The following is a 110,340-nucleotide window of genomic DNA, read 5'->3' as shown; positions in this document are numbered from 1 at the left end:
TAACAACCTTAAGGTGGTTATTGCGGCGGGGCTCACCTCTTCCCATCCCGAACAGAGTAGTTAAGCCCGCCTGCGCAGATGGTACTGCAGTTATGTGGGAGAGTATGTCGTCGCCTTTCTTTTGAAAATCCTCATCATTTATTTGATGAGGATTTTTTTTGTTGGAAAAACTATTATTGATTAAGTTGCCTCGTGAAATACCTTTAAAAACCGTCTTAGCTTTCTATGGCAAAAATGGGATCCACTCCAATCACTCAAAAAGGAAATTAAGAGGTCTCAATTAGGCATGAATGTATTGATCAGATTAGAAAAAGAACTTAAGAAGATAAAAGAAAAGTATCATATTTAGATCTTTTTTAGTTCGAAAAATGCAATTGGATTTTTAGGTTATTCGTTAAAGGAACATCAACCAATTCTTTTAAAATCCATGATACTTGTTTACTTTGCTTTGGGAGATTGGATTAGGAATTGGTGGTTATAAAAATTGCTATAATTTATTAAGTTTATTTACCAGATAACTTATCGTTTGTGCAATACTTTCAGCAGGAATAGAGAAATCATTTTCTATCCAGTTTTTGATGACAGCAATACTTCCTTTTTCGCCAAATTGGTATGCCATTTCAGCAAAAGGCTTTACTTCGGCAGTAAGTTCTATTTGATTTTCAACTGGAAAATTAGTCCGAACACTTCTCAGGATTCGCGACAGAATTCCGCTTCCATCTGCTTTTGTAAACACAATTTTACTCATTTGCTTATCGCTTTCCAGTAACTGGCAGCTGAGCAGTATCACATCATCCATATTGGTGCTTTTACGCAAAACCGCTGAGAGTTTTTCAAAAACATCATCTTCTATTTCAAGAAGTATATCTAGCGGAATATTATAATGCCGATAAAATGTATTGCGGTTGACATCGGCTGTTTTACACAGTTCGGTTATGGTAATTTCGCTCAATTCCCTTTCGTTCAGCAAACTAAATAATGCCTCACGTAATATTTTTTTAGTATACTGAACCCTTCTGTCTTTTCTTAAATCCATCACAAATTATTTTATATACGCTACAAAAGCATTAGTTTTTGTTCGCTAATGTACACTAAAATCCTTTTTTGAAACAGCAAATATATTTTCTTTAATAGTTTTACGTAATAATCAAAAAGAACACAAAGTTAAATATTGAACATATTGTATAACAAATATAGCTTTTTGATCAAACTTTAAGAGGATTGAAAAGGACAATGTTAAATTAAAAAAAATGGAAAATAAGATATCACGAAAAAAAATACTTCTGACCGGTGCATCTGGAACTGTAGGATTTGAAACCTTGCAGCATCTGGTTCAGCATACGGATTATGAAATAACGGTTTTTGATTTAAAAACCAAAAATTCGGTAAAAAAACTGACTCCCTTTCGATCTCGTGTAGAGATTATATATGGTGACATCAGCAATAGGGAAGAAGTGCTAAAAGTTGCCCAAAATAAGGATGTAGCTATCCATTTGGCAGCGGTTATTCCACCTCTTGCAGATATAAATCCAGATATGGCTTACAGTGTCAATGTGAGAGGGACTGAAAATCTTATTTACGCTTTAGAAAAGAATTCACCGGATTGTTATTTGATTTTTAGTTCCAGTATTTCAGTTTATGGTGATCGGATGAAGAATCCTCAGATAAGTGTCAATGATATTTTGCAGCCCAGTCCCGGTGATCAGTATGGAGAAACAAAGGTGTTGTGTGAGTCGTTGATTGGAAAATCCAAATTATCATGGAGTATTTTTCGTCTGGCTGCAATTATGGGTAACCATAAGATATCCAAATTAATGTTTCATATGCCGCTGGATACACCAATGGAAATCTGCACTCCAAAAGATACGGGTAGAGCTTTTGCTAAAGCAATTGAAAACCAAAAAAAACTGGAGAAGCAAATATTCAATTTGGGAGGGGGAGAGGATTGTGTTATTACTTATGGATCTTTTCTAGACAAAATGTTTGCTGAATTTGGCTTAGGTGAAGCTTATTTTCCACAAAAGTCGTTTGCAGAGAAAAATTTTCACTGCGGGATTTTAAAAGATGGTGAAGATTTGGAAAATATTCTAGGTTTTCGACAGCAAAATTTGAACGATTATTTCGAGATGGTACGTCTGAAAATTCATCCTCTCCAAAAAAAAATTACCTTCATTTTTAAAAGTATTATAAAAAAATGGCTGCTTTCACAATCAGAACCCTACCAGGCGTTTAAAAAAGGGAATCTTAAAAAAATGAATCACTTTTTTAACCAATTAGAGAAAGAGAAGCTAGAAAAGGTTCTATTGTAAATCCTAAAAAAATATTACTTATGAAAATTAAAATGATAAGCTTGATAATACTTATAACAGTTAATTCAGCACTGTTTGCACAACATAATTTCAGCGTTGAAGTATCGGGCGTAAAACCCGGGAAAGGATCTGTTTTTTTTGGATTGTACGATAAAGAGAAAGGATTTCTTGATAATGAGTCACAGATTGCCACCGGAAAAGTAAAAGCTTCAGAAAATAAAGTAGTCTACACGTTCAAAAACCTACCGGATGGCAATTATGCTATTGCTGTTTATCAAGACTTGAATAACAACGGAAAATGTGATAGAAATATTATTGGTTATCCGACAGAAGGATTTGGATTTTCTAAAAATTATAAACCAAAACTCTCAGCACCCAATTTTGATGAGGTAAAAATTGCAATTAACCAGTATGCTAAAACCAGTATTGTGTTGATTACTAAATAGAAGACCCTTGCTCATGACTACATTAATATCTGTACAGGCTTGCTTTAAATTTTCTGTTTGGAATTGAAAAGGAGTTTAATACTTGTGTAATTTTTCGTAAAAGATATTCCATAACTTTTTCTGAGGTTATGGGTAAAATGGGATCAAGACTAAATGTTGTGGAAAACACAAAAGAGATTAGTAGTTAATTGAAGTTGCTAGTTTAATAATTCAATAAATAAATTGACTTTAAAAAGTTTAATCCCTACGGGATATTTTTTGGTTGATCTTCCGCGGTGGATGCTCATGCTGGCGGCCAGAATCTTGAAGCCTAATGTGAATGTTCTTCTTATATTTTTCATGCCGTAAAAATTAGCACTCATAAAGTTAGCTTTCAATAAGAAATTCTAAGTGCTATATCCTTCTTTTTTGCACTTTCTCATCAATACTGCCTAAGCTTTTAGTCGCGAAAAAGGCAGCAACTCCAGTTTATTTTGTAATATAAATTTTTGATAAAATTCAAGGAAATATTAATCAGGATGTCTTTGTTCTTACATTGTTTAATGTTGATGTGATGGAATTTGGTGGCGCAATGATGGTATTCAAAATGTGTCACAAAAAGTAGCGATAAAGAATAAAGAATGGAAACCCCGAAAGTTCTATAACTACACATTAAACTTCCACATCACTTGCAATTTAAATACGTTTCTTATCATTACTTTACTATCTTTAGCCAAAATCTGAAATATGCGAAAAATATTACTTTCACTGTTGTTACTTCCTTCTTTATTTCAAGCGCAAAATGCAGCTAGTGCCGATCCGGGATTTATTCCTGCTACGGTTTGGAATAATTATGAAAAACAAGTCAACGATATGGCGCTTCAGTCCGATGGCAAAATTGTCATTGAGGCTACCCAATATGATTACGATACGGGATGGACGCGAACCATAGAACGACTCAATGCAGACGGTTCGAGTGATGCTGCTTTTAAGATATTGACCGATAATACGGCAAATGGGCATAAATGTCTGATACTGATACAGTCCGATGGCAAAATTATATTGGGCTCCCAATTTACCGTAGCAGGTGTAATCAAACCTATGATTCGGCTGAACACCGACGGTAGTATTGATACAACCTTCGACACGCCAGCTTTGCCAACATCTTCTTATATCTACTGTTTGACCTTGTTGCCAGACGGGAAGTTACTGGTTGGAAATGACTCTTCTAAAAAACTGCTTCGCCTGACCGCAGATGGTGCTTTAGATACCACTTTTTATGATGAGCATCCCGAAATACAGTCTTGCAGGGCCGTATTGGTATTGCCTGATGGCAAGTTGATTGTAGCCGGCTCAATGTTAGATCCAGGAGGGGCGGTTACGTACTACCATATTGAAAAACTAAATGCCAACGGCACAATAGATCCAACATTTGATATCAGTACAAGTTTTATAGGTCGGAATGGTTATACGTCTTCATTGGCATTACAGCCTGACGGAAAAATACTAGTGGGCGGAAGGTTCGATACATGCGACGGAAACAATTCTAAGAGCTTAGCACGGCTGCACCCCGACGGAAGTTATGACAACACGTTTACATCTCCAATATATGACACAGAACCTGTGGTAAATGACATTTTGGTGCGACCTAACGGCAATATCCTGATTGGAGGTATTTTAGCGCGAGCAGTATTTATGGTATTGCTATGCTGTTACCAAACGGTTCAGTAACTTATTCTTTTTCGCCATCGACGGCTGGTACTAGCGTTAGGATTACAGAATACTCGGAGGTGCGCAGGGTCGTGCAGCAACCTAACGGTATGATTTTGCACTGCGGTGATTATGGAAATATTGGAGGTCAGTCTAATAAGACTAACATGATTCGCTTGCTAGGTACTGATAGCTACCTTGTAAACGGCTATACCCGACTTGACTTGCAAAATAATGGGTGTACCGATGCCGATCCCGGATTTCCGTACCTTAAGTACAAACTGGTGAACGGTACGAACCAAAGTTCTTATTATTCCAGTTCCAATGGTTACCATGGCGTCATGCTCAAAAATGGCACAAGTGTTATCACGCCTATACTTGATAATCCGACTTGGTTCAGCGTTTCGCCATCAAGTATCAGTCTGAATATGCCATCGGCAACGAATTATGCAAACCAGAATTTCTGTGTGACCGCAGTGGGAAGCCACCATGATTTGTCGGTTGTAATAGTGCCAATTGACAGAGCGAGACCAGGTTTTGATGCCTATTATAAAGTTTTGGTTAGGAACAATGGCAATCAAACGGCAACAGGTACTGTACGATTTACGTACAATGCCGCTACGGCGGAATATATCCAAAGTACCCCTTTGGCCGCAAGCGAAGGTTTTGGCTCGGTGACATGGAATGTTGAGGGTTTATTGCCGTTATCTGAAGTTAAATATATTGTAAAACTAAACTTAAACACCCCTACCGATACGCCACCACTAAATGCCAATGATGTATTGAAATTTTCAGCAGTGGCAAACATTGCTCAAGACGAAGTTGCGACAAATGATGAAGCGACATTGGAGCAAACGGTAGTAAATTCGTTTGATCCTAATGATAAGATTTGCCTCGGAGGTGACTATGTGCGTCCTGAACATGTAGGTGATTATATGTATTACCGCATCCGATTCGAGAATTTGGGTACGGCATCAGCGCAAAACATTAAGGTGACCGATATGATTGATACCCCTAAATTTGATATCGCTAGTTTGAGTCCAGTAGACGGTAGCCATCCTTTTACTACCCGCGTGATACAAGGTAATCAGGTCGAGTTTATGTTCAACAACATACAGCTTGGGTTTGCTGATGAGAATAATGATGGCTATTTGGTTTTTAAAATTCGTTCATTGAATTCGCTTACAGAAGGTGCTGTGCTAGAGAATACAGCTTCGATTTATTTTGACTACAATCTCCCTGTTGTGACAAATACTTCGGTCGTGAAGATGCAGAGGTCTTTGCATACTATATCATTTGAAACGATTAAATTGGCGCTTTATCCTGTTCCTGCGGGCGATATGGTATTCATAAGTATTCCCAAACAAGTTAATGTTCAGTCGGTAACAGTGTATAATCTTTTAGGGCAGTCGGTACTTGAAAATGTAAGACCCGGACCCGAAGGAGATGTGAATGTTACTAAACTTGCTAGTGGAAGCTATTTAATGCGGGTGAGAACGGAACTGGGCGATGGTGTGATGCGGTTTGTTAAAAAGTAGGATGCTGGGCATAGTTGTTGGTCCCTAAGGCATTTGCTCGTAAAGATAATGTGATCGAAAATAAAGAATAGCATTGAGTTATCCTAAAAAAGGTTGACTGAATTAATCACATAAAATTAATTAAATCGGAACAGAATTACTTTTGTTCCGATTTTTTTTTCCATTTTTTCAATTTCACTTTATTTTGTAAATGAGCTTGATTTGGAGTCAGCATATTGATTGTCTCGTCCTAAAATAAGTTGACTTATTTGGAGTTATAACAATTTTTTTAATGAAGAGAAATAAACAAAATTATCTTATTTTTTTACTAAACTTAGTACAACTGTTTTATTTTTCCATCTTTTACAATATACAACCCATCTTCACACATGATATATACATTAAATTTGGTTTTTTTAATATTTGTAAACCAACCTGGGAATTTATATTGTTTCAATGTTTTATCACCTATTAACTGCCCGTAATATCCATATTGTTTACTAGTTTTTTTATCTATTCCAGTTCCTGAAATATGTACCACTTTATCTTTTTGAACTATTTCTCTAGCTTCACTGCACAAATCTAAGTAAACCAACGTGTCCGTTTTATTCTTGCTTTTTTTATAAAGCTTCACGTTATCACTTTCATCATTAATTCCATATGGATAATCAACTATATCTCTTGTATATTCCGTTTCTGGTATCGTTTTTACATATATCCAGTCTTTCTTATAATCAGTCCCTTGAAATTTGTAGACTTTGTTTTCAACTGTACGAACATAAACTTGCTCCTTTGGATTTGAAATTACGTCCATTGGAAAAAATTTTCTAGTATCAAAAGTTATTGTTTCCCAAGAATTTCCAAAATCTTTTGAAATATGTATTCGAGAATAATCCGATTCGTGAATTCCTACCCAACTATCAATTCCAACAAGAATCTTTTTATCAGTAAAAGTTATATCTTTAAACATCAATGATGTTTTAATATTTTTCCAAGTTTTTGCGCCATTTGTCGAATATATTAATTCAAAATACTTACAGGCAATAATTGAGTCTTTTGAAATATCGGCAATATTATTAACATACCTATTTTCCTTTTTTGAAATTTTAGAAGTTGTATCACCTGTAGTTTTTACTATATCAGTTGTACTTTTAAAAGTATCTTTTGTAACTTCCAGTTTGTCTATTGTGTTCTTTTTACAACCAATTGCAAAAAACAATAAAACAAAATATATTCCGTATTGTCTTTTCATAAAAAAGCAGTTAACTTTATTTGTATAGCTAATATATCATTATTTTTAAAAGATAAAACTAATAAACATTATTCAAGATTTTTAAATCTTCTTGTAAATGGTTCGAATTCTGCACCATCAAGACCACTATAAATTTTAAAAGCCTGAGAAAATTTTATTTCTCAGGCTTTACATTTTTTTAGTAACGGCAAGAGAACGGGACTCGAACCCTTGTGATAAAAAAGTAAAAAACACATTAATTCTAAAAATTTCGAACTTACAGTTAGGCTTTGATTTAGTTATCATTTCATTTTTCAAAAAATAGTAATTTGCTATAAATCTTTGATTATTAATATGTATAACAGATTTTGATTTAGCAATGTTTCGAAGTCGAACCTTTAATTTTTTTAACGTTATCATAAGTTCTTGTTAAATTTAGATCAATCGATTGTGCACCCACTTTAACGCTAATGTCATAAAAACGCTATTATTTAAGTAGCTGCTGATTCTGAAACTCTGCGATTGTTAAGTTTTCGAGTGTACAATGTCTTCTGCAGGTGTTGTACAGTTTTCTATATAGTCAGTTATAGATTTTTCTGCTTTCTCTTTGGTCTTATATTTATTCTACTTTTAATGTTTTGAAAAAACTTTCTGCAACTGCGTTTTCATAGCAGTTGCCCTTTCGGCTCATGCTTTTGGTTATTTTATTTGCCTCTAATAGGTTAATAAATTCACGGCAGGTATACTGTATTCCCCGGTCTGAGTGAAAGATTAATTTCTGATTATGCTGCAGGCGACGATTTAGAAGAGCTTTAGTTAACTAAGCAATGCTGGTCTCTTTTGCTCTCATTGTTTCGCTGATCGACCAGCCGATCACTTTGCGGTCAAAAAGATCCATCACCACAGTGAGATAGATCCAGCCTTCCTCTGTGTCGATATAGGTCATATCAGAAACCCAGATTTCATTTATTCTGCCTGCTTTAAAAATCTGTTCCAATCTGTTTTCGACGGTTCTGCCGCTGAGGGATGGGTTAGTAGCCTTTTTTTATTTCGATTTTGCAATGCTTCTCAGGTGGTTTTCCTTCATGATCTGCCCGACAAATTTTCTGGAAGCTTTTATCCGGATAGTTTCTAATTCTTTGGCTATTCTCGGACTCCCGTATCGGCACTGGCTCCAGTGGTAGATTCTTATAATTTCGTTTATGATGAAGGCTTTTCGCTGTGCCCTTGCTGTGGGGGTTCTTTTTCTCCATCGGAAAAAACTGCTTTTGTGGATCTGAAAAATCCGGCACATCTTCTCAACGGGAAATATTTCTGCATTTTCTCTTATGAATTCATATTTCGTTCGCCACTCATAGAGAAGATATTTTTAAGCCTTTTTTAGGATGTCCCTTTCAATTTCCAGTTCTTTGATCTGTTTCCGAAGCTTCAGCAGTTCATTTTTATGGGATATTTCAGCTGGGGCATTTTTTGTGGTAAATTCGCCTTCCTGATAGAGCTTCTTCCAGTGCTGCAGGGTGCTTGTGCTGATATCGAGTTCTCTTGTCACGTCACAGACTCTTCCGCAGTGGATGCTCATGGTGGCGGCCAGAATCTTGAAGCCTAATGTGAATGTTCTTCTTGTATTTTTCATGCCGTAAAAATTAGCACTCATAAAGTTAGCTTTCAATAAGATTCTAAGTGCTATATCCTTTTTTTGCACTTTCTCGTCAATACTGCCTAAGCTTTTATTCGCAAATAACGTATCAACTCCACGCCGAAAAGTGGGATCAAGACTAAATGTTGTGCAAAAACATAAAAGAGATTAGTAGTTAATTGAAGTTGCTCGTTTAATAATTCAATAAATAAATTGGCTTTAAAAAGTTTAATCCCTACGGGATATTTTTCTGGTTGATTTTTATCCTACCAATATTAAACTCCTAACGGAGTAAAAAAAATATCCCGAAGAGATTACATTTATATACTGGATGATTTTTACCGCAAAGCAAGCAAAGTTTTTTATCGTAGAGTGTGTTGACAAACACAGAGTTCACAAAGCTTTGTGCTGAACTGGCTTTGTGAACTTTGTGTTTATATCCATCTTGCTTAGTAAAAAATATTTGAGTGCTCTGTGGTATTTTTTTTTCTCTCTCCACAGGTTTTCGTGTTGATCCAGGATTTGTAAATATTGAAAAAAGGCATAAAATAAAAAAAACCTGCGAATACTAGGATTTGCAGGTTTTACAAAGTTTTTTCGGGTTTTTGAAAAGATTGAAAAAGTGACCTTTTACTTCTTTTTCCCTTTTTGTGGGGAGAGCAGGATTCGAACCATAAGCCCGTAACCTGCGTATTTACTGCATTTTATATTTTTTTCTACCTAGTCTGCCACGATGTTGCCACTAAAATAAAAACGTTATATTTTTTCTTTCTTTTAATTTTTAATAGGCTGATTTTAAGTGGTTTATGAGTTTATGTTATTGAATCTATAATTAATTTTGAATAATAATGCAAAAGTACTGTATATTTTGATAAAAATAACTGTCTTATCGACAATTTGTAGTTTTTTTTATGTCAAGTATTTTTAAAGGTTTTGATGATCTTGTCAATTTTAAAATATTTAAATTTGAAATCTTCAATTAAAAAACAGTAAATAAAAGATATATCCAGTATACACTTGCAATAAATCAAGATCTCAATTAAATAGAAAAGAGCAAGTAGAAAAACTTACTCTTTTCATTTTCCTTTTTAAAATAGTTGCTATGATGTTATATACAACTTTAAAGGCATGTTTATGTGTTAATTTTGCACAGGCTTATAAATTAGGGAGAATTACGTTTCTGTTAAAATGCAAGTAACACATTGCCAAAGATATACTAAATAAATCATTAGTAAGGAAATAACTTACACAATTTGTAAATTTGTTTTTATTTTTACTTGACTTTCATCCGTTAGTGAATTTAGAAAGATAAGTCCTTTGCTTTCTAAAAATATAAGGACATCTAAAATTCTAGCCTGATTTTCTCGTTCTTGTGATTTGTTATAGCTACTAAAAATATTACTTGTCAATTCTTCTAAAGAGAATGTTTTGGTACTATTTTGAGCAAGTATTTTTAGTATTTCGTTATATAGTTCGAAGGGTAATTGCATAAATACTTTTCTAATTTGTGATTTTAATTTAAATTGATAAAATATAGCATAGCCATGATTTCTTCGGCTGTAATTTAAGTATAAAGCTTGTCAGATTTTTCGATTCGTATATATAAAGAACTGTGTCGAAATCTGAATATTTGATTCTGACGGTGAGACAGAACCGTAATTAATAAATATATAAAATGTATTGAAATTGTACTTCAAAGTCCTTTGAAGTTAAATATCAGTATGAATCAACATAATTAAACAAGAAAGTACATATTTATATATTTAAATGCTAAATTTAGATGTATGGTTAACCAATGTTTTTTTAATCTAACTATTTTTTACCATAAATATATAAAAATAGCAATGTAGTTGTTACAATTGAAGGTTTTTTTCGATAGACTTACTTGTAGAAATTATAGCCCTTCCTTACTAATATAGATTTTTGTTATATAAGAAAATATATTATTATTATTATTATTATTATTAAAACTTATACTATTTTTTTTATTTAGTTTGTAAATTAGTGTTGCAATAAATTTGAAATATAGTAAATCAATCAATCGACATTAGTAATTGCCCTTTTCATAATGGAAGCATGAAATGAAAGTCTTGATCTTGAAGCTGTAAAAAAAGATTTGCATGAACTTATGAATGAATCGCAAGATTGATGGCCTGCAGATTTTGGTCATTATGAAGGTCTTTTTATTCGAATGGCATGGCAATAGCGCCGGAACTTATAGGGTACAAGACGGACGTGGTGGTGCGGGAGCTGGACAACAGCGTTTAGCTCCTCTTAATAGCTGGCCTGATGATGTAAGCCTTGATAAAGCCAGAAGATTGCTTTGGGCAATAAAACAAAAGCACGCACAAAAAATTTTCTGGGCTGACTTAATGATATTAACAGGTGATATTGCAATGGAATGAATGGTTTTAAACATTCGGTTTTGCGAGAGGCCAAGCTGACGTCTGGGAACCTGGATAACCATAGAAAAAAAACCTAACGTAATTTTTTTTATTCTGTATTGCGTTAGCAGTTTTCAGAATTACGACTGTTTAAATGATTTTTGAAATCAAGAGAGTTTTTAAAGCAAAAATACTATGCAAAATTTTGATTATATTATTATTGGAAGCGGACAAGCCGGTATTCCCTTAGCGTTCAGCCTATCAAAAGAAGGAACTGTTGCCATTATTGAAAAGGGTTTTTTAGGAGGAACATGTGTGAACAACGGTTGCATCCCGACAAAAGCTTATGTCGCCAGTGCCCGAAGGGTATGGGATGCTTTTCACGGAGACGATTTAGGAGTTGAAATTCCTGAAGGTACAAAAGCTAATCTCAAAAAGATTAAGGAACGAAAAGACGAGTTAGTGAATGAATCCCGCTCTAATATTCAAAGAGCAATTAAAAAAAACGAAAAAATCACCTTATATCATGGTGAAGCTCATTTTTTGAGCAACTATGAGGTTAAAGTTGGAGATACAATCCTGACAGCAAAAAAGATATTTATCAATGTAGGAGCAAGGGCGGTAGTTCCTGAAGAATATCGGGAAGTTCCTTTTTATACTAACGAAAACATTTTGGAAATTACTGACATTCCCCAACATTTAATCATTATTGGCGGAAGTTATATTGGTTTAGAATTTGCTCAGATTTTCAAAAGGTTTGGCAGTGAAGTCACGATTATAGAACGTAACAAACAATTGATCAACAGGGAAGATAAAACCGTAACCGATGTGGTGGCTGAAATCATGAAGGCAGAAGGTGTAGATGTTGTTTTTAATGCTAAAAATATTACTATAAAAGAAAACAACAAGGATGGCATAACTCTGAAAATCGATACTAAAGAATTAAAAGGATCGCATTTGTTATTAGCTATTGGTCGTTGCCCTAATACTGATACGCTGCAATTGCAGAATACCACTATCAAATTAGATGACAAAAATTATATAAAAGTCGACAATTATTGTCAAACAAATCTAGAAGGCATTTTTGCCATTGGAGATTGCAATGGAGAGGGCTCTTTTACACATACTTCCTACAATGATTTTCAAATAGTTGAAGATTTTCTTTTTAAGAAAAAGCAAAGAAAAATCAGTGATAGAATTACGACCTACGGATTATTTATTGATCCACCGCTAGGCAGAATTGGAATGACAAAGAAGGAAGCCATTGAAAAAGGATATGAAATTTTGGTAGCTTATCGCCCCATGACAAAAGTAAATCGTGCTAAAGAAAAAGCAGAGAAACAGGGTTTTATGGAAGCAATAATCGATGCAAAAACCAATTTATTTTTGGGTGCCTGTATCTTAGGAGTGGGGGGAGATGAAATCATAAATGGGATTACGAATTTAATGTATGCCAAAAAGCCTTATACAGTTTTGAGAGATTCGGTGCATATTCATCCCACTGTAAGCGAACTTATCCCAACGATGTTAGAAAATTTAAAACCAAGTGTTAAATAAAAAGTATTTTGATTCCAAACTTTCTACTCTTTTGGAGACAATAACCTGCTCTTATAAGGGATTATCTGTGGTGCAGTATTACTTATAAGAGTATTTTGTGTATATAATTTGCTTTCCGTTTTTGAGTCAGTTCTGCAAGAAATTATTATCCGTTTTTAGTACTTAATATTCGAGTTAGGAATCCTTATAGTGCTTAGAATTAGTTCTGTCGTATATTAGTAGTTTTATTTAAATTAGTTTTTAATTATTTTAAATATTGTGCATGTGGTAAAGAAATATAAAAAATTTGACAGAATTTTTAAAGAGAATGCCGTTAAGTTAAGTTATGAAAGAAGAACTATTAAAGAATTTGCAGAAGAACTTGGAATTCTGCCTTGTATACTAAGCAGATGGAGAAAGGAATATTTAAAATTTGGAACAGGAAGTTTTCCAGGATCAGGGTATGACAGGTACATCCTGAAAAGAAAAAAAGTTTTGAACTGGAGAAAGATTGTAAAGATTCAGAACTCAGATTTGAGATTTTAAAAAAAGGCACGCCGTATCTTTTTCAAGGAAAATTAGTTATTTACCAGTTTATTTATGACAATGAAAAAACATATCCAATTACAAAAATGTGCAAGGTTTTAGATGTTGGAGTTGGAAGGTATATTAATTGGAAGAAAAAAGGTATTTCGGAAAAACAAAAGGCGATAAAATTATTAAAAGAAGAAATCACTACAATATTTTTCAGTTTCAAAAAACTTTATGGCAGAAATAAAATTACTAAAGAACTTCACAAGCTCGGATATAAAATAAATGAAAGACATGTTTCTTTCTATATGAAACAGTTAGGATTACGTCGAATTCCAAAAAGGAAATTTAAAGTAACAACAGATTCTAAGCATAATTACTACACTGCTCCCAATATTTTAAATAGAAATTTTAAAGTAAATTCTCCCTCGAAAGTATGGGTTTCGGACATTACCTATATTCAGACAAAAAAAGGTTTTTTATATCTCACCATCATAATGGATTTATATGACCGAAAAATTATTGGCTGGAGCTTGAGTTCAGGTCTCTCAACTGAGAAGACCACTTTGGTGGCCTTGGAAATGGCTGTTTATACCCGTAAAGTTTCCAAATGGTCTGATTTTCCACTCCGACAGAGGAGTTCAGTATGCCAACGGAGATTTCACAAGCAAACTATATTCTTATAAAATTACAAGCAGTATGAGCCGTAAAGGTGATCATTTGGACAACGCTGTTTCTGAGTCTTTCTTTAGTTCTTTTAAACGCGAATTGATACATAAAAATAATTTGCGATCTGCAATACAATTAAAAGTTGATATTTTTGAATATATAGAAAACTGGTACAATAAAGTACGTCTTCATTCTGCCTTAAATTATAAATCTATAGAAGAGTTTAATAAATTAAACATGCGTGGTAATTGATATTCTGAAAAACGGAGACGATTTAAAATATGGTAAATGACAGAAATAAGAAAAAAATATGACATTGCTTTCAAAAAGAAAGCTGTTTTACTAAGTTATGAAAGAAATTGCGTAGGGAAATTAGAGAATGAACTTAATCTATATTCCGGTGCATTCGGCAAATGGCGTATGGAATATAAAAAGTACGGCATAGAAAGCTTTCAAGAAAAGGATTATTTAAAATTAAATCTCGAAGAACAAAAGATTCATAAGTTTGAAATAAAAATTAAAAAATCAGATTTAAAACTTGAAATTTTAAAAAGGGCTGGTAGGGCTCTTCATCTTGGAAAACGGACAATTTATAATTTCATGAAAGAGAATGAAAGACTATACTCGATCAGAATGATGTCTGAGGTTTTAGGCGTAAACAGAAGTTCTTATCGAAGATGGAGAAATCAATTTATAACGGAAAAGGAAAAAAGAAAAAATCTAATTAAGCAGGAAATAAATTCAATATTTTTTACTGCTAAACAGCGTTATGGAAGCGAGCGGATTACAGTGGCACTACGAAATTCGGGGTATATAATATCACGTCGGACAGTTAGAAAATATATGAACGAATTAGGTTTGACAATTTTAGTAAAAAACAATTAAAGTTTTGTACAATTCAGATGTAGAGAATAAAATTGGATTGTTATATTTTGTAATATTTTTTACATTCTTATAGGCAACATAGTATTTTTTGATAATCAATGATTGATATTAAACTCAAATAGTATATAAAAGTACAGTTATAACAAAAGGCATTGAAAATTATGTAAGTTAATTCTTTAGTGTGTCTTATTTTTGTATATCTTTGATAATGCGTTAGTTGCAATTACCAAAAACAGAATTATAATATTATATGCCTTTGCTAAATTAATGCGAAATAGGCCTTAATAGTTATCCATAACATCATGGCTACGATTTTAATAAATTTTAAGGCGAATGAAGAGAGCAAGTTTTTAAAACTTGCTCTTTTTATTTCATTAATAAACCTTAAAGAATTTATAAAATTTGGACAGTTTTACAATGAAATGTTTACTAGTACTGGGAATGCCCCTTTTATAATATTGCCCTTTCTGTGGACTATCCAAAGTTTCGAACCCAAGCTCGATAGAACTTGATTTTGCTGGATTCATATTTTTCAATATATCCATGTGCCATTCTGCCACAAAAATTAAGTGTGAATTTCTTTTTTAGATTTTATTTTTGTCCTGTTCAAAATTTGCTAATTCTTTGTTGACTTCTTCTAGTAACTGCTTTTCAGTTGGAAGATATAAATGATATTGGCTTGCAATAATATTTTTGTTGCTTTCTGGTAATGTGAATTTAACTACACCATCATTTTTATTAGCACAAAGTAATATTCCAATTGTAGGATTTTCATTTTCATTTTTTTCAATGCGGTCGTAGTAGTTAACATACATCTGTAATTGACCGATATCTTGGTGAGTAAGCTTATGTGTTTTGATTTCTATCAAAACAAAACATTGAAGTAATCTATTATAAAAAACCAAATCTACAAAAAACTCATCTCCATCAATATGAATTCTTTTTTGTCTTGCAACAAAAGAAAAGCCATTTCCTATTTCCAATAAAAACTCCTGAAGATGTGTTATGATGGCCTGTTCGAGATCTTTTTCATAATATGCAGCTTCTCGTTTTAAGCCTAAGAATTCCAAATACATGGGGTCTTTAATAATTTCTCGGGCATCTGAAGGTAACTTTTCATTTTTAGAAACTAACAAGACACTTTCTTTATCACTGCTCATTAAGAGGCGTTCATATAAACTGCTGTTTATTTGACGCTCCAATTGTCGAGACGTCCAATTATTTTTTACGCTTTCAGCAATGTAAAATTCTCTTTTTTCTTGGTTATCAATTGATAATAAGAACTTGTATTGTGTCCAGCTCAATTGTGTCCGCAGTGCGGACACAATTGGAAAAGTCCTGTAAAATTGACGATACCAGTTTAATTGGCGGTATGAAAATCCACTGCCGAACTCGGGTTGTAATTCTTCTGCAAGATATTTAATTAAATAAGTTCCATAATCGGCTCTTTCTTTTCCTTGTTGCTCTTCCTCGAAAATACGTTTTCCAATTGTCCAATACATTTTAGTTCTTTCACTATCAACAGCTTTAATTGCGTTCTCCCTTGAACTCGCAATTATTGCCTTTATATCAGGAATTATGGATTGGTTTTGAAGCATTTTTTTAAAGTACGGATGTTAGTTGTAGTTTGCAAACATACACAAAAGTAATAAAAATAGATAAAATCAAATAGATTGTTACTAACTGAATATAGCGGATAACTTGTTAAGTATTTGGTGATTAATTATTTGTGTTATTTTTAATCAGGATCAGAATGTCTTTTGGAAGTGTTGTAGAAATTATTGATATAACCAATCACTTTTTTTTCTTTTACCGATGCATAGTTTTTATGGTAAATTAATTTTGTTTACTTAGTGAAAAAAACTCTCAGAAACTACTGCAGAATACGAAAAATAAATTGTGCCGACATTATCGGCACAATTAGAAAATAGATCTCGGAAGAAACCTTGAAGAAAATAATATTTGAATTATGCATTTTAGATCTTTCTACAGATTAGCAATTTGTCGTGACAGCGTCACGACAATTAAGTTTGTCTCTCTTCTTAGCAATAATAGGTATGAGATTGTGCAAGTAAGACTTCGAAAGAGTATTTTTTATATTAAATATAGTCAAGATTGATATGTTATATATAATTCTTTTTAATATTCTTCACGACGAGGTTCGGGAAAATTTTAAAAATCAAATATATACCAGTCTTTTAGTATATTGATTTTAAAGGGTTATTTCTTTCTCTCAACACTGTTGAGAGTTTTGTATTGCCTAAGTATATTGATTTTGCCACAAAATTTTAGAATGAAGAATAACATTCAAACTGCCTTAACATTTTGGAACAAAATAGGTACCCTCTCCATTTTCATTAAAGTTAAAAAACTATAACTTCCCGTCGTTATTTTGTAATGTAGACTTATGTTAATTTAGTAAATTTATCTTCGGAATGGAATTTACTACCAGTTATGAAGAACAATCAGACTCCTAATCTACAGCTTCTTAAAGTCATTGTAGATGACGCACCACTGCCAATAGGCATCTATGAGGGAAATAATCTTGATATTATATTAGCAAACAAGTACATGATCAGTGCATATGGAAAGGGAGAGGATGTAATAGGAAAATCATATATGGAAGTCCTACCTGAACTTAAAGAGCAGGGAATTTTTGAGCAATTTTTGAATGTGCTTAGTACAGGAGAGCCCTTTATCGCTGTAGACCACAAACTAGATATTTTAATAGAAGGTAAACTTCAAACATTTTATTTTAATTACAATATTACGCCCGTTTATGATAATGAGGGAAAAATCTATGCTGTTATGAATACCGCTTTAGATGTTACAACACTTAATTTGGCACATAAACAAGTGAATGAAGCTCAGGAAAAGCTGCACCTTGCTGTTCAATCTGCCGATCTGGGCATTTTTGAAGTGAACCTGTTAAGCGACGAGGTCATAACGTCAGGAAGATTTGAAGAAATATGGGGATTAGAACCTCTTGGCATCCATACCCACGAAGAGCTAATAGGCAGAGTGTATTTGCTTGATAAGGAAGCAAGGGAACATGCCTACAGAAATGCGCAAGATACCAAACACCTAAATTACGAAGCAAGAGTTGTACACAATGATGAATCCTTACATTGGGTACGAATTAAAGGCACATTGGTTCCAGACACGAATGGGCAGATAAACACGGTTTTGGGCATTGTACAAGATATAACGCAGCAAAAGCAGTTTGCAGAAAAGCTAAAGGAACTGGTTAAAAAGAGAACTGAAGAGCTAAAACGTTCCAATGAAGATTTACTCCAGTTCGCTCATGTAGTAAGCCACGATTTAAAAGAGCCAGTAAGAAAGATTAAGATTTTTAACGAATTACTCAAAAATGAACTTGAGCCGGTATTGCCTGAAAAAGGAAAGCATTACATTGAAAAGGTTCAAAATGCCTCTGACCGGATTTTTATGATGATTGACGGTATATTGAATTATTCCGCTATGAATGCGTTGGGAAATCCAATTGAAAGTGTAAATTTAAACGCGATAATTGAAAGCATTACAACAGATCTAGAATTAGTAATCGAGCAGAAAAAGGCTAATCTTTCGATAGAGGAACTGCCAATAATTGAAGGTTCTCCAATTTTGATTCATCAATTATTTTACAACCTTATAAATAATTCACTGAAATTTTCAAAAGAAGATGTTACCCCAGAAATTGAGATAGGCGGCAGCAAATCGGGAAATGAAATTGTCATCTCTGTAAAAGACAATGGAATTGGAATTGATTCAAAACATACAACAGAAGTTTTCAATGCTTTTAAACGACTGCATCCCAAAGAAAAATATGAAGGAACAGGTCTTGGCCTTTCATTATGCCGAAAAATTGTAGAACGCCATCATGGCAGTATCGAGATAGTAGGTAAATCTGCTCAACTTGACGGCACAGTGATTAAGGTAACTTTGCCGCTAAAACAGCCAATAAAGTAGAGTGGAATAACTTTCTATTTATAACCATATTATTCTATTCTTCGGATAATCCTTGCAATAAACCAAACTAAACCCCTATGTTTTTTTAGAAAAAAAATGTAACTTAGTACTTAAATATTATATTCTAATTAAATTAACAGACAAGGACCCATAATTATTATTGAAGATGATGAGGATGATCAAGAGATTCTACAAGAGGTACTTGCTAAACTTGGTAATGTATCAGATGTGTTGGTAGTTAATCATTGTATCTAACATTTACAGAAAATCAGATATTTATATTAATATCGCATAAAAATTAAAACAGCCTTTGGGCTGTTTTTTTATTGGTCTCAGATCGGGGTTTAAAACCCTGCAATTTATTGCAGTACTTTAGTAATGCGAAAAAATATAATCTTTTGACTTTTTAGTATTGATAATAATTTTCAAAGCTGAGAGACTTTCAGTCTCTCGTCAAACAAACCTCTGCACTTTCAGTGCAGAGTGGTTTAGTTTATAATCCCTTAAATCGAAAAAAAATGAGCTCAAACCAGACTAGGTGTTACAGATGTGTTGATGATATTCGAAAGATGATAAAGTATGGAAAGACAAAGTCTGGCAATCAAAGATATATTTGCAGAAAATGCGGGAAAACCAGAGTTGAAAATTATGCATATCTGGCTTATAAGGAAGAGATAAACCAGAATATTATTCAATTAACTAAAGAGGGATTAGGTATAAGAAGCACGGCAAGAATACTGAAAATATCAGCCACGACATTATTGAAAAGAATCGTTTTAATTGCCAGAAATATTTCCAAACCAATTATCAGCAAAGGCAAAACTTATGAAGTCGATGAGCTGTGCACTTATATCAGACACAAGAAAAATTATATCTGGCTGGTTTATACCTTGGAAAAGAATTCTAAAACAGTTGTGAGTTTTAATGTTGGGAAACGAAGCAATAAAACGCTTAACCGTGTTCTGGAAACTTTGAAATTATCTGATGCTAAAAAGATAATTACGGACAGATTAAAAAACTATAGATATTTGATTGACGAGAAACTGCATTCGGTAAAACGTTTCGGGACAAACCATATTGAAAGGAAGAATTTGACACTCAGAACTCATCTGAAACGACTCAACCGCAGGACAATCTGCTTCAGTAAAAGTTTAGTCATTTTTACTGCTGTTTTGAAAATTTATTTTTGGACTTGATTGTTTAAATAGATAAATATCTTGTTGAATAATTTACCCTAACGAGACTTGAAACATTTTTCCTTGAAAATACAGGGCGTTTAGATTTTTTAAGAAATTGAAGTGGAATTTATCAAACGACAAAAAAGCCTTAAAAATCTTGATTTTCAGGCTTTTGCTTTAATCTTGTAGCCCTAACGGGACAATTCTCGAACCATTTTACACATGATTTACAAAAAATCAATATCATTAATTATTGAATTAAAAAGTCAGTCTTTAATTGAAAACGAGATAAGAAACAGGTTAATTCACATGAGAAATCATCGATAGAAGTATTTATAAAGTATTGGGTATATATACCTGTTTTTGTAAGTTTTACATTTTTTAATTCTTGATTATTATTTGTATCTATTTCATTTTTAATGTATTGTGTTTTTCTTGATTTATATTCATAAATTAAAAAGCTGAAACTACAGAAACAATGTGGTAAACCGTAAAAATCTTACAGAATTAATTTATTTATTTGAACAAATTAATTCTGACATAAATGAGAAAAAAAATAGTACTCCTAGCCTTGATTATTTCTTGTATGGCTAAGGCACAAAGCACCAAGATTCTATTTGAGTATGACCTCGCTGGGAATCAAAAGAAAAGATCACTATGTGTAAATTGTCCATCAACTAGTGGAAAAGAAGAAGCTCCTAAAGAAATAGAGGAGCTAACAGAAGAAGATTTACTAAAATTTTCGCAGGAAGATGTAATTTCTTATTATCCCAACCCTGTAAAAGAAGAGCTATATATTAAATGGGAATTTAATAATGAGAAATACGTAAGTACAATACAGGTTTTCTCTGTCTCGGGACAGCTTTTAAAAACTTATCAAACCACTTTAAACAACAATAGCCAAAATATTCCTTTTCAAAATTATTCAGCAGGTATATACGCAGTATTGCTTTATTACAGTAATGGCGATCAAAAATCTATTAAAATCATTAAAAAATAGTACATGAAACAATTTTACTTTTTACTCATTTTTTTTTCTCTAAGTTTATCTGTTAATGCGCAATCATTGACAGGCTCTTCAACTGAAGTGGGAATCTCAGATGGTCAATTATCTGTTTCTTTATCGGGAGCTGCCAATTATACAGTTCCAATTGCTGTACCACAGGGTATAAATGGCGTTGAGCCTAAAATTAATCTGCAATATAGCAGTCAGGGCGGGAACGGTGTTGCAGGATATGGCTGGAATATTGGTGGCGTTTCAGGAATTACACGTATTGCTTCTTCTAAATTTCATGATGGCGTAATCGATCCCGTGGATTTTGATTCTTTGGATAGATTTGCTTTGGACGGACAACGTTTAATACTTAAAACTGGAGTTTATGGTGCAGATGGTGCAGAGTATCAAACGGAGAATTTTTCTAATCTAAAAATAACATCCCATGGAGTTTCAGATGGGTCAAATTACGGTCCACAATATTTCAAAGTTGAATATCCTGATGGATCAATTTCTTTTTATGGAAATGATACAGGTTCCAAATCAATTCTGTCATGGTCAATCAGCACTTGGGAAAATTCAAAAGGTGTGAGGGTTAATTATTACTATACAACTTATAATAATGTATTAAATATTTCATCAATTAAATATGGATCATTATTAGATGGAAACCCTCCTAATGAAATTCAGTTTTTTTATGGCTCTAAAAAAAGACTTGAACAGAGTTATATAGCTGGTCATAGCATTTTAATGCATAATCTTTTAACTTCGATTAAAATATTTACAAATTCTATCGGTTATAGAAATTACACCTTTACTTATGATGAAACTTACAGAGATTATCAGCGTTTAATTAATATAACAGAGAAAAGTGGTGATAACTCTAAAAATTATAATCCAACTATTTTTACATATGGGGATCTTACCAATACAAGTAGCGTTAACCTGACACCAGCAACTTTAGATTTAAATAATATTGATTCTGAAAAAATGGGTAGTGTCTCCGGAGATTTTGATGGTGATGGAAATCCTGATATTATATTATACCCGAAAACAACGACTGATGCAAAGAAAAAATATTGGCTTTATAAAAACATTTTAGCCTCGGAATCTGTAGTAAACACAGGTTTACTACAAAATAGTGGTGCCTTTGAAGAGATATTTCCCAGCACAATTTTAAAAGGAAATGCTGCAACAGGTTTAAAACTTGAAACTAGACAGGGATGGACAGTCGTAAAATATGATAAAACGAGTGATTTGGCAACATTTTCAGTTAATTCCTCTCCAACATCCGCTTTTACAGAGCTAGATTATGAAAAGGTTTTTCAATTTTCAAAATTTAAAAGATATTATTTTTACAACTGTGACGGAGCTGATCCGTTACGAGTGGGATCACAGGCAAGATCTGATTCAACTTTAAATACTTCTTCGTTAAAAGAAGGAGTTGTGGAAAAAGATATTCCAAAAATATACATTAGCGGAGATTTCAATGGGGATGCCCTGACTGATATTGTAGTGATAGAAAAGCCATTTATATACCATATTTATAAAGATTGTGGTCTCACAACTCCTCAAACGTATGCTGGTGGCGTCTCCTATTTCGTAAATTTAGATAAAAGAATATCTTCTAATTTTGTAGATCGATCAGGAATCCTTACAGTAACGGAAAACAGTAAATACTATGTTGCCGATTTTGATGGAGACGGTATATCAGATCTTTATGTTTTCGATACCGGTTATATCAAAGTATATTCCTTAAACCAAAGCAACCAATTTGCTTTAATTTTTGAAAATCCAACAGTAGATTCCAGTATAGTACTTGATAAACAAATATTGCTAGGGGATTTTAACGGTGATGGAAAAACTGATTTTGTTATTCCCACTGCCTTAGATCAAGACAGCTGGATTTTTTACATTTCAACGGGTTTAAATTTTGGTAAAATAATTGGACCTATAGGGATAAAATACAATCAATCCCAGATCAAACATTATGATGATGTAACTGTTAATAATAATAGTTGGGTAAAAAGTTTAAATGAAAATACGTTTGTAGCCTTAGATATTAATGGAGATGGAAAAACTGATATTTTAAATCAGCAGAACTTTACCGTTGAAAGTGATGATACCGGAACTGCAAACAATAGACCTAAAGGGATGCCACAGATGACAAGATTTCAGATTGCACTGAATATGTCATCTACAACAAATATAATTAAATTTCTTCCTACTGTTAATTTTAATTTTAGTAATAACATTGTTAACAGATTTCCAATAGCAATATTTGCAAATTTGGATGATGGAAATAAAAGTCCCAAATATTCTTTAATATCCGGGAATAAAATATATAGTTTTTATACACCTTATAACAAGTTCGATGTTTTGCTGAATAAAATTACCACTGGTAATGGCGTCGCACAGATAATTACTTATAAGCCTTTAGATACCGCTTCACAGCAGGGGCAATATCCCGTTTATTATAATAGAAGTTATACAGAGAATTATCCAAATGTTGATATCCTGAATGATCCTAATTTTTTGGTCGTAAGTATGATCGAGAAAAAAAGTGCTACGAGTTATAAAAAGAAGCTTTTTCAATACTATGGGGCGGTATCTAATGTTGAAGGATTAGGTTTTTTAGGCTTCCGAGGCACAATGCAGACTAATTGGTTTGACGATGATTCTGTAGGATCAGTGGTATCAAATGTTTCAAAATTCGATATTAACAGAAGAGGTGCTAATAGCGATAATTATTCTGCACTGGGAATACTTTCGCCAGTTAGCGTGGTTCCAACTACATACATATCAAAATCTGAAATTAAGTACAATTTACCCGAAGATGCTTTACTAAGCAATAAAGTCTATAAATTAAAAACGAACTCATCTGAGGAATTTAATGGACTTACAGGTACAAGTACAAAAACTGAAACAGAATACAATGATTACAATAATCCTTTAAAAATCATAACAATTGCTAAGGAAGGACAGTCTGCTATACAGACCAACGTAATTGATCTTACTTATTATGACATTCCTGCATCATACTATATGGTGGATAGACCAAAGCGTAAAACAGTGAAAGCAACACTAGGGTCGGAAGTAATGAACAGTGAGGAATTGTATTATTATAATGAAGATGAACTCCTCTCAAAGGTAGAGAAGAAAGGCGAAGCATTTACCAATTATATTGTTCAGGACATTTCTTATGATTCTTTTGGAAATATTAAAAAGAAAATACTCACTGCTGGTGGTGATTCCAGAGAAACAAGTTTAGAATATGATCCAACTGGCAGATATCTAATAAAAAGTATTGATGTGGAGAACTTAGCCACCACATTTATATATAATCCAAATGGTACATTAAAATCAAAGACCAATCCTTTTCTTCAAACCACTGTGTACGAATATGATTCATGGTTTAAAAAAACAAAAGAGACCGATTATCTAGGATACTATATAACCTATAATTATGAAAATTCTAGGGGAAACACTATCATTAGAAAAATTGGTAGCGACGAAAGTGTAGAAGTTGAGAATTTTGATGACCTTGGCAGAAAAACAAGGACAGGGGTAAGAAATATAATGGGAACATACACTTATATTTCATATCTATATGATATTCATGACCGAACTTATAAAGTAAGTGAGCCCCATATTGGGGTTGACACAACTCCTACAGAATGGAACGAATCACAGTACGATGAATATGGAAGATTATCAAAGAGCATTGATTTTAAGGGTAAAACAACTGAAATCTCAAATCCTCCGGGACTTACTTCAACTGTAACAGATGGAACCAAAAATGAAACGTATGTAAAAAATGCTCTTGGTAAGGTTGTTTCCATGTCTGATGCTCCTTCAAACACTATTAATTACACGTATTATCCTAATGGTAATTTAAGTAAAATTAATTATGGAGGTTTAGAGACAACAATATTGCAAGATGGCTGGGGCAGAAAAAAACAACTGAAGGATCCTTCTGCAGGTATTTTTAAATATACTTACAATGATTTTGGAGATTTAACAATAGAAGAAAATCCTAACGGGATAACCACTTACAACTTGACCCCTCTTGGTAAGTTAGATACTAAAACAGTATATGGTGGTAACGGTACAACGAATTCAAAAACAATTTACAGCTACGATTCTGATAAATTGTTGATTAAAACGGAATACAAAGATCTTGCAAATGGGACAAATATCATTACCGATTTTAAATATGACGCTTCAAGAAGAATCAGCACAAAAACAGAAACTACTCAATACGCAAAATTTATAAAGAGATATAAGTATGACGCATTAGGAAGGCTGGAATATGAAAATTCAACCGCCAAAATTGGAAATGCTACTAGCAGTAATACTATCCGTAATACTTATCGTTATGGTGTGCATTACCAAATATTAGACAGCATCACCAACAATGTTGTCTGGCAGACAAATGAAGTTAACAGTAGAGGACAGCTTCTTAGTGCGCAGAGCGGACCTACTACCGTAACTAATAATTATGATAAAGCGCTTGCTTCAAAATTAAAATATGATCGTACAACATATTCAAATAATATTTTAACTTTAGATTACACCTATGATAGCAGGGAGAATTTAAAAACAAGTTCTAACAGTATGTTTGAATGGGATGAAAGTTTTGATTATGACAGTAAGGATCGTTTAACAAAATTTAATAATGATAAAGGAATACAGGAAACGCAAGGATATGATGACAAGGGAAGGATTACACAAAATAGTTTAGGAATTTATAATTATAATATACAAGATAAGCCGTATCAAAACAGTTCTGTAACAATTGAACCTGAGGCTAAAACATATTATGAAAATAGAGGAAGAATATATTTTGATGATATGGAATCGCAGAGAGGATGGTCACCAGATTATGACAATCAATTTAATTATGAAGGGGTAAGCTACAATGGGCAAAAAGCTTTGAAATTATCAACATCTGCGGATGATTACCAAAATAATGCGAAAGCTCATAAATTAGTTCAAATCGATAATGCAGTCGATACGCAATACACGTTCTCTGGATGGGTTAATACAAATAATCCAAAAGCGCAGATAACATTATTGGAATACGAAAGTGATGATCCTTTCCCATTTAAAAGTGAGGTTGTTAGTACCGAAACAAAAGCTGGATGGGTATATTTAGAGAAAAATGTGCTTGTCCCTAAAAATATAAAACAATTACAACTAGAATTAAATGCTATTGCAACACCAACTACGATTGGTTATGCTAGCTTTGATGATGTACAGATTGCTAAAACTAGTGCTGTATCTGCACAAAAAGAATTAAATATCACATATAATACATTTAAAAGTCCGGTAAGAATAGAAGAATTAGGTGTTGAAATATTAGATTTTGGTTATAATGATGACAATCAGAGAAGTACTATGTATTATGGCGGTATTCAATCGGAAAGATTAGAAAGACCACTACGTAAGCATTACTCTGCTGATGGCACTATGGAAATTAAAGAAAACAGAGCAACAGGAACTTATGATTTTGTTAGTTATATTGGTGGGGACGGATATTCTGCTCCCGCCGTAGTTAAAAGCGACGGGATTACACAAAATTATTTATATTTACAACGCGATAATCTGGGAAGTATTGTTGTTATAACAAGTGCCGACGGGGCAACAATTGAAACGCGTTTATATGATGCTTGGGGAAGTATTATAAGTATTGGTGGCGGAACAACTGGTACATTAGATAAATTAACTATTTTAGATAGAGGCTATACAGGGCATGAACACATTCAGAGTGTAGGTCTTATAAATATGAATGGTCGTTTATATGATCCTAAACTACGTAGATTTTTACAGCCAGATAACAATGTTCAGGATCCATTTAATAGTCAAAACTATAACCGTTATGCATATGTATTAAATAATCCACTGAAATATACAGATCAAACCGGAGAATTTTGGCAATATATTGCATACTTTCTTGCTGCTTATATTCAGGGTGGAGCGGCAAGTGGAGGAGAACTTAATCCTTTAAAATGGAACGGTAATACATGGATGAGTGTATTTTCTGCTGCAGGTACAGTATATGCCACAGGTGCTGCTAATACTTATATTGAAAAATATAATAATAAGCCACCTTTAGGTGCGAGTGCGACAAGTCCAGGGATTGATAATAAATATATACGTTCTTACAATTCGAATGAAGGAGCTAGTCTTTCAAGATATAACTACTCATCATTTGCTTATGCCGGAGTCGTGAGTGTAGGGCTAGTTGCCGATGATGTGACTGTTATTGGGGTTGCTGATGATGTATTGATTCCAGTTGCTTGGGGAACAGCAGCAACAGTTTTTGTATGGGATAATAGAGAAGTAATTAAAGATGATGCGAGGGAAATTGTTGATGCGATTCATCGATCTCTTGATCCAAGTGATTTTCATTACGTTACTTATACTAAAACCAGTTTAGATGGAAAATTAGTTTATGTGGGAAGATCAAGTGGGTATGGAACTCCTGAAAGTATTGTTAAAAGGAGAGATATAGATCATCATATTAAAGGTTACGGGACAGCCGAACTTTCCAGTTCATTACCAGCGACTATAGTGGGAGGATATGGAGCTCGTATTGATGACCCTGCTTATTGGGCAATTAGAGGTAGTGAACAAATACAAATTGAAAATTGGAGAAAAAAAGGGATGTCAGGAAATGGAATAAACGGTATAAGTCCAACCAATCAATTTATTAATAAATATTTAAGATATGGTATTGAACTACTGTATTAACTACGATTAAATTTAGATTTTATAAAATATGAAAATAGACAAATATCAAGTAGAGTCAACTAACTTATCAAAAGCAATTGACATTGCGATTAATATATTAAAAAAATTTCCTCCAAAAGGATGGGATGAAAAAACAGTATTGCACGTTGTTACTCATAGTCTTGAAATAAAAGGAAATGTATTAAATCCAGAAACTCAATTTCGAAATTTAAAGAGCTTAAAATACAGTATAGAAGCGGTATTTACTAAATTTCAAGAGATGCATGGAGTATTTGTAGAAGAATTTTGGAAAGAAATCAAAGCTCAAAATTTACCCTATCAAAGAGAAAATAAAATGTTGAAAATCTTAAAAAGAAAAAAGATTAATAATATTCATGAATATGATTTCGTAATTGATGTAATTGTTCCATACGAGCAAGAAGGTCTCATTAATCATGATGAAGTTGTATTATTGAATGATTTAATTGCACAATTTGAAAATCGTAAAAAGAAGTAGTTTAATCATATGAAGTTCGCATTAGCTCTATATACGTCAGCTGAAATAAAAAAAGAAACTAGATTTTTGGTGCATTTTTCAGATGATCTAGAAAAATCCTTCAATAATAAAAAATATGGAAATGATTTGATGGAAATTGTAATTATATGTGTAAGTCCAGTTTTTGAACAATTTTTTAAGCCACGAAAACCTAAATATACAAAAGATAAAAAGCATGTAAAAAGTGAAGGCTTCGAATATAACATTGAAAAATGCCTTGAATTTGATTTAAAACTCGATTTTGAAATATTCAAAAACTCTACAGAAATTGAAGCAAAAAGATATTTGTCATTGGAGATCTTAAAATCATTAGAAACCATTGAATCTATGAAATCGAAAATTAAAGATTTTGATTTATTAGCTTTTAGAAAAGATTTGGAAAATTATTTTAGTCTAATAGAATGTTAAATTTTAATAAAAAAAAAGCATTTTTGGAATATTCCAAAAGTGCTTTTTTTTAAGACATCTTGACTAAAAAGTTATTTTGATTGAAAATCAATTTTGAGCCTACTTCTTATAAGGAAAGTATACTTGTCTTTACCTTCGTTGAATATCGGTAATGTATCAGATGTATTGGTGGTTAATTATTGCATAAAACATTTATAGATTATCAATGATTTATATTAATATAGCATAAAAATTAAAACAGCCTTCGGGCTGTTTTTTTATTTTATAATCCCTTAAATCGAAAAAAATGAGCTCAAACCAGACTAGGTGTTACAGATGTGTTGATGATATTCGAAAGATGATAAAGTATGGAAATACCAAGTCTGGCAATCAAAGATATATTTGCAGAAAATGCGGGAAAACCAGAGTTGAAAATTATGCATATCTGGCTTATAAGGAAGAGATAAACCAGAATATTATTCAATTAACTAAAGAAGGATTAGGTATAAGAAGCACGGCCAGAATACTGAAAATATCAGCCACGACATTATTGAAAAGAATCGTTTTAATTGCCAGAAATATTTCCAAACCAATTATCAGCAAAGGCAAAACTTTGAAGTCGATGAGCTGTGCATTTATATCAGACACAAGAAAAATTATATCTGGCTGCTTTATGCCTTGGAAAAGAATTCTAAAACAGTTGTGAGTTTTAATGTTGGGAAACGAACCAATAAAACGCTTAACCGTGTTCTGGAAACTTTGAAATTATCTGATGCTAAAAAGATATTTACGGACAGATTAAAAAACTATAGATATTTGATTGACGAGAAACTGCATTCGGTAAACCGTTTCGGGACAAACCATATTGAAAGGAAGAATTTGACACTCAGAACTCATCTGAAACGACTCAACCGCAGGACAATCTGCTTCAGTAAAAGTTTAGTCATTTTTACTGCTGTTTTGAAAATTTATTTTTGGACTTGATTGTTTAAATAGATAAATATCTTGTTGAATAATTTACCCTAACGAGACTCGAACCATTTTTCCTTGAAAATACAGGGCGTTTAGATTTTTTAAGAAATTGAAGTGCAATTTATCAAACGACAAAAAAGCCTTAAAAATCTTGATTTTCAGGCTTTTGCTTTAATTTTGTAGCCCTAACGGGACAATTCTCGAACCATTTTGTGGATGATTTAAATAAAATAAATATCAAACAATATTAAATTATTCGGTTCAAATCCCATGAAGGTTACTAAAAGTATTGTTTTTAAAGACTTTTAAAAGGTTTTAGTCAACATTTAGTCAACAAGTTTGATTTATGGTGATTAAAACCTTTTTTATTTATCTTTTAAAAAAGTAAAGTTATGTGTTTTGTTAATAAAAAATAAATCTAAATTAGCTGTAAAATATTACAAGATATTTTTTGCAAAATTCAATAAGATTTAATTATAAAGTTGTTTAGACCATGAGAAAAATTAGTAAAGTAAGTATTGATGGGTTTTGGGGTGATAAAACCGTTAGTTTAGAATTTAATGAAGACATAAACTTTTTAATTGGTGTTAATGGTTCAGGAAAAACAACAATAATTAATTTAATAGCTGCTTCATTGAATGCTGATTTTGCTACATTAGATTGAAAATGGAATTGTTTTGAGACATACAAATAAATCTCTACTATGGCAAAGTTTAATAACAGACAAAAAAATTAAATTAGACAGTGAAGGTTATGGATTAGCGGTAATCTCAATCAAATACCATAAAAAAAACAATTATAATAAATTTGTAAATGAATATGACAATTATTTGATTTTAAAAAAACGTAATATAAAAGTCAAAATGTTTGACCCTGAATCTAATAAAGTTGAAATTGATGATTTTAAGATAATTCAGGCAATATATTAAGATAAAAGCAGTAAAGCCATTCCATAACACAGTGGCTTTTGATTTTATAGAGGTTTAAAGTGTACCAAACTGTTAAAATAGAATTTATGTTAGCCTGTATCTGCTAAGTAATCTCAATTAATTTGAAACATAGTAGTCAGAACATCCTCCCCCCTGTATCGGCTGTTTCAGTACTAAATTCCACGACTTAAACCTCAAATTACCTTCCCGCACTATAAAATTATGTACTTACACCAACCGATACCATCCGTGTTCCAAGTGAAAACTCTATAGTTTTTCAAATTCTACTGACCAGTGTGTCATTATAGTACTATTCCAAGTGCATCTTAATATTTTTTTAATAACTATCACATAAAGTTACCCAAAATCGGATAGCTTTGTGAAGCTTTTCGCATATATAAACAAGTTGTACAGCATTTAAGAAATGACATTAACAGATAAAGAAATACAAACTGATTACAAAAATCGAATTAACCGAGTTTTTGAGTTTATTGACCAAAATTTGGAATCGGACTTATCGTTAAATGCAGTTTCGGAAATTGCTTTTTTCTCACCATTTCATTTTCATCGAGTTTTCAAATTTGTTACCGAAGAAACTCTGCATGAATACGTAAAACGAAGAAGAATAGAAAAATCAGCATCTGATTTGTTACATAAGAACATAACAGCAACTGAAATAGCACATAAATATGGATTTAGTGATAATTCTTCCTATTCCAAAGCATTTAAAAAGCATTTTGGAGTAAGCCCGACTGAATTTAAAAACCAAAATCCAAATAGATTTAGCAAGATTCGTCAACTTAAAAGCAAGAATGGACAAGAATATCCTGACTATGAAAAATACATTTGCGTCATTAATAATCTTAAAAATTGGATAAAAATGAACGCAAAAATTGAAATTAAAGAAATGTCAAAAATGGATTTGGCTTATGTATCAAGTATTGGTCCTCATAACCTTGAAAATGCCTATGGAAAATTAATGCAATGGGCAACACCAAAAGGATTAATGAACGAACAAACAAAAATGATAACGGTTTATCACGACAGTTTTAAAGTTACTGAATCCAACAAAGTAAGGATGAGTGCTTCGATTTTACTTGACAAGGCAGTGGAAACAAATGGAGAAGTAGCAGTGACAACAATAGAAGCTGGAAGATTTATCGTTGGAAGGTTTGAAATTGGATTAAAGGAATTTGAAAAGTCGTGGACTGGATTATTTGTCTGGATGAACGAAAATGGATATAAGAAAGCTGACAAAGAGCCTTTTGAAATTTATTATAATAATTTTAATAAACATCCTGAAAAGAAAGCTATTGTTGACCTTTGCATTCCAATTCAATAAAAAACGCAGTACAACAATGGTCATAAGTAATTGCTTGTTTTCGCACCGCTCCCGCACGAATCCTTTCGTGTGACACAAAGTAAATCAACAAAGAATAATAAAACTATAACAAAAAAAAGCTTCAGATTTCTCTGAAGCTTTTGTCTTAGTAGAGGGAACAAGACTCGAACCTGTTAACGAAAAAAACAACTAAAATAAAAATAGCGTATAATAGTTTCGAACCTAAACTTGTTAGACTTTGATTTTGCTGGGTTTAAAGTTTTAAAAAATCCATGTGCCACGATTCTGCCACAAAAACTTAGACAGGTGAAATATCTTTAAAAAAACGCTTTAACTTTTTGTAGCAAAAAAGGTATCCACTCCACATGCACAATTCTCCTTTATGACCAAATTTAAGCTGTTTTTAATTACTGGTTATTTCTTTAAAAGAAATTGTAAATTCTGCATCAAGTAAAGCTTTATAATCTCGACAGAAGTCATCATAGGACTGCTTGGCAAGAACTTTTTTACCTGTGGAATATAAACTTCGGCACTTTATAACAATAGCCTCTTCATTAAGTGGATCGTACATTAAAATGATGTTTGCAATTACTTCAAGCACTCCGGGATTCTTTTGGTTTTTAGATAGAAGATCCAGTCCATCAATTAAACGATTCGAAATATCAACCTTATACATCTCCATCCATTCACTTTGAATATCCGGACAAAATTCGCCAACCGAGACGATATTTAAAAAATTAGAAATGCTTACTTTATCGTTTACATTATTTTTTATCTGGTCAAGAACTTTTATGACATAGGTGTAATCACAAAAAACTTTTTCTCCCAGGTTTATACTCCAATAATTGTTCTCACCGACCAATTCTACATCATCAATTTTTTCAAGTATCAACTTTAGTTTACTGATATTAACATTTTTGTTATTTCGAGCACTGCTTTCACTTTTGTCGTACCATAAATATTCAATCATTTTAAAGGAAGTAATTCCTTTTTCATTTTTTGATTTTGATAAAAGTATCAATAAAAAAAGCTGTTTCAGAGTGGGAGTAAACATTGAGGTAATATCACTTCCTTCCTTATCATAAACCTCAAAGCCTCCAAAAAGATAAATAGCCGAAATGACTTTTTTACTATTAATTTCGTTCTGCACATCTACCGAATCCACTGTAAAATCTTTTAATTCTGCCTTGCTATCTTTTACAGTTGTTTTTGTGTTTTTTTTCATTTTTCCCTTGTAAATAAAAAAACCAGCAAGCACTATTAGAATACCCAGAAAAGTTAATACGTAAGTTTTAATTGAAATTTCTTCATTTTGAAAAACTTCTGATGGAAGTAGTGGTGGAAAAGAAAGCGTATATAGTTTAACATTACCTTCTACTGATGTTAAAGCATATAAACTGGAATTGGCAGGATTTAAAAAAAAGCTGGCATTTGATTTTACATCAAGAAATTTATACGCAATAGAATCAGGAAATAAAGTCATTTTATACTCACTGATGCCAAATCTAGCAAGTTTCAAAGTGGTATTGTAATTGTTATTGTCATAAATTAGGCTGTAGAAGCTATTTGATTTAGCATCAATTACCATTTCTTCAACAGGCACAAATGCACTAGTATCTACATTGTCCTGTTTCCATAACTTTTGGACTTTATTTCCATCGAAGTCTACGGAATATAAATCATAGTAATACCGACTATTGGCAACCTGACTTCCTGATTTGCTACCAAACCCGCCGAAAATCAGAAATTTATCTTTGCTGAATATTCCAGACGAACTGAGATAACGTGGAGAAATTATACTTTGATTTTTTGTTTTAGTCCACACGGAAGTTTTAGAATCAAACTTTTGAAATGCATTTTTATATTCATAGTTACCATATCCGCCAAATGTAAGCAAGCTTCTATCCAATGGAGAAATCATTTTGACATGGTGCCAATAGCTTGTTTCGTGGCAATCTGCTGAACTATTGGACCAGCTTAAGGATTTAAAGTTGAACTTGTTGATTGAATTCTTATCAAAAGTATAAGACCATAGTTCATCTGTATATTCATTGTATATAAAAGAACTGCCCAAACACTGAAATGGTTTGTTTTTATATCTTAGAGTATCGATTAGTTTGTTTTGTAAATGATAAACATACACGGCCTTTTGGTCAATAAAAAACATACGCTTTCCTTGTATATCTTTTGCTGAACCCAAGTAGTTGCTAAAGGTGAATTTATCGGCGATGTTCCAGAATAAATGCTGGTCCAGTAACCAAGTAGGATTTTTAGCGACAGCCAAATCAGCATTTATTTCATCATAAACATTATTGTTTTTTAAGTGTTTACCTAAAATCCAGTTTCTTATTAGGTCATTGTCATTATATAGCTTAATATTCTTAAGACTCATGGGACAAACGTCGGTTGTAACAAAATTTTTGATATCGCTCTTACCAAACACAATTTCAAGATCATTTATAGTTTTAGATTGATGAATGTTTGCAGTTTTTTTAATACCGTTAATAGAAAGACAGACTGAGGATTTAACAGCATCAATATCTACTCTAAATTTAGTCCATCTGTCAGCTCCACCGTTCGGAATGTCTTTCCACTTGAAACTAATGACAATATCATTATTTACTACCAGCCAGAAATTTTGACTGTTAGGTTTGGGACCATCACCTAAATTAGCTACCAAATCAATATTAAGTTCTTTATTTGCTATTATTCTAAAAATACTGCCGTATAGACCATCTTTTTTTCGAAAATTTGATTCAAATTCCATTTTAAAATTATTATCAAATTGAATAGTTTTTTCAGGAGTGAGTGTTAGAGACGTTCGCTTGTCCTGTATTACTTCATGAGCTGAGAAGAACAGACCTTCCTCTAATTTGACTTGGCCAAAAGAAGAAGAAAAAATCAGTAAATTAAGGATCAATAGGGTAATTGTCTTCATTATATCTTGTAGAAAATGGTTTTGATAATTTGAACGAATATATAAAAATTGATATTAATTTAATTGAAGTTTTACATTAAAGCTAAGATTAATGATTTTTTAATTAAAAATTATTTGAATCTTACAAACTTAAAACTTAATTGTAAATAAAAACTCATAGTAAATCAAAGTAACTTTTTGTTAGGTGTGTGTGTTTAAAGTTTGAAAAAGATCCTAATCACATAAATGGTCATTAAATTTATTTATACTGCTATGAACATCCTATTAATTTAATTAGCGCATAACCAAGTTAGAATAAAAAGCAAATTTAAAATTCTGTTGGTACTATTTTATCTGAAACGAATATCATTTGCTGTTATAAAAAAATATTATTTTAATAATATTTTTATTCCATAAATTGGATACGCCAGAAATTTATCATTAAAACAATGAATATTAAGCTTAAATTAATATTTTATTTACTGATAATTATTAAAATTTTATGTGGTCTGTTCTTTATTTGTCGAATATTTAATGCCGGTTACTCTTATGCTGGCAGTTTCAGTCTCTACATCTTTTACAAGATCATGTTGGAACAAATAAAAAAAGCAATTAAATAAAACCATAATATGAATTTCAATCTTACTTCGATTTTAGACAGAAATACTGTTTTTGAAAATGTAGCCAGTACCCTCGAATATGAAGGCTTTGTAATCACTAAACGAGATCAAACCAGACCTTGGGGCGGATTTTTTGTCATTGATGAAAATCAGGCGATACCATTTGCAATTAAATTTTTTCCGCACCTGCAGCTTGGAGAAATTCAGGTAACCAATAAACTCAGTCCTAAGATTTTAGTTGTTGCGGCAAAACAGCGATTATCATGGCAATACCATTTCAGAAGATCAGAGATTTGGAAAGTTATATTTGGAGATGTAGGTGTAAAGACGAGTTTAACAGACGAAGAGGGGCCAATGTGGGTGTTGGCTGAAGGAACATTTGTAAAAATGGAAAAAGGTGATCGTCATCGTTTAATTGGTCTTAATGGATGGGGAATTGTTGCAGAAATATGGCAACATACTGATCCGGATAATCCCTCCGACGAGGAGGATATAGTTCGACTACAGGATGATTTCGGTAGAGAATAAATCATGCTCCTTTTTTTTTTTACTTTAGGTTTATGTTATTACATACTATAGCCTTAGTATAGTTTTTAAAATTATAACTCCCCAAATTTATTATAAATAATATTTGTTCCCCATTGAATTATGAATCAATTTTACTCTAAAATTAAAATAAGGCCGCAACTATATTTGCTGTGCTATTTTTTTATGCATTCACTATTTGCATTTGCACAAGTCTCAACCAATAACTGGTATGTCGGAAATACGCAGGCAGGTGAGTGGATTAAGTATAAAAAGGTTTGGCTATCAGCGGGTGATTATCGCTTTACCATGCAGGGTGTCGCAAGCGAAGATAACCAGAAGGTCCATCTTCAGGTTGGCGGTCAAACACTTAAAAGTGTCGTCATTGCTGCTAATTCCACTTTTTCGTTTGGATATACTCATCTTGGCCACGCAAGATTTAGCGAAGGATATTATGACATAAAGTTATTCTTTGATACAGGAAACGTAAACTGTGATATGATATTTATACGTAAGGACAGTAGTGATGATAACTCATTCACAGATAATGATATTCAATATGCGATAAGCAATAAGGAGGGAATGAAGATTGCTCCAATTGGTGCTCCTGACTTTTCTTCGGGTCTGCTGGTAGATGTGGGACAACAAAACGCTGATGATATATTTTGGGATAGAAATAAGCAGCGGTATTCGCAGGAACAGGTTTTTGCCTGGAACAAGCAGCAAATGTATGCCTATACGCCACCTTTTACTGATCAGGCTATGGACATTTGGGTATCTGAACTAGTTGCATCAAAAGCGAGTTATATTTTCATGCACGGCAGGGGGCAGAACGATTATAACAATGAAATTGATGACCGCGATTATGTAGGTGCAGACGGAAATTTTGACCCGCGTTATCTCACAAGATTTGTCTCGGCAGTAAACCGTTCTATTTATGCCAAAGATAATATAAAGTTAGCCTATTTTCAGGATAACGTTAATTATGCCAACGTTTATAAATCTAAGACAGGTTTAGTTGCAAAATGGGAAGATGTTGCTTTTCAGGAGTTTTTATGGAAGTATGCGTTTAAACCTTGGTATACTTATGTGCCAAAGGAAATGTTATATAAGCAGGCCAATGGTAAAGTTCCTGTTCAGATATGGACTGCCAATCTGAACAATTATGATTATGCAGTGCAGGGCAATGGAATTCTTGAATGTTTGGAATATATCAAACAAAAAATGATTTCCGAACTAAATCTTGAGCCAGCGTATATCTTGGACAAATCATTTTTTCAAAGAGATCCACGAACAAAACTCCTGGCAGATGGAATCCAAAGCTGGTTTGCATGGTCTGGCGGAATATCATCTATGAACACGTTCAATGATAAAAAATATGCCTTTACCGTTAACGGTAAAAGATATCCCTTAAAATTAACTTGGCAAAATGACTGGAATCCAGCAACCAACAGTGGCACTGCAGTAAGTCCTGAGAAAGGAGATTATCATAGCTCTGCGCTACTGCAGGACGGCACTGCAGCAATACGGCCCATTTTTGAACAAGGGGAACGGGAGAATGCCGAGTCATTAGTTCTTGAGAGCTGGAGTGATTGGAGGGAAGGCACAACGCTATATAGAAGCGAGCATCCCGAATATTTATGGCCCAATCAATACATTTCTATTTTACGCGAATATGCTGATCGAAATTCAGAATCAATTGTTTTGGAAGCAGAAGCCTGTGATGAATTTTATGACCTGTCGATTGGTAATTCGGGGGGCGCTTACAGAGTACATTGGTATGATAAGGGCGCTCAGGTAGATCTGGATATTTATAGACCTTTGCATAATTTGGTAACCAAGAGTAGTGTTGGTAAACCGGCAGCTTCTCTAATTAATTTTTCGGCAGGATTTCACGATCTATGGGGTTTTAATGCAACTGGAAATATTTACTGTCATGAAGTTGATGGTATTCCGATTGATTGGTCGACCATAGGCAGACCGTTACAGGTTATAGATTTATCAGTCGGTCGGTATTACGCATGGTCAATTACAAAAGACGGGAAAGTAATGAAAACGCAGCTACCGCAGGGCTGGGCAGATAGTGGATGCTCGGAATGGATTGATGTAACGGATGATAAGCCAATGAAAGATATTGATTTAAACCTTAAGCAAGTTTGGGCGGTTAATGCGCAAGGCGAAGTTTTTTATCGTGATTTGGATGGTGCAAATAAATGGACAGTGACTAGTGGAAAGCTAACCTCAATAACCGCAGATGATAATTTTGTATGGGGATTCAACCTTTCGGGTGAAATAGTTTGCAAATCATCTTATTCAAATACAGATTGGAAAGTAGTTCCTAATCCCTATAAACTTACAAAAATAGAAGCAGGAGGCGGAGAGGTGTGGGGCGTTGGCGCCGATCAGGAAATATACAGAATGGATGCATCGGGTGATGGAGTATGGCAATATGTTACCAAGGGCTCTAATGTATCAGTTGGATTTGAGTTTGCATGGATACTGGATCTATCAGGGGAATTTCAAAAATATAAACTGGAGGGATTTGAATCAAAAAGTGTATTTTCAGGAAAAGCGGATATAGATCCTATAAAGGATCCTAATACACCATTTGTTGTTATCGTATTTCCTAACCCATCTCATGGCAATTTTAATGTAAAGGTTTCTGGCTATTTAGGATCATCAATAGTTATTAGTCTTTATGATGCTGCCGGGAAGAGAATTATTAACGCTTTGCATTACAATTATGAACAGGACAAAGAATTTCAGATACGTATTGAACGAAACCTTGCTCAAGGGATATATTTTCTAGAAGTAAAAGGGGAAAAAATGAAACGAGTTATAAAACTGGTTATTAAATAACATTTTTTAAAACCGATTACCGTCAAGTCTCCTATAAAATAAAGCGGTAAGTTGCTTTCCGTATGGGACTCCGTTACACAAACGACGCTGCAAAAGAATTGCTACTTTTTTTTGAGCCTCAGTGAGCAGAAGGTACAGCAATATGTCGTGAACAGTTTCAGATTAATAGTCTAGCTGCTTCACGACTTTTTTTGTTTAATTTCAGACATACTTTAAAATTGCAAATGCAGAAAATTTTTAAAATACTTATTACGTATAATTGATACCATGATATATTGAGAGTAACGTAGGGATCTGTAAGAAAGTTTTTATCTATAATTGTGTTGTCTTGAAAAAAAGTGTATTATTTTAATTAATCTGGTTTTTTTATTGTTAAAAAATAAACATTAACTGAATATTAATAATTTATTTATCGAATATTATTACAATTTTAAGCCCCTTCACGGTTATTTGCAGTGTAATATTTTTGTTTTATAAGAACAAAAAATAGATTGCACCTCAAAAAAAAATTATTAATTGCTCTATCTTATGTTTAAAATTATGAATCGGAAATTAAATTATTGTATAAAAATCTTCATTTTGAGTATATTTTCTTCGTGCTTTGGTTACGCTCAAATCAATATAAAGGACAACAATAAAAAACAGAATTTAGAAAAATTTACAAAACATACCCTGTCTCCTGGTTTAATTATGGCTGGCTACCAAGGCTGGTTTAACACAGCAGATGACGGAGCAGAACGGGGATGGCGTCATCTGGCCAAGGAAGGTAAATTTGCCCCGGGACATAGTTCCGTTGATTTATGGCCAGATATGAGTGAATATACAAAACAGTATAACACTGATTTTCGTTATCAAGATGGTTCCGTGGCTACTATGTTCAGTTCTTATGATCAAAGTACCGTCGAACTTCACTTTAAGTGGATGAAAGATTACAAGATTGATGGGGTTTTTATGCAAAGGTTTGTAAATGAGATAAAATCGCCATCGGGAAAAAGACACTTTGACAATGTCTTACAATCCGCGACAAAAGCGGCCCTTAAGTTTGACCGTACAATTGCGATAATGTATGATATGTCAGGAATGAATGCTACAGGGGCAGAAGTAATTATCGAGGACTGGAAAAAACTGATGACACAATACGGGTACAATAAACGTTCAAAGTATCCGAATTACCTTTTTAATAATGGAAAACCTCTGGTGGCTATTTGGGGTGTGGGTTTCAATGATAAAAGAAATTATAACCTCGATGATGTCCAAAGAATAATTCAATTTCTAAAATCGGACGAAGGCGGAAATTGTTCTGTATTACTGGGGGTGCCAACTTATTGGAGAGAGCAGGGAAACGATTGTGTAAAAGATGAAAAAATGCACCAGATTATACAAATGGCCGATGTAGTGCATCCTTGGTTTGTGGCCCGTTTCAAGGAAGAAGGCTATGAGAAATTTAAACCTATAATAGGGAAAGATAAGGAGTGGTGTGATGCGCATAACTTAAAATATATGCCTGTTGTTTTTCCTGGATTTAGCTGGAATAATCTTTATCCGGACAGTAAAAATAGCTTTATAGCCAGAAATCACGGTGAATTTTTTTGGAAACAATTGCATGGCGCAATCTCACAGGGTGCCGAAATGATTTATGTGGCCATGTTTGATGAGATAGATGAGGGAACTGCAATATTTAAAACGGCCAAAAATGTGCCTGTGGGCCAAAGTAAATTTATTGCTGTTGATGCTGATCTTCAATCTGACTACTATTTATGGCTGACGGGAAAAGCAGGAGAAATTTTAAAAAAGAAATCCGAGCTACCACAAGAAAGACCTACGCAAAAAAGTGTAAGTAACTAAGTTGTAAATAGTTCATTTTCTGATTGTGTAATAACAAATTCCAGTACCAACAAACAACATTTTTTTTACCTATAAGATCCGTATTCTTACTAGTCAATACAGTCTTTAATACTCCGATTCCCAGAGAAATGGAATGTTTTTATATGCTCTTTTTTGTAGAAAATTTAAAGAAAAAATCGAAAAAAAATATCTAAATAATGTATAAAAGAACAATAAATGAAAATTAATTTAAAGAAGGGTTTCCTTATACAAATGGTAGCAGCGTCAATAATTTGCAATGCACAACATACCAAAAAAGCAGTTACTGCCAAGCAACCTATAGATTATGTTAATCCTTATATGGGAAATATCAGCCATCTATTGGTGCCCACTTACCCGACAGTTCATTTGCCAAATAGTTTTTTAAGAGTTTATCCCGAACGTCTGGATTTTACTAGCGTTACCCTGGGGGGACTGCCTGTTGTGGTGACGAGCCACAGAGGAAACTCCGCATTTAATATAAGTCCTTTTCAAGGCGCTGAATCGGAATTCAGGCCTGTTATAAATTACAGCTATGATGCAGAGAAGTTAACTCCATATTCCTATAGTGTAAATCTTGATCAGGCCCAAATACAAGTTGATTTTGGATTGTCGCATCAATCTGCGCAGTATAAGTTTCAGTTTGAGAAGGATTTACCGCCAAATTTGATTCTTAATTCAAAAAAAGGAGAGCTGCAATGGGACGGAAATTCGGTTTCCGGGTTTCAGGTAATTGACAATAACACAAAAGTATATTTGTATCTTCTTCCTGAGCAGTTGCCAAAAAGCATAGTAAATTTAAGTCACGGCGAAACAAAAGTATCAGCAACTGCCAAAGGTGATAATGCCTGTATCATACTGAAATACGGTCAGGGCATAAAACAGATAAATGTTCGTTATGGTATTTCATTTATTGATATAGAACATGCCAGAAAAAACATGGAGCGTGAAGTACTGGGCAGGTCTGTTGAGAATCTTCAGGCTGAAGGTCGTTCTCTTTGGAATGAAACCCTGGGAAAAATCAAAGTTCAGGGTGTTGAGGATAATGAAAAGACTATTTTCTATACCTCACTATACCGATGCTTTGAAAGGCCAGTGTGTATTTCCGAGCAAGGAAGTTATTACAGCGCTTTTGACGGTAAGGTTCATCAGGATAAAGGCAGACCATTTTATACTGATGACTGGATCTGGGATTCTTATCGTGCCCATCATCCCTTGCGAGTGTTAATAGACTCCAAAAAAGAGGAGGATATTTTAAACTCATTTGTCCTGATGTCCCAACAAATGGATCATTTGTGGCTTCCTACTTTTCCGGAAATAACAGGTGATAGTCGTAGAATGAACTCCAATCATGGGGTAGCTTCACTTATTGATGCTTATAGAAAAGGATTAAGGAATTTTGACTTTGCGAAAGCATATGAGGCTGCAAAAGGTGCAATTGTAGAGAAAACGCTTGCACCATGGTCAGGAAAGCCTGCAGGTGAGCTGGATTTGTTTTACAAAAAAAACGGATACATTCCTGCGCTGCGTGAGGGAGAGACTGAAACAATTCCCGAGGTAAACGTTTTTGAACGACGTCAGCCGGTTGCTGTGACTTTGGGCACCGCCTATGATCAGTGGTGTTTGTCACAGATGGCTCAGGAACTCGGAAAGACGCAGGACGCTGCGTTTTTTAAGAAAGCCTCACTCAATTACAGAAATATTTTTAATCCTGATACTGGTTTTTTTCACCCAAAAGATAAGGAAGGGAATTTTATTAAACCATTTGATTATGTGTTTTCCGGTGGTATGGGAGCAAGAGAATATTATGGAGAAAATAATGGATGGGTTTACCGTTGGGATGTTCAGCATAATATTCCTGATTTAATTCAGCTTATGGGAGGAAATGATTCTTTCGTAAACAATCTCGATACGATGTTCAGTACCCCCCTTGCAAAATCAAAATATGCTTTTTACGCACAATTGCCCGATCACACGGGAAATGTCGGGCAATTTTCGATGGCAAACGAACCTGCTCTACATATACCGTACTTATACAATTATGCGGGCCAACCGTGGAAAACCCAGAAATATATACGCAAATTATTAAAAGAATGGTTTCGTAATGACCTTATGGGGGTTCCAGGGGATGAAGATGGAGGAGGTATGTCTGCGTTTGTGGTTTTTTCACAATTGGGCTTTTACCCAGTTACCCCGGGACTACCTGTTTATACAATTGGAAGCCCGGTTTTTGAAAATGCTACTTTGGATCTAGGTGATGGCAAAGTATTTAAAGTGATAGCAAAAAATTATGCACCTGAGAACAAATACATACAGTCTGCATTGCTAAACGGAAAAAAATTAGACCGCCCGTGGTTTGCACATTCTGAAATTCAAACTGGTGGGGTGCTGGAGCTTACTATGGGGCCAAAAGCTAACAAAGCGTGGGGAAGCGAATCGGATCTTTATACGACATACATTTCCAGATTTGACAAATAAAATAAATGATAAAGCAATATTGCGCATTAAAATCTAAAGCCTATTGTGGTAAATGAAATTATACTATCTGTTTTTATATTCCATATAAAATAAAGAATTGATTGTGATATGAATGAATTATTGTCTAATTGCTGATTTTTATGAATTTTTAAAATCATAACAAGATAAAAGATCATCCAAAACGCACATTAATTAATTATTATTAAAATATTAATCAATTATTACAAATTAATTAATCCTCTTGCTTAATATTGCATCATGATTTCTTTTTGTACCGAATGGTTCAGTAAGATCAGGGTCGTAGATTCGTTTGCACAAAATTTAGAACCAATAATATATTTATTTAATAAAATGACACAGAGAAAAAATATAAAGTCAAGTAACTATCTCCGATCACTTAATATTGTTAAGTCAAAACTTTTCAAGATAACGGGTATAGTTGGAATCTTGCTTAGTAATACCATTGCGCTGGCGCAGTCAAAGCAGATTGATGAGAAATTTGATCAGCCGCTGATCAAACAGCAGGTAATTGGCAAAGGCCTTTTAAAGGTTGAGCAAGGAGTTTTAAAAAGTAAAGATGCCAGTGCTATATTTGGGGATAGCGGCATGGAAAATTACGAATTCAGTTTTAGGGCGCGTACTCCTGAGAAGGACAAAGAGGTACAGATATGGTCGGGTTTCAGGGCTTCCAACAGGAGTGACAAATATATTTTGGGACTTAGGGGAGGGATTCAAAACGATCTTTATCTGACCAGGTTGGGGTATATGGGAACTGATGATCACCTTGCATTAAGGCATCTGGATTTCCCCTTAGTACCGGGAAAATGGTATGATATTAAAGTCCAGGTTGTAGGAAACCGCATCAAGGTATTTCTTAACAATGCCGTATTGCCATGGATCGACATTAGGGATCCTTATACCGAATTTTCTCCGAAAGGTAAAGTTACACTAGGAGGAAGCTGGGTCTTAACTGAATTTGATGATTTGTCTATAAAACCACTAAACTCTGATTATTTTTCTGGCGACGCCGTTAAGGAATATGCCGTGAAAACGGAAGACAAAAATTTAAAAAGACAAACACAGAGGGCTGCTTATAAACCTATAGAGGTCAAAAGCATCGCGGGGGCCAGAACAAATGTTTCACTTGATGGTAATTGGCTCTTCAGCCCGGGATATGAAAGTACTTCTACTGCTCAAGCCGTGCAACCGACAACTTCAGATAGAGATTGGCATGTAATGACTGTGCCACAGTTTTGGAATCCAAATCGTGAATGGCTTCATGGTGAGAAATACAACACCGCAAGCAAAGGGGTATCGGATAACTACTATCAAAAAGAAATTGAACGTTGTGAGGGATACACCTTTAATTACCAAAAGACCGACGTTGCGTATTATCGTCAATGGATAGAATTGCCACAGAACATTACCGGTAAATACCTGGAATTAAATTTTGATGCTGTTTCAAAAGTTGGAGAAGTGTTTATTAATGGAAAAAAGTCATCGGAACCTCATATTGGGATGTTTGGTGAATTTAAGATTAATGCCAGTCCATTTCTACACCCGGGTAAAAACCTTATTGTGGTCAAAGTATCAAGAGATTTTGTAAAAGATATAAAAGATGCCGATGTAGTTACGGATGTGGCTGTAACGGTTCCTGTGACCAATAAAATGCTTAAGGATTTGGCACACGGATTTTATAATGATGACCCTGCGGGCATCTGGCAACCGGTATCACTTATAATTTCAGATCCACTTAGGATAACCGATGTATATATTAAACCTAAACTTACCGGTGCTGATGTAGAAATTACCGTTAAAAATAACAGTTCAAAACCACAGCAGTTCACAATTGGAACAGCAATTACAGAGGATAAAACGCAGAAAAGTTTATACAACGGTACGGATTTACAAGGAATTGTTTTGAAAGCGGGAGAAGAAAAAGTTTTTAAATACACTGTTTCGAACCTTAAACCGCTCCTATGGAGCCCTGCTACACCTAATTTGTACAATTTCAACTTTATTGTCAGTGCAGCTAATAAGGAAGTAGACCATCAGGTCATACAGTCAGGCTTCAGGACATTTGAGGCTAAAGGTGATTTCTTTTATCTCAACGGAAAAAAGTATTGGTTAAGAGGTGCGAATCATACCCCTATGTCACTGGCACCAAACGATGCAGCTTTAGCCAATCAGTTCAATAAACTAATGCATGATGGAAATATCGCTATTACCAGAACCCATACAGCGCCATATAACGAGCTATGGCTGGCCTCTTCGGATCAGAATGGGGTTGGTGTAAGTTATGAAGGTGCCTGGCCCTGGCTTATGATAAAGAGCAGTATGCCGGAACAGAAACTTATTGATCTTTGGAAAAACGAGTTTTATGATCTTATTAAAAAATACAGGAATCATCCTTCTATATTATTTTGGACAGTCAACAATGAAATGAAATTCTATGACAATGATCCGGATTTCGAACGTGCAAAGCTTAAAATGGGAATAATTTCAGACGTGGTTAAACATATGCGTGAGATTGATCCCACAAGGCCAATTTGTTTTGACTCGAATTACATGCGCAACGAGAAAAAATTTGGTAAAGAGTTTTTTAATACCATCGATGACGGCGACATTGATGACCATCACTGGTATATAAACTGGTATCATGGCTCTGTATTTTCTGAATTCAACGGCGAATGGCAGGCTAAGTTTAAGAACCCGGGCAGACCGTTAATTAGTCAGGAGTTCTCCACAGGTTATGCAAGTGAAACTGGTCATCCAACGCGTTTTTACACTTATATTCATCAGAATCCGGCAAGTTTGGTTGGAAATTATGCTTATGAATATGCGAATCCGGAATACTTTTTAAAGGCACAAACCTTCATTACAAAGGAATCTGCTGAGGCCGTAAGAAGAACTAATGAAAATGCGGCGGGTATATTACATTTTGCTGCCTTGACATGGTTTAAAAATATTTATGACGCCACAAAAATAACACCACACCCCAGTTATTTTGCAATGAAAAAAGCGTTGCAGCCTGTATTGGTATCTGCCGAATTATGGGGACGACATTTTTATGCAGGAGCGACACTACCGGCAAGAATTTATGTTGTGAACGACAGTGAAAGCGGAAATTCGCTTGGAGAAACGCAGCTCCAATGGTCCATAGTTGGGGATGATCTTAAGGTAATAGCCAATGGAAAAGAAACAATTGAGGCAGTTCCTTATTACGGTCGAAAATATATAACTCCGGTGATCGCTATTCCTTCTAAAATTGCTGGTGGCAGAGTCCAGGGTAAGCTGGTTTTGAAATTAACAGAAAAAGGAAAGTTGATCTCAGAGAACGATTATGACTTGTTAATCGCCGACAAGCAATGGATCAATGCGACGCAGTTCAAAGATAAAAATATTGAAATTCTGGACAGAAAGAATCTGATTTATGGTCTTGCTGATGCAGTAGGCCTGCCGTATAAAAAGATTGAAAATATTGATAAGGCATTGGCTGGAGCATCTTCTGTATTAATTCTGGCAGGACTGGATTCTTCCAACACGTCAGCAGATGAGATCAAACAGGTACAAGAATACCTGGGCAAGGGCGGTAAAGTATTATTACTGAATTCGGCAAAAATAGCGCAATCGATTTTCCCTTCTCAAATTCGAGGTATCATTGAGGACAATGGTGAAATTTTTTCAATGGAAGTTCCTGAATCATCTGTATTTGATGGTTTAGAACCACTGGACACCAGATATTTTAATAACAATAAAAGAGAAAATCCAGTAGTGCTGAAAGATGCCTTTAAAATTAGCAGGGGAGAAGATGTAGAAGCGCTCGCTGCTTATACTAAAATTCACGGATACCTGGAAGGTGATATATACCAACGTACTAAGAATCTGAATGAAATAAAGGGTTTTCCTATAGTTAAAATTAAAAGCAAAGGAACCGCTGTTTTATCAGAGGTTCTTTTGGAGAAAGGAACAACTGATCCGGTACCGGCAAAATTGTTTGTAAACATGATTGGGGATTTATTAAATCCTTAAAAAATGTAAAGATTTCTTTTTTATTGCAGATAGGCACTTAAGGATTTCAAATCACAGCGAGCAGATAGCTTTCAGGTTTGCAAAGTGTTTGATATAAGTGTTTATCTGAAAAAAGAACGTAAAGATTATAGCTAACTATCAACCAAAAACCAACCAAATATGAAACTAAAAATTCTCATGCTACTGGCCCTATGTTGTATGATTACTGGGGGCCATGCGCAGCAAACCTTTGTAACGGGAAAGGTTACGGATGCTGCGGGATTACCAATGCCGGGAACCAATATTACGCTTCACAATTCCAATTTAAGAGCGTCAACCGACGATAAAGGAAATTTTTCAATTGCAGTTGAAGATGCAAAAACGGCTGTCTTGACATTCTTTTTCATTGGATTTCTACCTCAGATTGTCAATGTAAACGGGCAGGCTTCTTTAAATATTACAATGTCTGAGGATGCCCAGGCACTGAAAGAAGTCGTTGTAACAGCATTGAACATTAACAGAAAAAGCAAGTCATTGGGTTACTCCCGACAAGGTGTGAATGTTGATGAAATGACGCAGGCCACTGACCCCAATATTGCCAATCTATTGGCAGGAAAAGTGGCAGGGCTTCAGGTGACTACCAGCGGTCAGTCAACAGGATCCACAAGGGTAGTAATCAGGGGAATTAACTCTTTAACGGGAAATAACCAGCCGTTATGGGTGGTAGACGGTGTTCCTATTGAAAATGGCGACGGTCAGAATGGAAACCTTGATTATGGAAATGGCGCAGCGAACCTAAATCCTAACGATATCGAAAATATTGAAGTTCTAAAAGGCCCTAATGCTGCTGCTCTTTATGGTTCAAGAGCGGCTAACGGTGCTATCTTGGTAACCTCCAAAAAAGGCAAGGCAACAGGAAAGTATTTTGGTATTTCGGTGAACTCCAATGTTATGATGCAGTCAATTTCACAATTTCCTGCTTATCAGAACGTCTATGGAGAAGGATCGAACGGCCGTCTGGCCTCGACAAGTCTGAATAGTCTGGATCCAGTTCTGGGAGTAGTACGAATGGGGACCAATAATGTGTCCTTTGGGGCACCAATGCTGGGACAGCCTTTTGCCACTTACGCCGGTACACTCAAAACCTATGACCCGCAACCCAACAATATCTCTGATCTCTATCAAACGGCCCTGACCAGTACGCAAAATATAGCTTTTGATAAATCAGATAAAACCTCAACGTTTCGCTTGTCTTACACACTAACTACTTCAGATGATGTAATCTATAAGCAAAATGTGAGAACCAAACAAAATATTGCAATCAATTCCTCCAAAGAATTCAAATCCTATTTTAAGTTGGATACCAGATTACAGTATACTAATGATATAGTTAAAAATAGAGTCTTTAGAAATATGGATATTAATAGTCCTATGAATTCCCATATTTATTTGACAAGAAGTACAGCAGTAAGTGACATGCTTCCATGGGCAGATGAAAACGGTAATGCCTTTAACTCGACCAATAATAATTCACTGGAAAACCCCTATTGGTTAATGAATGAAAATTACAATGAGGATAGAAGTAATCGTTTCATAGGCGCCATAACTGCTACTCTAGGAATTTTTCCGGGACTAAAATTCAGAGGTCAGATAGCTCCCGATATGACATTTGGAAACGGATTTGTTTATATCGAACGTGGAGGTACTAAGAACAGGTTCGGAAATTATCGAAATTTCACCACCAGTAACCAGACCTGGAATACTGAGGGGCTTTTTATGTACAATCAAAAGTTCAATCAGTTTTCCTTGATAGCAAATCTGGGTGGTAATCTGCGTTCAAGCAGAAATTATGGCACTGCTTCCTCGATTGCCTCACTGGCCGAGCAAAATAAAATGACGATAAGCAATACCAGTGGTATTGCCTTTACCCAGGAAAACTTGTTGAGATATCAGGTAAACTCTGTTTATGCCACAGCTACTCTGGGTTATCAGGATTTTTTGTTTTTGGATTTAACAGCCAGAAATGATTGGTCCTCTGCGCTGAGTAAAGAGAACCGTTCCTTCTTTTATCCTTCTGTTAGTGTAAGTTTTGTCTTTACAGATAAATTTAAAGTTCCTGGTGTTGATTTTGGAAAAATACGAACTTCATTTGCCCAGGTAGGAAATGACCCCAACCCATACAGTTTGTATTCTAATTTTAACAATGTGGGCAGCTTCCTGGGTATTGCGATGGCTGATTTTGATGACATTTACAGAAAGAATTCCCTTAAGCCTGAAATTACAACCTCTTCTGAGGTTGGGATTGAACTTAAGTTTTTAAAAGGTCGTCTATCTTTTGATGGTACGGCTTATGTATCAACCTCAAAGAATCAGTTATTTCAGTCTCAGCAGGCCAGGGAGACAGGTTTTACTTCATTTTTAGTAAATGCGGGGGAGATATATAATGAAGGTGTTGAATTGAGTCTTAATGCTGCGGTTGTAAAAACTAAGGATTTCAGCTGGAATTTATTGGCAAACTGGTCCAAAAACACCAATAAGGTTATCGAACTTTCCGATGGTATCCAGAGATTGCAGATGGGAGGAACACTTGGTATGACCGTTAATGCAGAAGTGGGGCAACCCATAGGGACGCTAAGAGGTAATGATACCTACCATGCCTCGACAGGTGAGATTATTATTAACCCGAGTAACGGAAGAACATATTTTGACCAGGATGTGTATCTGGGCAGTTTCCTTCCAAAATGGCTAGCTTCATTGGGCTCAACGATCAAATACAAAAATTTTGACCTGAATTTAAATTTCAACATGAGATGGGGCGGACAAATGTATTCTGCGAGCAATCACAAGGCCAACCAGTCCGGGAACACTATAGCCAGTCTTCAAGGAAGAGACGAGCAGCTCTACAGCAGTTTAGTTTTGGGAGAATCAGGAGATGAGCTTAAGGGATATACACAAATTGGAGGTTATCCCTATCCTGACGCCAATAGGGCTAAAGGTGTGGTCACAGAGGGAAATTATCCCTTATTGGATTCCAAGGGGCAAATAGTATACGATGCCAATGGCAGAATCATGCCGGGTGAAAAAGCACAGTTCTGGACTAACCCTCAAACTTATTGGAATTTTATGGACTCAAGAAATAGCTTTAATATTTTTGATTCTTCTTTTATCAAGTTAAATCAGGTAATTCTTGGTTATACGCTACCGACGAAGTGGCTTAACAAAAAGACATTTTTTCAGAATGCAAGGATTTCACTTGTAGGGCGTAATCTATGGACTATATATAGCAAAACACCAAGGGGCATAGATCCTGAATCCTCAAATACTACTGGTAATGCGCAGGGAATAGAAAGCGGCGGTTCGCTTCCTTATGCTACTTATGGTGTCGATTTTAAACTTTCATTTTAGAAAATAAAATAATATACTATGAAAAAAATTATATATACTATTCTAGCACTGGCTTTCCTTAGTTTTGAATCCTGCCAGACCGATTGGGACGAACTCAATAAAAATCCGAATCAATTAGAGAAACCGGCACCAGAGCTGGTAATGAACTACGTATTTCGTCAGAGTGTGGTACAAATGGCTAATAACAATATGAATTACTTATGGCCTTATGCCAATCAGATAACGATACAGGCATCTCGTTACAATACGCAGAATGACGGAAATTGGCAGAACCTGTATGTAAATGTTCTGGGTAACCTTACACAGTTAAAAAAATTATATGCCGGTGATCCTAATTATAACAATCGTTTACAAATTGCTACAATCTGGGAATGCTACATATATGCTTATCTAACAGGATTGCACGGTCCGGTTCCGATGTCCGAGGCAATGAGCAACAGTTCAAATATTAAATATGACAGTGAGAACGAGGTTTACACAGAGATCCTGGACAGGTTAAAGAAAGCTTCCGATGCCATAGATCTTAAAGGCGATAAATTAACGCTTGATCCGATATTGAGCGGCAGCAACGAGAAGTGGAAAAGATTTGCCAATTCGTTACGATTAAGGATTGCTTTGCGATGCCTAAAGAATGCTCCTGAAGCGGCAATACCTGCTATACAGGAGCTAATGCAGGACGAGCAGAATCTCATGACTTCAAACCTTGATAATCTAAGTCTGAAATTTGCAGCTGGTGATTCGAACGAATCTCCATATTATACAAGACTTGTCAGAAATACGGTAATCAACACGCAGTATCCAAAGATGAATTATTACCTGTTTACCTTTTTGCGATCGTACAAAGATCCGAGAATCGACGCCTATTTTGAGCGACCGGCAGAAAGCGATCGTTATACAATTACCGATACTTTAAGTCGTGCAGCAGATGATACCCTCAGTATAGTGACCTACAAAGCACCGCATATCGGTCAGGATAAAACCAATGCTCCATTACCACAGTGGGGACTCACGGGCACGAACCCATTATCGGGTATAGGTTTTAACAGTTATAGCAGTCTCAAGGGAACTATACTGGCAGATAATTACGCTTTTAAAATTATGGACTATTCAGAGGTCTGTTTTTTAAAAGCTGAAGTTGCTGAACTAGGTTTCGGAGGAAGTAAATCTGCAGATGACTATTACTACGATGGTATACGCTCCAGCCTAAATTCGTGGGCTATAACAGACAATCAGTTATACACGAACTATATAGCAAATAACGGTATCAAGTGGGATACACAAGGCAAAGGGTTTAATTATATTTTTGGTATTGTAAACTCAAGCATTCCCTCTGATAATTTGGCCAAAATTTATATTCAGAGGTGGCTTAACTATTACCCGGATGGTGCATTTGATGCATGGTGTCTGCAAAGGCAAACCCAGTCTTTGAACCTGCCGCCTATGACCCAATCGGGTAATCAGTTTTTAAGCAGTGATGTAACTGATATCCCCGATAGATGGGAATATCCTTTTTCGTCGAAGTCTTACAATAACGTAGGTTATTCCAATGCCGTGTCCTCTATTGGCGGAATTGACTATCCTAATGTGGTTTTAAATTTTGCTAAAACTCCTGTTCGTGTCAACTGGAAAGGGATTAGTGGATTTTATGATTTCTCGGCAGTGAGAAAACAATACGGGACTTCAATCGAAAGCCTTCAGGTACAAGATGTGCCCTACACTGTTGTTTCAAAATTTAAGAAAAAATAACAAATTAATTGCGTACTGATGAAAAGACATTTCACATATATAGCCTTTGGTCTTTGTTTACTAACCTCACTTTTTTCATGTGATAAGGACCCCGGCATTGATGACAATTTTTTAAATTATAAAATTGAAAAAATTCCCGCAACAAAAGATTATACCCTTGGGGCATTTTATATCAATTATGGAAATTTTAATCCTGCAATTTTGGAGGTTCCTAGTGTGGGCAAATATAATTTTACAAATGGCGTGCCTGCTCCAGCTGTTATGGCCAGCCATATACAACAGGCAGCAAAAGCCAAAATAAATTATTTTATTTTCTCACTGCGATCAGCAAACGGCAATCTTAGTAGTTACACTCAGGATTCTCTTCTTGTCAGGTCTTTCTTGAATGCGCCTGGCGGCGGTGATATGCATTTTGCGCTTTCTTATAACTTAAATATTGGTAGCAGTACGGCAGCTGGACAATTGCCAATTACCAATACTGCACCGATTGAAAACTTTCCTTCGTATCTCGAAGGGTTTTACAAGGATTTTGAGAGAATGACCAATTTTTTCAAACTGCCGAACTATCAGAAAGTAAATGACAAACCACTTATCATTATTACCCCTGCGCAGAATTTATCCTCGAAAGATAATCCGGCGCTCTATGCCGAGTTGAGAAGAAGAGTCAAAGCAAAGGGCTTTGATCTTTATATTGTGGGAATGCAGGACAGATGGTCACCCCCGCAACGTTTTTATTTTCGTTTTGAAAAGTGTGTGGATGCTATGTATGAAAGTAAAATGGTCGACACAGGGGATTCACCTGATCGAGTGTATCTATTTCCGCAGCTAGTTGATCAAAACTGGCAATATTGGAAAAGTTATTTAAAGGGAGTAAATATTGATTTTATTCCTTCCATTTCCCCTGGTTTTAATTACACGATCTTAAATCCATCAAGTAAAAACCTGCCTCTGGGAAGAAATGCAGGAGGCGCCAGCGAAGACGAAAAAGCCAATTTTTACCGTGATTTCTGCAATATCGCTAAAAAGAGTGCACCTGATAACGGACTTATATTTATTGATTCTTTCAATGAATGGAGGGTTGATTCTCAGATCGAATCTGCAGAAAGTTATGGAGACTTGTACCTGGATGTCACCAGACAGGAATTTAAATTAAACCCCTAAAAGAAAGGCAAAAATATACTGGCTGATTGCCCCGCTTTTTATAAATCGGTTTGGAGTGCCTGCTAGATTATAATAATGTTTGTTACTAACTAACCCAAAATAAAAATGAAAAAATCTATTTTAATTACCGCAATGTTTTTATGTGCCCTTTCTCAATCCAATGCTCAAGCTGTAATAGCCGATCGTGGTGAAGAACTAAAAGGATGGAGTGGAAAAACACCCGTTACATTGTCAGAGGATGCCAAGGAAGGAAAATATTCTCTGCAGTCCGAAGGTATAGGAGAATTTCGATTCAGGAAAGTATTTGAACCGGCCATCAACACTACTTTGGAGGGTAAGAGCGGCTTTATCGGTTTTTGGCTATTTGTCTCTGATGTGGAAGTTGTAAAAAAATCACCTGGATTTGTGGCGATTTCCAGCTCTGGAAAACTGGAACTTAATTCGCATCGTTTGAGTTTTAAAGACCTTGAGCTTAAAAATGGATGGAATAAAGTAATCCTGGAACTTAGCGAGCAATCCAATAAAGGTGGAGATTTTGATGCAACGCATTTCAATTACTTCATTCTATTTCAGAAAACCGATGTACCGGTAACATTTAAAATTGACAATATTCGTTTTGCCAAAGATAAAAAAGACCTGCAATAGTAATTGATTTACATAACTATTCAACATTTTATATCATGAAAAAATTAATAATTTTCGTATTGGTAATTTCGGGTATTTTATCGGGATGTGCTGAAACCGAACAACCTGCGAAGCAGACATCTTTAGCAGTGGGTAAGGACGCTTACGAGTATTTAAATACGGATGAAAAAGGAACAATCCCTGTTGTCTGTAACATAAACTGGTTTGCGACAAGTGACCAGTCCTGGTGTAAAGCAGTGAGGGCAGGTGATAATGTGGTACTGACAATGGAAAAGAATACCACCGTTTTCAAGAGAACCGCAAAGATTTTGGTAAGTGCCAGCATTGGCGGTCTGAAAAGACCGGTCTCCATCACACAAAACGGTGATGTACCGACACTGATTGTCGAGCAGTCGGAATATAATTTTAAGGATCTCGGTGGTGAGGCAAACTTAAAAGTTACCAGCAATCTGGCGTGGAAGGCAAGCAGTGATTCAAAGACATGGTGCACCGTTACAAAAGCGGGAGACGGGGTAAAAATTGTTGTTAATTCAACTGCTCAAACAACAGCAAGACAAGCCAAAATTACAATTTCAGGAGAGGTTGTCGGTGTTGAGAAAATAGTGCTTATTAATCAGGAAGCGGCTGCATTCGGAGTGGACAAGTCCAATTTTGAATTTCCAATAGGAGCAGTAAGTGAGGAGGCAAATGTTACCTCAAGCACGCCTTGGAGCTTGACGGTAAGTGCACCGTGGATCAACGCTGTAAAAGATAATAATAAATTAAAGATAAGTGTACCGGCCAATAATGGCCCAGAGAGAACAGGTGAGATTATTATCACAGCTGGAACAGCTAGCGCTACCCTGTATCTGAAACAAAGCGGACTTGCGGGTCTTGAACTGGACAGACAAGCACTTATTGCCCTTTACAACTCCTTGAACGGTGCGGCTTGGAGCGGTGTTAAATGGAATATTGATAAACCTTTACTGGCCGGAGCGAATTTAACGGACTGGAACGGGGTTACAGTTACAAGTGTGGCAGGTGTCAATAGGGTTACCAATATTAATCTGGGAGACAGGAAACTAATAGGTATTGTCCCAACAGAGATTGGGTATTTATCTGAAATATTAAGCATTAACCTTAATCTGATAAACAATACAGACGGGAGGCTACCTGTTTCAATAGGAAATCTTACCAAATTACAGACACTGATAATGAGTCGAAGTAAACTTACTCAGATACCCGATGTAGTGTTCACCTTAAAGTCGCTTAAAACGTTAAATTTCCAATCCTCTACTACCCTTAGCGGTAGTATTCCTGAGGGCCTAGCTAATCTAACGGGACTCACTACACTGGAATTACAGAATTGTAATTTCACGGGAACGATTGCCCCTGGGATATTTGGAAAATTAATTCTTCTGAACTCCCTTAAGTTAAATGCAAACAAGCTTAAAGGAGAAATTCCTGAGGATATGAAATCGAACCTGAAGTGGAGTTCCTGGACTTCGGGTACCAATATCTGTCCCCAACAGGCAACTTTCGGATTTACAAATTGTCCATAAAAATAATAATTAGTTCATAGGACCAGTTATGCTGGTTCTTTGACCTGTCTTAAAAAAAGGAAGGGAGAAAGGTTATGAAAAATTTCAAAGTAAATACAAAAAGGCCGATTTGCATCTGGATGAAGTACATAATGCTGATGTGTTGCAACTCTTTAGTTTTGGGATGCAAGATGCAAAAGGCAACTGAGAAAACTGCAGAGAATCCTTTTATACGCAATATGTATACCGCTGATCCTTCTGCGCACGTTTGGAAGGATGGCAGATTATATGTATATCCTTCGCATGACGTAGATCCTCCACGTGGCTGCGATCTTATGGATCAATATCATGTTTTTTCCACAGATGATATGGTTCAATGGAAAGACCACGGTGAAATTCTGCGCGCTTCACAAGTTCCCTGGGGACGCAAAGAGGGAGGTTTTATGTGGGCGCCGGATTGCGCCTATAAAAATGGGATGTATTACTTCTACTTTCCTCATCCAAGTGGAACACAATGGAATAAAACATGGAAAGTTGGAATTGCCATCAGTAAAAAGCTCGCCAGCGATTTTAAAGTAGTGGGTTATCTTGAACTTGGGGATGATAATTATGCCATGATAGATCCTTGTGTTTTTATAGATGAGGATGGGCAGGCGTATTTTTACTACGGGGGTGGTGAGCGGTGTGCAGGCGGTAAATTAAAGGATAACATGAGCGAGATTGCTTCTCCGATGATCTTTATGGAGGGACTAAAAGACTTTCATGAAGCGACCTGGGTCTTTAAAAGGAAAGGAATTTATTATTTAACTTATGCAGACAACCATAGGCAAGGAAATAAGGGAGCCAACAGGCTAAGTTATGCAACCAGCACTAAGCCCTTGGGCCCTTGGACTTATAGAGGTGTGTACCTGGATTCTACGGGCTGCGATACAAGTCATGGTTCGGTTGTAGAATATAAGGGACAATGGTATGCTTTTTATCACAATAGTATACTTTCAGGCAGAGGCAATCTTCGCTCTATAGCGGTAGATAAGTTAAACTTTAATAAGGATGGGACGATCCAAAAAATTACGCAAACAGGGATAGTTCAACGTCAAGTTGAAGATAAAAAAAATTAATATAAATTTTTGAAGCTAAAAAAGAGAAACCTACTGCGCTTCACTGGCCCGATGTCTTGCCGGTGAGACAGAAAAATATTTTTCAACGAAATTAACTGCCTTTTTAGTAGGGTGTTAATTTTATCCACATAAAACATGTGTCGCAACTGTTGCAGGGCTATTGTCTACAAAATATTTTGGTTATGTGAAATTTGAGCTACAAGTACTAAACAAATGAAAAAATATAATTATAATAAAATATTAATAATGAAAGATTTCAAAAAATGTTTTTTTATTATACTGTTATTAATGATGACCGTAAGCTACGGCCAGCAAAAATCCAGTATTACCTTCAACGAAACCTTTGCTCCAAGTGAAAGTTTCGTGAAAGCTGCAGAAAAGCCATACAGAGATGATATATGTCTGAATGGCAGTTGGGAATTTCAACCAATTAAACTTGCCCCTTCATTTAAGGAGAGCATTGATCCGTGCCCGGATTTACCTCGGGCAGACAACAACAAATGGTCAAAGACCGCTGTGCGCATACCTTCTCCTTGGAACGTGAATAGTTTTGCTGATAAAAAATCAGAAGGCGGTGATTTCCGTACCTATCCAAGTTATCCAAAGGATTGGGAAGACATAAAAATGGGATGGCTAAGGAAAAAATTTACTGTTCCTGAAAGCTTTAAAGGCAAACGTATAATGCTTCACTTTGAAGCTCTCGCAGGTGATGCAGAGTTTATATTAAACGGAAAAGCAGTCGGGTCGCATTTTGGAATTTTCCTGCCTTTTGACATTGACATCACAGATGCTGTGCAGTTTAGTAAGGAAAATGAGTTGTTAATTGGAGTTAGAAAACCTTCCCTTTTTGATCAACGAAGCGATTTTGGAAGGCGAACCTATCAAGCAGGTTCTTTTTGGGGGCAGCATATAGTGGGCATATGGCAGGATGTTTACGTGGTATCAAAACCTCTTGTGAGCATTGAAGATGTATTTGTACAGCCGCTTGTAGACCAGAAAAAGCTGGAGGTTGAAGTAACTTTGGTTAACAAGTCACAAAAATCAGTTAGTTTAAATTTGGAGTCTGGTGCATTCAAATGGTTACTTAAAAAAGATGGGATGGGAATGCCGCTGCCAGGTTCCGATACAGAAAAAAAGGCATCGATTATATTTCCTGCGGCTACCGTTAAATTAAAGGCGCAAGAAACATTGAAAATTAAACTGGTCGCGGCTGTTAACGGTGAATTAAGTGAGTGGTCACCCGAGCAACCAGATTTATATGGATTAACAATTAATGCTAAAAGCAAAGACATTACCATTGATAGTAAGTATACCCGTTTTGGATGGAGACAAACGGCATTAAGAAATGGTAAGTTTTATTTGAACGGTAAAGCTGTTGTCATGAAAGGTGATTCCTGGCATTTTATGGGCATACCACAAATGACCAGACGCTATGCGTGGGCCTGGTACAAGGCTATTGGAGATGCTAATCTGAATGCTGTTCGTTTACACGCCCAACCGTATCCTTCCTTTTATTTGGATATGGCTGATGAAATGGGAATATTGGTACTTGACGAAACGGCAGTTTGGGCAAGTGACGGGGGACCTAAATTGAATTCAGATGCGTATTGGAAAGATTCTGAGACACATTTAAGAGAATTAATATTAAGAGATAGAAATCATCCAGCCGTAATAGGGTGGAGTGTTTCCAATGAAGTAATGCCAATTGTCAGAGGAGTTATGCGTAACCCGCCCGGTATGAAAGAAAAACTGGTGAGTTATTATGAAATTTGGGCATCAATATGCAGAGAAAATGACGTAACGCGTCCGTGGATATCTGCTGATGGCGAGGATGATGGTGAAGGAAAACTACCTGTTTATCTGGTTCATTATGGAGGTCTTGATGCAATGACAAGAGGAGAAAAAAGTACTAAACCTTGGGGAGTTGGAGAAGCTGGGAATGCGTATTACGGAACACCGGAGCAAGTTTCGGAATCTAACGGAGTACGTGCATATGAATCGTTTCAGGGACGAATGGAAGGTGTAGCGGCTTCATCCTATAAATCACTTGTTGCCCAGCGTGAAAGGAAAGCATCCTACCAAAGTGTTTTTAACTTAGTATGGTATGGACTAAAACCCCTTGCGTTAGGAAAGAAAAATTTAAGTGTTGCTCCTTCATTGGAAGAAGGAATTTATTTTACGCAATTTCAGGAGGGCAAACCTGGAGTACAACCAGAACGCTTAGGTCCATATTCTACAACGCTTAACCCCGGTTATGATACTTCTCTTCCACTTTATCAAACATGGCCTTTATTTGATGCAATTCGGGATGCTTCAGCGCAAACCCCGCTTGCTACAAAATGGGTATATGCCAGTCCGACATCAAAAGCAGATAAAATAGTAAAAAGCGTAACTTCTTTAAAAGTTGTTGCAGGTTCGGGAAGTGTTTTAAATTCAGAACTTAACAGAATTGGTGTTCCTACTGGCAGAATGGATAAAGAGGCAATCCCTGCTATATTATTTATTGATGGAGTGGTACCTCCTGATCAATCTTTAAAAGAGACCATTTCCAAAGTATTGCAAAAGGGAGGAAAAGTTGTGGTTTGGGGAGTAGGATCCCAAAAGCTGACCGAATTAAATAAACTCCTTCCAGCGCCAATTGAATTAACAAATCGCTCAGCATCATCTTTGTTACCTGCTACAGATCATGAAGTTATAAGTGGGCTATCAGCGGCGGACATGTATTTTTCGGAACTTATTCCGGCAGATATTGTTAAAAATGGATTAAGTGGTGCTTTGGTGAAAGAAAGTCAGGTGCTTTTAAAAATGAATGATACGGATTGGCTGAAATGGAACAAGCAGCCAGAATATGCCAAGACTGCTATGATTTTGCGTTCTGAATTGGAAAGCAAACCTGAGGGTGCGGTAATGATTTGCAAAAATATAGATAAAGGCCAACTTATTGTGACCACTTTGCCTGGGTCCCCGAGATTAGCCAAAGGAGAAAAAATGGTTAGAGAAATTTTGTCAAATATGGGAATTCCGCTCGAAACAAGTGCAAACGCCGGAAAACCCATGTCAAAGACAGGTGATTTAGTTAAAGTATTGGCAGCGGGAAGCTTTCCGGTAAATTCCATTGATGAAGCTGCAAAACTAAATGTGGTAAAACCCTCTGAAGTTGATAAGATTAAGGCAGATATACCTGTAAATGGAAAGCCGTGGAGGATTGTTTCGGTTGAAAATAATTTATTCGATTTTACAAAAGTAGATTTTGATGGGCCTAAGGAAAATACTGGTGCCTATTTAAGTTTTTGGATATCGAGTCCAAGGTCACTTCAGGATCTTTTAATCGAGCCGAATATTCCGGTTGTAAATTTCGAGGCTGCGGGAGATCAGGCAATACAGGTTTGGTTGAATGGAAAACTTGTTATTGAAAAGACAAACACGGGATCAGGTGACAATATTAAGGCGGTAGCAGAAGCACTTAAACTACAACAGGGCTGGAATCATTTTCTCATAAAAGTGGTGCGCGGTAAAGGCAAATGGCAATTTCATGGCCGATTCACAAGCAGTCAGCCGGCATTTCTTTCTGAGCTAGGTTCAGCCTTAGAGAAACCATAAAGAGTGTGATAACGATTTGAAAACTAATTCAAGCTTTGCTTGCTCACATTTCTTAAAAAAGATTTTTCTAATGAAAAGTAAAAAGGTTTCCATAAAGAATATTGCTGATGAACTTAAGATTTCTATCAGCACTGTTTCATTTATTTTAAATGGAAAGGCGCAAGAAATGCATATTTCCAACGAGCTTTCACAAAAGGTCTTGGAATATGCCAAATTGATCGATTATAAGCCCAATCATGTGGCTCAGAGCCTTCGCACAGGAAAATCCAGAAACCTGGTTTTTATGATGGAGGATATTTCGAATAATTTTTTTTCAAAAGTAGCAAGGATTTTTGAAGACATGATATTCAGTAAGGGATACAAGGTGATTTTTTGCAGTAATGCAAATGATGATAAAAAATCAAAGGAGTTAATTAATTTTTTCAAACTGAACCAGGTGGACGGATTCATTATTGTTCCTTCTCCCGGTTTGCAGAACACAATTGAAGAGTTGTTAAACGAGAACATACCGGTGGTGTTACTTGATCGTTTTTTTGAAGAACTGAAATGTTCCAGCATTGTTGTGGATAACCATCGCGCTGCACTGGAGGCAACACTGCATTTGGTTAAGAATCAATTTAAAAACATTGGATTTATTACCACAATTTCGGAACAGACTCAAATGAAAGACCGTCTATCAGGCTATGAGACAGCAATCATTGAAAGTGGTTTACAACCGAATGTACTGCGCGTTCCCTATGATGGAATATTTGACGGGAGCGCACAGAAATTAATTAAAAATTTTTTAGAACAGCCAAGTGGCCTGGATGCCGTTTTTTTTGCTACCAATTATCTTGCACAAAGCGGCCTGGAGGTATTTGATAACGGCTGGCGGAACAAACTGGGAATTATTGCATATGATGACAATGAAATGTTTAAGATTTCCGACATTTCAATTACAGCGGTATCACAACCGGTCTACGAAATATGTGTAAAACTTATGGAAATTATCTTTGAGTTGCTCGATAATAACAATGCTGATCATAATGATCAAAGATTAGTTTTACAGACCAAGTTGATAATACGAGAATCATCAATGACCAAGTAAAAAAAGTAGAAATAATTCAATGATCACTAGCCAACATTTGAAACAATTAATAAAGTAAAATGAGAAAAATATTAACGTTGGGAATGCTGCTTTTTGTTTTTAGTACAATTTTAGGGCAGAAAAAAACTTTTGATGTTGATTTGTGGCCAGAGGGGCTTCCCAACAGCAATGGTGTCGATAAGAGCCAGGTTTTTGATGATGCCAAAAAGAATTATAAACCATCTATAAGGGTGTACCTTCCAGATTCTTCTATTGCAACAGGACGCGCTGTTATAGCTTTTCCAGGGGGTGGTTATGATCATCTGGCACTGGAGCATGAGGGTTATGAGTGGGCTCCTTTTTTTAACAATATGGGAATTGCCCTTATTGTTGTTAAGTATCGTATGCCGCTGGGAAATCCCGAAGTTCCTTTCTCGGATGCTTCTAAGGCGATTGGTGTTGTCAAGGAAAATGCAAAACAATGGAATATAAATCCCAATGATGTTGGGGTAATGGGAAGTTCCGCAGGCGGTCATTTGGCCTCTACGGTATCTACTCACAGCGAGGCCATGCTTCGTCCTGCTTTTCAAATCCTTTTTTATCCAGTGATCTCCATGGAAAAAAGCATAGGACATGGGGGATCCCGTCTGAATTTACTGGGAAAGGAAGTGGCAGAAGATAAGCAGAAGTTTTATAGTAACGACCTCTGGGTAAATCGTTATTCGCCCAGGGCATTTGTTGCACTATCGGATGATGATCTGGAAGTAGAGCCTCTTAACGGGGTTAACTACTACGTAGCACTTAAAAAAAATCAGGTTCCCTCTTCACTTTATGTTTATCCCTCGGGCGGTCATGGATGGGGTTACAGTAAGACATCATTTGCCTATCATAAGGAAGTGCAGCAGGAACTTGGCAACTGGCTCCGTAGCTTTACAGCCCCGGGCAAAAATATAGTCCGAATCGCCTTTATTGGGGATAGTACTACATTTGGCAGTGGAATTCCAAATCGTTTAAACGATTCTTATCCATCTCAGTTGGGATCGTTGTTGGGCAGCGGTTACTGGGTGATGAATTTTGGGGCAGGCGGAAATACACTATTAAAAAAAGGTAATAATCCTTATATGAATGGACCCTCGTGGAAAGAAGCTTTAAATTTCAGTCCTGATATTGCTGTCATTTTGCTAGGTACCAATGATAGTAAGGCCAATAACTGGGAAAAGAAAGAAGGTTTTGAAGATGATTTGCAAACTATGATTGACTCTTTGCAAAGAATTTCTTCTCATCCTAAGATTTATATAGGATTCCCAATTAAGGCATATAGCCAGCGATTTGGTATAAGCGATACAACGATAACCGAGCAAATTATTCCCTTGATTAAAAAAGTAGCTACAAGAAATAAAATCGCTACCATTGATTTTCATTTAGTAACAGATGGACATCCGGATTTATTTGTAGACGAAATACATCCAAATGTGAAAGGTGCTGCTCTTCTTGCCAGGGCAGTTACCGATGTTATTGTCCAAGAAAAAAAACTGTCAGATAACAAATAATACGGCAATATTTTAACAGGAATTTATTCCTGTGAATACGAATAGCTAATAAACTATAACTAACACTATGAAAAGAAGAAAAATAAATACAAATTGGTATAACTTGATATTTTTGATTGTACTGCTCTTGGGACACAGGGGATTTGCCATTGTCAGACTACCCGCCCTGATTGCGGATCATTTAATTTTGCAACGCGATATATCTATTCCAGTTTGGGGATGGGGCAATCCGGGTGAGAAAATTTCTTTAGAATTTGATAAAAAAACATATCAGGCCGTTACGGACGCTAATGGTAATTGGTCTGTGAAAATGGATCGCCACAAAGCAGGAGGACCATATAAAATGGTAGTAAAAGGGGAAAGTAATACCATTACGGTTCAAGACATATTGATAGGGGACGTTTATCTTTGCTCGGGACAGTCCAATATGGAAAGAGGTATTGACAGAACTTTATACGCGGAGGATTATAAAAATTCGACCAATGATCAGATCCGCCAATTCAAAGTAGGTAAGCAGGCCTCCGATACGGTGCGCATCGATATTAAACTATATACGGGCTGGCAGGCTGCTTCACCGCAAACGTTAGGGAATTTCAGCGCTGTTGCCTATTTTTTTGCCAATACTTTACAGGAAAAGCTTAAGATACCAATAGGTATTATCAATACAAGTTATAGTGCTTCACTGGCTGAGGCTTGGATTAGCCGCGAGGGCCTCAAAGATTTCCCTGCATTTTACGACCAGCCAAAAAATAAGAGCGAACAATACAATCCGATGTTACTCTATAATGCGATGTTGGCTCCTCTGACCAATTTTGCCTTTAAAGGAGTTCTTTGGTATCAGGGAGAATTTAATGCAAACCGTGCCTATCAGTACAGAACACTTTTGCCCGCATTGATAACTGATTGGAGAGACAAATTTAAAAAACCCAAATTGCCTTTTATTATAATTCAGCTTCCTAATTATAACAAGGCAGTTGATGTTCCGCAGCAAAGTAATATAGCAGAGCTACGGGAAGCACAAGCTATGGCTTCAAGTACTTCTTTTACAGCCCTGGTTACTACAATTGATATTAACAGCAATGAGGATTTGCATCCTAAAGAAAAAAAACCAATCGGTTTCAGGTCAGCCTTGGCCGCTGAAAAACTTATCTATGGATTAAACGGTATTGTCACCGGTCCGATCTTTCGCTCCCAAACCATACAAGGAAATAAAATTATTTTGTCATTTGATAACACAGGTAGCGGACTAAAGGCATTAGGTACAGATCATTTAAAGTATTTCACTATCGCGGGAGAGGACAGGAAATTTGTAAATGCCAGTGCCGTTATAATAAATAACAATACTGTAGAAGTGAGCAGTGCAGAGGTAGCAAATCCTGTTTCGGTAAGATATGCATGGGCGGACAATCCACAAGGGGTGAACTTTTTCAACAAAGAAGGCTTTCCCGCGGCGCCTTTTAGAACAGATGATTGGCCCGGTATTACAAAACCAAAATGATAAGTAATGACTGCGACGCTTTGTTACAAAAAATTGTTTATTCAAGCCAATGTAGGCAGTAGCCTTAAATAAGATTCTCTATTAGACGTTACTGCGAATTTAAAATAGAACCTAATACAGGATAACTGTGTTAGGTTTTTTTATTTAATGATTGAACCGTCATTGAAAGTCTGAGAAAGCAAAGAGCTTCCATTTATAACTTTGAAATTTTGCTGAATCTCTTTTGAATTACCGATGAAAAAGTTCGTTCAAGAACGGTGTAGTTATATTTGAAATTGCTCAAAGTCCCGTACCTATTCTTGAAGAGAGAATAAATACGGGACAAATGGAGCAACCTAATTAACTAAAAAACATATGCCCGCTCAATAAAGCGGACTTTATTATTAAATACTAATTGAACTTCAAAATTGAGTTCAATATCTTTCCAACTAAAGTAATAGGTGGTTTTACCCATATTTATACCTCAGTGTGCCATACCTATTTTTACCTTGCAGTTATTTCTTACTTCCAGTCGTCTGTTCTAAAAGGGGCTACAGGAATTCCGGATAATCCAAAAATACTGGCTTCTGCATAATTTTTGTAGTCATATCTGACAGCTACCGGATCGGGCACTTTATCACTGGATACGGCAAGTCTTGCAGTTGCAGTTTCAATTTCGGCTTTTGCCGGATAAAAGACTTTATCGTCTCCGGCTATTTCAAATCCTTTTAAATCAGTCCACATTGGGCTAATACCGCGATCTGCGTTATTAAAGTTGATGTAAATCTTTTGCTCTTTTTTCTCCATTGATTTATAAACCGGAGGGATGTATCCAAAACCCTTGCGGCCATATGTAGCACCGAGCGCCCATAGAGCAAGCCTTTCACCAACGGTTTGTTTGTCCATTGGATGAATAAAAGTGGGATGACCAACATCCATTGTAGTGACCATTCCGGAGTTTGGTATGTCGTTCATATTTTGAAGTTGAACTTCACGGAGTCGGGCTGCTGAAGTGCCGTTTGCTCCTTCATAATTGAATGGTGCTATTTGGACGAAGTAAAATGGAAATTCCCCAATATTCCATTTGCTGCGTAAATCTTTAACAAAGGCAGGCATCAGCCTAGCATACAGGTCAGCATTTTTACAATTGCTTTCTCCCTGATACCATAAAAAGCCTTTAATAGCGAAATTGGTCAAGGGTGCAATTTTTGCATTATAATTTACGCATGGGGCAGTGCTAAGCTTTTTATCTATTGGGTCCTGGTTATCAAGAATAGAAAGATCTACTTCTTTGAAGGGCGCAATTGCCTCACGGCTCATCCAAGTTTCGACCATTGAACCTCCTAGAGAAGATACTATTATACCTACCGGAACATCCAGGACTTCTTGCACATATTGGGCAAAATAATAAGCTGTTGCACTGGTGTTGGCTACATTCTCAGGTGAATTGTCCAGCCATTTTCCCTGAATATCTTCAGAAGGTTTTTTACTTCCTTGTCTTACCCAGCTGCCATCTTTGGAGTCTGTGATAAACATTCTTATTGGCACTTTTGCCTTCGCCTTGCTAATTACAACATTTGCATCTTTCAGGGGCTGACGATCAAAGCCACGCATAGGCATTTCCATATTGGACTGCCCTGAGCAGAACCAAACTTCTCCTATAAGAATATTGTTGAGAATCAGTACTTCGCCATCAGAAATAGTGATCTGATAAGGTCCGCCTGCGACAGGTGTACTAATAGATAAAATCCAGTTCCCCTTCTTGTCTGAGGTTGTCGTATATGATTTTTTATCCCATGAGGTTTTTATTTTTATCTCGGTACTTTCCTTAGACCATCCCCATAATTTGGTTGTCGTTTTTTGCTGTAATACCATGTTATCAGCCAGCACCGATGGAAGTTTAATTTTTGCCTGAAGACTTGTAAAGATTAGCAGGAAGGCTATGAAATTTATTGATTTAAGATGTCTTGTTTTCATTATTTAAAGATATTTATTTTTATAATTGTTATTTTTTGTTGCGTTGGACTATATCAAAAATATGATGCGGTGTTAAATTATTTATTTAATTTTGGGAGTGAATTTACGGGCTTTACCCCTGTTCGGGTTGGTGTCATTGCCTTAATTGTTCCATCGGGGTTAAAATTCAGGTAATCAATACACGAGGTTCGCTGGTAGGGCCCGCCTGGGAAGACATCATAATGGTAAGCAAGATAATATTGTCCTTGCACCTCAATAACAGAACCGTGGGCCGTTTTTGAAATTGTGAATGTATCGTTGCCAGAAAAAAAATCTCCTTTGTACTCAAAAGGTCCGGAAATGTCATCAGCCATCCAATAGCGCAAGGAAGCGTAACCGCCACCGATGATATAAACCTTGCCTTTTCTTTCAAATACAAAAGGGCCCTCGTGAAATTTATCACCTAAGGAAAGTTCAACTTTCGAATTAGGTTCTATCTCAACCATGTTTTCTTTTAATGTAAATACAGCAGCATAGAACGGCGTATTGAGGCTCTTTCTTTCCGATATGATCAGATAATTCTTGCCTTTATAGAAAAAAACAGCAGGATCATACGCCTGGGGATAGCCATCGGGTTTTCTATAAAGACTTATTGGATTTAGGAACGGGCCGACAGGTGAGCTACTTTCTGCTACCCCAATATGATCACCTTGGGGAAAGTACAGGTAGAAATGACTGTTTTTTTCTGCAGCATCGGGTGCCCAAAATGGACCGCTCCATGTCGTTTGTGAACTTTTTAAGGCTACTCCGTGATCTGTCCAGTTGACCAGGTTATCTGAAGAAAATACGTGGTAGTCTTCCATATCCCATTTGCCTGGAATGTCCTTATCATGGGAACCGTAAATGTAAAACTTGCCATCACGCCATTGATGAATGGATGGGTCGGCAGTGAATGGATATTTTATTACAGGGTTCTGAGAGGTGCAAATAAAAGTAATAAAGAATGAAAATATCAAATAATTATTTTTTTTCATGGCAAATTTATTATTTTGGGTATTGGCAATTTAATTGATCTGGTTGGTAAACTACTTTTTTTACAATGGTTTAGTTTGCAAAGTTGTGTAAAACTTGTTGCTGTCTATGAATAATATGCGGCTTTCGGCTAGGCGAATATGTATAAAAAGCTACAATCAATATATAAACTTAGATTGATTTTATTTGGCTATGCTCTGTGTTTTTAAAAATGTACTTCGATATCCAACATTCCAATCCATAGATTATTACAGCGGGTCATTTGTGAACTAATTGAGTGCATTTAATTTTTTGAAGCTACAACTACCAGATAGGATAGTGAAGATTACTTAGGATTTGTTTTTTCATGATTTTTTTAAAATTGGTTTAAATAGTTAATAAGTAGCGCAAAAATAGGAGCACGCATTAATTTAAAATTAAAAAACAATTAATAGACCAAGGATTGGAGAAAAAATCAGCACTAATTTGAAATAGTCCTGCATGTACTTCATAAGTACAGCGCTATTTATTGTTTTCTTACTTTTTATTTTGGGCTGTTTTTTTATAGCTCCTGTACTTAATGAAATATCAAAGGACAACTGCAATTGAATTTGCTTTGTGGATGATGATCGGCTCTCACTTAGGATTTCTATGGTAATTTTAAATATTTCGAAATTTAGTCACGGATTATTTTATTAAAGAATTTACGAATTTAATAAATAAATGTTAATCTGAACCAATCGGTTCAGAATTTATATATATCTTTGCCCTATGTCAAGAAGTATTGCATTCATACCTGAAGAAAAATTGGAAAAGGCCATGAACGTGTTTTGGAGCAAAGGCTATACCGCTAGTTCTTTATCCGATCTTACCGAGGCCATGGCGATCAATAAAAGTAGCCTGTACAACAGTTTTGGAGATAAGTATAGCCTTTTTAAAGCATGTCTGAAGCATTACGGCAAGCTTGTTGAGCAGGATTATGCTTCTTCCATTGATGATCAGGCCAAACCAATTAAAAACCTGGAAAATATAATTGACGGGATTTTTAAAACTACCACTGAAAGAGCTTATTCCTGCATGGGTATCAAAACCTCCTTCGAACTGGCTTCAGATGATAAGGAAATAAGAGCCGTCATAAAGACCGGTCATGATAAAACAATCAGTCTTATACAATCTTTTATTAAGGAAGCCCAAAGTCAGGGTGACATAGCAGCAGTTCGGGATTCCCGCAATATGGCACATTTTATTTTTAATGCATTTGCTGGAATGCGCCAGTCCTTTGTGATATATGGAAGCAAAGAACTTGTAAAAGGTATGGCAGCAGAGTTAAAAGCATACCTGAAGGCATAAAATTTTTTTTTCACTAAATCTGAACCGATTGGTTCAAAATAAATATTTTAAAGATGGAACAACAAGTAGCAACAGAAGAGTCATTAGCAGGGAAAAGAATCGCAATCACAAATGTTTATTTTGAAAAGATAGATAATTGGGATCCTACGGTTTTGGACCTAATGTCAGATGATGTGCAATTTTTCTTCCCTAAGTCGGGAATAAGAAAAGGTAAAGAGGAGTGGGGTAAATTCGGAGAACTTTTCGGGAAATATTTAAAAAGTATCAAGCACGATATTCCCCAACTAAGACATATTGTGCAGGGAAATTTTGTAGTTGTGGAAGGGAGTGAACAAGGTGAGATGACTGATGGAACAAAATGGCCTGATGGCAAGATTTCCCAGGGACTGTTTTGTAATGTATTTGAGTTCAAAGGAGAGCTTATCACAAGGTTACATGTTTATGTAGATCCGGATTTTATTTCTGCTGATCAAGATCGGGTTAAGGCATTATTTGCAGAGTAGTTATCATAATTAAAATTGTTAATTGACTTACCTGTGCGGAAGAAGCACCAACAATGGTTTTAATTGCCAATCCATTGTCTGGTTTTTCTGCTTCAGGTTAAGGTTCACTAACCCAGTGAATGAGTTCAAAAAAATTTAAATTAATCTGAACCGATTGGTTCAGATTGTATAAGTATTAATAAATAAAAAAAGTAAAAAAGCAATGAGCATAACAAATAATAATTTGTTCGAACCTTTCATAATTGGAAAAACAAAATTGAACAACAAAATAATAATGGCACCGATGACAAGAGGCAGAGCGGACCATCAGACTCACTTACCTCATTTTGATATCGAAGGAACCTATTATCAGCAGAGAGCTACTGCAGGACTGATCATTTCAGAGGGAATCGCGGTGAGCAGTAAAGCCATAGGGTCCGTTAATATTCCGGGGTTATACAATCAGCAGCAAATAGCACAATGGAAAAAGATTACAGATAGGGTTCACCAAAGTGGAGGAAAAATTTTTGCACAGCTATGGCACGTCGGCCGTATCTCGCATCCGGACCTTTTAGATGGCAATTTCCCCGAAGCGCCCTCTGCAATTAATCCCAAACATTGGGCTTTTACACCAACGGGCATACAAAATACCGTTACACCGCGAGCATTGTCAGTTCAGGAAATTATACAAATTGAAGACAACTTTAAAAGCGCCGCATTAAATGCAATTGAAGCCGGGTTTGACGGAGTTGAAATACATGCAGCAAATAGCTATTTGTTTCACCAGTTTTTTGCTGACAGTTCCAACGAGCGTGAAGATCAATATGGGGGAAGCACTGAAAATAAAACACGTTTCCTTTTTGAAACACTTGATAAAATTGCCGGTGCTATCGGTTCGGAAAAAACAGGTATTCGCCTTAGCCCACTTTGGAGTGGAGCGGGTATTGAACTTGACGATGCCCTCAAGCATACCTTTGACGTGATTATATCAAAATTAAATAATTATGATCTGGCCTACCTGCATCTTACCGGTATTGGCAGTCTTAACCAAAATAATTATCCGAACCCTACAGACGAAATAATTGAAACAACTGGTAAATATCGTAAGATTTTTAGAGGCAGTATTATAATAAACGGTGGTTTTGATAAGACAAGTGCTCAGGTAGTTCTGAATCAGGATGTTGCCGATCTGGTATCATTTGGCGTTCCCTTTATCGCTAATCCCAATTTGGTGGAAAGGTTCAAAGATGATATAGCTCTGAGCAGCCCCGATACTGATACTTTCTACCAAGGTGGCACTAAGGGTTACATTGATTATCCTGTCCGATAATCAAAATATAAATCAGTGAATAAAATACGGTTTATAGTTCTTAGAAGAGCTGGGTATTCTATTTTAATACTTTCGAATTAATAGTGAAGTTAAGAAGTTGCAGATGTCCAATAAAACCAGAGTGGTCAATTATGAATAATGCCCGTAAAATAAATTTATAATTTCATATGATCTGTAAAAAAACTAATGTCTTTTGTCAAATTCAGTATTAAATTCTTTGTTAAAGGACAATAGAGTACATATATCTTGATGAGGCAATTTTTTTTAATTAATTTTGTACTTGCAAGTTGAAAGTGGATTACAAAAAACGCTTGCAAATAATAATTAGATATTGACATGGCAACGATAAAAACAAGGTCTACATGTCCGGTAGGATATTCACTGGATATATTTGGAGATAGATGGACCATTTTAATTTTAAGAGATATGATTTTTGCAGGAAAGTCATCTTATTTGGAGTTTATGAACTCCCCAGAAAAGATCTCGACCAATATGTTAGCTGATAGATTAAAATTTTTAGAATCTCAGTGTTTTGTATCTAAAAAAGAATCTCCTGTAAATAAATCTAAATTTATTTACACCCTTACCCAAAAAGCAATTGAGCTTTTGCCTATTATTGCTGAGATGATAATATGGGGAACAAAACATCATCCTGAAGGGCTTCCTACAGCTGTCTCCGAGGAATTGAAAAATAGTAAGACCGAAGTAATAGAAAGATATACGGACATGCTGCAACAAAAGCTGGAGAATTCCAAAGCGGAGTAGTCTTTGTCTAAGGCTTGAAGTACAGATATAATTTAAAAATTGCCCTTCTAACACCGAATTGTTGGCAGGGCAATCTTTTTATAGAGGGGTCAAATGGTGGAACAGCAACCAGTAGATTATTATGGGTCTCTAGCGCCTTATTACAACTTTAGATCGATAGGCTTTTGATTTTATTGTATGAAAACCAATAACGAATCAATTACTCCATTTTGGGTAACTAGAATGTCAGTTCCTGTAATTCTCTTGGGATTGTCTTTTGTTCCAAAGTTCCAATTGAATTTAATTATATTGTGATGCGTTTCTACAGATCCGTCAATAGTGAAATGATAGCCTGGATATTTGGCAAGTAAATTATCAATAAATTCGTTAAGGGCAACCCTTCCAACGACAATACCATTTGGATCGGTAAGCCTGAAATCGGTACTATATACTTTATCTATTAGCAGTTTTCTTTTTTGGCTATCGTACTCGCTCCAAATTGCGATGTGAGCGTTGGTCAAAATTGATGAATCTGCTATCTGCGCAGGTGTAACATTTACTCCAAAAGTAGTGTTGGTTTGAAATATATTAATTTTATTTCCATCAATATCCTTAATCATCGAGCAAAGCATTCCACCTTCAATAAGGTTCTGTTCGCGCCACACAAATTCGACGCCCTTTGCTTCCAGTTCTTTTGAGGCTTGCGCAAGATCATCTACTTGTAATACGATACTTTTATTTCCAATTGGAACTAAATGCGCTGGCGGGGCAGCAAAAAGTGCTTCAATTCTTTGACCGTCGGGCACGTGAAGAAGTTCAAGCTTTAAGCCATTACCTTCTATGATTGCAGCCTCTGCATCCCCTGCGGGAATTTTGAAAGTTGACCTGCTTAAAAGCTTAAAGCCAAATACAGTACTATACCAATCTATAGATTTGTCAAGGTCAGCCACAGTAAATGCGACGTTAAATAAAGAAAAGGATTCTAGTCCAGCTTTGTTTGGGATGTTATCTTTCATAATTGTACTATTTTTTTGGGCCTGTATATTATTGTTTAACAGTAGCAGAAGAGCTGTTAATCCCCAGATAAATGATCTTTGTTTATTCATAATTTAAGTTATTGGCAACAAAAACGGAAATATGCATATATCAATTAAATTATAAAGCACTTGTGTTTTGCAAGTGCAAATTTATATAAGTTATTGCAATATACAAGTACTTTTGAAAGTTTTTTTTATCAGATTGATTGGTAAATATTTTTTAGCGCATCATTAACAACTCACAAGCGGTAACTTTAAAAACAAATTCTAGTAATGAATGTCTTGGATTAAAATCTTGTTTTTTATTTAAAAATTATTCTAACAAAATTTTAACTTTTTGCATATGGGTTTTATATATTTTTGTACTTGCATTTTGCAAGTACTTTAGTTATTAAAAATTTAAAATTATGGAAAACACAACAAATAAATTATCAAATCCTAGTACAAATCGTAGGCTGGAGGGAAAAGTCGCTCTTATTACCGGTGGAAATAGTGGTATTGGTCTGGCCACCGCCAAAAGATTTGTCGCTGAGGGAGCTCATGTTTTTATTACAGGCCGAAGAGAGAAAGAACTAAATGAGGCAGTCGCTTTAATTGGTCATAATGTTACAGCCATTGTAGGGGATGTTTCTAAACTGGGGGATTTGGATCATATTTATGCGGTAATTAAATCAACCTTCAGGCATATCGATATCGTATTTGCCAATGCAGGTGTTGGTACTTTGGAACCCCTTGGAAGTATTACTGAGGAAGGATTCAATTATGCATTTGACGTAAATGTAAGAGGCACTTTATTTACTGTTCAAAAAGCCCTGCCATTATTAACAAAAGGAAGTTCAATTATTTTGACCGGTTCAACAACCGGAAGTGAAGGTAATCCTGCATTTAGTGTGTATGGTGCTACCAAGGCCGCCGTTCGCAATCTGGCAAGAAGCTGGGCTGTAGATTTAAAAGGATCAGGGATTCGTGTAAATGTGCTGTCCCCCGGGGCTACAAGCACTCCTGGGCTACTCAATGTACTTGAGTCTTCAGGATTCAAAGAGGAAGCTTTAAAGCAATTTGAAGATTTATCACCCCTTGGACGAGTGGGAGATCCTAGTGAAATTGCCGCGGTGGCATTGTTCCTTGCCTCTGATGATAGTAGTTACATGACTGGCGGTGAAATTTTTGTGGACGGCGGATCTGCTCAAATATAATTTAAAAAAGATTTTTATGAAAGTTATATTTACTTTGACCGTTCTGTCCATTATCGCTTGTAGTTCCTGTAGGGACGATAAATCCGGAAATAAAAAAAAGCAAATTCAAATGATAGAACAAACAAAAGAAAAGGCTAGGGTTTCAGCCGAGATTGCCATAGACCATATAGGTATTAATGTCCCTGATATTGATTCGGCAACTCTATTTCTAAAGGAAGCTTTTGGCGCAGTGGTAATTTACGAATCACACAGTAAAAAAGATGCCCCAATAGATTTAAGCGGAGTAGAAAGCACCTTAAATGTAGCACTTGGGACAAAAATATTTGCCGTTCGAATGATTAAAATTGGTAAAGGACCCAACATTGAATTGTTTGAAGTTCATACAGAAGGACAACGAGATGCCATCAAATCCAGTGATATTGGTTTGCAACATTTTGCTATTTACACCGATAGTATTTCAGCATCGGTTGAGAGATTTGTAAAAGCGGGCGGAAAGATACTCTCAAAACCTAACCCTATGCTTTTTCCTGAAGAAATGGGAGAACATAATTTTTTCGTTTACGGTATTACTCCCTGGGGAACATCAGTTGAATTTCTGACATATCCTGATAAAATGCCATATGAAAATGAAACCAAGCTTCGTCGATGGAAAGGTGGGAAATCTGATAAATAAAATAGGCTATTACTTATAAGATTAAAGATTAATAGATTTTTTGAAGTTTTAATGAAATTTTATTCATGAGTTAAGCATTAATTAATTATAAATTAATGCTTAACTCTAATTTTGAAGTTCTATTAAAAGCACTAGTTTAAATAGATCAAAGCAGGAAAAGTTACATTCCGACATCATTGTGATAAGAAGATAAGATCCGGATTTATAAGCTGTATCTTATTTGTTGTCAGTAAATGTTTAAAAACTTTTTAAGATTAAATTAAAGAATAAATTATAAAAAAAGATGTTAAGACCTTTTACACTTATTTTGGCATACTGCCTCTTCTCGTTAGCTTTTTCTATTGAAGCAATGACTGTACACCCATGCTATTTACTCAATAGATGGATTTGGGAAAAGTCAGTTGGAGGAACAGATAATCCATATGTATCAAATCCAAAAACGATTGGGTTTAATAAGGAAGTGGTTTTTACTTCACAAGGCAGAGTTATCACCTATAAGAATACTGTAGAAATCAGAAATAATCCATATCAAGTTGAAAAAGGTATCGGCTATGTTGATCATCTGGAACATGAACTTTTAAGTTTTGAAGGGACTACCTATATAATTGAGAATATTGACAATCACAATTTGACAATTCTCACAAATGATGCGAAGGCTGCCCGTACGATCTATAAAAGGTAAGTGAAAATATAACAAAACGGATTAAAGAATTATAAGCAATACTAAAATAGGCCAGGATGAAATACAGAAATATTTTATTGATCGATGATGATACCGATGATGCCTACATATTTATTGAAGCAGTCAATGCAGTAAAAGAATCCATTATTATCCAACATGAGCATAACCCATTAGTGGCACTGGAAAATTTAAAGTTTGCAGAAAAACTCCCAGACCTCATTTTGCTTGATTTCAATATGCCTTACTTAAATGGGAGGGAATTTTTATGCAGGTTGAAATGTGAAAGTAATCTTTGTTCCATTCCTGTAATATTGATTTCATCGCCTCCCGGGGAATTTGTAATTGATTTGCTGGAGAATAATCAAATTAGACAATATATTAGCAAGCCAAATAGTTTTAATGAATTAATAACTATTCTTAAAGCTATCTTAAAAGCGTAGCTGGAAATAGCTTTAAAAATTTATTATTGAAACCTATAATTTATTTTAATAGTATAATGTCCCTACCAACATATCATAATTTTAATTATCGTGGTTAGAATTTGTAATTCTAGTTGCATCCTCTTTCTATAAATTACTATTTTACTTTGGTCAATGGTGTATTCTCAAATTCTCAAATTGCTGTATTAGCATATAAATAAAATGTATTAAAAATTAATTGTCATTAAATTTTAGGATAATAATTATACATTTTTTAAATGGAGAGAGGATAATGAAGGATATGTGGTCTATAAATTCAGTTTTTTTTAAGACAGAGCCCATGGCAAAGAATTGTTAAAGTTTCTGAATCTTATAATCTAGTTCTTGTTTTTATCAATAAATGAACAGCAGCTCAACAGTTATAAATTTCCAGTTTATATCTCACGCCCAAAGGTCCCCGATTTAATATTAAGCATCAAAATCAAATAAATAAGATTTAAATGATTCAGGATTTACTAATGATAGGGTTCTTAAGGTCTTTAGTTTTGGAGACTAAGTTTATATGTATCATTACTTCAATTTTGCATCCTATTTTTATAAGTAAATTATTTGGTAATTAGTTTACATTTACACTGGTAATTAACCTGTATTAATTAATATTTATATGTTTGAGATTTTTGCTCAATACTTGCAAAGTAAAATAGAACTCAGTGATCAGGAACTAAAAATGATCAGGGAGGTCTGCGTGGTGCGAAAACTTAGAAGAAATCAATATCTGCTGCAAGAAGGGGATATTTGGCGTTATAACGCCTTTATAACCCAAGGATGTTTGAGAACCTATAGTGTAGATGACAAGTCAGTGGAGCATGTTCTTAATTTTGCTATTGAAAATTATTGGACCGGAGACAGGGAAAGTCTATTAGATGGCACGCCATCCCGCTTTAATATTGATGCCATAGAAGATAGTATTTTACTGTTAATCAACAAAGAAAATTTTGCCCGATTGATGAAAAGCATTCCGCAATTTCAGGATTTGGTAAATTTGATTTTTGAGCGAAGTTTGGTCGCAAGCCAAGATCGTATCAATAACAGTATCAGTCTTAATGCAGAAGAAAAATATTTTCGCTTTATAGAAAAACTGCCACAGATTGCACTTAGGGTTCCCCAGCACATGATTGCTTCCTTTTTGGGAATAACACCCGAAACACTCAGTAGAATAAGAAAACAGAGTTCAAAAAAATAATGTGAAACTTTAGATTGAAAAGAAATTCAAATTTAAACCCTTGATATATATCAAGTGATTTTTTATTTTATATCAATTGTTTAAAGCGTCATTGAAATTATTTTTGTATACTATTTTATATCAGAGCTGTAACAATTTTACTAGTACTATAATTTGATGGAAACGACAAAAACATCTGGGGTGTATATGGAAAGGAGCATTATTTATCAGGCATGGCTCTTACAGAACAGAAAGATTAGCGACCTTGTTCGAAAGCTTGATGATGAGGATTTAACAAAAGATGTTGCTTTTGGCAGAAACAGCGGACTTTATCTGTTGGGACATCTAATTGCAAGTAATGATCTTTTGCTGCCTCTTTTTGATTTTGGAGAAAAATTGTATCCCGAGTATGAGAAAATTTTCCTGTGCTGTCCTGACAAATGCGCTCAAAATTTTCCAACCGTCAAAGAGTTAAAATCGCATTGGTTTGCCTTAAATGAATACCTGAATTTGAAATTTGCCTCGATAAATGAAGAGCAAGGGATTATCGAGAGCGATAAATTTTGTCACCAATTAAAAACGATGCTAACTATTATAAATCATCAGTGTTATCACCTGGGACAGCTTGCTTTTCTTCTTTAATGAAATACAGTAAATAGTGGACCCTATAGTTTTGGGTTCAAATTTTCAAAACTATCCTGTCCGACGATTTTGCCACAAACCTATGGACGCCAAATTTTATAAAATTTCTTTTTTTTAAGTATTTGTAAAATTTCTTTTTTATGTTTTTTGGGCTATTGCTTTATGAAAGAGTAGAAAGTGCTAAACATAGGTATGCACATTTTGAAACACCAGGTATCAAAGATATAATAATATTGAAGTTACTTTTGTTCATTAGAACAATTTCAAAATTTAAATATATTAGGATGTATTTTATAAAATGAAAATGTCCTGTTGCTAAGCCCTTAACAATATTATTGCGATTTTTTTTTAAATCTACAGATCATAAAGTCTTTTGAGAAAAGGATTCAGACAATTAATACATTTAGTACAAGATGAATATATTTTAATTTGATCTGGTCTGGTGAATACTTCAATGCGGCTCTTAAAACACTTCTGGTCTGAATTAATCCAGACCAAAAGGTCCCAAGGAGAATTTTTTATTAACACATATTTGATATTATTTTTAAATAAGCGATAAAAGATATACAAGTGCCTAGGTTAAAGTAGCTGTGACACCTCCATCTACAATAATTGCAGTTCCGTAAATATAGGAAGCATCGTCGGAGGCCAAGAAAAGGGAGACTTTTGCAACTTCATCTGCTTGGCCGGCTCTATGTACCGGAATTGTAGCAATTACTTCCTTAATGCCAGATCCCTCAGTTTGAAAAAAATCCCTGTTAAGTGGAGTTTCGATTAGGCCTGGCGCCACGGCATTTACTCTGATCCCATAACCCGCATAATCCATTGTAAGCTGTTTTGTAAGTCCAAGTACTGCATGCTTTGAAGAGGTGTAAGCAACACCACCTGCTCCGGCAGCGTATGATCCAATAGATGCCATATTGACAATACTTCCTTGTTTTTTCTCAATCATGTGGGGAAGCACGCTATTACAGAGGATAAAAACAGCTCTTGCATTAACATTCATTAATTTATCCCATAACGTTAAAGGAGTGTCCAAAGATTTTGCAAATCCATCAAATACACCTGCTGTATTACACAAAATATCAATTCGGTTATGTTTTTGGATAATATTGGATATGGTTTCTTTTACAGCTTTTTCATCTGTAACGTCAAGCTGAAGGGCGTATCCCAGTCCTTTGGAGTTATGGATTTCCAGAATGACATCCTTTACAGCATCAATATTTGAATCTATTGCTATGACTTCAGCTCCTTCACTTGCAAATAATACAGCTTGAGCTTTGCCAATTCCTGATGCTGCTCCGGTGATTACGGCAATTTTGTTTTTCAGTTTCATTTTTTCATTTTTTAAATAATTATTTGAAAGAACGCAGTTTAAATGAAAATTTATCATGTGCTCTTTTTATTGTTTTACCTTAAGCACTCCAATTGGATATGCGCATGCTTTTTCCAATAGCAATCAAGACAGAAAAGGTCTTGCATGACACTTGAAAATTCAACTTAAAAGCCCGGTCAAATTGGGTCAGAAATAAGTGTAAAAGAAAAGTTCCATTAAGAAAGCTGTTTTAGATCGTGTTTTGTATGAGATCTAAAACAGCTTAATTATACTATGGATCATCGTGAAAAATTATATCAACATTTCATACCATTGAAATTTATCGCGGAGATGACTTTTATAAATCAGATTTGAAGCATACAAATGCTCCTACTCATTTAATCAGCAACCTCAGGAATAATTTCATCTTCACCTGATATGGTATAGATCAAGCCGTGTCTGTCTAAAATACGGACGTTATCCAGTACGCCTTTTAAGGCTGTCTGGAAATTCTCGCTGGCAAGATGGATGTCTATTGTTTCTTGATCTGCCCAGCCTTCTGCAAGGTTGATAATGGTCGGGTCAAGCATATCAAATGAAAAAGTATAAAAAACACAGCCTTCCAGTGCGCGTGTTTTTTCCAGGTGCGGTTTCACGTAATCAGTAAATATCTGAACGTCCTCAGGATGGATTTTATAAAAAGTATTTACCACAAATTTTGCTTTTTTCTTCATAATGTTATAATTAAAATTAATTTATTTAAATGGGAAGCGATCTATGTGAAGGCCTCTTTAAGTTTCGCCGGATCGTAGTATTCAGCCATATAGATTATTTTTCCATCGTTGAAGCCGAAATTGGAAATATATTTTTGTCTGTATATTTTTCCCGTGGCAGTGACTTTTACTTCAGCCTCATATGTGGCAAATAAAATGTCTGGATCGGTGGTCTCATAGATCATTGGGTTTTTAAATTCAAGGCCCGGTACCTGAGCAAGAAATTCTCCAATTGAATCTTTGATAATATTTTCCCCCTGAATTTTTATCGGTAATCCTGCTGACTCTGCATAGGGGTACTCGATGATAATATCTTGGTGGAGCAGATCTAGCGACTGGTCAATGTTTTTTGTTGCAGTTGCCAGATACTGCAGGACAAGAGAACTGTTGTTTGATTTTTTCATTTTTATATTTTGTTAAGGCCGGATAAGATTTTTACATGCTGCTGTTTTATTGCTATTTCAAAAAATTAAATCAATCTGATTTAAAGTATGAGCGTTATCCGGTAATTAATTTTACTTCTGCCTTTTACAAAACTAGGATTCATTCCACAGTTTCATCTTGACATTTATTAAGAAAATAATTGATTTTTGATAAGAAATTAATCAACTAACAATTTGACCAGGGTCTGCTCACAGGTGGCATTTGTAATCCATTTGTTAAACTTTGAAGTTTCTCTCCCTATGAGTTCCCAGTAAGAAGGCTGCAAGATATCAGTTGTGGTACGACGGGACATTTTGCCGATTGAAGGAACGTGGCAGTCTTTGGGATTTTTAAATATCTTAAATTACTTTTAAAGATTCACTTTCTATAAATCTTTTAGATTAAGGTAACGATATATTTTTGGTGAACTGCTCGAATGTATTTTGTGATTTTGAGAAAATTTTGTCCTAGATAAGGGCAGGACACTATAAGTAATTTAAAGTATTTATGGCATCATTGATAATTTCACTCCAGAAATTTTAGCTAAAAATATTTGAAAAGAAAAAAAAGAAGTAGAGCAGTCTACTATTGGAAAAAAGACAAAGAAATTGCGATAAGTCCAGAACAGCGGCCTTTAAAACTGTAATGTATACATGATATTTATACATTCTATCTTGATAAGAAATTTCATTGCTTAAAAAAGATATATTTTGAGTTTTAACCAATTTTTTATTTGCATTTAAAAGATTTACACCTAGTTTTGTTCTAGAGCAATGCTATTTCATTTTTGTAAAAGAATTTTCCTTTTTGAAAATTAGCAGTTCATCAAAATGGGGCAATCAGACAAAGCAAATGGTGCCTTCAGATGACAGCGCAACAGGTGAGTATCTAATCTGCATAGAAAGTATACAAGGGGGGAGTATTTACCAGTATTTATACATGAGCTGGAACATGCTAACCGCTCGAACATGGGGAGTTATTCTCAATAACGGTCAGATGGATCGATACGATATAAACCATGAGGTAACAGCTTATGACATAAAGCCCAAAATTGAAAATGGTATTGCCTTTGACATTACAGATATTATGGACATATGGTTACTGAACCTTACCAGGTAATTCCAGAAGCAATTACAACGCTTTTCTAGGGATGCATGATCATCTTAAATCACCGGATCCGGGCACTGGCGGTGGTAGATCAGCTTCTAGTTCTGGTGGGTCGGGTCATTGTTAGAAATGTCCTAAGTAAAAATTTATTATAATTAAAACATGAAAATATGAAATCGTATAAAATAATATTAGCACTGTTTATATCGTTCATCTCCAGTTTATCGGCTTTTTGTCAATCTAATATTTATAAAGAGCAAGTCTCGATTAAACTTCTACTGGATGAGACGTCAAGGGAGCGTGTCAAAAAAGAAAATGTGGATCTCCAAAGTTTTGTTGAGTCCCTTTATATCAATTCCAGTAAATTGTTTAACCAAACCCTCCCAGCGGTCAAAAAAGGAGACTATTATGTGTTAATTGACTCTGGAGATAGCACTTTGGAGAATAAGATTGTGAAAATCAGCGAATTAAAAAGTATATCGCTGGATAAAATCGACGAGCTGACCTATAAAAAGTCTGCTCTTTATGGGGCATTGTATGGAAATTACGCGCAATTGTTTGGTATTATATTAATTAAACTAAAAAAGTAAAATGTGGCGTTTTAGGATTTTAACAAAGTATTGAGTTATCTAAACTGTACTTTCAAAACATTATCAAATACGGCATGTGCCATACTAACAGCAAGCCAAACAGAAGAGGATTTTGTATTAAGGTGCGTCAATACTGCAATTTCGGGTAAATCGTTCAATTGAGGAAATTGTAAAAAAAGAATCTTTTTTTTACTGTGTTTTTTCCTCATTAATAAGCATTATATTTGCATTCCTGAATGCGGCTATGCGATTTATTCTGTAGTCTAAAATTTACCACAGCGGTAAATTAAAAATATCATTTTGCGGTAATGTATCAGATGTGTTGGTGGTTAATTATTGCATAAAACATTTACAGATTATCAATGATTTATATTAATATCGCATAAAAATTAAAACAGCCTTCGGGCTGTTTTTTTATTTTATAATCCCTTAAATCGAAAAAAATGAGCTCAAACCAGACTAGGTGTTATAGATGTGTTGATGATATTCGAAAGATGATAAAGTATGGAAAGACAAAGTCTGGCAATCAAAGATATATTTGCAGAACATGCGGGAAAACCAGAGTTGAAAATTATGCATATCTGGCTTATAAGGAAGAGATAAACCAGAATATTATTCAATTAACTAAAGAGGGATTAGGTATAAGAAGCACGGCAAGAATACTGAAAATATCAGCCACGACATTATTGAAAAGAATCGTTTTAATTGCCAGAAATATTTCCAAACCAATTATCAGCAAAGGCAAAACTTATGAAGTCGATGAGCTGTGCACTTATATCAGACATAAGAAAAATTATATCTGGCTGGTTTATACCTTGGAAAAGAATTCTAAAACAGTTGTGAGTTTTAATGTTGGGAAACGAAGCAATAAAACGCTTAACCGTGTTCTGGAAACTTTGAAATTATCTGATGCTAAAAAGATAATTACGGACAGATTAAAAAACTATAGATATTTGATTGACGAGAAACTGCATTCGGTAAAACGTTTCGGGACAAACCATATTGAAAGGAAGAATTTGACACTCAGAATTCATCTGAAACGACTCAACCGCAGGACAATCTGCTTCAGTAAAAGTTTAGTCATTTTTACTGCTGTTTTGAAAATTTATTTTTGGACTTGATTGTTTAAATAGATAAATATCTTGTTGAATAATTTACCCTAACGAGACTTGAAACATTTTTCCTTGAAAATACAGGGCGTTTAGATTTTTTAAGAAATTGAAGTGGAATTTATCAAACGACAAAAAAGCCTTAAAAATCTTGATTTTCAGGCTTTTGCTTTAATCTTGTAGCCCTAACGGGACAATTTTCGAACCATTTTTTGTATGATTTGAACAAATTAAACATATTGTGATGATAAATCTGAATGCTTTGGATGAATAATTTTATTCAAATTTTTGGAGATATACATTATCTAATTTTTATTTAAGAGTGATTATCAAGATGAAAAAATCTAGCTTCCATATTTTGCTTTTGATGTTTTACATGTTGATGTTTTACATGTTGATGTTTTTAGAACTAATTAAAATTAGTCCTAATGACACCTGGATTAGTCCTTATAAGTGAAAAAATATTTTTGTCTATTTTTTTAATTTCAATTTTCTCAATACTTCTTTTAATTGGAGCAGTTCCCTCAAAATAAGATTCTTTATCATCAATAAACAATCCAGCATGTACCATTTTTTCTTGTAAATTATCACTCACAAAATCTAAAAAATCTGATAGATTTTTGTTTTTTATTGTTATATGATTTTCAGTATTGCTGATTGATTGTATGCTTTCTACATTAGTACCATTGAAAAAGTTCATGCCAAATACGATTTCTAATATACTTTCTGGATCATATTTAATAAATCGATCATCTTTCCCTGTATAGTCAATTAGATGTGGCGTAATCAGAGAATGAGGTACATTCATATCATTTTTTGAAATTACAATTCGCCATTCATTTTCATATTGCCAATGTTTAATTTTTGTTGAGATATCAACTAACAAAGGAAGATGAAAACCAAGTTTGTTGACATCGATATGAAGTTTATCTTCTATATAATTAATTGGAAAAATAAGACAGTTTAGATCGTTTATATTATTAATAGATTCTAATAATTTTTGAGTATCAAATTTAATTCTAAATCCTGAGTCTGAAGAATAATGTCCCCACATCAAATTATTCATTTCGTCAGATGTCAAACAGATTGTTCCTAACTTTTGAGTTATTAGAGAAAAATGAAGATTTCTGAAAGCTGAAAATTTCGTTTCTTTATCTTTAACATATAGTTCTTTTAATTCTTCATCATTCAATTCGTTTTGAAAAAGAGGTTTGTAATCTTCAAAACTTAGATTATCGAAATTAAAAGATAGCGGATTACTGTCAGTTATATCGTTAAATTGATATGGATGCGAACAGTAAAATTTACTTTCCGTAATAGCTTGAAAACTGTAATTGCTTGGAGAATAAAATTTATGGAGTTCTACCGGAATAGGTGTTTCGTACTCTATTCTAATACCTTTATTTAGTTCGTATGGTTTTTCGCTGATGTAGGTTAAATTACCAAATTTTAGTTTTGCCATTAGTTTTTTTATCAACTAATTTATGCTAAATTTATTTACAATGAATTCTTAATAATTAAATTTTTTGAAATAGGTAATTATATGCATTTAAATAACCGCAAAAAACTAAATTATAAATATTAAGTAGTTATGAAAAACAATATATTCTTATTTTGTAAATTAATTACTCATTTGTTGATGGGAAAATAAAATAAGTTTCTGTTTGGTTAATTAATTTGAAGCAACTAAATGAACGGGAAAGGGACTCGAACCTTTTTGCAAAATAAAATAACTAAAATAAAAACAGTGTTTATTATAATAGTTTCGAACCTAAACTGCTTAAACTTTGATTTTGCTGAGCTATTAATTGTTCAGAATACGTAGTGCCATGATTTTGCTACAAAACTTAGATTGACAAAAAAACTGTAAAAATTAGCGTTAACTTTTTGTGGCAAATTTGAAGGCAGCTCCAGTGAAATTTAATACTTGTTACAACTTTATAAATCTATAACTATTATCAAATTTATCCTGTAATTTTTTCACGATGCTGCTTGCCCCAGGAATGCATGACGGTGATCAATTCAGATAGTGTATCACTGTAAGGTGTCAGCTCATACTCAACCGTTATTGGGCTTGTATCGCATACAGTACGTTTAACTAGACCATTCATTTCCATTTCTTTTAATTCTTTGGATAATATCCGTGAAGATATTCCAGCTTCTCTCGATAGTTCCCTGAATTTTAGTTTTCCTCCTCTCAATATAGAAATGAGAACAAGTTTCCATTTTCCGCCTACTACATGTAATGTATCCTGAAGCGTGAGTATAGCAATTTTACATTCCCGATCTGTTGCAGGTATTAAACAGTGATTCTTTTTTGCCATGATATTCTTTTTGTTACCGGTATCCTAAATGTAACTCAGTACAAAATTAGTGAATTTCCCAGTAGCTTTGCCAATAGAAAATCGAGTATAATTTATAATCTATTAAATACAAAATGATATGACAGCAATCATTAATGAAGAGAACAAGATCAATGCAGAGAACGTATTCCATAAGCATCTTTCGATGTTTACAGACGGCATGAGTAAACAAGACTATGCTAATTTGTTTACAGAAGATGCCGTACAAGAATATCCATATGCGCCCGCGCCTTTTGCTACAAAAATAGAAGGCCGTGAGGAAATTGCAGCGTACATAGAAAATGTAGTCAAAGGAGCTACCAATTGGAACTTCACTGATTTTAACTTCAGTGCAACTTACAACCCTGATGTTTTTTTTGTTGAGTTTCAGGGAAGCGCTGTGGTTACTTCAACTGGCAAAGAATACAATCAATTGTTCATCGCCCGTATAACAATGAGCGGTAATAAGATCGCTAATTTTAAGGAGTATTGGAATCCAGCTTGGATCTTAGATGCTTTTGTATAACAATTGACCTGATAGTTATAATAAAAAAAGACATTTACATTATTGTAAGTGTCTTTTTTATATATCATGAAATATTGCTTTTAAACACATGAGCAATGAGATAATAGAAAGATAGCTCAAGATTTCTCTGAAGTTTTTGTCGTTATAGTGGCAACACGACTCGAACCTGTTAATTAGAAAAAATAACTAAAATAAAATCGTATTCTAAAAGTTTCGAACCTAAACTCGGTAGGTCTTGATTTTGCTGAACTTCTAGTTTTTCAAAATAGACTGCGCCACGATTCTGCCACAAAACTTATATGGGTGAGATATCTTTAAAAACAACCTTAACTTTTTGTGGCAAAATGATATCCATTCCATTTTGTCTTGTGCCATGATTTTGCCATATAACTTAGACAGATGAAATATCTTTTAAAAACCGCCTTAATTTTTGTTGCAAAAAAGGTAGATACGGAAACTTATAAAGTTAACGATGAATAAAATTTGATAGTTATTTATTTTTTGAAAACTTATATGAAAGTTTTTCTGTTTGTCATTTTTTATTTTTATTATATCCTATGAAATTAAAAAAGGGTATTTATACTTGTTTTTTTATAAGGAAATCGAAATATATTTACTAGGTTAGTACATATAGATGATTATAAATCTTAAAAATTTTCAGCATTAGGATTTATTGTGATTTTTAAAATCTATATGTTGTTTTAATATAAAAAAGAGAACAATTCATCTTATTTCTGCTAGTATATGACATGTCCTGAAGATTCCATTTCTTTTTTTTCAATGCAGCCGAGATTAAGAAAATGCGCTGTGATAATTGGTGTTAATAAAACCGGAAGCCTACCTGTTCTTTCTGCGGCTGTTAAAGGAGCAGAGAAAGTCAAGGAATGGGCTGATTCTCAAGGTATAGAAAACTGTCTTATTACTGATAAAGAAAGTGCAGTTACTGTGAAGATGATTAAAAAAGCAATTTCGGATTTTGTCAATGAAAAGATTTATGACCAGCTGATTGTTTACTATTCTGGGCATGGTATTCTTAAAAGTGCAAGTGATGAGCAGTGGCTTTTATCTGAAGCTCCAGAAGACATCAATGAAGCGGTAAATGTTCAGCCTTCAAGATTGCTTTCCACCAGGTGCGGTATTCCTAATGTTGTCATTATTTCTGATGCATGCCGCTCACTGCCTAACAACCCTCTTGTTTCTGAAGTGTTTGGTTCTGTTATATTTCCAAATATTGTCCCAAATAATACCGATGTCAATGTCGATATGTTATACGCCACGAGTCCGGGAAACCCAGCTTTTGAGGCTGCAGAAGATGCAGCTGCAAAGAACTACAATGGTCTTTATACTATAGAGCTTTTAAAGGGACTTAACGGCGAGATTCCTAACATACTTACTGATTTTGCTACTGGACTAAATAAAAATCATAATGGGCTCGACAAAAATTACAAGATTGTTACAGCCTATGAATTATCGGAATACCTAAAAGATGCCGTACCAATTGCTGCTGGTAAGTTTGATGTATCCCTATCCCAAAGGCCAAAAGCTGAAATTACTTCACGAACACCTTGCTATCTTTCGCTTATTACAAACATTGGAAACACCTTAGTTGAAGAAACGAAGGATGGAAATAGTACTTCGCTTGAAGAAATGAAGGCTGGAAATGTGAAAATCCCAGATTTGATTGAGAGATATGGGCAAGCTATAGGGCCAGACCGTGATTTTCTAGATGCTATGTTCGATCGACCTTTTAAAACAGAGGCAGGTTCTAAAAATTCGCATGAAACTGAACCTCTTGAGGAACCAGAATCCCCTTTTGAAGATTACGAAAAAGAATCTGTTAAGCCTATTTTGCAGGCCTTAGATAAGACAAGCAAACAAATCGAAACCGGATTTACAATTGTCGGAATACCTTATGTAAATAAAAGTTTCGAGGGAGATGTAAATATTTTCAAAGAAAATGGCGCTGTACAAATTAGAATATACAGCCACAATAGATATAAGACATTCTTTTTAGATCTGCCGGCGGGAGGTATTATACCTTTGGCTATACTTCCTGGTTTTATAGGAACAGTCGTTTTTGACAAGGGAGAAATTTTAACTGTCAACTATAGCAGATCATTTATAGGTTTTCAGTCATTAAACGGGTTTACCGAGACGAATCCGGAAATCGAGGCAAGAAGGGCTCTAATAGCGGTAAAGTCCAAAGATGGTATTTTTAAGATTTCGGAAAATATTGAGGAACTCAGCCAATCAGCTAGTTATTTGAGACGTGAGAAAAGTCTTGATCCGACTCTGGGACTCTATGCTGCTTACGCCTATAGTCAGGCGGGTAAATTTAAGGATGTCCTTTCGATATATGAACATATGCAGCGAGAGCCTCAGCCGGTACTTTTTGATGTTGCTATGCTTAATGAGCTGTCTGCGAAAGAGCCTGATCCGCAAATAATAAATGCTGCTGCACCATTTTGCCCCATGCTTAATCAGGGCTGGTCTTATATGTCCATTAATCCGGATCATTATGACCCATTACTCATGGAAGTTTTCAAATTTCGTGTACCTGGGCTATGGACCACTTTTACCCCTAAAGGGGCTGCGTTAATAAGAGAAACATTTAAAGATATACACATATGAACCTAATTTTAATACACGGCAGGGACCAGCAAGGAAAAGATCCTTCGAAATTAAAAAAAGAGTGGATTGACACCTTAAAGATAGGATTAGCAAAAAACTCATTAGAGCTTCCTGAAGATGTCAATATTGTATTTCCTTTCTACGGAGATCTTTTGGATTCTTTTAGCAAGGATGTTACTAATCCAGGTTCGATAACCGGTGTTATCGCAAAAGGAAGCATAGCGGAAAAACAGCTGACATTCTATTTTGATATTTTAAGTGAGATTGCTTTAAATGCAAAAATTGACGATCATAAAATAAAAGAGACAAGTATTAGTATTCAAGAAAAGGGGCCATTAAATTGGGGATGGATACAGGCGATATTAAGGGCTCTTGATGCGTATAGCTCTTTTGGTGATACCTCTCTAGAAAAATTCACTTATGATGTATTTGTATACTTAACAATACCTGAAATACGAAGACAAATTAATGAATTTATTTTATCATCCATTAAAGAAGGACCAACTGTTATAGTGGGACATTCATTGGGTTCTGTCGTAGGGTATAATGTACTTCGGGAACTCAAAGGTAGTGATGTTAAAAAATACATTACTATTGGTTCGCCACTAGGATTAAAATCCATTAAGGCGCAATTAGATACGCCTCTAAGGATGCCATCATCAGTAACAGGCGGATGGTATAACGCATATGATGAACGAGATTTTGTCGCTTTGAATCCCTTGGATAAAAAGAATTTCAATATTTCGCCGTCAATTGTAAATTCTAATCATGTAAATAACCAAACTAAGAACCGACATGGAATTATCGGCTATCTTAATGATGCTGCTGTTGCTGGAGAAATACATAAATATTTGACATCCTCAGGCGAATAAAGCCTGATCCTAATAAGGAGTGAATAGCTGCAGAAATAAAAAGCATTTAGGAATTTCAATTTGTTGTTTACGCTCAGCCTCAAGAGTATAACCAAAATTTGTAGAAGTTGCAATTGATAGAAATACAATTAAAGACAAAGACGGCAGGCCAGTTAATTTTGCATTAGGCAGTTGATTCTAAAGTTCCGGACCTAAAAACTTGCAAAACCTTATTTCGTTATGTATGTGGATTTGTAAAGTATTCCGTGCCATGATTCCGCCACAAAACTAACAATGTTGACAATCGAGAAAATAAGTAACTTGACGACCTTAACTTTATGTGGAAAAAAAGTTATCCCCTCCATTTCAAGTTACTTCCCATATATTGTCAACTCAGTATGTTGAATTTTATGTTTTTGATCTTATTTAGTTATGAACGAACTTGTAATGTTTATTTTACTTAGATAGAAACAAATCCTATTATGTAGAAAACATTTGTTAAATTGCTCGAATTTGCTAATCAATTTAAAAACCTTTTTTATGGATATATTTAACCAAACTAATGCTCTTATTGACCTGTTTGGAAAGGAATTTATTATACCTCATTATCAAAGAGGTTATCGTTGGGAAGAACAGGAAGTAGAAGAATTACTTGATGATATATGGCACTTTCAAAAAACTTCAATCAATGGTGAATTTTATTGTTTACAGCCTATTGTTTTGCAAAAAAAGTATGAAAATATTTATCATGTTCTCGATGGACAGCAGAGACTAACGACACTTTATCTTATCCTAACGTTTTTAGAAGAAGCAAGACATGATTATGGTTATACACAAGAAATATTTAAGATTAAATATGAAACAAGATCTGATTGTCAGAAATTCATGGAAGATAAAAAGTTTACTGCCGGGATAGACGAAAGCAATATTGACTACCTTCATATAAGTAATGCTTACCAAATTATAAAGCAGTGGTTTTCTAAATCAAGTAGTGCAGGGGCTAGAGCAAAACTTGTCCCGATTTTAATGGATGAGAATTCTAAAAGTAATCGTAATGTTAGGGTTATATGGTATCAAACTGAAGAATCTGTAAATCCAATCGATATTTTTATTCGTCTGAACATAGGGAAAATACCATTGACAGATGCAGAGCTTATTAAAGCTCTTCTCTTGCAGAGTGATAGATACGATGAAAAGGAATTAAAATTTGTTGAAATGAAACTTTTTGAATTAGCATCGGAATGGGACAGGATAGAATATGCTCTTCAGGATGCTGATTTTTGGTATTTCTTAAATAATAATAGCAATACTAAACCAACACATATTGAATTCATATTGGATTTAACTGCAGATCTTATTTTAAGGGAAAAGCAGTATTTTGAAAAAAAACCGCATAAACATGCCACTTTTTTAATACTTTCAGCCTACCTACAAGATATACTTGAGAATGGGAATATTGGCAGGATAGAAGCAGTTACCAAGATATGGAAAATGGTTACAGATTATTTTGAATATTTTTATAATTGGTATAATGACAGGGTTCTATTTCATTATATAGGATATCTTATTACTCTTTCCTCGAGGCCGGCAAGTATGATAGACAGTCTTTTGCTCAAATCGAAGCAGTTATCAAAAAGCAAATTTACAGCTTACTTAGAAGAGTTGATAGGGGATCGTATTTTGATCAGTAAAAAACGAAAGGATTCAAAAGGCATCGAATTTATGATAGGTTTTGAAGATCTTGTTTATGAAAGTGCGGACCAGAAAAGTAATGATCGACAGGAAATAATGCGGATATTACTACTTCATAATGTTGATTCCTCTCTTCGTAGTGATAAAGAAAAAGCCAGATTTCCTTTTAATCTGTATAAACACACGCAATCAAATCAAAAATGGAGTTTAGAACATATACATGCTCAAAGATCTGCTTATATTACAAAAGATGAGGGGCAACGCAACTGGCTTGCAGATCATATAATTTCTTTTAGTAATCAGAATGATTTTGAGCTTTTACCAATAATAGAGAAAATGAGAGACTTACTTAATCTTGATATTATTGACAAAAATGATTTTGAAGCTATAGTTGAAGAAGTTTATAATTTAATCAACAAAAAGGCTGACATAGATCAGAACATTATCCACTCTATAAGCAACTTGTGTTTGGTAGACAGCCATACCAACAGCTACTTGAATAACTCTGTTTTTGATGTGAAGCGAGAAAAAATTAAACAAAGAGAAGTTACCGGACATTACATTCCAGTTTGTACCCGAAATATCTTTATGAAAGCCTACAGTGAATATCCGATGAGTAACGCTTACTGGACAGAGCATGACCGACAAAAGTATATAGATAACATGAAAAAAGTTTACAATTATTATACAGAAAAAATAGTTAAGGAAGATGCAATTTACATTTAAGCAATTACTCGAAAAATATAATGTTGTGATCCCACAGCTACAGAGAGATTATGCTCAGGGTCGCAAGAGTGAGGGAGATTTGAGAAAAGTATTCATATCAAATATCAAGTCTGTACTTAAGGATGACGGAACGCACCTAAACCTTGATTTTGTCTACGGTTATACAGAACTTGCAGGTAATCATAGAGAAGTCTTTATACCCCTTGACGGTCAGCAGCGTCTTACAACTCTGTGGCTAATCCATTGGTATTTGAGTCCCCGGTTTGAAGAAATAATAGGAGATGAAACATTATGGTTCTTAGATTCTGAAACCGCAGAATATCTTCAGAATTTTACCTACCAGACAAGAATTTCCTCAAAAAGGTTTTGTTCATGCCTTATTAGTGAGTCATTAAATGTAAATGGAGATGAAAAGCTAAGCGAAAAAATCAGTGACTCGTCATGGTATATGGCATCGTGGAATAATGATCCGACAATTAAATCTATGCTCACGATGCTTGATACTCTCCAACAGATTATCGAAGAGAAAGAAAATTCATGGAGCAATCTTCTTAGCGGAAGTATAACATTCGATTACATAGATATTAAATCAGAGGAATTCCGTTTGACAGATGAGTTGTATATAAAAATGAATTCAAGAGGTAAGCCACTTACTGACTTTGAAAATTTTAAAGCTTTATTCTCGGGTATACTCGCAGGAAAAAATACGGAATATGTTGCTGATAAGAAGACTTTTCAAAATGCAGAAGTTAGCTATCAGGATTATTTTGCCTTTAAAATTGACGGACAATGGTTGGATCTTTTTTGGTCTTATAGAAAAGATGTTTATATTAGTGTAGATGACTCTATATTGAATTTTCTTTATTATGTTTCTGAATTTTTGTTTTATCGTTATGATGGAGATGATGATATTTATGAAGGAATCTTGCCAAAACGGGATATAGATTTTCTTGCGAAAATTTTTTCTGTGAAAGAAAATATAGATTTTCTATTTAACTCATTGGATTTTTTGTCAGATTTAGAGGATGTGCAAGGCTTTTTTGATGCTTTATATGAGCATACTTCGACATTTGATAATTATAACAAAAATTATTTTTTAAGATGTCTTTCTAATATAGGTTTTGATGTCAAAGACAAAACGATTCTTTATGCAGTGCTTGCTTATGCAACAAAAATGGAGGTCAAAAATGTTGATGATGAATTCAAGGACTACTTACGTATTGTTAGAAACCTGCTAACAGCAGTCCGTCAGCCTAATCCTAAGAAAAGGATAGAATATATATCAAATCTTCGTATGCCAAATGTGGCGGACTACTGTATGTTTATAGATAGTTTTGTTGAAGCGATAGCAGCTGATTCTGACATTACAACCTACACTATTCTTTCAACTAATGAATTTTCAGGTTTTACAAAAGATAATATTGCAACAGAAATAACAAAAGCAGAGGTTATAAAAGGAAAACCAGAATTAAAGCCTATTATACATGCTCTTGAGGAGCATAAGCAGCTAGAGGGTAATACTGTCAATTTTAATTTTACCCAGGACAATACAAAAGAGAAAATTGAATCATTTTTACAAATTTGGTCATCAGATACTGACAGGGGACTGCTGGTTCGTGCTTTTTTGTCCAATGGAGATTATTCGGTAAAAACACATCAGCGTTCTTCAATTGGACCAGTGTGGTATTTCGGCAGCAAATCAAATTGGAGCAGAGTCTTGACAGCAAGCGAAAAAGATGAAAGGAAAAAAGTAACTGGCGTACTTGATAAATTCCTGACAACTTATCTAAAATCAGAAGGAGGAACTGTTAATGAAAAGCTTAATTATATAATTAGGCAATATCAAAGTGATGTGCGAGACTGGCGTTATTACTTTGTTAATTATCCAGCCATTACAAAAAATGGGCATGAAACACTGAATGTTTTTGCTTGGGGTGATGATAATGGTATTGAAGTTAATCAATTAGGAAATTCAGGTAAGCAGCCTTTACACTCTTACCACCTTAATTCTTATGAAATAGCAGTATCAAGCATATTTGCAGGGGACGATCGTGTAGTGCTTTATTATGGACGATTTACTGATTTTAGTCATATTAAGATTTTTGGAAAAATACGAATAGTAAGCACTAAGGTTGGTTGGTGGATTTATTGGCCTGAATCCATCAATGAAGATGAAAAAATTTTTGAAAAATATAACCTAAATATATCACTGAATGCAATGCTATTAAAGGAAAATAAAACACAAGACCGCATACAAATCGCTCAAAGTTTTATAAAAGATCTTTTGGATTCTAGTTTAGAATTTCTTGAATAATTATTTATAAAGAATAAGCAATTTTGCTGATTTTTTGCTTTTTCAAATATTAATAGTTTAGTTTGAAATTGCGACTGATGTCTACTTCTTAATAATCGATTTTAATCTATGACTTTTCAACAATTAAATAGGGACATTATATAAAGAGCGAACTATCAATGAATTAAACTAACTTGACTATTTGTTTATAAAGTAAAACGCAATAGTGATTTAAATTAATTATTTTTGCGTTAATTTATATATTAATTGAATTACAATTTTTGATGGCGCAGAAGAACATAGATACACCAATTAAGTTTACTTTTTCAGGACATGATACTTTTCATTGCAGGCACTTATGGTTAAAAAAAGGATATGATTTTATCAGGGAAGGAAATAAATTTACTGAGGATAATGCTGTTGTTAAATTAGGGGTTGGTAAGAACATGGTCTCAAGCATCATTTTCTGGATGAAAGCATTTGGGATTGTCGATAAAGATGGATTGTTAACTGATTTTGCAGATTATATTCTAGATGATAATGGGGCAGATCCATATATAGAAGATGAGGCTACACTTTGGCTATTACATTATCAATTGATAACTCAAAATGTTGCTTCTGCTTATAATTTAATCTTTAATGAATTTAGGAAAGAAAGAATAGAATTTACAAAGGATAATTTTATAGCTTTTGTGGTTCGGAAGGCAGAAGAACTCAATATTTCTCAAATCAATAAAAATACTGTATCGTCGGATTTTGAAGTCTTTGTGAAAATGTATATGCGTACGGATGCGCATAGCAAGGATCGGGAAGATACTTTTTCAGGACTGTTAACTGAGTTAAATATTATACAAGAAGAAAAAAGAAAGGTGGAGGATAAAATTGTGACTTTTTATTCTATTTCAGCTCAGGAGAAAAACGATATACCGGATGAAATTCTGCTTTTTACAATTTTAGATCACAATAATTTTGATAAATCAATCAGCCTGTTCACAATTGAACAGGAAAAAAATCAAGCCGGAAGTGTCTTTGCTGTTGGGAGAACAGACTTAATTAATAAAATAGAAAGTATTTCCTTAAATAAAAAATTTAAAAAATATGGTATAACATTTAATGATCATGCAGGAATCAAAGAATTACAATTTAAAACAAAGCCGAACAAATTTGAAATTTTAAAAGAATATTATGCCAAATAAATTCACAACATCTGTAAATATTATTCGTGATAAGGGGAAGGAACTTAATTATATTCCCACTCCTAATTCAAATCGTGTTGTGAATCAAATCGTAAATGATTTTAAAAAAGGCAACCGTTCTTTTAATATAATTGGTTCATATGGTACTGGAAAAAGTGCTTTTCTTTGGGCTTTTCAACAAAGCTTGTCTAATAATAAAAAGTATTTTGGCATACATCTTTTGCAAAAACCGACTATTGAATTTGTAAACATCGTTGGAGAGTTTAGGTCTATAATAGAAACCTTTGCTGATGTATTTGATGTTAAAAGTAAAAAAAACATTTCCGAAAATATATTTTCGGAAATATTTAATAAATATCACGAGCTAGGTGCAGAAAATTCTATATTATTTTTAGTTATTGACGAGTTCGGGAAGTTTTTGGAATATGCTTCACAGCATGAACCGGAAAAAGAACTGTACTTTATCCAACAATTAGCTGAGTTTGCAAATAATTCAGATTTGAACATTGTTTTGTTTACTACGATGCATCAAAATTTTGATGCTTATGCCTTGGCATTAAATCAGTCTCAAAAACAGGAGTGGACTAAAGTTAAGGGTCGTTTTAAGGACATAACTTTTAACGAACCTGTTGAACAGCTTTTGTTTTTAGCATCAGAACATTTAAGTGAAAGGCCTTCCACAAAAAAACATTCGAAAGAAATTGCAGGTACTGTCGACATATTGATAAAAACCAAAGCTTTTACTGTCAATGAAGATTATATAAATGAGATCGCGGAAAAATTATTTCCTTTAGATGTATTAGCTTCGTACATTTTAACATTGTCTTTGCAGAAATATGGGCAGAATGAAAGGTCATTGTTTTCATTTTTAGAATCTACAGATCATACAGGTCTATTTCAACATATACAGTCAAAAGAAGGATTTTATAATATTGCTGACGTATATGATTACTTAATTTTTAATTATTATTCTTTTTTAAATTCAAGATATAGTCCAGACTTTGGAGCCTGGAAATCAATAAAAACAGCATTGGAAAATGTTGAGAACACATTTGATGAAGATATTAATAATTATTCTAAGCTAATTAAGTCAATAGGACTCTTAAGTATAAATGGTCAAGCTGGAGGTATTTTAGACAAAAAGTTTTTAATAAATTATGCTGATAAATGTCTTTCAATAACCAACGCCGAGGTTTTAATTGAAAATTTAGAAAGGAAAAAGATCATTCTCTTTCGAAATTACAGTAATAGATTTGTACTTTTTGAGGGAACTGATTTGGACATTCCATCAGCTTTGATTGAAGCAGGCAGTAAAGTCGATGACATTACCGATGTAGTGACATTACTAAACAAGTATTATCCGCTTCCGCCCGTAATTGCTAAAAAAGTAATGTATGAAACTGGTACGCCACGTTTATTTGAATATAAAATTTCCTCACAACCTATAGATGATATACCAGAAGGTGAAATAGACGGATATGTAAATTTAATATTTAATGAGGATAATATCTTAAATGATGTTATTCAGCATTCTGCTAATAACAATGAGGCGGTGTTATATTGTTATTATAAAAACTCAAAATCAATAAAAGAATTATTATTTGAAATTGAGAAAACAGAAAGAGTAATCGCTGAAAACAACGAAGATAAAGTTGCAGTGCGTGAATTGAAGAACATAGTACTGCATCAGAAAAACCTGCTTACTCATAAGATATTGAATAATTTTTATGGAGATAATTCCGCAGTGGAGTGGGTTTTTAAAGGTGATATTGTAAATATTAGAGGAAAAAGAGAATTTAATAGTAGGTTGTCAAAAATATGTGATGAGGTCTATAATAAGACTCCTATATTTAATAATGAGTTAGTAAATAAGCATAAAATATCATCATCGATACATACAGCAAAAAAAAGCTATTTCAAAGCGTTAGTTAACAATTGGGATAAACCACAATTAGGTTTTCCATCTGATAAGTTTCCACCAGAAAAAACTATTTATTTATCCTTATTGGAAAATAATGATATAAGTTTATACACTGATCGATTAGATAATAATGAGCCAAATAATAAAAACCGATTTGATGAACTGTGGATTTATTCTCAAAGTTTTTTGGAAAGCGCCAAAGTATCAAAAAGAAAAATATCGGAGTTTAAGGAAATGTTAGGTCAGAAACCTTTCAAATTAAAACAAGGACTAATCGATTTCTGGTTGCCTTCTTTTTTGTTTTTAAAAAGAGATGATTTTGCATTGTTTGGTGATAATGGGTATATTCCATATATAAATGATGAAGTTTTGGATTTATTGGTTAAGAATCCAGAGCGATTTGAAATCAAAACCTTTGTTATAGAAGGTGTCAAACTTGATATTTTTAATAGTTATCGAGTATTTTTAAATCAGGATGCAAGGGATAAATTATCGAATACTAATTTTATTGAAACAATTAGGCCTTTTTTAACCTTCTATAAAAGTTTACCGGAGTACTCAAAGAATACAAAAAGATTAACAAAAGAAGGTATGAGGATTCGGGACGCTATTGCGTCTTCAAAGGATCCAGAACAAACATTTTTTGAGGACTTCCCTCGAGCACTTAATTATTCCATATCAAAAATTCAATCTTCAAGTGAAAATTTACAAAATTATAGTATCAAACTGCAAGATGCTGTAAAGGATTTACGAACATCTTACGATGAATTAATAAATAGGGTAGAGGATTTTATTCTTATTGACATAATTGGGGAGAAATTAGCTTTTGAAGATTATAAAAAGAATCTGCAAAGTCGATATAAAAAACTTAGAAGGCATTTGTTGTTGCCTCATCAGCGAGTTTTTATCCAACGTTTAGATTCTGAAATCGATGATAAAAAGGCATGGATTAATTCCTTAGTGCAGGCTCTTATTAGTAAAACTTTAGACAAGATAAATGATGCGCAGGAAATTGTTATCTATGACAAGTTCAAAGAAATGATCGTTGATTTGGATAGTTTGACAAATTTATCAAAATCTGATTTTAAAGAAGATAAAGAAGATGTCTTTGATTTACAGATCAATTCATTTTTTGATGGAATAAGTAAAAAAATGGTACGTTTACCTAAAAATAAAAAAGCCCAGATTGATGTTATTCAAGAAAATATGAAAAAGCAATTGTCCACAGATTCTACATTAAATATTGCTGCATTGACAAATCTTCTTAATGAAATTATAAAAAAATGAGTAAAGTAAGACATGTTTTGGGTATTTCGGGAGGTAAGGATAGTGCCGCTCTGGCGATATATATGAAAATGCATTATCCTAATTTAGACATAGAGTACTATACAGCAGATACAGGTAAGGAGTTGGAAGAAACTTATGAGCTAATAAAAAATCTAGAGGTTTTTTTAGGAAAAAAAATTATCCAGCTGAGAGGTTATGAGCTAAGTCCTGAAGATGCTTTTGATCATAAATTGAAAATGTTAGGTGGATTTCTGCCTTCTGCTCAAAATAGGTGGTGTACAAAATACCTTAAGTTAGATCCTTTTGAAAAATTTGTAGGAGACGATTTGGTTGTTTCATATGTTGGTATCAGAGGGGATGAAGATAGAGAGGGTTATATATCTAAAAAGACAAATATTCAATCTATATTTCCTTTTAGAAAAAATATCTGGAGCGAAGATGTAATAAGTAAGTTTTTATCCAATTCTAATATTGAAATTGTAAAAGATATCTTTAGCTCTTTAGCAATTAATGAAAAATCAGAAAGAATTTTAGAGATTATTAATTTAAAATTGTCACCAAATTTCAGCCAACGACAAAAATTAAATCAGCTATTGGATTTAGGAATTAAGGAATTCAATTATGCTGTGTTTAAATTTTTAAAAACTACTAATTATCCTTTGGCAACACAGGATGAATTTGAATTAGTCAATAATGAGGAAGATTTAGTTAGGGATGATATTTTTAAATTATTAGAAGAATCCGGTGTAGGTGTTCCTGCATATTATAAAGCTGTTGAATTTGAATTAGGAGAAAAAAAAGCAACTTATTCAAGAAGTCGTTCAGGATGTTATTTTTGTTTTTATCAGCAAAAAATTGAATGGATTTGGTTATATGAGCAGCATCCTGAAAAATTTGCACAGGCAATGGAGTATGAAAAAGATGGTTATAATTGGGTTCAGGATGAATCTTTGTCGGAACTTATAAGACCTGAAAGAATAGCTCAGATAAAAGAAAACTATATTAAGAAACTTGAAAGAAAAAGTAATTCAACATCACCATATTTACTGGATATACTATCAGAAGCTGAATCAGAAGGATGTGCAAGTTGCTTTATATAAATTATGGAAAACACCGAAAACACTCAAGAGGAATTAGATTCTTTAAGCTTCCATGTCGATGCAGGTTTAATTGATAGACTCGGAAGAGAACTTGTTGGTCGTTCTGAAACAGCAGTTTCTGAATTAGTTAAGAATTCATATGATGCCGACGCAAAAATTGTTGAAGTAAAATTTATCAATTCAAATATTATTGGTGGTACACTCAAGATCAGTGATAATGGGCTAGGAATGACTAGGGATCAGCTTCAAAAAGGATTTATGACAATTTCATCCTCGGATAAGGTTCATAATCCTATTTCTGAACGTTATGAAAGAAGAAAAGCTGGACGAAAAGGCATTGGTAGATTTGCAACTCATAGGCTAGGAAAAAAACTAACGATAATAACTCAAACTTTAAGCTCAGAAAAAGCACTTAAACTTACAATAAATTGGGAGGATTATGTTATTGACAAAGATCTTGCAAAAATAAAAAATCCCGTTGAAGAAATTGAGAAAACAAAATTAGAAGGAACTGAACTTATTATCGAGAATTTGCGGGAGTCTTGGACTCCCGGAGAAATTAAAAGAATTTATAGATATGTTTCTGACTTATTTCAGCCTGACTATTTATCAGATAGAAGTCGCGATTTAAATCTTGCAAAACAAGAAGATAGTACTTTTACTGTAAGTTTTAACGAAGAGATTGGTGGTATAGAAGTTTCAATTGCAAATCCAGATAAAATGATTTTTGAAAAATCATTGGCTGTTATTGAAGGATTTATAGATGCTGAAAATGATGGTTACTGTAGTGTATCGAGTAGCAGCCTAGAATTAGAACAGGATATAATTCCAATCTTTTATGATAAAAAAGAGATAGTACTTAAAGAAGAAAATGGTATTCAGGTTGAGGAAAAAGTAAATATTAAAAAGTATGGACAATTAAAAAATATTCATTTTAAAGTTTATTACTTTATATATAATAGAGAAATTTATTATACTAATATTAGCAAAACTGAATTAGCGAGTGTTCAGAAAATAGCTAAGGAACAAGGTGGGGTTAAGTTATATCGTAATGGTTTTCGCGTTCTGCCGTACGGTGAAAGGGGAAATGATTGGCTGGGAATTGATAAAAGATATTTTGATCAATCTGGAGAAACCAACATACCTGCTGGTAATCAAAACTTATTTGGTTTTGTCGAAATTATAGACCAGGAGGGAGATAATTTCGAAGAAACTGCTAGTAGAGAAGGAGTTCTTGAAAATGAGTCATACATTGAGCTTCGTGATTTTATATCGAAGTCTTTATATGCGGGCATAAATAGAATTAGAGGGCAAATCACAAAGAAAAAGATTGAAATTGAAAAGCAAAAAAGTTCAATAGGAGCTACTTCCGATTCTATACAAACTCCCTTTGAAAAGTTAGATGATTTACAGAATGAGATTAACGACTTGGTTAATGGAAATTTAAATGATGAACAGGCTTCAAAATTTAAAGCAAACATTAAACAATATGTTGAAGGTCTAAAACTTGATTTTCAAAAACTGTTGGATGAATTGGGTATGACAAGGGTTTTAGCAGGGCTTGGCTTAACTATCGGCGAATTCACTCATGAAGTTGTTCAATTTTCTCCTTCATTATATGGTGATTTAGACGTGATCACTGATCAACAATTGAATGCTGATGGTCTTTCATCGCTTGAAAATTTGAAAAGGACTATAAATTTATTTACAGCATATACATCATATTTTAACGCAACAGTTTCTGCAAATGTAAGTAGAGAATTAAAACCTCAAGAACTTGACATTGTAGTTACAAAATTTAAAAATGTTATTTCTTCCGATTTAAGAAAGTTGGAGATTGAGTTCTTATTTGAGCCCTACGGTTATAATTTTTTCACTGTACCAATGCACTCATCTGAATGGAGTTCAATTTTATTTAATTTGTATACCAACTCTAAGAAAGCAATAAAAAGGCGGAATATTGCAGGACAAATTAAAATAATAATTGGAAAAGAAGATCAGAGGATTTATTTGGAGTTCATGGATAATGGAGATGGTATTCCAGATGAAAATAAAAATAGAATATTTGATGCTTTTTTTACCACTTCTTCGCCTGCAGGCTTTGATGCGACACAAGATGAAAGATTAACGGGTACAGGATTAGGTCTAAAAATTGTAAAAGATATTGTCGAGACTTATGGAGGAGATATTGGAGTTATCGAACCAGAAAGTGACTATAGTACATGTATCAGAATTGAAATGCCTTTAGCAACAGAAAAACAAAAATCAGATTATGCCGTATAAATATTTGTACATCGACGATGTAAAAGATGGTAATGAAGTTGGTGTTATTAATGGACTTAAGAATGGAGGTCATTTAGAGGTGGATTTCATGCAGCCTAAGGAATGGGATGTAATGTTTACTAAAGATATATCTGACAAGCCGAATACGGATTATTTACCAGAAATTCTAACACAATATGATGGTTTAATATTAGATCTTCGTTTGTATGATAATGCAAATGATGATGGCTATACTGCTACTTACCGTGGATCTACAGTAGCTCAAGAAATAAGAACTTTAGTAAAGGAAAAAAGCATTTTAAAAGACATTCCTATTGTTTTAATTACAGCTAATGAAAATGTAGACACTTCTCTTGATGAAACGGGTAAAAATTTATTCGATGCTATAGTTAAAAGAAGTAATATAGGGAATTTCGAAAAATTACGGCTTAAATTAATAAGTCTTGCAAATGGTTACAGCTATTTAAATCAGGTGGAAAAGACATTAGATAAGATTCTAGCTTATGAAAGAATAGATACAATTGATTTTAGATTTCTTCAGGATTTTAGTGAAATTAAAGATCAACCTTCCCATGTAATTGCAAGGTTTTTAAGTAAATATATCCTGCAAAAACCCTCATTTTTAGTAGATGAATATTATTTGTCGGCCCGTCTTGGTGCTTCTATGAAGTCTGATGATTGGCAGAAGTTTAAAGAGACATATTTAATAGGTTTTAAGTACTCAGGGCCATTCTCAGATTATGAAGAAAGATGGTGGATGAATGATGTTGAAAGTTGGTGGGATGAAAATTTCAAAGATTATTTTTTGCGATCATTATCAGCAAAAGAAAGAGTTGAATTGTTAAACACAAAGTTTGAAATTAAATTACTGCCAATTGAAAAGACTTTTCGCTCTACTTCAGAAAAGTTCTGGACTGTTTGTAAGGTAACAAAAGCAGCAATTGATAACGTTGATGGTTTTATTATAGCAGGGCAGGATAATAATTTTCCTTGGCAAGAAAAAGAATATATAAGCAAAGATGAAGCATTGAGGCCAACTAATAAGGATTTATGGAAAGATATTGCAATGATTGATAAAGATCGTCTAGAAAAGTTAAAATCTTTATTAGCAGTAGCAGAACAAAGAATAAAAAAATAGGATGATAAAAAGTGACTTAGATTATTTAGCTAATTTACTCTATGAGAAAAAAATTTGTAGAGATATTGATCAAATTAATAAAACTGTAGGGCGGTTATTTAATGTTGATCATGCAGATGAACATAATTACAAAATTGTCGACTTTGAATTTATTAATATTGACAAAATTGGCAAAAGTATTCCAAAAGATGCTGATGATCTAACTATAAGATTTTCTATTTGTATAAACTTTAAAAAAAGTGTTGCTGATGTAATATGTGATCCTCTTGAAAAATTAGAGTTTAATATAGAGTTACTAGGATATATGTTAAATGATGATTTTCCAAATGGCACGAATTTGCATTCGTCTTGGCATCTTGATAGACATATTTTTGAAGGATTGGAAGAGGAGAATAAATATTCGCATCCACATTATCATTTTACATTTGGAGGGAATAAAATGAAGAATTTAGTTGGTACTTTTAATTATGGTCAAAGTCTGATTCTGCCGACACCAAGAATTGCTTATCCTCCAATGGATGCAATTTTAGGAATAGACTTTATAATTCAAAACTATTACCATAAAAATAAAGTCCGTGAAATTGTATCTGATTCAAAGTATATTGAGATAATTAGTAAAGCTCAAGAAAGATTGTGGAAACCGTATTACATGTCTATTTTTTCAAAATGGAATTGTGCGGTTTCCCCGAACATTGAAAATGAATTTAATTATAATAAATTACTTCCATTTTTACATTCAACGTAGATTTTTTCTAATAAACTGTATATATCTGATTCTGTATTCATTTTTCCTATTGAAATTCTTAAAGTTTGAAGGGACTCATTTTCTGTTAGTCCTAGAGCATTAAGTACGTGAGAAGGCTGAAGTAGAGCTGACGTGCAAGCAGAACCGTTACTGACTGCAATATTTTTGTTTTTTCCTATAAAAACATTAGCATCAAGACCAGGTATACAAATGCTAATTGTGTTATATAATTTATTAGTTTTACCTCCATTAATAAATGCCCCGTCAATTTTAAGAAGTTCAAATTCAAGCATATTGCAAAGCTTCGAAATAAAGACAGAATTAATATGCATCTCTTCTATTGCTATTTCACTTGCCTTGCCAAAGCCAACAATTGCAGGAACATTAAGTGTTCCGCTTCTTAAACCATTTTCATGCCCACCGCCATGATGTAAAGGTGCTATGTTTTTCCCTCCTACAGTTTTACTATTTAAATATAAAGCGCCAATTCCTCTAGCTCCATATATTTTATGAGAAGAAAAGCACATAATATCAATATTGTTATGTACTACATCTATTTCTATTTTTCCTACTGCTTGCGTTGCATCAGTCATAAACAATGCATTACTTCTTTTTACCAATTCACTAATTTCAAAAATCGGTTGAATAACTCCGGTTTCGTTATTTACCCACATAGTGCATACTAGCAATGTGTCGTCTTTAATATGTGCTTCCAGGTCTTTTAAATCTATAAGACCATCTTTATTAACTGGCAGGTAATCAACTTCAAATCCAATAGTTTCAAGATATTTGCAAGTATCTAGAACCGCATTATGTTCGGTGGAAACTGTGATAATGTGTTTTTTCTTATTAGTTGGATGTAACGCAAGTCCTTTTAATGCAATATTTATACTTTCAGTTGCTCCTGATGTCATAATTAATTCATTCGAATCAGATTTAATAAGCTGAGCAATTTTTTGTTTTGCTGATTCAATAGCTTTTTTAGAATTTATTCCAAAATTATGAGAGCTTGATGCGTTGCCAAATTCTGTGGTAAAGTACGGTAACATTGCATCTAAAACTCTCGGGTCAAGTGGTGTTGTCGAATTATTGTCTAAATAAATTATGTCATTGTTCATTTTGTAAAATTATATTTTTTACTCTATACTTAATTGTAGTTATTTAAATAATTTTAAAATCAATTCTCATTTTTCAGTCACGATCAACTATTTTAATTAAGCTTTAAAATTTGTAGATACAATGATACTAAACTCTAACATTACCAAATATGTTCCCTTTTTTAATGAAGAAAGTTTAAAACTGGAATGTAGGCAGCAAATGATTTTTTTGAATATGACATAGTAAAAGAAGCTTGATATGGTCCATGTATATTAGATGTCATCAATAATGAAAATCATAATTTTTCAATTTGTTTTTGTATTTTTTTATAAGTATCAACTAAGGACGGTATAATTTTAAGCATTGGTTCTATTTTGTTATTAATTTTAATCAGAAATGCTTTCCTGCTATCGGAATCTATAATAAAATTTGACTTTATAGCTGAGAGAGAAGTAAAAGTAGAAATGCTTGATTCATCTTCTAATTTAGAGCTTTCATAATAAAACAATAATTTATCAATTTCAGCTAAAGCCAATGGATATTTTTTCGAAGCAATATAAAGTGCAATGCGAAGATTACTTATTTCTGCATCTAAAAATTGAAATCCATTTTTATTTAAGTTTACAAACTGAGCAGTAAATGTTTCGGCCATATCAATCTGCTCTGAGCAAAGATCAAATTTTTCTAATTTTAGAAAATGCTGAGCTTTCAAACCATAGCAGAAAAACAGTTTCTCGACATAACGAAGTGGTTCTTTATTATAAAGAGTAAGAAAGATTTCAAGAGTCTGGTCAATCATCGTTATGAAAGTTGAATCAGTTATACTATTATCCACGGCATATAAATTGCAGTAATTAATATAAATTGTACCTATAAAATTTTCGTCTTTTTTCAGCTTTTCTTTTGCCATTTTAATAGCCAGATCAAAATATTTACTTGATTCCGAATATTTTTTTTCTAATTTATAAAGCAACGCAATTGTATTGTAAAGACTAGCAAGTTCAGAAACTATATTCTCCTGCAACCTGATTTTTCCGGATTTAATAATTATAAGTGCATTGTTACATGCAGTAAAAGCTTGTGTTATATCATTATTTTTTTTGTGTGCAACTGCCATATAATTTAAGACTCCTGCTTTATGAAAGTGGTAACTTTCATCAGATTCTAATTTAATGTCAATCAAATCAAGTGCAATTTTATAATATTTGATAGCAGTTTTGGGATCAATATTGGAATAGATCATCGCGGCCTTGCTGTAAAGGCTAATTCGCTCTTCAATTTTTAACTCCTGCTTAAAAACAGATTCGATAAACTCTAAGATCATCTTATATTCCCGAATATCTTCTAAATATCTAATATAAAAACTTGCTGTTTCAAAATTTTGGCGGATATCATAAGCCTTTTTGTAATATATTAATGCTTCTTTTTTATTCTGCAGTTTCAAGATATCTGCTTTTATTAGAAGTTTTCTTGCTAGATTTATTTCATCCTTTTCTAGATTATCATCTTTCAAATTTTCAAGAGCGAGATCCAAATTGTTTTGTTCAAAAACAAGCTTAAATATCAATTCAAAATTTTCCATTTCTGATATATTTTGCATTAAAGAATCATAATCTCTCCAAATTTGGTTCTTCTGTAGATTTAGTTGCTCGATCTGTACTCGTAATTCGATGATCTGCTTTTTGAAAATCACTTCATTCTCTGTTAAAAGTTCTTCCTTTTCTTTAATTACCTGATTCAATACTTTTATTTGATTGTTAAGCGTGTCAATTTGTAAAAAGGAACTTTTATTATATATCCCGTCTCTTATTCTCAAGTAATGATCTTTCCTTTTCTCTTGCAGGAAGGAAATTGTGAAATAATTTTCATCCTGATCAATTTTTGCATGACAATTACTGCATAACCAGATTCCGTTATTTAAATGTTTGCGTTGTTCATTTGTAAGATTCTCATCAAATCTTCGATCTTTAGATTTACGCGCACCCGAAATGTGAGCTGCCTGACCAGTTCTTACGTAGTCGCTTTGTGTTGAGTTCGGACCACTTGTAGGTTGTTCACAGATGCAGCACCTTTCACTAGCCATTTTTGCTAATGTTTTTTTTGTATTTTCAGTAAAATCTGGTTTTGTCATAATAGAAGTCAAAATTCAATTTTAGTTTAAAAAGATGTATTGATCGTAGTCAACCGAATCACTATCTTATAAATTTCTTACTAAATAACTCTATGATAATTGAAATGCAAAATCTTTGCCATAGCTGTGGAAAAAAATAATTGTCTGTTTTTACATTTTTCCAATTAAGATCCTGCTGTCTTCCTCGATTTGGAATTTGATGTAATTTCTGGTCTCTCTAGATATTAAATTTAACTTAAGGTATAAATAGGTATTATTACTTCTTTGTATACCACAGTTTTTTCAAGCTGAAAGATAATTTTTTATTCGTTATAAATCTAAAGTACTTTTTAGGTCTGTTTTAGAAATAATATCATATGAATATTTTGAAAGTGATCTTTTACCAATAGAATTTATATCTGCATATGTACCAATAATAACTCTTTTTAAAAAATTATCATCAATTCCTGAATGTGCTCCTAGAATCATTTTCAGCTCTTCGATTTTAGTTTTATTATAGTAAACCGATTTAAAAAGTAATTCCTGCGCAACATCTTTATGAAGATTATACAGTTCGTTTAAAAGAAACGTTTTGATGGAATTATTAATACACGTTTTTTCTTCTTCACTATCAGTTACGGAATTTAATACAATATGAAATGTCTCTGTATCAGGTACTATTTCTTCTATAGCATCATCAAGATATTTAATTTCAAACTGAAATCCATTCAGATGTTCTATAAAAGGATGTAAATGAGGCTCCATATAAAAATCTTTTGCTCCTTTTAAATTAGAGTTACATACATGACAGCTAGGGATTAAATTATATATGGATATTGATAGGAATGGATACTTTGATTTCGGGAAGAAGTGATCCAATTCTGGTCTTGTTTTTCCATGTTCATTATAGCTAGTATGTATATAGTTTCTATTACAGTAAGGACAGACTGTAATTCCTAACGCAAACGTAAGCTTATAAGCTCCCCAGGGCTCCCGTGATTCAATTAAATTATCGTAGCTAAATATTGAGGAAATTCTTTTATAGTACTCTTTCAAATTTATACCGAACTGATTTTTTAGGAGGGAGTACATGGATTTCAAAGTAGTAATAGTGATTCTATTATTGATAGATACAGGTTCAAACAAATTAGCGTTCAACAAATCATTTAGTTCAACAAAATGGTCATGATATTCCCTCATTCGCTCTTTTACAATATCTCGACCAACTATAAGTTCCGCTTTTCTATTGATTCTTTCTAAAATTTCATCAGTACTACCAAATGATAAAAACATCTGATATTGTGAAAGTAAAGGCATGTTATTTACAACGTTTGTTTGGTAATAATCAATTTCTGATTTTAGCTCGTTTGGCTTACCAATAATAATAGATTTTAGAATATTCTCATTATCTCTTAATCTAATATAATAGTTACGTTCAGCATTGGTTAAATTTGCATTTGCTGCCAATAAATTTAGATTTGTATAGCCTATAGAATTGATGAAATATTTCCAATGAAAAGCTACGATAGTATCCGATATGGCTCCTAGAAAAATCATGGGTTCTTAAGTTTTGAAATTTCTAATTCATGCCATTTTATTTGCGTTTCTGTAGATAATTCTTTCAATCGCATTTTCAATTCATCTTCCAACCTAAATCTTAATACAGGCTCTCCGATCATATCAATTCTTTGTTGGAATAATTCAACATCTTCACCAGTTATTTCTTTTATTTCTTTTAACAGATTTGTAATTTTTTTCTTTGCAAACTCACCTATTGAACCATTTGTCAAGAAGAATTGTTTGGTAAAAAGTTGATGAATATTTGCTCCAAATGATGACTCTTTGTTCATTTGTCTAGTTGGTGTACAATTGTCGTCTAAAAGAATCACATTTTCTTTTGGTAAATCTGAAATAAGAAATGGAGAATGTGATGTGAGAATCATCTGCACTTTGGTAGATTCAAACACCATAGAATTAAACCAAATGAGGTCATTTAAAAAGTTCTTTTGCCATTCTGGATGTAGATATAAATCACCTTCATCAATACAAATTAATAAACTCTTAGAGTTTCCTTTTATTTTTTCACTAACAGAGTATAGTTGAGAAAATAAGTTTAAATAGGCTCTCATACCTGAACTTAATCTTGACCAATCATGTGAGATCAAATCAGGATTGTTAAATACATCTTGTTTCCCTTGCATTAACATCTTGAAATCGTTACTAAAATCTACTAATATAGAGTTGCTATAACGTTCGATTTCTCCAAAATTATAACTTTTTGTCTCTAATTCTTGTAGTAAATCAATATATAAATTGTAATCCAATTCACTAATTTCTGCTATTTGAGACGAATTAAAGCCTTGAAGGAAATTTAAAATTTTAGGTTGTAAAGTAGCAATTGCTTCAGCAATATTGTCTTGTGTAGTAAGTTGAATAGTTTGCAAAAAAACGTCAACATTCACAGATTTTATAATTAAAAAACTAAATAAGTTAACTGTCAATCCATATTTAAATCTATTATAATTCGAAGTAGATTCTTGATAAATTGCTTTCCTATAACGTTTTAAAATACCTGAAATCTTATCTTCTTCTCGCTTAGAATTTTCAAGTTCAATAAATGAAATGGGGCTAAATATAAATCGAATCTTACGATCAGGATTGTTACCAGGATTTAATTTTTGCCAAGTATCAGAAAAAATGTGTGAGTCTAAAAATCTAATTTTATTTGATTGTAACTTATTCATTGCTTCAAATGAACAATTATTAACAGTACTATCTCCAAAAACGTAGTCTTTATTATCTGCAACATTCGAATAGAACATCGTGTCCCATTCACGAAAAGGGTCTATTTTTTCTAATGGAGTTCCTAAAATGTTAATCGATGAAGTTCTTAAGCTGTTATCCTCTGTTTTACCCCAAAAGTAAGGTTGATTATTCTTCTTGAAAATTAGTATGTAATTAGAGTTAAGTCTTTCTCTATTGCCTTTACTAATAGCAGTAAGTATAAAATCTATAACATTACTTTTACCAGATGAATTTTTTCCGATAATTGCCGAGATTTGAGAAATGTCTGTTGAATTGTTCGAGATGTCTAAATTAAAAAAATCTTTCAAATAATATTTATCATCAGCTTTAAATTTTAATATTCCATTTTCTTTTAGCAATGCAGCATCACCGTTAATCAAACTAATAGATAAGTCGTCTATAGTGCTGTCATATTCGACTTCATATTGATTTGAAAAATTAAAGCCCTTGTTGTGGATATTTCTAAATTTCTCAATCCATATATATAGTAATTCCATTAAAAATATTTATGTTTTAATTTTTTTTATTAGTTCCAAATAGATCAGTAGATGTTGATATAAAGAAAGTCACATTCGCTGGCTATTATTTTTACCTATTTTTTTCTATTGCATGAATCAAATTACTTTTCATAATTATTTACCTATAATTAATACCATCTCTAATCATAATCTGCGTTCGATAATTCGTGACAGGATAAAAAAAACATGATGTTAGAGAAAATCTGGTTAGTCCTTTTTGGTTTTAAAAATAAAGAATAAAATTTAGCTAATATTACGGTTTTCCGTAACCTAATTTAAAATAGAAAATAATTTTTAAATAGGAAAAGATCAGCATATAAACAACCATTTTAATTTTAAAAGGAAAAAGAATAAAAAATCAAACAGTTCTTTATTAGTTTGACAGAAATAAAATTTAAATGTAATCTATATAAAATTAAGCCCCCTTTACAATTGACTAATGTTTCAGCATTCGCTGATCTTTATTCGCAATAGTACGCTAAATAAATACGGATCACTTTTCGTTAAGAACAAACAATAAGATTTCAAATTATTTTATTCCTTGAATCCCTGCTATAGTTT

General features: G+C 34.1%; 76 protein-coding genes, 1 rRNA gene and 5 pseudogenes (1 of these 82 only partly in view). 58 read left to right on the top strand and 24 right to left on the bottom strand.

The window, feature by feature from the left end:
• The first annotated feature begins 9 nt into the window (after window positions 1-9).
• Window positions 10-119: ribosomal RNA gene (gene rrf, locus ACHRVX_RS20720) — 5S ribosomal RNA — on the top strand.
• A gap of 368 nt (window positions 120-487) precedes the next feature.
• Here rrf and ACHRVX_RS20715 read toward each other — a convergent pair.
• Window positions 488-1,036, bottom strand: a complete 549-nt coding sequence (locus ACHRVX_RS20715) for a TetR/AcrR family transcriptional regulator (RefSeq protein WP_395335777.1) — start codon at window positions 1,034-1,036, stop codon at window positions 488-490.
• 214 nt (window positions 1,037-1,250) lie between these two features.
• On the opposite strand from ACHRVX_RS20715, the gene ACHRVX_RS20710 reads away from it, so the two are divergent.
• Complete coding sequence (locus tag ACHRVX_RS20710; RefSeq protein WP_395335775.1) at window positions 1,251-2,309, top strand: NAD-dependent epimerase/dehydratase family protein; 1,059 nt, start codon at window positions 1,251-1,253, stop codon at window positions 2,307-2,309.
• Between the two features lie 20 nt (window positions 2,310-2,329).
• Window positions 2,330-2,755: a DUF2141 domain-containing protein gene (locus tag ACHRVX_RS20705; protein ID WP_395335772.1), complete on the top strand. Its 426-nt coding sequence runs from the start codon at window positions 2,330-2,332 to the stop codon at window positions 2,753-2,755.
• 197 nt (window positions 2,756-2,952) lie between these two features.
• Here the strand turns inward: ACHRVX_RS20705 and ACHRVX_RS20700 are convergent, their stop codons facing one another.
• The gene (locus tag ACHRVX_RS20700; RefSeq protein ID WP_395335770.1) at window positions 2,953-3,117 is read right to left on the bottom strand and encodes a hypothetical protein; all 165 of its coding nucleotides are present in this window, start codon (window positions 3,115-3,117) and stop codon (window positions 2,953-2,955) included.
• Window positions 3,118-3,481: 364 nt separating this feature from the next.
• Between ACHRVX_RS20700 and ACHRVX_RS20695 the strand changes: the two genes are divergently transcribed.
• Window positions 3,482-4,465, top strand: coding sequence for a hypothetical protein (locus ACHRVX_RS20695; protein ID WP_395335768.1), 984 nt, complete (start codon window positions 3,482-3,484; stop codon window positions 4,463-4,465).
• A gap of 146 nt (window positions 4,466-4,611) precedes the next feature.
• Entirely contained in the window at window positions 4,612-5,982 is a 1,371-nt protein-coding gene (locus ACHRVX_RS20690; RefSeq protein WP_395335766.1) for a T9SS type A sorting domain-containing protein, read from the top strand.
• A 313-nt stretch (window positions 5,983-6,295) separates the two neighbouring features.
• Here the strand turns inward: ACHRVX_RS20690 and ACHRVX_RS20685 are convergent, their stop codons facing one another.
• The 5 genes and pseudogenes from ACHRVX_RS20685 to ACHRVX_RS20665 form a co-directional block, all read right to left on the bottom strand.
• Complete coding sequence (locus tag ACHRVX_RS20685; protein WP_395335764.1) at window positions 6,296-7,213, bottom strand: WD40/YVTN/BNR-like repeat-containing protein; 918 nt, start codon at window positions 7,211-7,213, stop codon at window positions 6,296-6,298.
• 598 nt (window positions 7,214-7,811) lie between these two features.
• A pseudogene (locus tag ACHRVX_RS20680) lies at window positions 7,812-8,189 on the bottom strand (IS3 family transposase).
• A 48-nt stretch (window positions 8,190-8,237) separates the two neighbouring features.
• Complete coding sequence (locus tag ACHRVX_RS20675) at window positions 8,238-8,486, bottom strand: IS3 family transposase (protein ID WP_395335761.1); 249 nt, start codon at window positions 8,484-8,486, stop codon at window positions 8,238-8,240.
• Between the two features lie 75 nt (window positions 8,487-8,561).
• Window positions 8,562-8,846 carry a transposase gene (locus ACHRVX_RS20670; protein WP_395335759.1) on the bottom strand — a complete coding sequence of 95 codons (285 nt, stop codon included), beginning with the start codon at window positions 8,844-8,846 and terminating at the stop codon, window positions 8,562-8,564.
• A gap of 1,226 nt (window positions 8,847-10,072) precedes the next feature.
• Window positions 10,073-10,318, bottom strand: coding sequence for a hypothetical protein (locus tag ACHRVX_RS20665; RefSeq protein ID WP_395335757.1), 246 nt, complete (start codon window positions 10,316-10,318; stop codon window positions 10,073-10,075).
• Window positions 10,319-10,911: 593 nt separating this feature from the next.
• Here ACHRVX_RS20665 and ACHRVX_RS20660 point away from each other — a divergent pair.
• The 4 genes and pseudogenes from ACHRVX_RS20660 to ACHRVX_RS20645 all read left to right on the top strand — a co-directional run.
• Window positions 10,912-11,285, top strand: a pseudogene (locus ACHRVX_RS20660) (peroxidase family protein); the annotation flags it as partial.
• Window positions 11,286-11,407: 122 nt separating this feature from the next.
• A complete protein-coding gene (locus tag ACHRVX_RS20655; protein ID WP_395335754.1) occupies window positions 11,408-12,769 on the top strand; it encodes a mercuric reductase in 1,362 nt (453 codons plus the stop codon).
• A gap of 264 nt (window positions 12,770-13,033) precedes the next feature.
• Window positions 13,034-14,200: pseudogene (locus tag ACHRVX_RS20650) on the top strand (IS3 family transposase).
• A gap of 36 nt (window positions 14,201-14,236) precedes the next feature.
• Entirely contained in the window at window positions 14,237-14,833 is a 597-nt protein-coding gene (locus ACHRVX_RS20645; protein ID WP_395335752.1) for an IS3 family transposase, read from the top strand.
• Between the two features lie 584 nt (window positions 14,834-15,417).
• On the opposite strand, the gene ACHRVX_RS20640 is transcribed toward ACHRVX_RS20645, so the two are convergent.
• On the bottom strand, window positions 15,418-16,431 hold the full coding sequence (locus ACHRVX_RS20640; protein WP_395335749.1) for a YhcG family protein: 1,014 nt from the start codon (window positions 16,429-16,431) through the stop codon (window positions 15,418-15,420).
• Window positions 16,432-17,287: 856 nt separating this feature from the next.
• On the opposite strand from ACHRVX_RS20640, the gene ACHRVX_RS20635 reads away from it, so the two are divergent.
• From ACHRVX_RS20635 to ACHRVX_RS20590, 10 genes and pseudogenes are all read left to right on the top strand, one after another.
• Entirely contained in the window at window positions 17,288-18,802 is a 1,515-nt protein-coding gene (locus ACHRVX_RS20635) for an ATP-binding protein (RefSeq protein ID WP_395335746.1), read from the top strand.
• Window positions 18,803-19,320: 518 nt separating this feature from the next.
• The gene (locus tag ACHRVX_RS20630) at window positions 19,321-19,998 is read left to right on the top strand and encodes an IS1 family transposase (protein ID WP_395335743.1); all 678 of its coding nucleotides are present in this window, start codon (window positions 19,321-19,323) and stop codon (window positions 19,996-19,998) included.
• Between the two features lie 526 nt (window positions 19,999-20,524).
• The gene (locus ACHRVX_RS20625) at window positions 20,525-20,980 is read left to right on the top strand and encodes a T9SS type A sorting domain-containing protein (protein WP_395335741.1); all 456 of its coding nucleotides are present in this window, start codon (window positions 20,525-20,527) and stop codon (window positions 20,978-20,980) included.
• Window positions 20,981-20,983: 3 nt separating this feature from the next.
• Window positions 20,984-27,730: an RHS repeat-associated core domain-containing protein gene (locus ACHRVX_RS20620; RefSeq protein WP_395335739.1), complete on the top strand. Its 6,747-nt coding sequence runs from the start codon at window positions 20,984-20,986 to the stop codon at window positions 27,728-27,730.
• A 28-nt stretch (window positions 27,731-27,758) separates the two neighbouring features.
• Window positions 27,759-28,226, top strand: a complete 468-nt coding sequence (locus tag ACHRVX_RS20615) for a hypothetical protein (protein ID WP_395335736.1) — start codon at window positions 27,759-27,761, stop codon at window positions 28,224-28,226.
• A 9-nt stretch (window positions 28,227-28,235) separates the two neighbouring features.
• On the top strand, window positions 28,236-28,673 hold the full coding sequence (locus ACHRVX_RS20610) for an Imm44 family immunity protein (RefSeq protein ID WP_395335733.1): 438 nt from the start codon (window positions 28,236-28,238) through the stop codon (window positions 28,671-28,673).
• A gap of 286 nt (window positions 28,674-28,959) precedes the next feature.
• Window positions 28,960-29,636 (top strand): annotated as a pseudogene (locus tag ACHRVX_RS20605) (IS1 family transposase).
• A gap of 481 nt (window positions 29,637-30,117) precedes the next feature.
• The gene (locus tag ACHRVX_RS20600) at window positions 30,118-30,288 is read left to right on the top strand and encodes an AAA family ATPase (protein ID WP_395335731.1); all 171 of its coding nucleotides are present in this window, start codon (window positions 30,118-30,120) and stop codon (window positions 30,286-30,288) included.
• A 13-nt stretch (window positions 30,289-30,301) separates the two neighbouring features.
• Window positions 30,302-30,553, top strand: coding sequence for a hypothetical protein (locus tag ACHRVX_RS20595; protein ID WP_395335728.1), 252 nt, complete (start codon window positions 30,302-30,304; stop codon window positions 30,551-30,553).
• 424 nt (window positions 30,554-30,977) lie between these two features.
• A complete protein-coding gene (locus ACHRVX_RS20590) occupies window positions 30,978-31,895 on the top strand; it encodes a GyrI-like domain-containing protein (RefSeq protein ID WP_395335725.1) in 918 nt (305 codons plus the stop codon).
• A 403-nt stretch (window positions 31,896-32,298) separates the two neighbouring features.
• On the opposite strand, the gene ACHRVX_RS20585 is transcribed toward ACHRVX_RS20590, so the two are convergent.
• Window positions 32,299-34,833 (bottom strand): hypothetical protein, encoded by a 2,535-nt coding sequence (locus ACHRVX_RS20585; protein ID WP_395335723.1) that lies wholly within the window; start codon window positions 34,831-34,833, stop codon window positions 32,299-32,301.
• A gap of 608 nt (window positions 34,834-35,441) precedes the next feature.
• On the opposite strand from ACHRVX_RS20585, the gene ACHRVX_RS20580 reads away from it, so the two are divergent.
• From ACHRVX_RS20580 to ACHRVX_RS20510, 15 genes are all read left to right on the top strand, one after another.
• On the top strand, window positions 35,442-35,960 hold the full coding sequence (locus tag ACHRVX_RS20580) for a phosphoheptose isomerase (RefSeq protein ID WP_395335720.1): 519 nt from the start codon (window positions 35,442-35,444) through the stop codon (window positions 35,958-35,960).
• 120 nt (window positions 35,961-36,080) lie between these two features.
• On the top strand, window positions 36,081-38,816 hold the full coding sequence (locus ACHRVX_RS20575; RefSeq protein WP_395335718.1) for a DUF5010 domain-containing protein: 2,736 nt from the start codon (window positions 36,081-36,083) through the stop codon (window positions 38,814-38,816).
• A gap of 579 nt (window positions 38,817-39,395) precedes the next feature.
• The gene (locus ACHRVX_RS20570; protein WP_395335716.1) at window positions 39,396-40,661 is read left to right on the top strand and encodes a xylosidase; all 1,266 of its coding nucleotides are present in this window, start codon (window positions 39,396-39,398) and stop codon (window positions 40,659-40,661) included.
• Window positions 40,662-40,913: 252 nt separating this feature from the next.
• Window positions 40,914-43,157, top strand: a complete 2,244-nt coding sequence (locus ACHRVX_RS20565) for a GH92 family glycosyl hydrolase (RefSeq protein WP_395335714.1) — start codon at window positions 40,914-40,916, stop codon at window positions 43,155-43,157.
• Between the two features lie 711 nt (window positions 43,158-43,868).
• Entirely contained in the window at window positions 43,869-47,189 is a 3,321-nt protein-coding gene (locus tag ACHRVX_RS20560) for a glycoside hydrolase family 2 protein (RefSeq protein WP_395335712.1), read from the top strand.
• A 198-nt stretch (window positions 47,190-47,387) separates the two neighbouring features.
• Complete coding sequence (locus ACHRVX_RS20555) at window positions 47,388-50,573, top strand: SusC/RagA family TonB-linked outer membrane protein (protein WP_395335709.1); 3,186 nt, start codon at window positions 47,388-47,390, stop codon at window positions 50,571-50,573.
• A gap of 18 nt (window positions 50,574-50,591) precedes the next feature.
• On the top strand, window positions 50,592-52,319 hold the full coding sequence (locus ACHRVX_RS20550) for a SusD/RagB family nutrient-binding outer membrane lipoprotein (protein WP_395335706.1): 1,728 nt from the start codon (window positions 50,592-50,594) through the stop codon (window positions 52,317-52,319).
• Between the two features lie 18 nt (window positions 52,320-52,337).
• Window positions 52,338-53,480, top strand: coding sequence for a glycoside hydrolase family 99-like domain-containing protein (locus tag ACHRVX_RS20545; protein WP_395335703.1), 1,143 nt, complete (start codon window positions 52,338-52,340; stop codon window positions 53,478-53,480).
• A gap of 105 nt (window positions 53,481-53,585) precedes the next feature.
• A complete protein-coding gene (locus tag ACHRVX_RS20540) occupies window positions 53,586-54,125 on the top strand; it encodes a hypothetical protein (RefSeq protein ID WP_395335700.1) in 540 nt (179 codons plus the stop codon).
• A 35-nt stretch (window positions 54,126-54,160) separates the two neighbouring features.
• Window positions 54,161-55,666 (top strand): BACON domain-containing protein, encoded by a 1,506-nt coding sequence (locus ACHRVX_RS20535; protein ID WP_395335698.1) that lies wholly within the window; start codon window positions 54,161-54,163, stop codon window positions 55,664-55,666.
• Between the two features lie 74 nt (window positions 55,667-55,740).
• The gene (locus ACHRVX_RS20530; protein ID WP_395335696.1) at window positions 55,741-56,763 is read left to right on the top strand and encodes a family 43 glycosylhydrolase; all 1,023 of its coding nucleotides are present in this window, start codon (window positions 55,741-55,743) and stop codon (window positions 56,761-56,763) included.
• 246 nt (window positions 56,764-57,009) lie between these two features.
• Window positions 57,010-60,363: a glycoside hydrolase family 2 protein gene (locus tag ACHRVX_RS20525; protein ID WP_395335694.1), complete on the top strand. Its 3,354-nt coding sequence runs from the start codon at window positions 57,010-57,012 to the stop codon at window positions 60,361-60,363.
• 70 nt (window positions 60,364-60,433) lie between these two features.
• On the top strand, window positions 60,434-61,450 hold the full coding sequence (locus tag ACHRVX_RS20520; protein ID WP_395335691.1) for a LacI family DNA-binding transcriptional regulator: 1,017 nt from the start codon (window positions 60,434-60,436) through the stop codon (window positions 61,448-61,450).
• Between the two features lie 59 nt (window positions 61,451-61,509).
• A complete protein-coding gene (locus tag ACHRVX_RS20515; RefSeq protein WP_395335689.1) occupies window positions 61,510-62,979 on the top strand; it encodes a GDSL-type esterase/lipase family protein in 1,470 nt (489 codons plus the stop codon).
• Between the two features lie 67 nt (window positions 62,980-63,046).
• Window positions 63,047-64,477, top strand: coding sequence for a sialate O-acetylesterase (locus tag ACHRVX_RS20510; RefSeq protein ID WP_395335686.1), 1,431 nt, complete (start codon window positions 63,047-63,049; stop codon window positions 64,475-64,477).
• Window positions 64,478-64,978: 501 nt separating this feature from the next.
• Here the strand turns inward: ACHRVX_RS20510 and ACHRVX_RS20505 are convergent.
• Window positions 64,979-66,331, bottom strand: coding sequence for a sialate O-acetylesterase (locus ACHRVX_RS20505; RefSeq protein ID WP_395335783.1), 1,353 nt, complete (start codon window positions 66,329-66,331; stop codon window positions 64,979-64,981).
• A gap of 179 nt (window positions 66,332-66,510) precedes the next feature.
• Window positions 66,511-67,446, bottom strand: coding sequence for a family 43 glycosylhydrolase (locus ACHRVX_RS20500; protein WP_395335683.1), 936 nt, complete (start codon window positions 67,444-67,446; stop codon window positions 66,511-66,513).
• Window positions 67,447-68,194: 748 nt separating this feature from the next.
• Here ACHRVX_RS20500 and ACHRVX_RS20495 point away from each other — a divergent pair.
• The 4 genes from ACHRVX_RS20495 to ACHRVX_RS20480 all read left to right on the top strand — a co-directional run bounded on the left by ACHRVX_RS20495 (window position 68,195) and on the right by ACHRVX_RS20480 (window position 71,350).
• Window positions 68,195-68,773: a TetR/AcrR family transcriptional regulator gene (locus ACHRVX_RS20495; protein WP_395335680.1), complete on the top strand. Its 579-nt coding sequence runs from the start codon at window positions 68,195-68,197 to the stop codon at window positions 68,771-68,773.
• Between the two features lie 53 nt (window positions 68,774-68,826).
• A complete protein-coding gene (locus ACHRVX_RS20490) occupies window positions 68,827-69,276 on the top strand; it encodes a nuclear transport factor 2 family protein (RefSeq protein ID WP_395335678.1) in 450 nt (149 codons plus the stop codon).
• 202 nt (window positions 69,277-69,478) lie between these two features.
• Window positions 69,479-70,585, top strand: coding sequence for an alkene reductase (locus tag ACHRVX_RS20485; protein ID WP_395335676.1), 1,107 nt, complete (start codon window positions 69,479-69,481; stop codon window positions 70,583-70,585).
• 336 nt (window positions 70,586-70,921) lie between these two features.
• The gene (locus ACHRVX_RS20480; RefSeq protein WP_395335674.1) at window positions 70,922-71,350 is read left to right on the top strand and encodes a winged helix-turn-helix transcriptional regulator; all 429 of its coding nucleotides are present in this window, start codon (window positions 70,922-70,924) and stop codon (window positions 71,348-71,350) included.
• Between the two features lie 170 nt (window positions 71,351-71,520).
• On the opposite strand, the gene ACHRVX_RS20475 is transcribed toward ACHRVX_RS20480, so the two are convergent.
• Window positions 71,521-72,279: a VOC family protein gene (locus tag ACHRVX_RS20475; RefSeq protein ID WP_395335672.1), complete on the bottom strand. Its 759-nt coding sequence runs from the start codon at window positions 72,277-72,279 to the stop codon at window positions 71,521-71,523.
• 494 nt (window positions 72,280-72,773) lie between these two features.
• Between ACHRVX_RS20475 and ACHRVX_RS20470 the strand changes: the two genes are divergently transcribed.
• The 6 genes from ACHRVX_RS20470 to ACHRVX_RS20445 all read left to right on the top strand — a co-directional run bounded on the left by ACHRVX_RS20470 (window position 72,774) and on the right by ACHRVX_RS20445 (window position 77,200).
• Window positions 72,774-73,562: an SDR family NAD(P)-dependent oxidoreductase gene (locus ACHRVX_RS20470; protein WP_395335670.1), complete on the top strand. Its 789-nt coding sequence runs from the start codon at window positions 72,774-72,776 to the stop codon at window positions 73,560-73,562.
• Between the two features lie 16 nt (window positions 73,563-73,578).
• Window positions 73,579-74,235: a VOC family protein gene (locus ACHRVX_RS20465; protein ID WP_395335667.1), complete on the top strand. Its 657-nt coding sequence runs from the start codon at window positions 73,579-73,581 to the stop codon at window positions 74,233-74,235.
• A 307-nt stretch (window positions 74,236-74,542) separates the two neighbouring features.
• A complete protein-coding gene (locus ACHRVX_RS20460) occupies window positions 74,543-74,917 on the top strand; it encodes a hypothetical protein (protein ID WP_395335664.1) in 375 nt (124 codons plus the stop codon).
• A 56-nt stretch (window positions 74,918-74,973) separates the two neighbouring features.
• Window positions 74,974-75,357, top strand: coding sequence for a response regulator (locus ACHRVX_RS20455; RefSeq protein WP_395335661.1), 384 nt, complete (start codon window positions 74,974-74,976; stop codon window positions 75,355-75,357).
• Between the two features lie 643 nt (window positions 75,358-76,000).
• Window positions 76,001-76,579, top strand: a complete 579-nt coding sequence (locus tag ACHRVX_RS20450) for a Crp/Fnr family transcriptional regulator (RefSeq protein ID WP_395335658.1) — start codon at window positions 76,001-76,003, stop codon at window positions 76,577-76,579.
• Between the two features lie 156 nt (window positions 76,580-76,735).
• Complete coding sequence (locus tag ACHRVX_RS20445; protein WP_395335655.1) at window positions 76,736-77,200, top strand: DinB family protein; 465 nt, start codon at window positions 76,736-76,738, stop codon at window positions 77,198-77,200.
• Between the two features lie 574 nt (window positions 77,201-77,774).
• On the opposite strand, the gene ACHRVX_RS20440 is transcribed toward ACHRVX_RS20445, so the two are convergent.
• The 3 genes from ACHRVX_RS20440 to ACHRVX_RS20430 all read right to left on the bottom strand — a co-directional run bounded on the left by ACHRVX_RS20440 (window position 77,775) and on the right by ACHRVX_RS20430 (window position 79,692).
• Window positions 77,775-78,593, bottom strand: coding sequence for an SDR family NAD(P)-dependent oxidoreductase (locus ACHRVX_RS20440; RefSeq protein WP_395335652.1), 819 nt, complete (start codon window positions 78,591-78,593; stop codon window positions 77,775-77,777).
• A gap of 320 nt (window positions 78,594-78,913) precedes the next feature.
• Window positions 78,914-79,249, bottom strand: coding sequence for a putative quinol monooxygenase (locus ACHRVX_RS20435; RefSeq protein ID WP_395335649.1), 336 nt, complete (start codon window positions 79,247-79,249; stop codon window positions 78,914-78,916).
• Window positions 79,250-79,290: 41 nt separating this feature from the next.
• Window positions 79,291-79,692 (bottom strand): nuclear transport factor 2 family protein, encoded by a 402-nt coding sequence (locus ACHRVX_RS20430; RefSeq protein WP_395335647.1) that lies wholly within the window; start codon window positions 79,690-79,692, stop codon window positions 79,291-79,293.
• 970 nt (window positions 79,693-80,662) lie between these two features.
• Here ACHRVX_RS20430 and ACHRVX_RS20425 point away from each other — a divergent pair.
• Window positions 80,663-80,830 carry a hypothetical protein gene (locus ACHRVX_RS20425; RefSeq protein WP_395335644.1) on the top strand — a complete coding sequence of 56 codons (168 nt, stop codon included), beginning with the start codon at window positions 80,663-80,665 and terminating at the stop codon, window positions 80,828-80,830.
• A gap of 158 nt (window positions 80,831-80,988) precedes the next feature.
• Window positions 80,989-81,408 (top strand): hypothetical protein, encoded by a 420-nt coding sequence (locus ACHRVX_RS20420; RefSeq protein ID WP_395335641.1) that lies wholly within the window; start codon window positions 80,989-80,991, stop codon window positions 81,406-81,408.
• Window positions 81,409-81,443: 35 nt separating this feature from the next.
• Here ACHRVX_RS20420 and ACHRVX_RS20415 read toward each other — a convergent pair whose 3' ends face one another.
• Window positions 81,444-81,617, bottom strand: a complete 174-nt coding sequence (locus tag ACHRVX_RS20415; protein WP_395335640.1) for a hypothetical protein — start codon at window positions 81,615-81,617, stop codon at window positions 81,444-81,446.
• A gap of 234 nt (window positions 81,618-81,851) precedes the next feature.
• Between ACHRVX_RS20415 and ACHRVX_RS20410 the strand changes: the two genes are divergently transcribed.
• Window positions 81,852-82,529, top strand: a complete 678-nt coding sequence (locus tag ACHRVX_RS20410; protein WP_395335638.1) for an IS1 family transposase — start codon at window positions 81,852-81,854, stop codon at window positions 82,527-82,529.
• Between the two features lie 397 nt (window positions 82,530-82,926).
• Here ACHRVX_RS20410 and ACHRVX_RS20405 read toward each other — a convergent pair whose 3' ends face one another.
• Together ACHRVX_RS20405 and ACHRVX_RS20400 are read right to left on the bottom strand one after the other, a co-directional pair.
• Window positions 82,927-83,979 (bottom strand): DUF2971 domain-containing protein, encoded by a 1,053-nt coding sequence (locus tag ACHRVX_RS20405; RefSeq protein ID WP_395335635.1) that lies wholly within the window; start codon window positions 83,977-83,979, stop codon window positions 82,927-82,929.
• A gap of 502 nt (window positions 83,980-84,481) precedes the next feature.
• Window positions 84,482-84,841 carry a winged helix-turn-helix transcriptional regulator gene (locus ACHRVX_RS20400; RefSeq protein WP_395335633.1) on the bottom strand — a complete coding sequence of 120 codons (360 nt, stop codon included), beginning with the start codon at window positions 84,839-84,841 and terminating at the stop codon, window positions 84,482-84,484.
• Window positions 84,842-84,959: 118 nt separating this feature from the next.
• Here ACHRVX_RS20400 and ACHRVX_RS20395 point away from each other — a divergent pair, with 118 nt between their 5' ends.
• From ACHRVX_RS20395 to ACHRVX_RS20345, 11 genes are all read left to right on the top strand, one after another.
• The gene (locus tag ACHRVX_RS20395) at window positions 84,960-85,385 is read left to right on the top strand and encodes a nuclear transport factor 2 family protein (protein ID WP_395335631.1); all 426 of its coding nucleotides are present in this window, start codon (window positions 84,960-84,962) and stop codon (window positions 85,383-85,385) included.
• 744 nt (window positions 85,386-86,129) lie between these two features.
• The gene (locus tag ACHRVX_RS20390) at window positions 86,130-88,016 is read left to right on the top strand and encodes a caspase family protein (RefSeq protein WP_395335629.1); all 1,887 of its coding nucleotides are present in this window, start codon (window positions 86,130-86,132) and stop codon (window positions 88,014-88,016) included.
• Entirely contained in the window at window positions 88,013-88,888 is an 876-nt protein-coding gene (locus ACHRVX_RS20385) for a hypothetical protein (RefSeq protein WP_395335627.1), read from the top strand. Before ACHRVX_RS20390 ends, ACHRVX_RS20385 begins: the two co-directional genes overlap by 4 nt.
• Before the next feature lie 519 nt (window positions 88,889-89,407).
• Window positions 89,408-91,285, top strand: coding sequence for a DUF262 domain-containing protein (locus ACHRVX_RS20380; RefSeq protein WP_395335625.1), 1,878 nt, complete (start codon window positions 89,408-89,410; stop codon window positions 91,283-91,285).
• Window positions 91,269-93,599, top strand: a complete 2,331-nt coding sequence (locus ACHRVX_RS20375) for a DUF262 domain-containing protein (RefSeq protein WP_395335624.1) — start codon at window positions 91,269-91,271, stop codon at window positions 93,597-93,599. The genes ACHRVX_RS20380 and ACHRVX_RS20375 overlap by 17 nt, the downstream gene beginning before the upstream one ends.
• 263 nt (window positions 93,600-93,862) lie before the next feature.
• Window positions 93,863-94,774: a DUF4007 family protein gene (locus ACHRVX_RS20370; RefSeq protein WP_395335781.1), complete on the top strand. Its 912-nt coding sequence runs from the start codon at window positions 93,863-93,865 to the stop codon at window positions 94,772-94,774.
• Entirely contained in the window at window positions 94,764-97,982 is a 3,219-nt protein-coding gene (locus ACHRVX_RS20365; RefSeq protein ID WP_395335623.1) for a hypothetical protein, read from the top strand. Before ACHRVX_RS20370 ends, ACHRVX_RS20365 begins: the two co-directional genes overlap by 11 nt.
• The gene (locus tag ACHRVX_RS20360; RefSeq protein WP_395335621.1) at window positions 97,979-99,082 is read left to right on the top strand and encodes a phosphoadenosine phosphosulfate reductase family protein; all 1,104 of its coding nucleotides are present in this window, start codon (window positions 97,979-97,981) and stop codon (window positions 99,080-99,082) included. The genes ACHRVX_RS20365 and ACHRVX_RS20360 overlap by 4 nt, the downstream gene beginning before the upstream one ends.
• A gap of 3 nt (window positions 99,083-99,085) precedes the next feature.
• Window positions 99,086-101,365, top strand: a complete 2,280-nt coding sequence (locus ACHRVX_RS20355; protein ID WP_395335620.1) for an ATP-binding protein — start codon at window positions 99,086-99,088, stop codon at window positions 101,363-101,365.
• Window positions 101,355-102,503: a hypothetical protein gene (locus ACHRVX_RS20350; RefSeq protein WP_395335618.1), complete on the top strand. Its 1,149-nt coding sequence runs from the start codon at window positions 101,355-101,357 to the stop codon at window positions 102,501-102,503. Before ACHRVX_RS20355 ends, ACHRVX_RS20350 begins: the two co-directional genes overlap by 11 nt.
• Before the next feature lies 1 nt (window position 102,504).
• The gene (locus tag ACHRVX_RS20345) at window positions 102,505-103,248 is read left to right on the top strand and encodes a hypothetical protein (protein WP_395335617.1); all 744 of its coding nucleotides are present in this window, start codon (window positions 102,505-102,507) and stop codon (window positions 103,246-103,248) included.
• On the opposite strand, the gene ACHRVX_RS20340 is transcribed toward ACHRVX_RS20345, so the two are convergent.
• The 6 genes and pseudogenes from ACHRVX_RS20340 to ACHRVX_RS20315 form a co-directional block, all read right to left on the bottom strand.
• A complete protein-coding gene (locus tag ACHRVX_RS20340; protein ID WP_395335616.1) occupies window positions 103,212-104,366 on the bottom strand; it encodes a cysteine desulfurase family protein in 1,155 nt (384 codons plus the stop codon). The genes ACHRVX_RS20345 and ACHRVX_RS20340 overlap by 37 nt on opposite strands.
• Window positions 104,367-104,641: 275 nt before the next feature.
• Complete coding sequence (locus tag ACHRVX_RS20335) at window positions 104,642-106,087, bottom strand: hypothetical protein (RefSeq protein WP_395335786.1); 1,446 nt, start codon at window positions 106,085-106,087, stop codon at window positions 104,642-104,644.
• A gap of 141 nt (window positions 106,088-106,228) precedes the next feature.
• Window positions 106,229-106,429 (bottom strand): annotated as a pseudogene (locus tag ACHRVX_RS20330) (HNH endonuclease); the annotation flags it as partial.
• Window positions 106,430-106,786: 357 nt separating this feature from the next.
• Window positions 106,787-108,013, bottom strand: coding sequence for an HNH endonuclease (locus ACHRVX_RS20325; protein ID WP_395335614.1), 1,227 nt, complete (start codon window positions 108,011-108,013; stop codon window positions 106,787-106,789).
• Window positions 108,010-109,758, bottom strand: coding sequence for an AAA family ATPase (locus tag ACHRVX_RS20320; RefSeq protein ID WP_395335612.1), 1,749 nt, complete (start codon window positions 109,756-109,758; stop codon window positions 108,010-108,012). The genes ACHRVX_RS20325 and ACHRVX_RS20320 overlap by 4 nt, the downstream gene beginning before the upstream one ends.
• Before the next feature lie 550 nt (window positions 109,759-110,308).
• On the bottom strand, window positions 110,309-110,340 hold the end of the coding sequence (locus tag ACHRVX_RS20315) for a hypothetical protein (RefSeq protein WP_395335610.1). 784 nt of this gene lie beyond the right edge of the window; 32 of the gene's 816 nt are visible here — the last part of the coding sequence; its start codon lies beyond the right edge, outside the window; the stop codon is at window positions 110,309-110,311.

Source organism: Flavobacterium sp. FlaQc-47 (genome assembly GCF_044006475.1).
Classification (GTDB): domain Bacteria; phylum Bacteroidota; class Bacteroidia; order Flavobacteriales; family Flavobacteriaceae; genus Flavobacterium.
The sequence above is the reverse complement of the archived record's forward strand: the minus strand, read 5'-3'. Positions and strand labels throughout refer to the sequence as shown.

Coding starts and splice junctions, on each gene's coding strand:
- ACHRVX_RS20645 (WP_395335752.1), top strand. CDS start 14,237: ATGACAGAAATAAGAAAAAAATATGACATTGCTTTCAAAAAGAAAGCT.
- ACHRVX_RS20695 (WP_395335768.1), top strand. CDS start 3,482: ATGCGAAAAATATTACTTTCACTGTTGTTACTTCCTTCTTTATTTCAA.
- ACHRVX_RS20445 (WP_395335655.1), top strand. CDS start 76,736: ATGGAAACGACAAAAACATCTGGGGTGTATATGGAAAGGAGCATTATT.
- ACHRVX_RS20610 (WP_395335733.1), top strand. CDS start 28,236: ATGAAGTTCGCATTAGCTCTATATACGTCAGCTGAAATAAAAAAAGAA.
- ACHRVX_RS20685 (WP_395335764.1), bottom strand. CDS start 7,213: ATGAAAAGACAATACGGAATATATTTTGTTTTATTGTTTTTTGCAATT.
- ACHRVX_RS20350 (WP_395335618.1), top strand. CDS start 101,355: ATGCCGTATAAATATTTGTACATCGACGATGTAAAAGATGGTAATGAA.
- ACHRVX_RS20325 (WP_395335614.1), bottom strand. CDS start 108,013: ATGATTTTTCTAGGAGCCATATCGGATACTATCGTAGCTTTTCATTGG.
- ACHRVX_RS20435 (WP_395335649.1), bottom strand. CDS start 79,249: ATGAAGAAAAAAGCAAAATTTGTGGTAAATACTTTTTATAAAATCCAT.
- ACHRVX_RS20380 (WP_395335625.1), top strand. CDS start 89,408: ATGGATATATTTAACCAAACTAATGCTCTTATTGACCTGTTTGGAAAG.
- ACHRVX_RS20565 (WP_395335714.1), top strand. CDS start 40,914: ATGGTAGCAGCGTCAATAATTTGCAATGCACAACATACCAAAAAAGCA.
- ACHRVX_RS20590 (WP_395335725.1), top strand. CDS start 30,978: ATGACATTAACAGATAAAGAAATACAAACTGATTACAAAAATCGAATT.
- ACHRVX_RS20450 (WP_395335658.1), top strand. CDS start 76,001: ATGTTTGAGATTTTTGCTCAATACTTGCAAAGTAAAATAGAACTCAGT.
- ACHRVX_RS20510 (WP_395335686.1), top strand. CDS start 63,047: ATGAAAAGAAGAAAAATAAATACAAATTGGTATAACTTGATATTTTTG.
- ACHRVX_RS20540 (WP_395335700.1), top strand. CDS start 53,586: ATGAAAAAATCTATTTTAATTACCGCAATGTTTTTATGTGCCCTTTCT.
- ACHRVX_RS20580 (WP_395335720.1), top strand. CDS start 35,442: ATGAATTTCAATCTTACTTCGATTTTAGACAGAAATACTGTTTTTGAA.
- ACHRVX_RS20410 (WP_395335638.1), top strand. CDS start 81,852: ATGAGCTCAAACCAGACTAGGTGTTATAGATGTGTTGATGATATTCGA.
- ACHRVX_RS20500 (WP_395335683.1), bottom strand. CDS start 67,446: ATGAAAAAAAATAATTATTTGATATTTTCATTCTTTATTACTTTTATT.
- ACHRVX_RS20400 (WP_395335633.1), bottom strand. CDS start 84,841: ATGGCAAAAAAGAATCACTGTTTAATACCTGCAACAGATCGGGAATGT.
- ACHRVX_RS20415 (WP_395335640.1), bottom strand. CDS start 81,617: ATGAGGAAAAAACACAGTAAAAAAAAGATTCTTTTTTTACAATTTCCT.
- ACHRVX_RS20360 (WP_395335621.1), top strand. CDS start 97,979: ATGAGTAAAGTAAGACATGTTTTGGGTATTTCGGGAGGTAAGGATAGT.
- ACHRVX_RS20620 (WP_395335739.1), top strand. CDS start 20,984: ATGAAACAATTTTACTTTTTACTCATTTTTTTTTCTCTAAGTTTATCT.
- ACHRVX_RS20690 (WP_395335766.1), top strand. CDS start 4,612: ATGATTCGCTTGCTAGGTACTGATAGCTACCTTGTAAACGGCTATACC.
- ACHRVX_RS20555 (WP_395335709.1), top strand. CDS start 47,388: ATGATTACTGGGGGCCATGCGCAGCAAACCTTTGTAACGGGAAAGGTT.
- ACHRVX_RS20395 (WP_395335631.1), top strand. CDS start 84,960: ATGACAGCAATCATTAATGAAGAGAACAAGATCAATGCAGAGAACGTA.
- ACHRVX_RS20615 (WP_395335736.1), top strand. CDS start 27,759: ATGAAAATAGACAAATATCAAGTAGAGTCAACTAACTTATCAAAAGCA.
- ACHRVX_RS20495 (WP_395335680.1), top strand. CDS start 68,195: ATGTCAAGAAGTATTGCATTCATACCTGAAGAAAAATTGGAAAAGGCC.
- ACHRVX_RS20675 (WP_395335761.1), bottom strand. CDS start 8,486: ATGTGCCGGATTTTTCAGATCCACAAAAGCAGTTTTTTCCGATGGAGA.
- ACHRVX_RS20630 (WP_395335743.1), top strand. CDS start 19,321: ATGAGCTCAAACCAGACTAGGTGTTACAGATGTGTTGATGATATTCGA.
- ACHRVX_RS20320 (WP_395335612.1), bottom strand. CDS start 109,758: ATGGAATTACTATATATATGGATTGAGAAATTTAGAAATATCCACAAC.
- ACHRVX_RS20585 (WP_395335723.1), bottom strand. CDS start 34,833: ATGAAGACAATTACCCTATTGATCCTTAATTTACTGATTTTTTCTTCT.
- ACHRVX_RS20550 (WP_395335706.1), top strand. CDS start 50,592: ATGAAAAAAATTATATATACTATTCTAGCACTGGCTTTCCTTAGTTTT.
- ACHRVX_RS20545 (WP_395335703.1), top strand. CDS start 52,338: ATGAAAAGACATTTCACATATATAGCCTTTGGTCTTTGTTTACTAACC.
- ACHRVX_RS20625 (WP_395335741.1), top strand. CDS start 20,525: ATGAGAAAAAAAATAGTACTCCTAGCCTTGATTATTTCTTGTATGGCT.
- ACHRVX_RS20345 (WP_395335617.1), top strand. CDS start 102,505: ATGATAAAAAGTGACTTAGATTATTTAGCTAATTTACTCTATGAGAAA.
- ACHRVX_RS20340 (WP_395335616.1), bottom strand. CDS start 104,366: ATGAACAATGACATAATTTATTTAGACAATAATTCGACAACACCACTT.
- ACHRVX_RS20375 (WP_395335624.1), top strand. CDS start 91,269: ATGCAATTTACATTTAAGCAATTACTCGAAAAATATAATGTTGTGATC.
- ACHRVX_RS20365 (WP_395335623.1), top strand. CDS start 94,764: ATGCCAAATAAATTCACAACATCTGTAAATATTATTCGTGATAAGGGG.
- ACHRVX_RS20355 (WP_395335620.1), top strand. CDS start 99,086: ATGGAAAACACCGAAAACACTCAAGAGGAATTAGATTCTTTAAGCTTC.
- ACHRVX_RS20425 (WP_395335644.1), top strand. CDS start 80,663: ATGCTAACCGCTCGAACATGGGGAGTTATTCTCAATAACGGTCAGATG.
- ACHRVX_RS20670 (WP_395335759.1), bottom strand. CDS start 8,846: ATGAGTGCTAATTTTTACGGCATGAAAAATACAAGAAGAACATTCACA.
- ACHRVX_RS20370 (WP_395335781.1), top strand. CDS start 93,863: ATGGCGCAGAAGAACATAGATACACCAATTAAGTTTACTTTTTCAGGA.
- ACHRVX_RS20490 (WP_395335678.1), top strand. CDS start 68,827: ATGGAACAACAAGTAGCAACAGAAGAGTCATTAGCAGGGAAAAGAATC.
- ACHRVX_RS20700 (WP_395335770.1), bottom strand. CDS start 3,117: ATGAGTGCTAATTTTTACGGCATGAAAAATATAAGAAGAACATTCACA.
- ACHRVX_RS20470 (WP_395335670.1), top strand. CDS start 72,774: ATGGAAAACACAACAAATAAATTATCAAATCCTAGTACAAATCGTAGG.
- ACHRVX_RS20715 (WP_395335777.1), bottom strand. CDS start 1,036: ATGGATTTAAGAAAAGACAGAAGGGTTCAGTATACTAAAAAAATATTA.
- ACHRVX_RS20665 (WP_395335757.1), bottom strand. CDS start 10,318: ATGCAATTACCCTTCGAACTATATAACGAAATACTAAAAATACTTGCT.
- ACHRVX_RS20640 (WP_395335749.1), bottom strand. CDS start 16,431: ATGCTTCAAAACCAATCCATAATTCCTGATATAAAGGCAATAATTGCG.
- ACHRVX_RS20405 (WP_395335635.1), bottom strand. CDS start 83,979: ATGGCAAAACTAAAATTTGGTAATTTAACCTACATCAGCGAAAAACCA.
- ACHRVX_RS20530 (WP_395335696.1), top strand. CDS start 55,741: ATGAAAAATTTCAAAGTAAATACAAAAAGGCCGATTTGCATCTGGATG.
- ACHRVX_RS20440 (WP_395335652.1), bottom strand. CDS start 78,593: ATGATAAATTTTCATTTAAACTGCGTTCTTTCAAATAATTATTTAAAA.
- ACHRVX_RS20710 (WP_395335775.1), top strand. CDS start 1,251: ATGGAAAATAAGATATCACGAAAAAAAATACTTCTGACCGGTGCATCT.
- ACHRVX_RS20535 (WP_395335698.1), top strand. CDS start 54,161: ATGAAAAAATTAATAATTTTCGTATTGGTAATTTCGGGTATTTTATCG.
- ACHRVX_RS20420 (WP_395335641.1), top strand. CDS start 80,989: ATGAAATCGTATAAAATAATATTAGCACTGTTTATATCGTTCATCTCC.
- ACHRVX_RS20515 (WP_395335689.1), top strand. CDS start 61,510: ATGAGAAAAATATTAACGTTGGGAATGCTGCTTTTTGTTTTTAGTACA.
- ACHRVX_RS20525 (WP_395335694.1), top strand. CDS start 57,010: ATGAAAGATTTCAAAAAATGTTTTTTTATTATACTGTTATTAATGATG.
- ACHRVX_RS20575 (WP_395335718.1), top strand. CDS start 36,081: ATGAATCAATTTTACTCTAAAATTAAAATAAGGCCGCAACTATATTTG.
- ACHRVX_RS20655 (WP_395335754.1), top strand. CDS start 11,408: ATGCAAAATTTTGATTATATTATTATTGGAAGCGGACAAGCCGGTATT.
- ACHRVX_RS20505 (WP_395335783.1), bottom strand. CDS start 66,331: ATGGTATTACAGCAAAAAACGACAACCAAATTATGGGGATGGTCTAAG.
- ACHRVX_RS20705 (WP_395335772.1), top strand. CDS start 2,330: ATGAAAATTAAAATGATAAGCTTGATAATACTTATAACAGTTAATTCA.
- ACHRVX_RS20520 (WP_395335691.1), top strand. CDS start 60,434: ATGAAAAGTAAAAAGGTTTCCATAAAGAATATTGCTGATGAACTTAAG.
- ACHRVX_RS20480 (WP_395335674.1), top strand. CDS start 70,922: ATGGCAACGATAAAAACAAGGTCTACATGTCCGGTAGGATATTCACTG.
- ACHRVX_RS20600 (WP_395335731.1), top strand. CDS start 30,118: ATGAGAAAAATTAGTAAAGTAAGTATTGATGGGTTTTGGGGTGATAAA.
- ACHRVX_RS20390 (WP_395335629.1), top strand. CDS start 86,130: ATGACATGTCCTGAAGATTCCATTTCTTTTTTTTCAATGCAGCCGAGA.
- ACHRVX_RS20430 (WP_395335647.1), bottom strand. CDS start 79,692: ATGAAAAAATCAAACAACAGTTCTCTTGTCCTGCAGTATCTGGCAACT.
- ACHRVX_RS20385 (WP_395335627.1), top strand. CDS start 88,013: ATGAACCTAATTTTAATACACGGCAGGGACCAGCAAGGAAAAGATCCT.
- ACHRVX_RS20455 (WP_395335661.1), top strand. CDS start 74,974: ATGAAATACAGAAATATTTTATTGATCGATGATGATACCGATGATGCC.
- ACHRVX_RS20465 (WP_395335667.1), top strand. CDS start 73,579: ATGAAAGTTATATTTACTTTGACCGTTCTGTCCATTATCGCTTGTAGT.
- ACHRVX_RS20635 (WP_395335746.1), top strand. CDS start 17,288: ATGAAGAACAATCAGACTCCTAATCTACAGCTTCTTAAAGTCATTGTA.
- ACHRVX_RS20485 (WP_395335676.1), top strand. CDS start 69,479: ATGAGCATAACAAATAATAATTTGTTCGAACCTTTCATAATTGGAAAA.